The organism is Longimonas halophila, assembly GCF_002554705.1.
Taxonomy (GTDB): Bacteria; Bacteroidota; Rhodothermia; order Rhodothermales; family Salinibacteraceae; genus Longimonas; species Longimonas halophila.
In genome coordinates, this window is record NZ_PDEP01000008.1 from 115,344 (window position 1) to 196,407 (window position 81,064).

The window sequence follows — 81,064 nt, forward strand, 5'->3', positions numbered from 1 at the left end:
CTCCACGAGGATGACGCGTCGCATCCGCCCTCGCGCAACGAGTAGGCGGTCTGTTACTTGGTAGCCTCATCCTCCAACAACCGCCGCAGATACGTCCCGTACGGACTGTTACCGCAGGTTTCGGCGCGGTCGGCCACGGCCTCTGCATCGATCCAGTCGTTGCGGTAGGCAATCTCTTCGAGGCAGGCGACTTTCAGTCCCTGCCGCCGCTCGATGGTCGCAATGTAGTTGGTCGCTTCCCACAGCGCATCGGGGGTGCCCGTATCCAGCCAGGCCATACCGCGCCCCAAGCGCTCGACTGTGAGCGTGCCGCGTTCGAGGTAGGCGCGGTTTACATCCGTAATCTCCAGTTCGCCACGATCTGACGGCGCCAGGCCCGCTGCAATCTCAACCACATCGGCGGTGTACAGGTAGAGCCCCGTTACGGCGATGTTGGAGGGCGGCACGTCCGGCTTTTCGATGATGTCGGTAACGGTGCCATCGGCATCGAAGTCGACCACGCCGTAGCGTTCGGGGTCACGTACCGGATAGCCGAATATGGTGCCCCCCTGTACGGTGGAGGCCGCGTGTTGCAGGCGCTGCCGCAGGCCATCGCCGTAGAACAGGTTGTCGCCCAGGATGAGCATGACGGGCGCATCCCCAATAAAGTCGGCACCAATGCGAAAGGCATCGGCAATGCCACGGGGGGCGTCTTGCGTGGCGTATGAGAGATCCAGTCCCCACGGTGCGCCATCGCCCAGGAGCGCCTCGAAGCGCGGGCGGTCGTGCGGCGTGGTGATGACGAGGATGTCACGAATGCCCGCCAGCATGAGCACCGACAGCGGGTAGTAGATCATCGGCTTGTCGTACACCGGAAGGAGCTGCTTGCTGAGTGCCTCAGTGGCAGGATAGAGACGCGTTCCGCGTCCGCCCGCCAGCACAATACCGCGCATAGACGATCTGTGGATATATCAGGAAGTAGTGGGATATCTTTATGCTTCTTTGGAGCCGGTTTGGCCTACTCGTTCAACGAGTCGATGGAATGAATGTAGCGCGTCCAGAACGAAAGTACAATGTCGAAATATGTGCGGTAGAGGTCTTCGTCGTAGTAGTCTACGTGCGCAGGAGCCCGCTTGTGGCACTTATTCATGCGACGGAGAAATTCCTTCTTCTTACGGTCGAGTGCTTCCCAATCTATGTACCACCCTTGGGTGTGCAGATAGATCGTCACAATGAGTCGGCTGATGCGTCCGTTTGCATCGTAGAACGGGTGTACGCGGTTAAACCGCATGTAGAACTCGATTGATGCGGCCTTGGGAGCATCTGTATCCTGAAGTACCGAAAATGCATCGCCCAGGTCATCCGAAATATCTTCGGGGGGTGAACCCGAAAACCTCATCTTTAGACGCTGGGGACGCCGACCGCCAAAGCTCACCGCCCCTGCATATGGATCGGTAGCTTTCCTGAAGTCGCCTGCATTTTTGAGAATACCGGCGTACAGCCCGTGGTGAAAAATACGGGCCGATTTGGGAAGCACCTCGCTGGCATGGTCTACGAGAGCGCCATCGTTTACAAGCGCCTGGGCCATCGTCTCGTATTCGCGTTCCAATATCGCATACCGTGTGCGAATTTTTTTCTTGGGCGACTTCAACAGGTATCTCCGGATTGACGCCGAAGTCGCGGATAAGCTCGGCCAGATAGTCGAGTTCGTTTGAAATAGCCGCCTGTGTCGGTCGTTCTACTCGGAGGCGAGTGCTTTAAAACGATCTACGGTGCGATCTATGTATTTACCAGCTTCATAAAGATGATGCCGGTACGCGTTGTACGACGGATAAACCGAGGCCTTCTGTGCCTCTTCGTCTGTCATGTCCAGGACATATGCATAGCTCAAGTTGCTCGCCACTGGATAGAACGGTCCGTTCTCGGGATCGAACGGAAAGTTTTTGGCAAACCGCTGCGTCTGGTAGTACGACCGGATAGCAGACTCTGGAATGATTTCGTTTTTCGAGGTCTGCTGCCACGGCGCATCGTGGTGTATCAGAACCGAGAGTGTGAGTGCGCTAAGTGGTGCGTAGCTCGTAATGACCATATCCGCAACAGCACGGGCCTGCTCGCTCCAATCAGATGGTGGAGCGCTGTGCCTGGAGGCGATGGACTCGCTCCCGTAGCTCCGATACCAATGGTACACCGACGGGTTTACAGGACCGTTGTCCCACTTCTCAAAGGACAAGGACATAGTTTTGTGTCCAGCTACCAGCCCCCACGCTTTCACGTAATAAAGAAGCTTTTGAAGCTTCATCGGCGTCACATCGCCGTATGGGCTGGCCTCCCTGACAACGTATTGCGCCAACGAACGCATACTGTTCATGGCCGAGGATTTTAGGTGCGAATAGGACCTAATATGCACTGTAGTGCTACCTATGTTCAAATAGCATGATCCTACCCCGTGCTCTGCATGGCAGCGGCGATGCCGTTGATGCTGAGCAGGAGTGCTTCTTGCAGCAGGGCCTCCTCATCTGGTGAGCCGTTCTCTGCGGCGCTGCGGTGGCGCTTCATCAGTTCGATCTGCACCAGGTTCAGCACATCGGTGTACGGGTTGCGCAGGCGAATCGACTTCTGCAAGACCGGACTGTTGTCGAAGAGTTGCTGCTGTCCCGTCAGGTCGAGCAGGGCGGCCTCGGCAGCGTCGAAGTCCTCGTGCAGGTGCTCGGGGAACGGGGCGTCCGGACCTTCCTCGGCGTAGGTGTCGGCAATGGCAAGGCGGGCGCGGGCCATTTCGCGCTGGGCGCTGTCGAGCGCGCCCCGGAAGAACGGCCACGTGCGGTAGAGGCGCTGCAAGATCTCGCGGGCGTTGTCGTGCTGGCGCATCGCTTCAGCCATGCCAATGCCGGTGCCAAACCAGCCCGGTACGTTGAAGCGCGTCTGCGTCCACGCAAACACCCACGGGATGGCGCGCAGGTCGTCGAACGCGACGTCGTCATCGTCGGAGCGCGAGACGGGGCGCGAGGCAATGGGGAGCTGGCTGATGTGCTCAATCGGTGTGGTCTGCGTGTACCACGACCAGAACTCGTCGTCGTCAATCAGGTCGCGGTAGGCGGTCTGGGCGGTTTCGGCGAGGGTGTCAAGGACGGCGGCCACCTCGTCGTCGTGGTGCGGCGCTTCGGGGCGGGGGAGCGCGGTGGTGGTGAGCATCGCATTTACGATCTGCTCCACATGCCGCCGGGCGATTTCGGGCAGTCCGTATCGGAACGAAATGATCTCGCCCTGCTCGGTAAATCGAATCCGCCCGTTATGCACGCTGGCGGGCAAGCCACGAATGGCCTGATGCGTATGTCCGCCGCCGCGCCCCACGCTGCCGCCGCGTCCGTGAAAGAGGCGCTGGTCGATGTCGTAGTCGTTGGCGGTCTGTCCCAGCCGGTCGATGGCCTGATGCAGCGCCCAGTTCGCCATCCAGTAGCCGCCGTCTTTGTTGCTGTCGGAGTAGCCGAGCATGACCTCCTGAAAGTTGTCGCGCCCCTTCAGGTGCGGACCGTACGCCTTGTGCGTGTACAGATCGATCATGCGCTCGTGGGCGTGCGCCAGGTCCTCAATCGTCTCGAAGAGCGGCACGAAGTCGAGCGGCGCCTGAAAGCCCGCGTCGGTATGCGTGCCCCAGCCGGTTTCCTTGGCCAGCAGCATTGGCTCCAGCACATCACTCACCGAGTGCGTCATGCTCACGATGTAGCTACCCACCGCGTTGGCGTCGATCTGGTGAATGGTGTGGAGCAGGTCGAACACCTCCAGCAGCGTGGCGGCATCGTCGGGCAGGTCCTCGAAGCTGCGCAGGAGCGGACGCGGATTGGTAAGCTCTTCGGTCAGAATCGCCAGCTTCTCGTCTTCGGAGAGCGCGGCGTAGTCGTCGGTTACGCCCGCTGCCCTCAGCATCGCGCCGACGGCCGATTCGTGAATCTTGCTATGCTGGCGCACATCGAGCGCGGCCAGGTGGAAGCCAAAGGTCTGCACCAGCACGCGAACGCGGTGTAGCTGTCCGGTGGTGGCGGCATCGGCAAAGCCCTGTTCTTCCAGGCTTTCCACAAGCACGTCGAGGTCGGCCAGCAGGTCATCGGGGCGATACGCGTCGGTGCGTGGGTCGAGGCGGCAGGCTTCGAGCGTGTCGTAGGTGCTGGCGTCGTGGAGCTGCTCCACCTGCGCCATCATGTAGCTTACCTTTTCGCGATAGGGCTCGCGGTCGTAACGATCAGCCAGTGCATCGGGCAGACGGTCGTTGGAACGGTCGGCTGCCAGCGACTCGCGCAGCACGTCGGGCAGCCCGTACTGGCGGCTCGACAGGCTGAGTTCATCGCGCAGGTCGGTCAGTTCGTCGTGCAGATGAACAAGCGTTTTGCGGCGCTGGCGCTGGAACGTCCACCGCGTCACGTCGGGCGTTACGTTCGGATTACCATCGCGGTCGCTGCCGATCCAGGAGCGGTACTTCAGGAACGCAGGTACATCGGCGGTGTCGCCGTAGTGGCTGCGGAGCGCGTGCTGCACGTCTTTGTGGATGCGCGGCACCGTATCCCAAATGGTGCTGTACAGGAAATAGTGGCCCTGCTGCACCTCATCGCGCACGGTGGGACGGGCGGCGCGGATTTCGTCGGTGCCCAGCAGGAAGACGATGTGCGCGTAGAGCGTGTCGAGCGCCTCGGCGCGTTCGTCGGGTGTGGCCTCGGTAGAGTGCAGCACCGTGAGCTGCTGGGCCATGTCGCGCTGCTTGTGCAGCACCGTCTGGCGGCGGGCTTCAGTGGGATGCGCAGTGAGCGTCGGCTGCACGTCAATCTGATGCAGAATGGAGCCGACCTCCTCAAGCGGAACGTCCTCGTCGTGCAGCGTTTTGATGGCCGCCTCGATCGACTCGGGGCGCGGTTTCGGCGTGTAGCCGTTGCTCGACCCCGGCCCGAGCGGCCAGTCTGCCGGACCCGAATGCCGCGCGCGTTCTCGGTTGATGCGAATGATCTCGCGCTGCTCCGCCTGGTTCACCAAATGAAAGAACGTGGTGTAGACGTGCAGCAGGTCCTTGAGCTCTTCCGTCGACAGGTCGGCCATCGCATCGGCCACCGCCTCACGCGGCGCGGGATCGCCGGTTTCGACGGCCTTCTTGCACTGCACCCGAAACTGCTCGACCCGCTCAAAGACCGCATCGCCCAGATGGGTACGCGTGGCCTCGCCCAGCATGTGCCCAAGCAAGTTTACCTGCCGACTAAGCGGTTTCGAGATGCCGGTGCCCTCAGCCTCAATGTCCAATCCGTGCCAGCGTATCATAAAGCGGTGCCTTGATTGGTAGATGCAAATGCGCATTTCATAGTACGAACCACACGCCCCAAACTACAACAACTCGTTCCGTTTTGGGCAGAATTGTCGCATCTGGAGGCAGAGCTGGGCACGATATCATAAAGTAGCGGTTTGCGTGTTGGATGATTTACGCTCTCAAAGGCGATACCGAAGGTGAGGGAGATCCCTCGACGGTGCTCGGGATGACAGCACCTGAGAAGGGTTCGTTGCTCCCCCACGATTGACCTACGATAGCGCACTGCCCTCTCTGATCTCTGTGCGGCGGTGGTTTGGGGCGAGCATATGCACTACATTCCTCTTACAATCCTTCTCTCATTCAGGCTCTCTCGGCGATATGCCCTGTCTCTTTGCTGCCCTCGCACTGATCGTACCACGCGGTGTGATCATTGCCCTGTATCTGCTAACCAACTGGTTTGTAGGCGTCTTTGCCACCATCTGGTGGCCCATTGTTGGGTTTTTGTTCGCGCCTACGTTCACGCTGTGGTACAGCGCCGTCGTCCACTGGTACGATGGTACCTGGGGATTGCTACAAATTGTGGTGGGCATCATCGCCCTTATCATCGACTTGTCGCCTGCAAAAGAAGCGTCGTAGCATCCGGCAGACGGGTCTAATCATGCAGTAGGGACACGACGCGCCGTGTCCCTACTCAAAAACAAAACCCCTTGCTGGGCAGAGAGCCCAACAAGGGGTGCGTGTGTGCGCTCGGGAGGATTCGAACCCCCGACCTTTGGAACCGGAATCCAACGCTCTATCCAACTGAGCTACGAGCGCGCATGGCTACACATGTATTGCTACGGGCATGATGCGAATCGGGGCTGTTTTTGTTCCTGTTAATATCGATGAAGCCCCGCCTCCCTCTGAACAGGTCGTGCGCTACAGATGGGATCTCCCATCGGATGTGTTCATTGCATGGATACCTTGCGCTCTGCCCTCGCCACGTGCGAGGGACGCGCGCACCGGTCCTGCGAGCGCGTCCTTTTTCCCGACAAGTTTCCTGACAAGTCTGCCGTCTTATGGCCAAATACGAAAACTGGATTCCGATCTTTAGCTCGGGCACCGACTACGAAGCCGATATCGTGCGCGATCGCCTCGACGACAGCGGCATTCCGGCGGTGGTGCTCACGCAGCGCGACCATGCATTCAACCTGAACGTGAGTGACCTGGCCGAGGTGAACGTGCTCGTGCCCCCCGACCATGCCGAGTCGGCCCGCGAAATCCTCGAAACCAAGCTCACCGATGCCGAACTGGAGGAGGCCGCCCTCGCCGCTGACCCGAACGCGCCCGACGCCCACGACCCCGATGACGAGGCCCGCCTCGACTCCGGCTACGACCGCACCGACCTGAGCGTCCCTGACGAGGACGACGACAACGACAACGCGTAAGGACAATCCTCTCTCTGTTCTCCCATAGTCTGTGACTGAGCTACAGCAGCGCATCGCAACGGGGCTTCTGGCGGCACCGCTCTTTGTGGGGGCGGTGTATCTGGGTGGCTATGCGTTCGGAGCCGTCATGGCGTTCATTGCCCTGGCCACGCAGTACGAGTACTACGGGCTGGCCGCCTCAACCAACGCCGCTCCGCTGCAGCCACTGGGATTTGCGCTTACCCTGTCGCTGGGGCTCGCGGTGCTGCATCCGCCGTTGTGGACGGTGGCGGGGCTCGTTCTCGTTGGCGGGCTCGCGGTGAGTCCGCTACTCTGCACGGACGAAGCCTACCTCGCTCGCATTGCCGCTACGCTCTTCGGGGTGGTCTACCCGGCAGGCGGACTCGTGGCGCTGCTCTTCATTCGCACGCACACCGCCTGGCCGCCTGAAAGCGCGGTGCTCGGTACCATCTGGATGATCTTTGCGGTGTGGGGCACCGACATCTTCGCGTATTTCGCAGGCAAGCATCTCGGACGCCACAAGCTGGCTCCGCGCATCTCTCCGAATAAGACGTGGGCGGGCGCTTTTGGCGGAGCCGGGGGGGCGCTTGCTGCGGGCGGGCTCTACCTGGCGGGGGGCGCGGTGTTTGCGCTTCCCACCGTACCCGTGCTGCATGTTGTTGTCCTTTCGGTACTTATCGCCTCCGTCTGCATCTGCGGTGATCTCATTCAGAGCCTGCTGAAGCGCACCGCATCGGCCAAAGACGCCGGGTCGCTTCTGCCCGGTCATGGCGGCTTCTTCGACCGCTTCGACGGGATGGCACTGGCCGTGCCGCTGGCCGTGGTGTACCTGCACCTGCTGTTCGGGTAACGCTACGCGGCCGTCCGGCGGAGTCGCGCTCCAAATGCCCCATCAGTGCCGTGCGCTACGGGATCAGTTTGCAAGAAGCCGTTGTGCTGCACATCAGACGGGAGATGCGCAGGCGGCGCCACCTCGAAATCGCTGTGCCGGTCCAGGAAAGCCTGCACGCGCTCCTCGTTTTCCTGGGGAAGCAACGAGCAGGTGCTGTACACCAGGATGCCCTCGGGCGGAACGAGGCGCGCAGCAGCCTCCAACAACTCGTCTTGTAGCGCCACAAGCTCCTGCACATCGTTCGGGGTGCGGCGCCAGCGCAAGTCGGCGCGGCGTCCGAGCACGCCGGTGCCGGTGCACGGCACATCAAGCAAGACGTGTGTGGGCGCGTCGGGCGCATCCTCCGGAGTCAGCGTGCGGGCATCGGCGGTGTGCGTCTCGATGATGCCGGGTGCGCCCGGCGCCTCCTGAAGCGCCTGTAGCCGATGCGCGCTGTGATCGTTGGCCCACACGCGGCCCTGCCCGTTCATGCGATGCGCGATGGAGCGTGTTTTCGTGCCGGGGGCAGCACACAGGTCGAGTACCGTGTCGCCGGGCTGCGGATCGAGCAGATCAACCACGAGCGCCGCGCCTTCGCCCTGTACCATCACGCGGCCCTCGTCGAGCCAGCCCGCCTGCACAACAGGTTGCAGTGCCTCTACGCGCACCATGCCGTCTACGTAGGGCGAGGGCGTCCACGCTACGCCGAGATCATCGAGATCGGCGGGAGTTACGTCGAACAGGTGGAGCGCGTAGGTGGGGCGCTCGTTCAGGCGATGCAGCAGTGCCTCGGTCTTGGCAAGCCCCCGCGCCTCCGCCCAACGGCGCACCAGCCACGTGGGCATGCTCGTACGGATCGCCAGGTCGCGCTCCGGGTCGCCGGTGTCGGGCTGCGGCAGATCATCGCGCTGACGATCGGCAGTGCGCAAGATGCCGTTGACGAGTCCGGCCACGCGCTTACCCACCACGTCTTTCGCCAGCTCCACGTACTGATGCACCGCGGCCCGCGCGGGCGTAGCCTGAAACAGCAGTTCGTAGAGTCCCATCTTCAGGATGCGCACCACCGCCGGCTCCAGGTCGTTCGGAGTGCCGTTATAGAGCTGCGTAATCAGAAACCAGAGCCAGCGCTGCTGACGCGTTACGCCTGCGACGACATCGCGGGCCTGCCGCCGCTGCCGGGGCGTACCGCCGATATCGACCTGATCGACGTACGCTTCGGTCTGGTCGATGCGTGTGAGCGCCCGGTAGGCGAGCTGACGAGCGGACGAAACCGTAGAATCGGCCATGCGAAACAGGAGGGTAATGATTAGCGTGCGGCATCAAACGGCAGCGGGGCGCTACCCGTTAACGTTTTATCGTATCGCTTGGTCGTATGACGCGCACTACGCTTCGTTGCCATGAATCAGCATCTACGGCGCAAACTCACGCTTCAGGCGCACGGCGAGCAGGTCGTGTTCATAAAGCGCAAGCACGAGCGCATTGAGCATGTGTGGATGAAGGCGTTCCTCTGGGCGTTTTATCTGGATGCGTATCCCGATGCCGAGGTTGAAATCGATATTCCGGGGCGCTACAAGCCCGACGTGGTGGCCATGGACCGTCGCCGTGGGCGTCCGCGCTTCTGGGCTGAGGCAGGCCATGTACCGGCCGACAAACTGGCGCATCTCACCAGCCACTACCCTGATACGCACCTGGCCCTTGCCAAATGGGACATGAGCCTCGATCCGTTTGTGGCGATGATTCAGGAGACGCTGCCCGGTGCGCGCACGGCTCCCATCGACCTGTGGCGCTTTCCGCCCGACAGCGCCGAGCGCTTTATCGACGAAAGGGGGAATGTGCAGGTAGACGCCAATCATGCCACGCGGCGGCGCATTGGGTATGCATAGCCGATCAGCCCTCATGTTGAACCGATAGAGGTTCGCACGAATAGGAGCGATATGTATTCCGCTGCCTGTTGCCCAATGCTCGGCTGCTATGCGACGCCCATCAACCGCTACGTATGTACCGGTCCTACTCGCCGTTCTGCTTGGGATATGGGCCGTCCCTGCTCTCGCTCAAGGAGCGTCCGGTACCGACCGTGCGCCGGAAACGATCGCGTCTACCCCGCTGCCGTCTGACTCGATTGACGCCCGGCTCGAAGCGCTCGAAGACGAGCGGCAGACCAGCGATTTCAGGCGTATCATGCAGGAGTTGGAGGCGCTGGCCGAAGAGCATCCCGACCACGGTGGCATCCTCTGGCGCCTGGCCCGAACGCGCACCGACGTGGCCGAGCATACCGCTGACGAAGGGCAGCGCAAGGCGCTGTGCGAGAAAGCATTAGCGGAAGCGACCAGGGCGGTCGACCTGATTCCCAGTAGCTCAAACGCGCATCTCACAAAAGCCGTTGCCGCCGGGCGCTTGGCCATAATCTCAGACACGCGGCGGCAGGTCGAGCTGTCGCGTACGGTCCGCGAGTATGCCGACCAGGCGATTGCGCTTAATCCAGAGAATGACCTGGCGTATCATGTGCGTGGGCGCTGGCACTACGAGGTGGCCGGACTGGGCTTCTTTGCGCGGCGTATTGTGGACCTGGTGTACGGCGGCCTGCCCAATGCTTCCTACGAAGATGCCGAATCTGACTACCGCACCGCCCTCGCGCTTGAGGAACGAGTCGTGCATCACGTCGAGTTGGCGCGCACGTTACTGGAAACCGGCCACTCGAATCAGGCTCGCACCCATCTGCGGCGTGCGATAGCTCTTCCGCAGCAGGATGTGACCGATCCGCACCACAAAGAGCGGGCGCGTTCGTTGTTGCAGGAAACCAGCAGCTGAGCCGCAGTGCGCTACGGCTTACTCCTCGCGCGGTGCACGCAGCCCCGGCACGTGCCCATGCCAGGCGGCCCGCAGCCCAAGCAGCGCCACAAGCGGGATGAGTCCGTCGTACAGCACCTGCGGCCAGAACGGCCAGCCCGCCAGCATCACCAGCGCGGCAGCAGCCGTGGCGCGCCAGTAGAACTGCAGATACGGGTTGTTTTCCGATCCACAGAACGCTACTGCCACCAGATGCGTGGGCCACGCCCAGAGCAGGTTCAGGTTTTGGTTGGTGACCTCGTGCAGACTGATGAACCAGAGAAAGGCGAGGGCGGCACCTGCCGTGCCGACTACACTGAAGAGCGCTCGGTCGAATGCCCGCATCCAATCTGCTGTGCTGTGCCGCTGTCGGGCGGTGCCGACAATGCCTGCGACCAGGAATCCCCAGAGCAGCACGACGGGCCACGGAAAGGATGCCTCGGCCCGCGTGTAGCCGTCGATCCAGAGGAGCGTGTCGGGCGCAGCGGCGAGCGGTTGGGGACCAGAGGGACCGTCGATCGTGGCATGATCAGCCGCATCCAGTAGAAAATCGGGTAAGAACATGGCCTCGCGGGACGTTACGGCGCGGTCGACCTGCGGTCCGAGGGCCAGGTAAAACCCGAAGGTGGTCCAGGGCCGGTCGGATACGTAGCGGTCGAGCATTTCGCGGAAGGTGAGCTGCGGGTCGGGCGCGTCGGACCAATCGACGGTGGGCCACACGTCGGTGCAGGCGTCGCGAATCCGTGTCGAACAGTTGTCGAACAGGAAGTCGTAGCGGTAGACGCGGTTTTCGGGCTGGGCGTTAGTGCGCAGAAATCCCACGAGGGCGCTGCGCTGCTCGGGCGTGAGGTTGAGCGTCTGCTCCACTACGGGTCGCCCGAGCTGCTCGTAATGCCGCAGCGCCGCTGGAAACGAAGCCACGCTCAAATAATAATCGAGCTGTCCGTACAAAAATTTAGGGACGAACCAACGGTCGAACCGGAAGGTGCCGTAGTTGTAGAGCCGGTCGATGCCTTGCTCCGGGTCGTGCACGCGCACCGCGCTGTGGCCAAAGGCTTCGTACACAGCGGGTCCGGGCAGAATGGTGATGAGCGAGACGTCGGCTTCGGACGAGAGATCGGCGGTCTGTGCGGCTGCGGCATCGGGGCCTGCCAGCAGAATGATACCCATCAGTACCGCGGCTACATATCGAGAAACCCAGGCCATACGTCGTCCATTGTGATACGCGTTGTGTACGGCGGATGTCAACGAGAGCACTGCTCCACGGTTCGTCAGCACACGTTCGCTTCGCATCTGATAACACGCTTTTATTCTGTGGGACGCACCGACCGCGCACGCATCACCCTGTCACGCCTCCGCGACGCCATCGACCGCCCGGCGACCGAGCTCCAATACACGAATCCGTACGAGCTGCTGGTCGCGGTCATCTTGTCCGCACAGTGCACCGACGAGCGCGTGAACAAGACCACGCCGAAGCTCTTCGAGGCGTTTCCAACGGTCGAAGACATGGCTCAGGCGGATGCGGAGGATATCTACCCGTACATTAAATCGGTCACGTTCCCGAACAACAAATCCGGCTATTTGGCGAAAATGGCCCGGAAAGTCTGCGACGAATTCGGGGGCGAAATCCCGGACACCGTATCCGACCTACAGAAACTCTCGGGCGTCGGACGCAAGACAGCGCAAGTCGTTGTCAATGTGGCATTTGATGTAGCTGCGCTTCCGGTGGATACGCACGTATATCGCACGTCGCACCGCATTGGACTCGTTACGCGGGATGCGAACACACCCACCAAGGTGGAGCGCCAGCTCAAGCGTATCATTCCGCGCACAGACTGGGGCGATGCGCACCACCTGCTCATCCTGCACGGACGCTACACCTGCACCGCGCGCAACCCGTCATGCGCGTCCTGCGTGCTTACCGACATCTGCACGCACTATACGCGCCTGCAGCGCCTGCCCGACCCGATGCCGGAGCTTAGCACGCGCAAAGGCGACTACTTCTGCCGCACCTGCGACTCGTTTTTCGATGAGCCGGATACGCACATCGATCGCTACGACATGGAGCAGATGGCCTGCCCCCGCTGCGGCTCGATGATGGTCTTTCGCACCCGCGATGGCCAGCCCACCAAGCAGCCGCTCGACTTTCGGGTGAATGGGTAGCATACCCGTTGTCTGGCGACGCAGCGCGCTGTGCCGCTGTTCTCGACAAACTGGTCTTCTTTACACACCAACCTGCTTATGACGCCTTCTGAAAAGCATCTGCTGCTCATTCTCGACGGCTATGGCCTGGCCGACGACCCGTCGGTGAGCGCCATTGATGCTGCCAACACGCCGCACATTGACGACCTGTTTGCGGAGCATCCGCACGCCCGGCTCACCGCCTCGGGCGAGGCCGTGGGGCTGCCCGACGGCCAGATGGGCAACTCCGAGGTTGGCCACATGAATCTGGGGGCTGGACGCGTGGTGTATCAGGAAATTACGCGCATCAACAAAGCCATTCGAGACGAATCGTTCTTCGAGAATGAGCCGCTGGTGGAGGCCGCACGCCATGCCAAAAAGAAGGACAAGAAGCTGCACCTGATGGGCTGCTTCTCGGATGGCGGCGTGCACAGCCACCTCGACCATCTGTACGCTCTCTTGCAACTGGCCGCCCGCGAAGGGCTCGACCGCCGTCAGGTGTGCGTGCACGCCTTCACCGACGGGCGCGACACCGATCCGCACGGCGGCACCACCTACCTGCACGAGTTTCAGCAAGAAGCGAAGCGCGCAGGCGTAGGGCGCATCGTGTCGATTGTGGGGCGCTACTACGCGATGGACCGCGACGAGCGCTGGGAGCGCACCGAACGGGCGTACCGGCTCCTTACCAAGGGCGAGGGCAAATCCTTCGAGGACCCGATGGCAGCCCTGCAAGACAGCTACAGCGATGGCATCACCGATGAGTTTGTGGAGCCGCGCCACATCACACACGGCGACCGCACCCGCACGCACGTTGCTGATGGCGATGCGGTGATCTTCTATAACTTTCGTGGCGACCGCGCCCGCCAGATCACGCGTGCCTTTACCGAAGACGACTTCGACGGCTTCGACCGCGGCAAAAAGCTCGATCTGGAGTACGTCATCTTCTCGCCCTACGACGAGACGTTCGACCTGCCCGTAGCCTTTCCGAAGCTGAATCTGGAAGACACCATCGGCGAGGTCATTTCGGCGCAGGGCGGCACGCAGCTCCGCGCCGCCGAAACTGAGAAATATCCGCACGTTACGTACTTCTTCAGTGGCGGACGCGAAGAGCCGTTCGAGGGCGAAGATCGCATCATGGTGGATTCGCCAAAAGTAGCCACCTACGACATGCAGCCCGAGATGAGCGTGCCTGAACTCTCGGAGCGCGTGGCCGAGGCGCTGGGCGCACAGGACTACACGCTGGCCGTGGTTAACTTTGCCAACCCCGACATGGTCGGCCACACGGGCGATTTTGACGCCACTGTGCAGGCCGTAGAAGCGGTAGATGCCGCCACGCGCACCGTAGTCGAGGCGGCCCTGGAGGCCGGATACAGCATCAGCATCATTGCCGACCATGGCAACGCCGACAAGCTGAAGAACCCGGATGGCAGTCCGAACACCGCGCACACCACGGCGCTGGTGCCGCACCTCATCATCAAAGACGGCGTGTCGGCCATTGACGACGGCAAGCTCGGTGACGTGTCGCCCACCATGCTGAAGATGCTTGGCATCGATCCGCCCGAGGCGATGACTGGCTCGGTGCTGGTGTAGGCCTTCCCCCGTTTCCCGCCCCCAACAACGCACACCGCCCGCTCCCGGCGTATCAGCCAGGAGCGGGCGGTTTTTTGGTTTGGGGATGCGAAGTACCTACTCGAATCGAATATCTACGGGCAAGCGCGCCTGGATGGTGCCATGGGTGCCCACAAGGCGTTCCAGGGCCTGCCGTTGCTCCAGGAACGTGCGCTCAATCTCGGTGGTCGTGAGCGCGCGGAGGCGGTGATGCACGCTGGTGTTGAGCGACTCGTTAAAGCGCTCAAAGAACGTCTTCGGGCGCGGCAGCACGCGAATGCGGTACGGCCCCTCGCCCATGTTGGCGGCTTCAGCGGCACGCTGCACCGCCAGACTGAGGCTCCCGATTTCATCCACGAGTCCGACCTCTTGAGCGTCGCGGCCCGACCATACGCGACCGCCAGCAATCTCTTCGACGGCGGAGCGATCCATGCCTCGCCCGTCAGCCACGCGCTTCAGGAAGGTGTCGTAGACCTGGCGCGTGCTTTCTTCGAGCCGCTGCTGCTCGTCGTCGCGGAACGGCTGCACGCCGGAGTAGATGTCGGCGTATGGACTGGTCTGCACGGCATCGAACGTAATGCCGAGCTCGTTTTCGAGAAAGCCGCTGGCGTTAAAGAAGACGCCAAAGACACCGATGGAGCCAGTGATAGTGTTTTCTTGGGCAATGATGGTGTCGGCTCCTGCGGCCAGGTAGTAGCCACCCGAGGCTGCCACGTCGCCCATCGACACGATGACAGGCTTCTCGTTGGCCGCGCGGCGCAGTGCGTTCCACATCACTTCCGATGCAGCGGCGCTGCCGCCGGGCGAGTTCACGCGCACCACGATAGCATATACGTCCGAGCTGGTGCGGGCCTCATTCATCGCCTCAATGAACGGCTCCGATGCGGCTGTCTGCTGGTCGCCAAACGCCGTGGGCTCGCCACCCGGCACGATGTTGCCCTCGACGTACACAACCGCCACGCTCCCGTTCTCAGCAACCGACAGCCCCGCCTCTTCGGCCGGCACGCCCGCGTATTGCGACACGCCCACGGTGGTCAGGCTGCTGGCACCGGTTCGCTCGCGGATGGCGTCCTCAATCTCGTTTGGGTAGAGCAGCGCATCCACCAGTCCGGCCTCGTATGCGGCCTCGGCACTCAAAACTGGATCTTCGCTTGCCAGGCGGCGAATTTCGGTCGCCTCCATGCCGCGCCCGCTTCCGACCTCCTCGCTAAACTGATCGTTCTGCGATTCCAGCAGAGCCTGGAGCTGCAGACGATTTTCCTCGGAGAGGTCGTCGCGCAGAAACGGCTCCACCGCAGCCTTAAACTCGCCCACGCGTACAATCTTCGGCTCAATGTCAAGACGCTCCAGGGCGTTGCTGAAAAACGGCTGCGACGTGTAGAAGCCGTTCATCTGAAACATAGACACCGGCGGAATAAACACGCTGTCAGCAGCGGTAGCCAAGTAAAGTTCTTTCTCGCCCATCCCGGCGTCGGTGCCCGACGCGATGACCGGCTTGCCGCTTTCTTTGAACGTGGCGATGCTCTCGCGCAGGTCGTCGAGGCGGGCCCACCCCGAGGTGGCTGAGCGGATGCGCAACCATACGCCATCAATGCGCTCATCGGCGGCTGCCTTTCGGAGTGCGCTGTTAGCATCGGTCATGTCGAACGAGGGGCCATCGCCCAGCGCCTGCGCAATAGGGTCGTTGGCCATACGCTCCGGAATATCGCCGTTCACGTCGATAACGAGCACGGAGCTGGGCTGTACGGTGGGTGTAGACTCTGAAGAGAGAGCAATGGCAAAGAAGAACAGAACAAAGAACACGATGATGCCCCCGAGGGCAATGAGCGTGCCCAGAACGCTGGCCAGGAGCGTAGAAAGAAACCGCATAGAGGTTGAATCTGCATGAACGAGAACAAAACGGCCGTTGTATCCCCCCAGACGTTCGAACAAATGTGCCTGAGCACGTGCGCTTAAGCATATACGCCGGGAAGATACAGCCCTGAGCTACCCTGCGAAGGGGAACGGCTCAGCAGTAGGGAACGGCCCGGTACATGTACGTGTGAGGCGCATGCACCGTTACATGCACCTACTTATAGCCCGCAAGGGGGTAGGGGGAGGCGACGAAAAGAAACTACCGTGCGTCTCCTTAAGTACAGCATGGTACCATGTACAGCGCCTCAAACGCAACCAGCGCTTCATGCTGTTACATGTTTTTGCGAAACGATTAGCTGGCTGTTCACTTAGGAACTCTCATACATCGATGGGAGGACGAGAGCGTGTGCATAGGTTCCTTGCAAGACGTGTGAAGCACAACGACGCAAGGCTCCGAGCATCCGCTTGAAGCCCCATCCGCTGAGATCGTTCAATAACCGTAGCACTGCACGCAGGGCCCAACACGGGTGTCCTGCAAAAAGTAAGTGTGCAGCCCCGTACGACCATCATGCGCGTACGACCACTGTACGCCCGCCCTGCTCCGTGCATTTGCATTCGCTGTTGCCCAGAAGCACCGATACCCATGAGCGCGCCCCCCCGTTCTGCGTCGTCCGACCGCTCGCGCGACACGCGCTCTGTTCAGCAGACCGACCGACCGCCGCTGACCGAGCGCGAGCGTCGCATCCTTCAGTTAGTCGTGCAGCACTTCATTGACACGGCGGGGCCCGTCGGCTCGCGGTCGCTGGCCCGCCAGTTCGACATCGGCCTGAGTCCGGCCTCCATCCGCAACACGATGGCGGATCTGGAGGACATGGGGTACCTCGACCATCCGTACACCTCGGCGGGGCGTATGCCCACCCAAATGGGCTACCGCACGTTTGTGGACGAGCTGATGCAGGCTCCGAAGCTCTCCGATGCCGAGCGACAGGTGCTTAAGATGCAGCTGGCCCAACTCGTTAGCGATACCGACGAAATGCTGCGCGAGAGCACGAAGCTGCTTAGCAAGCTCTCGAATCTGCTCGGCGTTGCCCTCAGCCCCCGCCTGTCGACAGGCGTGCTGGAGCGCCTCGATATTGTGCCCCTCACCGGCCCGCGCCTGCTCTTTGTGCTCAACGTGAGCGGCGGCCTTGTAAAAACCATTGTACTTGACTTTGAGGCCGATGTCGACCGCAGCGATCTCGACCGCATCGTGTCGATGCTTAATGAGCGCTTGGCTGGGCTCACCCTTGCCGAGATCCGAGACACGCACGAAGAGCGTGTGCGCGACCTCGACGACTCGACCGGCATCGTTGATTTGATGCAGGCAGAGGCGACGCCGCTCTTCAGCGAACCGCAGCAAGGCCGTTTGCAGCTTGGGGGAGCGCGCAACCTGTTGAATCAGCCCGAATTTCAGGAAACGGATGACATCCGCCACTTCTTTGAATTGCTGGAAGACGAGGCCCTGCTCATTGACCTGCTTGAAAACCTATGCACGACGCCCGATGCCGCAGGCAATACCTATGTGCGCATCGGCAGTGGCAACGACGACGACGAAATGGCGTCGTACTCCATTGTCGTGTCGCCGTACCGCATGGGTAGCACCGTGGGCACCCTTGGCCTGATGGGGCCCACGCGCATGAACTACCCCCGCGCTGTGGCACTCGTGCAGACCATGGCCGATGTGCTCAATCGCTCGAACGGCGACGATTCATCCGGCGACACGGCGTTGTAGCTCTGGAGCCTGCGCTGCAGCCTGCTACCTCCTTACTATCCTTTTTGATTACACCGTTCACGCTATACATGGCCACGAATCCTTCTTCCCCAACGACCGACGAAGACCCGCTGCTGAACGACACAGCCCCCGATCCGGCTGCGCCCGACACGCCTGCGAATCCTGATACGTCTGCTGAAGCCGCAGCATCCAACGAGCGGGTAGCTGAACTCGAAGCCCAGATTGAGGCCCTCGAAGCTGAGCGCGACGCCATCAACGACCAGTTTCTGCGTAAAGCCGCCGAACTGGAAAACGTACGAAAACGCCTGAATCAACAGATCGAACGGCAGTTTGAATCAGGCAAGGTCGAGGCGATTAACGCGATACTCGGCACCATTGACGACCTGCAACGCTCGCTCGATGCCGCCGACCAGTTCAAGGAGAATGACAACCTTGAAGCTGCCTACGAGTCGTTGCGCGACGGGCTGGTGCTGGTGCACGAGAACTTCCACAGCGCACTCGGCGATATCGGCGTGGAGCGGATTGAAACCGAAGGTCAGCCCTTCGATGAGCACAAGCACGAAGCGATGATGCAACAACCTGCCGATAATGTGGAGCCCGGCACGGTGCTCAACGAGATTCGCGCGGGCTACCGGATGGGCGACCGCGTGGTGCGCCATGCCCAGGTCGTTGTTGCAAAGTAGTGCACTGAACAAGTCCGCACGCCTTGGCATTCCATAGCGGTGATGCCAGATCCCCGAATGCCCCCGTGCCATGCGGCCCTCTGGCTGCTCTCCTGTTTCTGCTGCCTGTTTGACTGTTGCCCTCCGACCTCATGCCCGAAGACTATTACGACGTACTTGGCGTTTCGCGCGATGCCTCGGATCGCGAAATCAAGAAAGCGTATCGCAAGAAGGCCATGAAGTACCATCCGGATCGCAACCCGGATGACGAGGAGGCCGAGCAGAAGTTCAAGCAGGCTGCCGAAGCGTACGAGGTGCTTTCGGATGCGGAAACGCGCCAGCGCTACGACCGCTATGGGCATGCCGGATTGGGACAGAATGGCGGTGGCGGACGCAGCGGCGGCTTCCAGGATATCAACGATATCTTTAGCGCCTTCAACGACATCTTCGGCGGGCGGGCCGGACGCTCGCGGCGCTCCAGTGGGCGCCCCGGCAGCGACTTACGCGTGAAGCTGCCGCTTACGCTCAAAGAGATTGCCAACGGCACGCAGAAGAACATCAAGGTGCGCAAGTACGTGGCGTGCGACGACTGCGACGGCACCGGCGCCGAAGGCGGTGTTGACGGTGAGAACCACGTCATGTGCAATGAGTGCGATGGCACCGGCGAGATTCGCCAGGTGTCGCGCTCGGTCTTTGGCCAGTTCGTAAATGTGCAGGCTTGTCCCAAGTGTAACGGCGAGGGGCGTATCATCGAAAACCCGTGCGACACCTGCAGCGGCAAGGGGCGCTACGAAGGGGAGGAAACCATCAACGTGAGTGTGCCTGCGGGCGTCACCGAAGGCAACTACCTGACGATCTCCGACGCTGGAAATGCGGGCATCCGCGGCGGCCTGGCGGGCGATCTGCGCATTGAGATCAAGGAGAAGCCGCATGAGCACTTCGTGCGCGATGGGCTCGACCTCTATTATGACCTCTACCTCTCGTTTCCTGATGCCGCCCTCGGCACCGAAGTCGAAGTGCCTACACTGAAAGGCCGGGCCCGCATCCAGATCGATGCAGGCGTGCAGCCGGGCAAGATTCTGCGGATGCGCGAGCGGGGCATCCCCGACCTCAACAGCTCCGGTCGTGGCGATCAGATGATCCGTGTGCACGTGTGGACGCCCCAGGATCTCACGAACGAGGAGATCGATATGCTTGAAGAGTTACGTTCGCATCCCAATTTCCACCCGAATCCGGACAACCAGGCGCCGAAGAAGTCGTTCTTCCGTAAAGTGCGCGATGTCTTTTCCTGACGCTGCGTACAGACGCTCTATTGCCCGCTTATGCCTTGCTTGTCATGTCCACGCGCACCGAAGCGCCCCCCCTGCGCAGTACTCTGCGCCGCTTGCCCTCCCCTGTCGTTGTTGTTACCACGTACGCCAAGGGTAAACCATGGGGCATTACCATCGGGTCGTTCACCAGCGTCTCGCTCGACCCGCCGCTGGTCAGCTTCAACGTAGACCGCAACGCGCAGTCGCATGCCGCCCTGCACGAAGCGGGGCGCTGCGCCATCCACCTGCTCGATGACACGCAGGTCGCCTTCGCGAATCACTTCGCCCGCCCCGATCTTGCGCCGGAAGAGCAGTTTCAACCGGTCGCCTACACCCCCGACGCGCACCAGATTCCCATTCTGGAGGGCAAGGCCGCTGTGCTGCATGCGCGCATCGAAAATGCCCATTCGGCGGGCGACCACACCATCTTCGTGGCCGAGGTCGAGCGCATTACGCCGCGTGAGAATGCGCAGGGCATCACGTATGTAGAGCGCGGCTATCACGCTGTGGGTCATGAGCTGGGCGGCACTGCACTGTCGCCCGTAAGCACCTCGTCTAACGGCTCATCTTGAGCGCCCAGTATTTGAGCGGTAGTGCATTTGCACCACCGGGAATTGGGCAGTGGATAGACGGTAAGTGATGGCTCTCCTGGTAAAAATCTTTCCTGGGGCGAACGGTCCCCCGTTCGCCTACGCCGGTCCCGCCGGAGACGTCTGCGCTGGGCGGCGCTCCCAGTCTCCAGCTACGGGCATATTTCTTCCATCACGTAGCGTTAAACCGCTACCGGGAATTGTATAGTCCAAGAAAAACGGTGCGTATCCACTCGGATACGCACCGTTTGCATTTCGCGTTGTATGATCTGCGTCTTCCTTCTATTGCTGCGCGATGTTAAAGTCCTCCCGGATATTCCACATGGCACTGAACACGCCGCCCCGGGAGTTGCTGCCCCAGTTAATGCCGTAGAGCGTTACGGTATCCCCATGCCACTTGAATACGGGCGAGCCGCTGTCTCCAGAGTTTGAGTGGTAGGTGGCGCGGTCCTGGCACCGGTAGGTAATAATCGACCCGTTCACGCGAATGCGCGAGCCATCGCGCACCGGACGCCCACTGGTGCACGTGCGAAAGACAAAGCCGTACGTCCACCCGGTGCGGTACCCGATCTTGTCGAGCATCTCGCCGCCGAAGGGATACGACTCAGTGCCTCTGATCGAAAGCGTTGGCGAGCCGTGGTCAATGTCCAGCGGTCCCGGCTGATCCTGGCTGGGACTCGTCCAGTCCTCCGGCCGCGCAATCAGCGGATAACTGCCTCCAAATGCCGGTTCAACGTCCTCGTCGTAGGCAGCGAAAGCCGCATCGCTAAAGCGGCAACTGCGCTGCCCTAAGAATCCACAGTCTGTAAAATCGGGGTCAATCGTTTCTACCCCAATTTGGCTGCCACCAGACGGCTGGTCAAAGGTGGTGCCCGACACGGTGCCGCGCTGGTTGGTGCAGTGCGAGTTGGTCAGAAAGCCCCAACTGCCATCCAGAAACGAAGTGAATCCGAAAGTGCATCGCCCCGATCCGTTGCTAATCTGCGTACCCCCGCGCTGCGTATCGAACGCACTTCGTACGGTATGGCTGTCTTCATTCAGGGGATCTGTCACCGTAAGCGTCACAGCCTCTCGCGGAATCTCAATCTGGCCCAGTACTTCTTCCACCTGTCCGAGTGCGTTTTCGTTAGCTACGGCCACGGTTAGTTCATTTTCCTGCTCGTGAAGGTCGATAAATACAACATCCTCGACCTCAAAAACATTGTGGAGCTGCTCAAACCAGACAACCAAGTCGCGCATGCTATAGCGCCCTTCCCGCAATTCGATCTGCGGATTATCGACCGAGCGGCGCGGGCTGTCGCTACGGGATAGCACATCACTTCCCCACACCTCTTCCAGCACACTGCGAACCTCGTTGGTTCGGTCGGAACTGGGTTCTTGCAGATACACGACGGGCGTGCCCTGCTCATTGAAGAAGAAGCCACCAAAGTCGGGAATCTGCTCGGATACAGCAGCAAAGTCGTCGTGTATGTTTCCGCCTTCTTGCTGTGTGATATTGATACGGTCGCGATCCTCTGGCTCGTCGTCTCCAGGGTCTTCATCATTCATGGCTTCAATGTCGCATCCCTGAAGGATGATGGCGATGAATAGCAGTGTGATTAAACCAATAGATCGTACATAGTAGGCGCTCATAGTCCTGTGTCCATTATGATTGGGGAGTGTGCAGCGGACGCATCTCCAGCGTACGTATGAAGATGGTGCTGCTATAATGGACCGGCGTGAAAGCACCCGGCTGGGGGGACACACTACAGGAGCACGATAGGGTGCTCTTTTGGAGCATATACCCGCAAGGCGCGCTCACGGAGCGCAGAAATGCAGGGCCAGAAGTGCACGAAATCACGCCGTGGGCCACGAGCTGGGCGGCACCGCGTTATCGCCCGTAAACGCCTCATCCAACGGCTCGTCTTGCGCGCCCGGCGGAAAGAACGCAAAATCATAGCGCGCCGGGTCGTCCGGGCAGAGCCGCCGACACGCATCCGTCAAGATGCGCACGGCTTTCCAGTCGTTCGACTTCCGCTCGATGAATCCCAGCGCCCGCGCCTGCCGCCCCACATGCACATCCAGCGGCACCATAAGCTGCTCCGAGCGGATGCGCGTCCACAGCCCCAGGTCGACCGGACCGGGACGCACCATCCACCGCAGGTACATGTTCAGCCGCTTGCAGGCGCTCTTGGCCTCAGGCCGTGCCAGATGCTTGCGCAGCCGCTGCGGCGTGCCGGGGTTGATGGTCAGCAGCGTCGTGCTAAACCCCTGAATCGCCGGTCCCACCGGATACGGATGCGCCGGGTCGTCGGGCAGGTGGTCCGCAAAGATGTTCTCAATGGAGCCGTGGCGATCGATCGCATCGCTCAAATTGCGTGTAAACCACAGCGCATCCACCGGCTGAAACGTGCGATGCTTGAACCCGTCGAGCGCGTCTGCATCGCGAGCCGGGTTGAAATCGGCCACAAACGCATGCGGACGGTAGTTCATCCGCTCGCACAGCGCCTCCATCTTGTTGATGACGGTAGAGCGCCGTCCCCACGCCAGCAGCGCCGCATACAGCCCAATCACCGCCTGATCGCGCGGATCGTTAAAGCCGTGCGGAATGCCCAGCGGGTCCTCGGCGATGAACGACGGCTCCTCGTAGCGCTCCACCAGCGCATCCAAATACGAACGTAGTTCCTGAAATGACGACACAGACACACAACTGTTTTTTTAGGGGGATACAGAGCAGCGGCGGCAGAGCAAGCGCGCTACGCCATCAGCTCCGCAGCCCGTGCCAGATCCACATTGCCGCCACTTACCGTGACGCCGATTCGCCGTCCGTCACCTGTCACAGCTCCGGAAAAGAGCGCCGCCAGCGCCAGCGCGCCCGTAGGCTCTGTCACGAGTTTCATGCGCGTCCACACAAAGCGCATCGCGTCGATGATGGCACTGTCGGGCACGGTCACCATGTCGTCGGCGTAGTGATGCACGAGCGGGAACGTGTACTCGCCCAGCGACGGCGTGCGCGCACCATCAGCGATGGTGTCGGGGTTGTGCACCGACTGCAAGGTGCCCGTGTGAAACGAACGCGTGGCATCGTCGCCCGCCTCCGGCTCCACCCCAATGACGGTGCAGTCCGGCTGCAGGACCGACGCCGCAATGCCGCATCCCGACAGCATGCCGCCGCCTCCGCAGCACACAAGCAGCACATCCAGGTCATCGACCTGCTGCAGAAGCTCCCAACCCACCGTGCCCTGCCCGGCAATGACGTGCGGATGGTCGTACGGCGGCACGAGCGTAAGGCCGCGTGCCTTGGCCAGCTCCGCGCCGTACTCCTCGCGGACGGTTTTCTCGGGATCGTAGGTCACCACCTCGGCCCCGTAGCTGCGCGTAGCCTCCAGCTTGACGGTAGGCGCATTCTCCGGCATCAAGATCGTCGTGTCGATGCCCAGCAACTGCCCCGACAGCGCCACCGCCTGCGCGTGGTTGCCCGACGAGTACGCAATGACGCCGCCTGCTTTCTGCTCCGGCGATAGGCGGCTGAGCGCGTTGTATCCGCCGCGAATCTTGAAGGCGCCAATGCGCTGCAGATTCTCGCACTTCAAGAAGACCTCCGCATCCAACCGCTCGTTGAGCGAGCGCGACGTGTGCACCGGCGTTTCGTGTACGACTCCGCGTAGACGGGTCGCCGCTTTGGCAACGTCGGTGAAGGTAACAGCGTCGAGGGCAGCGTCAGGCGACATAGAAACAGGATGTTGGGGGAGACAACACATAGCGCATCCTACCGAATGCCGATGCGCACCCAGAGTTCGCCCGAACACGCCCGAATGGCTCTCGTTGAGCAGGCGGCTTGTCTTGTCATCCACCCACCGCCTGCCTTATGATTCCCGTTTGGCTCACCGACACCGTTACGCCCGATTTGGGCCGCGCCTTGCACTACACGCAGCTGTGGGGCTTGCAGGGGGTAGAGCTCCGCACCGTGGGCGGCCCCGACGACCGCGTGCCCGACGTCAACGAGCCGCAGATTCGTCAGCAGTTGGAGGCGAGCGAGTTTCTCTTGAGCAGCGTAGCCCCGGCGCTATTTGGCGGCCCGGTGCACGACCGCATGATGTGGCTAAACGACCTGGCACGTCTGCCCGAGGTGCTCAGCTTCTGCCAGCGCATGCGATGCCCGCGCTTCGTGATCGATCCGTTTGCCGCCACCCCCAATGATGCCGACACCGCCCTCGACACCGCCGCCGATGCGCTGCGCCAGGCCGGCGAAAAGGCCGCTGCGAAGGATGTGATTGTCGGTGTAAAGAACGATCTGTCGTCGCTGTGTCCCACCGGGCAAGACCTGGCCCTCTTGCTCGCGCTGGTTGACCACGCCAACGTACAGGCGGTGTGGGACCCTGCGGCGGCGCTCCGGGCGGGCGAAGATCCGCATGCCGGACTCGACACGCTTGCCGGGCGCATCACCATGGTGCGATGCAGCGACGGACGCATCGAACAGGGCCAGTGGAACGATACGATCTTCGGCGCGGGCGATATCGACTGGACAGCACAGTTGGAAACGCTACATGCTGCTGGCTTTCAGGGGCCAATTAGCCTTGAGGTGTACGCCGAGCCGCGCCCGAAGGCCGGGCTGCGCAGCGCCACCGCGCTCATTCGCCTGCTGGGCCGCGTGCAGCGCGCGGGGTAGCGAACCCGCTGGTCTGGGCGCACCGTGTCCCCACTACACTACAAAACCAACAAAAGACGCCACCAAACCAGGATTGGACGGCGTAGCCGATCCAGGATCCAGCGTAGGCAGCCCTCGCCAACTTTGAATATCAGACGGGATTCGTGAGGTGGTACAAGGTAAACGTCATCCTGAATCAAGTTCAGGATGACGTTTTGGGAGGCGGTGCGGACGCGGTTGTTCAGTAGCACCACAATCAGTGCAGGACAAGCTGAAACGCCATCATCGCCAGGAACGCGAGCACGATGGTCGTGCCCACCTGGGCCGGACTCAGGTGCTCGCGCGTGTCGGGGAGCAGTTCAGCAAAGACCATCCAGATCATGGCCCCCGCCGCCAGGCCCAATCCCACGGGCAGGAACGGCTCGAAGGTGGCCACGAGCAGATAAGATGGAACTGCCATCAGCGGCTGCGGCAGGCTGGTGAACACCGCCCACGCGCTGGCCTTCCACACCGACATGCCGCGCGGCACCAGAACCAGAGCAATGGCAAGGCCCTCGGGAATGTTGTGCACCGCAATGGCAGCAGTGATATACACGCCCAGATCGCTCCCGCCGCCGTACGATACGCCCACACCGACGCCCTCGGCAAACGAGTGCGCCGTCATCACGCCCAGAATGAGGAGGGCCTTCCGGGCATCCGCCCCGCGCAGTTCGCCGACATCGGGCGTGTTACGGCGCTCCAGCCACGCATTCGAAAGCGCAATGAGCACCAGTCCGCTGGCGGCGCCTGCCAGTCCGCGCCACGCGCCAATCGCATTCGCCTCCTCGATCAGGCTGTGACTGGCCGCCAGCATGAGCCCCGATGCCACCGCAGCCCCGATACCCAGCCACCGCTTTTCCACGCGATCCATCAGCGCAAGCGGCAGCGCCCCGAGTCCGGTCGTTACCGCTGTGATGAACGCAGCAATGAATACGGTAAGTAGGCTGGGAGGAAGCTCCATAGGCTCCGTGACGGCTACGAGATAGATTTCGTGTTTTCAATCTGCGCGTTGTCCCTAACGCAATAGATTTTCAGCAGGTTGCCTGTCCTTCAACATTGCTGAGTTACTCCGTGCCTCGGTTTACGCAATGTATCCAACAAAAAAAGCCAGCCGGGACCCGAATGGCCCAGCTGGCTGCACGTGCCAATGGAGCACGTTGTTGTGTATGGCCTGTGTATCGGCTACACAGGGCGGGAGTTAGGCGTTATCTCCGTCCTCTGTGAAGCTCGGCGGAAGCAGCACGCCGTCGATGAGGTGGATGAAGCTGCTTTCCGCCTCGATATCCACGTTGCTCAGGTCGATGGACGCTTGCCCATCGTTAATCGTGATGCCGGTAAGCGCTCCATCTTCGTCGCGCTCAGCGGTAAAGACGATGTCTTCGCCTTGCAGCGTCTCGGTTGTGAACGTGTCGTCGGCCTCAAGCGCATCGATCAGCGTAGCCGAGTCGACCGCACTTGGCAGCACGTGGTACTGCAGCGCTTCGGAGCGCTCGTTAAACGTCAGCTCTTGGAATCCGGAGCCTTCAAAGGCATCGTTGGTCGGCGCAAACACCGTGAGGTCGCCGCCATCGACCGCTCCGTCGAGCTCAGCATTGGCGAGGTTGTCATAGAGCGTGCGCGTAGCAAGCAGCGCGCGCAGCTGCAGGCTGACCGGCTGGTTCTCCAGCAGCACGTCATCCAGCACATGCACCACTCCGTTCACGGCAGACAGATCCGTCTGCGTAACCTGCGCGCTGTTGACAAACACGGCGTCTTCTTCACCAAATGAAACGGTGATCTCGTCGCCCTGCACGGTTGGTAGCGCACCTTCCTCAAGGGCCGATGCCGGCAGCTCCTGCCCTCCGACCACATGATAGGTGAGCACCTCGCTCAGCAGATCAGTGTTCGCGAGGAGGTAGTCCACGTCGTATGCACTGAACGCATCGTCGCTCGGCGCGAAGACCGTGAAGACTGCACTGCGATCGCCAAGCGTAGCATCGAGACCGGTTGCGCCAAGTGCAGCAGAGAGCGTGCCGAGGCCGTCGGTCGATGCGATGGTTTCGGTAGCGTCGGGGCGATACGCTTCCGGAAGTAGAAGTCCGGAAATGAAGTGCGACACGCCGTTGGTGGAGCCGAGGTCGACGTTGCCAAGGTCAATCGAGGCCTGGCCCCCATTAATCGTGATGCCTGTCAGTTCGCCTTGCTCTTCGCCTTCTTCAGGCTCGGCACGTACTGCCGTGAAGACGAGGTCTTCGCCTTGCACCGTCTCAGCAGTAAACGTATCGTTGTTTTCGGAGAGCGCAGTAACCAGTTCACCAGCCGAAACCGACTCGGTCAGCAGATGATACTGCAGAATTTCAGTCACGTCGGCATCCGTCAGGTCTTGGTCCTGAACGAGCGGAGCCAGCCCCGCCAGCGAAGCTTCCGTAGGTACAAAGGCCGTAAGGTCGTCTGCCGGGTCGTTCAGGGCTGCCGTGAGCTCGTACTCCTCAAGCGCATTGTAAAATGCATTCGCAGGAAGGAAAAACTCGGCCCGCTCAGCAATCGTGCGATTACTGAACAGCAGGTTGTTAACAATGTGAACCGTTCCGTTGGTCACATCCTGGTCAATGCGGAAGTAGCCCACTCCGTTTACACTACCGGCTGATGCCGACAGCTCAGTGCCCTGGAGCGAGGCAAGTGTTTGACCTTCACCCAGATCGCCGGTTGTAAACGATTCGTCTACTACGTGGTACCGAATCACATCGGTGAGCAGTGTCGGGTTGGCCAGCAGCCCCTCGACGTCCCAATTTTCAAAAGCAGGGTTTCCGGGGGCGAACACCGTGAGCGGCTCGCTCTGTCCAAGCGTTTCGAGCAAGCTGGCATCCGACTCACTGGCAGCCGTTTCGAGCGTAGAAAGAAAGTCAGCCTCTTCGACAAGTTCAGCGGCAGTTCGATCGACTGGATCGACATCCGTCGGGATCTCGTCAGAGTCGCACGCTGAAAGGCTCATTAGAAGCGTTGCAGCAAGCATGAGCGGAAAAAGCCTGCTGGTTGTTGGGTTAAACATTTGCATGATACGGCGATGTTGATAAGAAGAAACGGGGGACACGTCCCAGAACGGGACGTAAACATGTTAAAAGACACAGTGCGCCAAAACATAGCTACGCGCTGCGTATCGTGCCTCTGCACGAGGCAGAGAGATTGTAGAAAAGCAGTGAACCTACACAGAACACGCTGTGTGCACATGTTAAACGATTGGCGTACAGAAAGTAGCAGAATGGAGCCAGCTACGCTTCGTCACACCACAGATAGAGGATTGGCTCGGTCAAGCATGTACACTACGTTCAGTTCTCCGTGAGTGCACACTGCTTACGATATCTATGAAGTGAAAGCCGTGTTAGAAGTTTCTCATGCTTTGTTGATGTTAAAGCGAAGAAAAGAGCCGAGCCTTCCTCGGTTCTAATTGCATAGATAGCTCAGTTCTGAAAAACAATCAGCTCTAAAAAAGCAAAAAGCACCACCAAACCGGAGTTTAGCGGTGCTCAAGAGCGGTTCTTCTGTATGTAGACCAATGTAGCGCGGGACGGATTTGAACCGTCGACCTCCGGGTTATGAATCCGACGCTCTAACCATCTGAGCTACCGCGCCATTGTAATTTGCAGTCCTATTCTATGATAGAATGCGCTCCCATGGTTCCACGCCATGCCATGAAGAAGAAGTGAGTGGTTCGGGGAGATGCGCATGGGGGTTCCATTCGTGCAGGCTGCCTCGTATTATACAAGCCCATTGGCTTTGGCAACAATCCCCGGCCCGCACATGGCTTGGTCAGACCTCATCGGACAGGCGCGCGTGGTGGACATGCTTCACCGCACCCTTTCGCGCAAGCGCGTGCCGCATGCGTACCTGTTCCACGGCCCCAAAGGCACCGGCACTGTAGCAGCCGGCCTTGAGTTGGCCCGCGCGCTGCAGTGTACCGAGCAAACCGAGGAGGCCTGCGACGCCTGCTCCGCCTGCCAGAAAACGCGCCGCATGGTGCATCCCGATGTGCACGTCTTCTTCCCGTACCCCAAAGGCACCTCCGACGACGATGTGGGCCAGCGCATCAAACGGCTCGGCGAGTCGCCCTACGCGCCCGTCGACTATGTGCGCCGCCCCTCGCTCGATGACCCCGAGAAGACCTCGAACAAGCAGGTCATGTACCACATCGACCGCATGAAAGAGGAGGTGGTGCGGCCTATGACGTTTCATCCGGGCGAGGGCGCGTACAAGATTGCGCTCCTTACCGATGCCGAGTACATGAACGCCTCTGCAGCCAATGCCTTCTTGAAGGTGCTGGAGGAGCCGCCCGACCAGACAGTGTTCATCCTCACCAGCAGCCGCGTCGACCAGATGCTGCCCACCATCGTGTCGCGCTGCCAGAAGGTGCGCTTCGACCCGCTTTCGCCTGATGCCATTGCCCAGGCGCTACACGACCGCGAAAACGTGGCGCCCGAAGAGGCCTCCATGCTCGCTCGCATGGCCGATGGTTCGTACAGCCGCGCGCTGCAGCTTACCGAAAGCACCTATCTGCGCGAAAGTCGCACGCTCGTGCTCAACTTTCTGCGTGCTTCCTACACGTGCAAGGTGGCCCCCCTCAACGAGCGAATTGATGCCATTGCCAACCTGGGGCGCGAGCGCACAAAGAGCGTGCTGCGTCTTATGGTCCGGTGGATTCGCGACCTCATGCTGTACCAGACCCTTGGGGATGAGGCCCCGCTCGTTAACATCGACCAGGCCGAGGCGGTAGCCAACTTCTGCACCCGCCTCCCCGATGCCGATCTCCAGGCCATGGTGGCCCGGGTTGAGGAGGCGCTCCATCTTGTGGGACGCAACGTACGCACGCGCCTTGTGCTCATGACGCTGGCGCTGCAACTGCGAACGGCGATGCATGGTGCATCCAGCACGCCGGTGTATCAACCCCTGCCCGAGCAGGCCCTGACCGATGCCCTGCGCACAGCGTAGCCCAGTGCCATACCGAATCGCGTTCGTATTCGGTGAACCAGTGGATACTCTTCATCCTTTTGCTGTATGTTGATTCTACCTGCACAAGACGTCCTATACGCTTGTGCATGGCCTCGCACCAGGTTTGCCGCCGCACAGCGGCAATGAAAAGGGAATCTCGTACGGCCCCGGAAGCTGATTGGGTGCCGAAGCGAGAGCTGTACCCGCAACTGTGAAGCCACGTTTACACGAGCGTGTCGAACTCACTGCCTTACGAGGTGGGAAGAGTCGACCCTGCACCTGGGTTGGTGCCGCCCGTGTTCTTGCCCCGCACTCTGCCGGGCATCGTGGCAAGCCAGGAGACCTGCCTGATGCGTGCAACGTCACCTTCCTCCGGGAATAGAGGGAGCGGCGGTGGCCTCTTCCGGTAGCGCGCCAGCAGAACGCTGCGTGCAGTCGGGTGCCCATGAGCACCTCGGTCCGGTCTGTGGCGACGGCCCTCCCGTATCCACACGCGGCATGGCCCTCTGGTCTCCACAGCATATTGCCTCTTCTTACAGCCTGCGCGGCGTGCTCGTGCTTTGCCTTGGGCTGTTGCTCTGCGTTCCTTCGCTATCCGTTCAGGGGGATGCGCGGGCTTCGTCTTCTGCGCGTATCTTCCCCTCTTCCACCGACACGACCCACACCGACACTACGCGATCGTCGAAGCATGACTCACTGGCATGGGCCGAGGAGTTGCCTGCGCTTACGGTAACGGCCACGCGCATCCCCACAACGGCGCACAACGCCCCGGCCAACATTAGCACCATCGACTCGGCGGCCATTGCAGCAACGGGCGGTAGCACCGTGGCCGACCTCTTGGAGCAGCGCTCCAGCCTGCATATTCGTCGGGCCAGTGCATACGGGCTGGCCAGTCCGTCTACACGCGGTGGGGGCGCTGCCCAAACCTTGGTCTTGCTCGACGGCCACCGCATCGCAAACCCACAGCTTGGCCAAACCGACCTGTCGCTGCTGCCGACGGCCCTGCTTCAGTCTGCTGAGGTGATGCATGGCCCGGCGGCTCCGCTGTATGGCAGCGACGGCATGGGTGGGGCCGTCCATCTGCGCACGCGTGCTCCCACCGAGCCCACCGCAGCGCTGACGACCACGGTGGGCGCATTTGGTGAACGGGGCGGACGCCTGCTGCTTGGCGATCGGTTGGGCGGTTGGGCGTGGGCGGCTACCGCGAGTTATCAACAGCGCACCGGCGACTTTCCCTACACCGACGATGCGCTCTTTCCGCCTGAAACGGTGCGCCGCGACAATGCCGATCGAACCCAGTACAGCGCCTATGCCACCCTGCGCCGGGCAGCATCGGATCGGGCCCGCGTGTCGGTGCTGGCAAACGCGGCCAATCGGGGCCTCCCGGGCACAAGTAGTCTTACGCGTAGCAACGAACGGCAGCGCGACCGCTCCATGCGCGTGTGGGGACACTACCGGTGGCCCGTGGGCAACGGCACGCTCACCGCGCGTGCGTTCGGCCAGTACGACGGCATCCGCTATCAGGACCCCGATCGTACCACCAACGACATAGGTCGCACCTACGTAGCCCGTACCGAGGCCGAGTGGGAAGGCCCTGTCCGCTCCCGCTGGATGCTCAACGGGAGCCTCTCCGCAGAAAGCAGCTGGGCTACGCATCCCAGCCTGCGTAGCAATGCCCATCAGCAGCAGCTTGGGGGCGTCGTAAGTGCCATCTGGACGCGCGACCGCCTGCGCCTCTACCCGGCCCTGCGCGTGGATGCGTACCGCGTATCCGACGGCACGGCCCGCGTAGCCACCGCCCCGCGCCTGGGTGCCAACTGGAAACCAATTGGCGGATACGACGCCCTGCGCCTGAAAGTCCATGCCGGACGCTCCTTCCGTATGCCGACCCTCAACGATCGATACTGGCAGCCCGGCGGTGTGCCCGACCTGCGCCCAGAGCACGGCTGGAGCATCGATGCGAGCGCTCGGTGGGCGCGCAACGGGTACCATGTGGAGGGGACCGCCTACCAGCAGTGGCATACCGACCGCATTCAATGGCGCCCGGTCGAGGGGGTATGGTCGCCGCGTAACGTCCAGCGCGTACGGACCCGCGGCCTCGAAGGCGATGCCGCCACGCGCTGGACACCCGGTGCCGGACTTCAATTCACAACCGGACTTCGCGCCACGTACACCGAGGCCCTCGATCGCTCTTCCCCCGAAACGTCGTCGTACAATCAGCAGTTGCCTTACGTACCACGGGTTACTGTTAAACCGTATGCAACCCTACATGCGGGCCCGCTTCATTTGGATGCCAGTGCGCAGTACATAGGAGCACAGCTTACAGCCAGCGACGGTAGTCAGCGCAAGGACGGCTATCTAACTACCAGCGCACAGGTGCGTCTTGCCCAACAGTGGGATCCGCTTCGTGTGGAACTGCGCCTTCGCATCCACAACGCCCTAAACACGAACTACACCCTGCAAAATAATCAGCCCGTGCCGCCCCGACATGGCACGTTTTCGCTTCGTATCACGCTGTAATCTTGACCTTATGACTACTTCTACGCGCCCTGTGCGCCTGCTTTCTGTGTATACGCTGCTTCTGGCTGCCACGCTCTGGCTTACCGGATGTGATTTCGGCGTCTCGCAAGATGATGCCATCACAGCCCGGACCACAGATGTGGCCGTCGCCAACGCAGGAGCGTTCGGCGCCCAAAACAGCAGCTTTACCTTCATCAATCCCGAAGAGGAGACGGTGTCGAACACGAGCACCTTTTCCTCCTACATCCAGAGTCACATTCTGCTCGACAACCAGTTGCTAACCGTCTTTGGGGAAACCGGCACGCTTGGCGTGTTCGATCTGGAGACCCGGAACCAACTGGGCCAAGTCACGGGCATTCCGAACCCACGCTACGCTATTTCGGATGGTCGGGTGGCCTATGTAACCAGTCAGAGCTACAGCGACGATACCGATCCGGCGGTCTACATCATTGACCTGGGCGAGCGCGAGATTGTGGATACCATTACGCTGGATGCCAACCCCGAAGGCATTACGGGCACGTCCAGTAGCTTGTTTGTAGCCACCGGCAACGTCGATGGCCAAATTATAGAAATCAGTCGTCCCCTCGGTAATCCTATTACAGGCGACCATACCATTGCAGGTACAATCGACCCCGAATGCGACGCCCCGCGCCGCCCATACGTTACAAGACAGGGCCTGCTGGCGGTGGCCTGCAGTGGTGCTACGGTCTACGACGATGACTTCAACGTGATCGAAGAAACGAATGGAGCCCTCCTCGTCATTGACCCCGCAGGCAATAGTGGCGATGGAAGCATTCTTGACCGCGAAGACCTCGCCGGGCAGCTTACATCAGCGAGCTCGCAGCAACGGACGTTCTACTCGCGGCTGCGCAATACGCTCTTTGCGGTGCTCGAAGACAACACCGTTGTGCTGTACAGCACGCTCAACGGCGAGCGCTCCGACATCCAGGTCGACGGCCCCCCGATCGGTGCGATTGCGTTTGATGCCGTTAACGAACTGATCTATCTGGGGCGTCCCGATCCGGTCAATCCATTTGGCGCGGCGGGTACGGTGACGGTGCACGAAAGCAGTGGCGCCGAAATCGAATCGTACGAAGCAGGGATTGCGCCTGGCCACATTGCACTGCGCATCACGCAGGGCGAGCAGGATGGGTAACGTGTTTCCTCCTACTTGGCGTGTCGTCTCGTTATGACCGTTGACCGCTGCTACTGCTACGATGTGCCGTTTGATCGGCTCCACCGCGTATCCCAACGCACTGGGGCCAACACGGTAGACGCCCTGCAGGCGCATGTCTGCTTTGGACACAACTGCGGCCTCTGCCATCCTTACGTACGCCGCATGCTGCGTACCGGGCAGGTTACGTTTCATCAGATCATTGAAGATGATGATGAACCTGCCCGGTCGGGAGCGCCAACGTGAACCTTTCATGGCCAATGCGCCGTGCATCAGGTCGATCCGATGTTTTCATTGCTGACGCTTTGCGCTCATGGCCACACTGCTATACATCTTTCCGCACCCCGATGATGAAAGCTTCGGGCCGGCTCCTGCGCTGGCCCGGCAGCGTGCGCAAGGGCACGATGTGCATGTGCTTACGCTGACCCGCGGTGAGGCCACCCAGCAGCGCCACCGGCTGGGCCTGAGCAAAGAAGAGATGGGGGCGGTCCGGTTTGGTGAGATGCAGCACGTAGCCGAAGCCCTCGACCTGTCGTCGCTTAACGTGCTGGATCTGCCCGATGGCGAGCTTGCCAACCTGTCGCCGCTCGATATCGAAGACGTGGTGATGCAGCACCTGGTGCGCCTGCAGCCCGATGTGGTTGCTACCTATGCGGTGCACGGTGTAAGCGGGCACCCCGACCACCTCGTTACGCACGCCGTAGTTAAACGCGTGGTATGCAGCGCCGTGTCAACGAACGAGGTCCCCGTGCGGCGGCTCGCCTTTTTCACACTGTGCGAGAACGACGCCCCGCGTCCCGATCATCTACAGGCCTCGTCCGACGAAGCCATTGACTGCGTAGTGCCGGTGGATGAGGAGGCCTTTTCAACGGCGCAGGCAGCCCTTCAGTGCTATGAAACCTACGCGCCCGTCATCGAAGAACACCGTCCGCTCGAAACCGTGCGCAACGGGGTGTGCTTTGAATGCTTCCGTGAAGCACCCACGCCTCGTCTTACTGACCTGACGGCTCATTTGCCCGCTCAGCTGCCTCTTGGCTCCTCCTGACCTGCTGCATCTGCTGTCGACTGGGCTATGGTTGCTCCTGCGCGCTACTTCTCGTGGCTGGCCTTTAAGATCGCTGCACTGGCAGCGGGGGTTGCCGGACTTATCGCACTGGCGCTTGGAGGCTCGGTCTGGGGCAGTATCGGCAGCCTGCTGGCTGTAGGATTGGCTACGTATGGCGCCGCGTGGTGGATGCTGCACGCGCGCCTGCGCACGATCCACTCGCTTCTGAAACAGGTGCGCGCTCACCAGTTCGACGAACTGGGCACCAGCCCCTCGCCTCGCGGCGACGAGCTCGATGGCTTGATCTGGGAACTGCATCGCACCGGGCAGATGCTGAACCGTGAGATCGATGACATGCGCCGCATGGAGAGCTATCGGCGCGAGTTCATCGGCAACGTATCTCACGAGCTCAAAACGCCGATCTTCTCCATCCAGGGCTTTGCAGAGACGCTCTCCGACGGCGCGCTCAGCGACCCCAAGGTCAACCGCACCTTCCTGCAGAAGATTATCCGCAACGCCAACCGGCTCGACCGTCTGGCGCGCGACCTCTCCGAAATTGCTCGCCTTGAAACTGGCACCATGGAGATAGAAATGACGCGTTTCGACCTTGGCGAGCTGATGCGTGAGGTAACCGAAACGCTACTTCCCAAAGCCGATCAGAAAGATGTTTCGCTGCGCCAGGCCACAGAGCCCAAGGCGCTTCCTGCGGTACGGGGCGACCGCGAGCGCATCCGCCAGGTCCTCGTCAATCTTATTGACAACGCGATTAAGTACAACGAGTCGGGGGGATACGTGGCGGTATCGGCCCAACGCCAGGGTGAAGCGGTACAGGTGTTGGTGCAAGACAACGGCATTGGCATCCCCGAGCGCCACTTAAACCGGCTTACCGAGCGCTTCTACCGTGTGGACAAGAGCCGTTCGCGTCACCAGGGCGGATCGGGGCTGGGCCTGTCGATTGTAAAGCACATCTTGAGTGCGCACGATGTCCAATTGCACGTGGAAAGCACCGTGGGCGAAGGCTCCACGTTTACCTTTGTGCTACCGGTTGCGTAGGCGTTGCGCCAGACGCTCGGCCTTTTCTTCTTGGGAAGACCGGTCTTTGGAGTCCATATCGTCGAGTAGTGGCTCTTGCGATGCGCGATCACTGTGAGCCCGGTCCCATGCCTCGCTCGTTACGATCGTCTCCAGGTGTTGGATGCGCCGGTTCAGGCGCTCGCGTTCGGCCTTACACTCGCTACGCAGCGCATCAATTTTCTCCTCGGTTTCCTCAGCAGATGCGCCAATCTTGCGCTGTTCGGTTTTGAACTCCAGCCACTCCTCAAAGGCGCTATACACAAACACGATTAGTACAATCAGTATCCACCAGTATGTGCCCAGAAACTCAAGCAGTTCGGTCATAATGGTAGGTGCAACTATAGTTGTTGAATCAAGATCGGGGCCATCATTAAAGCAGACGGGGACGCATAGCGATGCGTCCCCAAGGGATGGTGGAAAGAGAATCTACACGTTCCTACGACACGGTGTCATCCAGCAGGTCGCGATAGAAGTCCAGTGTTTGCTCCGCAATGGCTGTCCAGCTAAACTGCTGCACCACGCGTTCGCGGGCTTTTTCCGCCATCGAAGCACGGCGCTCCGGATCGGCCAACAGCGTGTTGACGCCCTCAGCCAGGTCGGCAGCAAAGGCATCCGGATCTTTCGGGTCGAAGTCGTCGCCTTCTTGCGCATCAAACGACACAAGCAGACCCGTTTCGCCATCTACGACGACCTCAGGAATGCCGCCTACGGCAGAGGCTACGACGGGCGTATGGCAGGCCATAGCCTCCAGGTTGATGATGCCAAATGGCTCGTACACCGACGGACACACAAACAGCGTAGCATGCGAGTAGAGCGTGATGACCTCATCCTTGGGTAGCATCTCGTCGATCCACACCACGCGGTTGCCGGACTCCGCCTGTGCCTCTTCAACGAGCGCGGTCATCTCCGCAGCAATCTCGTCGGTGTCGGGGGCACCGGCGCAGAGCACCACCTGCACGTCGTCGTCCATGTCGTGGATGGCACGCACCAGGTGCAAGATGCCCTTCTGCCGCGTAATGCGCCCCACAAACAGCACAAACGGTTGTTCCGGGTCTACATCGTGCTTGCGGAGCACCTCATCGTTGTGGCGCGGCTGGTACTGGTCAATGTCGATGCCGTTGTAGATGGTGCGGATGCGCGAACGCGGCACGTCGTACAGGTCGTGCACATCGTCTTGCATGGCTGACGACACGGCCACTACGCCATCGGCATTCTCGTAAGCGGTGCGCTCCACCCAGCTCGATCCGTGGTAGGCTGTGCCCAGCTGCTCGATCTTCCACGGACGATGCGGCTCCAGCGAGTGCGTAGAAAGCACCAGCTTGGCCCCCGTGAGCTGCTTGGCCAGGCATCCGGCCAGGTGCGAGTACCAGGTGTGCCCGTGCACAATGTCGGCCTCTTGCACCGAGCCCGCCATGATGACGTTGCGCGCCATCGCATCCAAAAACTTCGCGTGGCGCGGGTCCTGGTTTGGAATATCGGGCGCGGTGACGCCCTGCACCTCAAGGTTGCCCTGGTCTACGTCTTGATCGCCAAAGCTAAGCACCTGCACATGGTGCTCGCCGTCATCGGCAGCCGCCATTTCGCGGGTCAGGTACTCCACATGCACGCCCGCGCCGCCGTATACGTTGGGCGGATACTCATTCGTCAAGATGACAATATTCATACAGATACGTACGTCGAATCCAGAAAAATAGGGAGAAGGTGGCCGGGGGATGCACGGGGCACGCGGCATGGTGAACATAGGTGCCGCGCCCCGTATCATCCGCATCGCTTAAATGATGGTGCCGTCAGGGATCACCGTATTCTTGGGGATGACCACGATACCGTCGCGAATCATGTAGTTCTCGCCTTCGGCCTCCTCGATGTCGTCACGGTTTTTGATGACGCAGTTTTTGCCAATCGACACGTTCTTGTCGATAATGGCCCCTTCGATATACGACTCCTCGCCAATGCCCGGCTGCGATGGTCCCTCGCGGCGGCCCAGGCCCTGATCGGTCTGCCACGCGTAATGATCGGCCCCCATGAGCACCGCGTTTTTGATGGTCGTGTTTTCGCCGATGTACGACCGAATGCCCACCACCGAGCTGGTAATCTGGCTGTTGGTGATGATGCTCCCCTCAGCAATCAGCGAGTTCTGCACGTACGAGCTCTGCACCTTGGCAGGCGGCAGCATACGTGCGTTTGTGTAGAGCGGACGGTCGGGATCGTACAGGTCGAAGTCCGGCTGGTCTTTCGCCAGCATCATGTTGGCCTCAAAGAACGACTTAATGGTTCCAATGTCGCTCCAGTAGCCGCTAAACGGATAGCTGGCCACGCGATGCGAATCGATCGCACGTGGAATGATGCCGTGGCCAAAGTCGTGGTCGTCGGGGTAGGCGTCGAGCATGTCACGCAGCAGCCCCTGGTCGAAGATGTAGATACCCATCGAGGCAAGATAGACGCGATCTTCGGCCTCCATTTCTGCAGAAACCGGACTGCTCTTGCCGTCGAGTTCGTCGGCGGCGGGCTTTTCCGAGAACTCGGTGATGATCTGGTCCTCGTTGGTCTTCAGGATGCCAAACGCAGGCGCCTGCTCGGCGGTTACCGGGATGGTGCCAATGGTGATGTCTGCCCCGGTTTCCTGGTGATGCGCCAGCATTTTGGCGTAGTCCATCGAGTAGAGCTGATCCCCCGACAGGATGAGCACCTGCTTGTGTTTGTAGCCTTCCATGTGGTCAAGGCTACGACGCACCGCATCCGCCGTGCCCTGAAACCAGTCTTTCGAGGCCGGGGTCTGCTCAGCGGCCAGCATCGTCACGAAGCCGTTGCTGAAGCGATCGAAGCGGTACGCCCGTGCAATGTGGCGGTTCAGGCTCGCGGAGTTGAACTGTGTGAGCACAAAGATGCGCTCGATCCCCGAGTTCAGACTGGTTGAGATCGGTACATCGATAAGGCGGTAGCGCCCGGCCAGCGGTACGGCAGGCTTAGCGCGCAGTTTGGTGAGCGGGTACAGCCGCGTGCCTGCACCTCCCCCTAAAATGACGCTAATGACGTCTTTGGAGATGTTCATAGAAAAAACCAGTCGCAATGGGAGGAATGACGAGAAGCGCTACCGTAACATGCGAAGTAGAAGGGTCATGAGCAAGGTTAAAATCACGCTGGCCACGATCATAGTGCCCAGCGGCAGGTAGACCCGCATGGATCCCGTTTCAAATGAGATGTCGCCCGGCAGGTGGCCCCAGTCAATAACGGTGTGACTGGCCCAGAGCAATCCGCCTACAGCCACAAGCAGCAATCCGCTGCCAATTAGCAATCGTGCAAGATCGGGGATGTCCATCGTACATGACGACTGTTACGAATGGTCGTGTTGCATTGGGTTTTGCGCAGCCCGTCCCGAAGTTCGCATGACTCGTTGAATTTTCGCGGCACCTTGGCGCGGACGCTCCGTGTACGCTTGTGCTTATCGTTTCTCCTGGCCTGCGCCCCGTACGCACTATGCTGAAAACTGTACTCGTTGTTCTACATATCGTAACCGCATCCGCCTGGTTTGGGCTGGGCTTGCGACTGGCGAGTAAGGCCCGTACGGTGCTCTCGCTCGACGGCCCCGCTGCTGCGGCCCTCGCCGAAGATGCCCGTAGCACTGTGAAGTGGATGAGCGGGTTTATTGTGCTTACGATGGTCTTCGCATACGCCAATTTCTTCCTCAGCGGCGGATTTGCCGCGTACGGCCCGCAGTTTCACGCGGCGCTTACGCTTATGCTGGTGCTGGTGGGCGTGCAGTTCTTCATGATTCGTCCCGGCTGGAACACCCTGGCCGATCTCGTGGGCAACGGCACTGCTCCCACAAGCGACGCTGCCGACGGCGCTCGCAAGAAAGTGGCTATTGGCACCGGCATAGGTCACTTGCTCTGGATGGTACTCCTCGTGCTCATGTACTTTAACCAGTTGATCCGCCCGTTCTTTGGATAGGCGTGATCGGATGAGCCCTCGGATCACAGCAGGCTCCTATGAGCAACAAACGGTATTACGGCTGCTCGCTTGAGCCGCGCGCAATGAAGGCGTCGTCGAAGCGTTCGCGCAGTGACGCGCGTACCACGTCGGCCTCGCTGCGTGTGGCCACTGGCCCGATGCGCACGCGGTAGTAGGGCGAGCGCCATACTACGTGTACCGGCGGCTCGCGGTAGCGCTGCAGCGGCTCAGGCGGTGTGTCGAGCGCACTCCACCACGCCACTGCCTCTGCGCGCGTGCTCTCGGCATCAGCCCGATGATAATTCATGCCCACCTGTACGAAAAACGCACGGGCGGGCATCTCAGGCTCAGATGCTTCAGGGGTGCCACGCAACGGCGCTGTTGCTCGGCATCCCGCAAACACAATACTTATAACGAGCAAACTGCCCCACAGAAAAACAGCACGTGGCGTACACATAGTCTCACCCGATTCAGAACAAGAGGCCGATGCATTGCATCATTGTTGCACCATGTGCAGCAACCTATGCTCCCGCTGCTTGATCCCCGTGCGTGTGCGCTGCATATTACGACGCTCTCCTGTTTGCCATTCCCTCCTGTATCCACCTGATCGTACTATGCCTACTCGTCTTCTGGGTCTCCTACTCGTAGGCCTGCTTATACTTACTTCACCAATCCACGCGCAAGACCGCAGCAACAGTGAGCCGCGCGTAAGCCCCAACGCAGAAACCCACCAGACCATTGGCACCACCGAGGTGCGCGTGACCTACGGACGCCCGGGTGTCCGTGGGCGCGACATTTTCGGCGATCTTGTGCCCTACGACACGCTCTGGCGCACCGGTGCCAATGAGGCCACCACCATTACCTTCTCCGATGACGTGCGTATTGGGGAGGACGACGTCCCTGCGGGCACCTATGCGCTGTTCACGATTCCAGCCGAGGACGATCAGTGGACGGTCATCCTGAACACTGTGCCCAATCAGTGGGGGGCCTACGACTATGACTCGGCAGACGACCACATGCGCACCTCCGCCGAGGCCTATCGCGCCGACACCTTCCGCGAGCAGTTGGCTTTCACCTTCGAGGCCGTCGATGAAACCTCGGCCACGCTGCTTCTGCACTGGGCTGACACTGCCCTTCCTATTCCCATCATAACTGCTGACGCTGAATGAGCCATCGCGCTGCTGCATGCTGGTTCTGGGGGATCCGTAGCGCCGCTGCTTTCCTTGTAGCAGGGCTGCTCGTTGTTGGAGGGAGCGGCTGTACAGCGTCGGCCCCCGACCCTGCGACCAACATGGAGGCCTATCTCGATACGGTCATTGCCGCCCACGGTGGCGATAGGCTTGACCGGGCCGTTGTGACCTTCACGTTTCGGGGGGATGCGTTTACGCTTCGCCGCAACGACGGTCAATTCCGATACGAACGCGCTACGACCGATTCGCTGGGCCGCTCGGTGGTCGAAGGGCTGACCAACACCGATGTGTATCGCGTTGTGGAGGGCGATACCCTCACGCTCTCCCCCGACGAGCAAAGCACCGTGGCAACAGCTGTCAACTCGGTTGCCTATTTTGCGCTCTTACCGTATCCGCTGCAGGATCCATCCGTACAGGCCACCTATGCCGGTCCCGATACGATACAAAACACCGCCTACCATCGCGTCGCGGTGTCGTTTGACGAAGGGGGCGGAAAAGACTATGAGGATGTGTTTCTGTACTGGTTTGCCCAGGACACCCATGCGATGGACTACCTCGCGTATGCCTTTGGGGTGGGCGGACCGCCCGAAGACCAGGGCACGCGGTTCCGCGAAGCCTTCAACGTGCGCACTGTAAACGGCGTGCGTTGGGCCGACTACCACAACTACCGCGATGCTGCCCTCGGTCCCGACGCGCTCTCTGCGTATCCCCAGGCGTGGACCGACGGTGCCGTAGAGCGCGTCTCAACCGTTGCGCTCCGCGACATCAGCGTGCGGCCTCTTGCCCCGTAGCAGCAGAAAACCCAAACAGGTTCTTAGCCTTCCATTGGTTCAGCCAGCATCTGCGTAAGCGTGTTAATGCGCTCCTGCGAAAGCAGCGGCTCGATGGCCTGAATGATGAGGCTTACGCAGGTAGCGCGATACATGAGTGCTTCATCAGGAGCCCCATTGCGTGCCGTCTGGCTCTGGATTTGCGTATTCAGTAGCGTCCAATGACACTTCATCTCAAGATATTGCACACCAAGTGCCTGCCGAATGTCGTCCACTTCCTCCAGATCGTCGAGCGTCTGCACAATACGGTTTCGAACGCCCGAGACATACGCCCGAATGGCACGACGCTGAGCGGTCGATCCCCGGTCCCATTCATCGAGTACCGTGTCCCACTGCGCATCGAGCGGATCTTCTAACGCTTCATGTATCGCCTGGTGCTGCTCGTTAACTGTGGTAGCAGCGTTGTCGGTGGAGGGCATAACAGTGGCAGGCATAGCAGGTCAGCAAAGAAAACAGTGGATTGGGTCAGCGAGTGCAAGTGGTGCCCGGAGCGCCAGGTACCAAAATCGAGTATATGCTATGGGGGTGTATGACAGGCACGCCAAAATGCTGCACTTCAGGGATGTATATACCGACTTCATTACAGTGCATCGGCCTTGCATCACGTGTTCTTTTCCGCACAGTGTTACCCTCAGTTTCCATGAGTCACGCAGATGTGCGATAGCGCAGCTTCGCCTGAAAATCAGTAGACCCAAACGTCCCATGTTGTGCACATTTGTCCTGGCGGACAGGGGAACCTTGCTGCGCCACCGTCTCGTTACGCACATACATCTGTTACACATGTCTGTGCATCGTCTGTGCTTTTAGCGCGCAGCATATTTAGTGTACAGCATAACATGCCTTACTTCCTGCTTTAAGCTTTCTGCTTTGAGCGGTGTGCCCGCAACACAGCGTGCACGCCTCACCTGTGCCCCTGCTGGGCCCGCGCTCTCACGCACGCTGGCTGTCTCCTCCATTAACAACTTCTATGGTTATGGCTGAGCCCTCTGCCTCCTCTGCTTCCAACCCTTCGTACGAAGACCTTGCCGAAGCGTGGAACACCATCTGCCAGCTGCTCGGTGCTGATGGGCCCGACGAGGCGATTGCACGGATCCAGACGCTTACCGACCAGATGGAAGCGCTTGACAACCGGGAGGATCTGCCCGACGAGCTCATTACCCTCAGCGAGTTTGAGCAGGTGCTCACGCGGCTGCATCAGAAAATTGCAGATCTGCGCGCACGCAATAACACGCTCGAAGCCCGCCTCGACGCGCTCACGCAGGGCTCTGAAGACGACACTTCGGCGCATGCCCTGCTTGATGCGCTTGATGCCCCGACCTATCAGGACGCGCTCGATCACATTCAGACGCTACAGGGCAAGGCCGAGGCCCGCGACGCCTCTCAGGAGGCGATCCAGAGCACCGGGCACGACGACATCGCCAGCCTCATTGATGCCGCTAAGGCGCTGCAGCGCGAAAACGATCGCCTGCGCAGTCAGGTTCAGAGCACAGCCCCCGACACCGAGGTCCTGCAGTCGGCCTCTGCCATTCGTATGGTGCTGGGCATCTCGAACATCGAGGAAGCCGAGGAATTTGTAGAACGCCTCGACGCGCTCAGCACGTCGGTGCGCCGGGCCCTCGACCACCTTGGGATGGACGTGCCCTCGGCTCTCAGTGTAGAGCGGGCCGACAACGTCGCCTCCTATCTCGATGTGCTCGCTTCGCAAATTGAGCGCCTGGCCGAGGCTCCGCTGCCCGACGACGAGGTATTCGAGGCTGCCGACACGCTCAACGCCATTGAGGCCACACTTGGCATCTCCTCTGCCGAAGACGCTCGCGAGATGGAGGCAATGGTGCGGTCGTTGACCGAAGACTTGGAAGCCCTGGCTCATGAGCGCGAAGTGCTGCGCGAAGAGGGCCTCACCGCCGAAAAAGCCGTATCCATGATTCATAGCATGGAGGATCAGCTCGACGATCTTTATGTCAATCAAGACGTGAACGCGTCAGACAACGGCACGCTGCCCCCCGGTCTGAAAAACACGCTTGGCGTCGAATCCATCAAAGAGGCGCAGCGCGTTGTTGAGCGTACCAAGGAGATGGATACGCAGATAGCCACGCTCTACGAAGAGCAAGAGCAGCTTAACGAACTCGGCATCGATAGCATCGACGAGGCCATTCGGATGATCCGCGACATGAACGAGCAGCTCGTCGAGCTCTATGAGGATGTGGAGGCGCGCTCGGCGGCGCAGGCTCTTCCCAGCGCCAACCAAGACACGTTCCAGCAGCTCGAATCGCTCTATGCGCGCCAGGAGAAGTTGCAGAGCGAACTGGGCATCTCGGACCCCGAGGCGATCATCCAGATGGTCGAGGATATGAATGCGCAGCTCGAAACGCTCTACGAAGACCGCGATGCAAGCCTTGCGTCCAACCCAGATGCAGTCGTTGAACCGGACGCATTTAACAATCCCGACCTTAGCAACGCCGAGCGCCTGGAGAAGCTCATTGAGAGCATGGCCCGCCAGCTCGATGTGCTTTATGGCGAGAAAGAAGCACTCTCCAAAGAAGGATTCGACTCTGCCGATGAGGCCGCCGATCGCATTGCGCACCTCCGCGATGAAATTCGGGCCCTGCGTGCACAGAAAGCGAGCGATGCCGAAGACCCGACCGACGCCGACGTAGACCCCGATCTTGTTCGCGAGTGGCGCGCTCTCAAAAACGACCTCGGCGTCACGTCCCCAGACGACGTTCGTGCGCTCATTGAATCGGCGCGCATGCCCAATACGGAACCGGCTGAAGCCGAAACGTCTCACGCAGAAGAGAATGGCGCAGAAACGGCTGATCCGGCGGAGATAGCGGATATCACGTCGTCTTCTGACTCTGATACAGACGCCGCCTCAACCCGTATCCAGCCGGGACCGCAATGGAATGCGGGGCCAGCGCTGGCGGATGCCGATCTTCGTGCTTCGTTGCCCACAATGGATGCTGAAGACCGGGATGCCCTCGACCTGGCCGTTATTCAGCTCGATACTGAAGGACATGTGCTCACGCTTAACGACGCGGCCTACGCGCTGCCGATGTTCGACCGCCTGCGTTCAAAGGAGGATGCTAAGCACGCAGCGTTCTTTTTCGATCTTGCGCCCAGCACCGCGACCGACGCGTTCTACGGACGCTTCCACGCGGGCCTCGATCAGGAACAGCTCGATGCACGCTTCCCGCATCTCTTTACGGCCTCCGGTCATCCTCCATTCGTAGCGCTCGTGCACCTGTTCTACGACGACACCACCGAGACAGCATGGGTCCTGCTACGCACTGCCTAATGCGTTGCCCTGCCGCGCACCTTTGCCGGGGCATCCTCCCCTGTTCAATGGCTTCCTCCCCGCCGCCTCCCTTTTTGCCATGAGTGATTCTTCGACCTCTGACCTGTTTTCGTACCTGAAGGAGAAGGCTAACCGCTCGTCTGAGCTGCGCTCACAAGATGCATCGGATGCCGCTGCTGATGCTTCTGACAATGCTCGTAACGAGGCTGCCGACGATGCCGAATCCGCATCGGACGATCCATCCAACCAGCTCAACTTCGAAGACCCAACCGTGGGCGAACGGCTCCGTGATGCGTCCAAAGACACGCTGAACAGCGCCGACTTTGGCATCATCCGGCTCGACGACGAAGGCATTGTACAGTTTTTTAATGCATACGAGTCCAACTTGAGCGGCGTAGACCCCGACGAGGCTCTGGGCCAGAACTACTTCAATGAACTGGCCCCCTGCAGCAATAACCGTGTGTTCTATGGGCGCTTTCGCGACGGTCTCAAAAACGGCGGAATGGATGAGTACTTTACATACACGTTTACGTATAAAATGCGCCCTACACTCGTAGATGTGCATCTCTACCGCGACGATGCGGGCAACAACTGGATTATGGTGCGCAAGCGCTAAGCGCTTTCCAGAAACAGGGGTCGTTCTCTTCGGCTAATGGGTTGGTAGGTGGATGCAGATTGCAGTGCTCGGAGGCGGCATTTCGGGCATCACCACGGCAGTCCTTCTGCGTGCCTGCGGGTACGCCACCACACTAATCACAGCAGCCCGCGCCGACACGGCGCACGGTGCCGACTGGCCGCGCCTGGCCAGCCACTACCCGGCGGCCTCCGTCATACCCCACACGGTGCGCGTTGCAAATCCTGCCCATCACACGCGCTGGAGTCAGGCCTGCTTCGACGTGTTTACAGATCGACCAGCCTGGGGCGTGCGCATGCAGCGTCATGCCGAACTCTTCGAATCGCCCCCCCATCGGCCTGCTTACCTCGACGCGCTGCGCCGCCTCGTGCATCTCCCCAACGATGGACGCGGGGCCCCTGGTCTTCCGCGCCGCGCTGAGGCAGAAGGGCTCTTCGGCTGGACGTTCGACATGACGTTTGTGGAAGCTCCGCGCTACCTTCGCAAGCTGTACCTTGCCTACCAGGAGGGGGGCGGCACCATACGACGGATGCACATCTCGCCCGAGAACCGCTCAACGCTCCCTGGGGATGTGTGGGTGAACTGCCTGGGGGCAGGCGCCCCTCGTGTCTTTGACGACGAGGCTCCCGCTACATTTCTCCATGGTCACCTGCTGCATGTAAAACCGCCCATATCATGGGAGGCATGGGCAGATACGGCAGCGGTGCAGTCGTATAACTATGCGCCTGCACCTGCTTGCTATCCCTCGCATATTGAAAATATACCCGGCGGATTGTATTTCTACCCACATGCATCCACCTGGATTGTGGGAGGTACGAAACACCCTGCACATCGCCACGGCGGCTACGCGACTCCACTGCGCGGGCGCACCCGCCATGTGCACGGCGTAGCGCTGCCTGAGGCCATGTGGACAACAAACGCGGATCTCATTAGGCAGCTCACAGGCACCGATTTCCGAGATGCTCCCATGCGCGTGGTGAGCGGACTCCGCTATGTGCGTGGCCCTGAAAGCGACGGCGTGCGCCTCTGTTGGGACTCCGGCCCTGCGCGTCCCACAATACACAACTATGGCCACGGCGGTGCGGGCGTTACGTTGTCGTGGAGCTGTGCACTGCATGTGGCGCACATGCTTATGGAACGCCATGCGCCACCACAGCCGTCACCTGCGCCCTACCCGTTTCCTGCACTGCGGGATACGATGCATCGCCTTTTCAAGGAGCAGCCCTCCGCAGCTCAACGTTCACAGCCTGATGCATAAGAGCAATCGCAATGCGCTTTACTGAAATCTCTGCAAATCGGCACGTATTTTGTGATAATATGAGGGCGCACGTGTATCTTCTGTAAATACACGCTTGTCCTGTTACAACGCGCAGTCCCCACCTGCGCTGCTGCACGGCAACAGGCATGCACAGCCCTCCCCACCTGGTTGCCCCCTACTCTTATGGAAAATGCCGCTGACCGCGCTATTCGTTTGCTTGCTCTTGCTGCTGGAATCGTTAGCCTTGTCGTGTACACCATCTTTTACCTGATGTAACGTTGGGTTGCTCCTCAGCGGTGTAACATGACGATGCACCGCCGTCATAGATTTCACCGATGCTAACCTATCATGCCCCCTGGTGGCAAGTAGCATCACAGTCATGTATACTGCTCGCACTATGTGCTGATGTGGGCGTTGGCCTATGCAGTAGATGAGAAGAGAACCCTACTCTGCCAATAAGAAAATGCAGGAGTGGTGTGGAAGCCAGTGTGGTTCATACCCAGCCGGTTATAGAGTTGTAGTATTGATCCTTTCACAGACCCTCTGATTGGGAAGTGAACACACTTTGGTAATAGGGCTTCTGAATAAAAAAACGCATCGGTAGTGGGTAGACGCTAAGTGATAAGGCTATCGCAGAATGTAGGTTTGTCTTGTTCGAACCCCCTCTCCCTTCGGGTTTCTCCCCCTTTCCAAGGGGGAGATGTCGATAGACAGAGGGGGTTGTCTGGCTCCGATGATGTCGGCCATATGACAATCACTTACCATTGAACCGCTACCAACGCATCTTGGAGGGAAACGGCCTCAATGGAGACGGGCACCTCATGCCAGTAGCCGGAGGCGGGGACGAACGGAAGACTGTTCGTCCCAAGAAAAGTTTTTATCAGAAGGCAGAAGGCTATCACTTACGGCCTGTCCACTACCTACGTTCTGTGTATCACAGGGTCCAAACGTACCGTGGCACGTTTCGCTACTGTTGCGCACGGGGATCGCATCGGCTTCAGTTCTGCTCCGAATTAATTACCCTTAACAACTTTTCGCGGCATGTCTTCTGTACCTACCCACGACATTCGTGTGTATGATGGAACGCAGTGGCATCGGATCAATGTGGAAGAGTGTACTATTCTCCGCGATGCGCTGCTGAACTATGACCTGTCTCCATACACGGCGCTCACCGAGGTCGTGAACTGTGGCGGACGCGGGCTGTGTGCCACATGTGGCGTGCGCCTGGCTGAGGGGGTGCCAGCTTCGCATTGGCACGACCGCACGGCTCAACGCTTTGGCTATCCGCGCCTGTCGTGTCAGATTCGTGTGCGGAAGCCGCTCACCGTGTATCTGGATACCGACAAGTGGATCTGGGGCGGACGCCGCTCGAACGAGCCGCCTGATGCATCGTAGATAGCATATGTCGCAGAGGATTCCGAATCCTGCTGCTCTACTTGTCTCTCGGTCTAAACGCTCTGTATCTCATGACCCAACCTGCTGTATCCCCGGCTCAACATCACCCGCGCCTTACGGCATATGCCGATGTGCTCGACCGCATTGACGCGCTGCTTGAGGGGGAAACCGACTGGATCGCTGCCATGGCTACGGTGTCCTGCGAACTGCATCATACGTTCGACTACTTTGACTGGACTGGTTTCTACCGGGCGGTGTCGGACGATCTGCTGGTGGTGGGTCCGTACCAGGGCGGGCACGGCTGCCTGCGAATCCCCTTTGACCGAGGGGTGTGTGGAGCCGCAGCACGCACGCGTACCACGCAGTTCGTTTCGGATGTGCACGAAGCCGAGGACCATATCGCCTGCTCTTCAACCACGCAGTCGGAGGTCGTCGTGCCTGTGCTTACGCCCAATGATACACTTCTGGCAGTGCTCGACGTAGACTCGGATACGCTGGATGCGTTTTCGGAGGTGGACCGCGATATGCTGGAGCAGCTGGCTAACACCCTGGGCCGTCAGTTTGCCGATACGTCACAACGGTAGCAAACCGAGCGCCCCATGCTCGCCAGGTGACCATACGGTGTCCCACTATGCCGCGCTGATGCGGCGCAGCGGGAGACGGCATGTTACGGTTGTCATGCCTTGGCTATGGCCAACGTGGAACGTTGCGCCAATGAGATGGGCCCGATAGCGCATGCGAGATAGGCCCTTCCCAGCGTCTGAAGGGGTGTGGTCGTGTTGGGTTGGATGCCAGACGCTACCGTCGTTGTGGATGGTGAGCACGAGCGCACGGCTTGTAGCATGAAGGCGGATTCCTGTGTGCGTGGGGGCCGCATGCGCGTGTGCATTTGCAACGGCCTCTTCGGCAATGCGATGTAGATGCATAGCAACCGAAGCGTTGTGCACGGCGGGCAGGTCGTCGCCTCCGATAAACGTGCAACGTCCTGGGCCGTGGCGATCGGCCTCGCGAGCCAGATCGGAGAGCGCCTCTGTGAGTCGGTCTTGCTGAAGCGAGACCGGCAGCAGTTCATGGGAGAGCTCGCGCGCCTTGTCGACGCCTTCGCGGATGGCATCGGCAATCGCATCGAGATCGTCGGCTGTGCACGGCGTGCCTTGTTCAACCGCCGCCTTCAGGTTCTGGACGTGCATGGCCGTGGCTGCGAGCTGCATGCCGAGCGACTCGTGCAGCGACTGGCTCACAGCGCGGCGCTCGGCAGTGTTTAGAGCCGTCATGTCGCGTTCCATGTCGCGCCGTTCGGTTACATCAATGCCCACAAGCACAAGCGATTCTACATCGGCATTGGGAGTGGAGCGCCGTGCGGTACAGGTGCCTTCCAACAATCGGGGCGGAGCATCGTCGCGCATCCAGTGCATTTCGAGATGGATCTGTCCGGCGCGTCCGCTACGCAGCGCCTCGAATCCACGTGTAAGCACGTGCATCTCTTCAGGGTTTGCAAAGAGCATGCGCACATCCTCTCCAATCATGGCATCAAGCGAGGCGCCAACAAGCTGTGTACAGGCCCGGTTCATAAACTGAATGCGTCCCTCTGCATCCATTTCAACGACCACGGCTCCCATTGAGTCGAGCACTCTGCTGGGGAGCGGAGCGGGCTCGGGGCGTTGCGGCTGGTATGGAGAGAGCGAGGAGGACAGAGACCAGGCCGGACGCTCCCACTGGGTTGTGGTCATGTCAATAAACGTTAGCATGGGGTGGTGGGGCTAAGAGCAAAAAACTACCTGGTTGGAGGGGTACCTGTACAGGCAGGCTGTTCCATCCATTTGGATGTGCACAATGTGATGGTTGAGTGGAGCCTGTGTGAGGGCGTTTAAGGCGAGGAAAACGGAGGCGTGCTTTCGGGCACGGGTTCAGAGCAAAAAGTGTGCAGAAACGGGTATGCATACAAGAAATCGTATATAACGTATCTCTAAGCGCTCTGCGACACCTGTAAGTAGAAAAACATAACGTAATGATACAAAGATATTATGTGAAGTGCGTCAATGCGATGGAGAGCAAATGTGAAGTTGTTTCTTTTGACCATGCGTGTCGGAAAAGAAGACCCCATTAGATGAAATTGTTACATTTCAGCCATCCTGGGTACGTACTGTTTCCGATTCGGCGGAGGTGCAGGTGGGATACACCCCACGCCTTGAATACTTGCCTCCTGGGCCTGAAAACACTGCGCTAAACTCAGGAGAGAAAGTAAGCTGCCGTATCAGAGTCGCAGATAAACAAAGAGTTTCGAGCAAGGGCACGAGGACGGAGCATAGGCATCACTTTGCGTGAAAAACACAGCCACTATGCGCCGTTTGTGAGGCCGCTGCATACGATTTGGCGTTCCGGAGCCGTGTGCTGAATCCAGGCTGACAATAGCAAACGACACAGTAAGTGATGCCACACAGCACTGGACGCCGATTCCAAAATAGCCCGAGGCCTATGCATTCCATACTATGCGCAAATTGCGTTGTGGGCCGGACGCGTTGCGTATTGCATCTGAAAGAGTCTATGCCAGACGCGTGCCATTGGGAACGGGCGCGTCGGGCGTGGTGAGCACAACATCGCCATTGGCGCGATGAAACCCGGTGACGAGGCACTCCGACATCATGGGGCCAATCTGCTTTGGAGGGAAGTTCACCACCGCCACGATTTGCATGCCGGGGAGATCGTCAAGCGCATACAAGTCGGTAATCTGAGCGCTGGAGCGCAGGGTGCCGATCTCTTCACCAAAATCGATAGTGAGGATGTAGGCGGGGGTTCGCGCCTCTGGGAAAGCCTTGGCACTTACAATGGTGCCCACGCGCAGGTCGACACGCGTAAAGTCGTCCCAGGTAATTGTATCCATAGCAAGAGGGGGGCTTCAGGTGCGCAGAACGGAGAATATCACGTCAATGTACAGAGCGAACACAGGGGCATCAAGCCCATTGTGTTCGATGAACCTCGTACCGCAACAGACCGTCTGATGAGCAGAGCCGGTTGCTTTACGCACCGGGTCTTATCTCGTTGGTCTGTTAGATGTGTCTGGCATGCTTCATGTCTACCCCGTACACTATCGCTCATTGCTCCGATATCCACTTTGGCAAAATCGCGCACGCCGAGGTGGTATCAGCGCTTGTTGATGACATCAACGCGCACGATGTAGACCTGGTCGCGATAAGTGGCGATTTGACGCAGCGCGCCCGTACCGGCGAGTTTCAGGCAGCGGTGGCTATGATTGAGCAGTTTAATGCGCCTACGCTGGTGGTACCGGGCAACCACGACGTGTACCCGTGGTGGCGCCCCTGGAAGCGTCTTACGGCCCCGTTGCGCAAGTATCGGCGGTTGGTGCAGCCCGAGCTGCGGCCTACGCGCGTTGAGCCCGAGGTGGCTGTGCTGGGGCTGTCTTCGCCCCACGGGGCTACCGTGAAAAGCGGACGCTTGCGTCCCGAGGCGCTCAACACCATGCGCACCTTCTTTGACGAACACGCATCGCAGTTTCGAGTGCTGGTGGTGCACCATCATCTCACACGGATGGAGCAGTTAGGCCGTCACGACATCATGGGCAATGCCGACGAAGCCCTTACGGCCGCTGCCCAGGCTCAGGTCGATCTGATTCTCTGTGGACATCTGCACATCTCGCATATTGAGCCTGTCGATATCGTGTCTGACCGGGGCGATACGGAACATCGCATGGTTGTAGCCAGCGCAGGCACGGCCACCAGCAGCCGAGGGCGGAGGTCGAACCGGGGCGTCAACTTCTACAATCTGATGCACATTCGCCCAGACTCGTTTTCGGTGGAAGAGCGGCGCTATCAGCCGGATGCGACGGTATTTTCCGAGATGCGCACCACTTCTTTCGATCGGGTCACCTCGCTTTCGTAGAGGCAGAATGCATCTACATACAGCAGGGCGCCTGCACAGTGCAGACGCCCCTGTATCCGCCTGTATGATATCGAAGACCGGTTACGCGGTGGGCGCGGCGGCCTCTACACCTGCCGATACGTGATCGGCGTACTTGGCGAAGTTTTCGGCGAACATGCGAGCCAGTTCTGCAGCTTGCTGGTCGAAAGCATCCGGATCCTCCCACGTGTTGCGCGGCTGCAAGATGGTATCGGGCACGTTCGGGACGTGCTCGGGCACGTGCATGCCAAACACGGGGTCGGGCGTGGTGGGGGCGTCGTTGAGCTGGTTCGTGAGAATCGCATCCACCATTGCACGGGTGTGCTGTAGGTCAATGCGCTCGCCCGTGCCGTACGGGCCGCCGGTCAGCCCGGTGTTGATGAGCCAGCACTGCGCGCCGTGCGTGCGGATCTTATCGCCCAGCAGTTCGGCATACTCGGCAGGATGCCGCACCATAAACGGCTCGCCAAAGCAGGTGCTGAACGTGGCTTTGGGCGCACTCACGCCCCGCTCGGTTCCGGCCACCTTGGCGGTGTAGCCCGACAGAAAGTGGAACATCGTCTGCTCAGGCGTGAGCTTCGACACGGGGGGCAGCACGCCGAATGCATCGTACGTCAGGAAGATGACATGGTCGGGGTGCCCGCCCTGCCCTGTCTCAGACGCGTTCGGGATGTAGTCGATCGGGTACGATCCGCGCGTGTTGCGGGTGATGGTGTCATCGGTAAAGTCGGGCGTGCGCGTCTCGTCCTCCAGCATCACGTTTTCGAGGATAGTGCCGAAGCGCTCGGTGGTGCTGTAGATCTCCGGCTCCTGCTCGGGCGTTAGGTCGATCATCTTGGCGTAGCAGCCGCCCTCAAAGTTAAAGACCCCGTTCTCGCTCCACCCATGTTCATCATCGCCAATGAGGGTGCGGCTGGCATCGGCCGAGAGGGTCGTTTTGCCCGTGCCCGAGAGGCCGAAGAACACGGCGGTGCTGCCATCGGGATCTTCGTTGGCGGAGCAGTGCATAGGCAGCACATTTTCGCCGGGCAGGCGATGGTTCAGCACCGAGAAGATGGACTTCTTGATCTCGCCCGCGTAATGCGTGCCGCCAATGAGCACCAGCTCTTTCTCCAGACTCACAAAAATAGCGGCCTCCGAGTTCGTGTTGTCGCGTTCCGGATCGGCTTTGAACGTGCACAGGTCGAGCACGGTAAATCCGGGCTCAAAGTCGGCGCGGTCAATTGCTGGGCGCCGCACGAACATGTTGTAGGCAAAGAGGCTGTGCCATGCCTTTTCGGTGATGATGCGCACTGGCATGGTGTACTCGGGATCGGCCCCGGCGTACAGGTCTTGCACAAAGAGCGGTTTGCCCGTGGCGTGGTCGGCCAGGCGCTCTTGCAGATGATCGAAGGTTGCGGCATCGGTAGGACGGTTAACCGCGCCCCAGTTAATTGTGTCGATGTTGGAGGCGTCGCGCACCAGGAAGCGATCTCGGGGGCTTCGTCCAGTGTAAGGATCGGTGCGCGTGCAGAGCGGCCCCTGAGCCGCAAGCTGGCCTTCGTCTTGAGCCAGCGCCATCTCATAAAGAACAGGTGGCTTCAGGTTATAGTGAATCGGGCCGGGGTCGGTGAGCCCCAGTGCGCGGAGGTGCGAGGTCACGTGGTCGGGTACGGTCATGACAGCAGCAGAGTGGCTTGATGTTGAAAACGACGGAAACGGGTCGAAATATAGCCCGCATCGTGCAATACACCTCTAAGAAAGCGCTTCCAGCCCTCTTTTGCGACAGCTACGGTTAAGTAAATGTGAATATAAACTAACGTGTGCTGCATTTGCTGTGAACATTATATGTGCGGTATTGCGGATTTAACAGACGGATGACAGGGCGCCGTCTGCGAATCCCCCGTTACGCTGAATCGTTGAGCATTCTACAACTCAGGTCTTCTTTTGCACAGCAGCGTATCGCCTCTTCGTGGTCTTTTTCTCGTTCGTGTGTGGCTCAGTGTACGGGTGGATGCGCAGCGATCCGCTCGTGGTGGCGGGCATCGCAGCAGCCCTGATTGGCAGCACCTATGTGCTAACGGGCCTTCCAGTTAGCGGGACCGTGCTCCTGGGTGTGCCTGCGGGCGTAGCGCTTGTGTATCGGTTCGACCGCACGAGCCCTGCCGCGGTCGAGGATGCTCGCACGCACGGCGCACGCCGCCGGTGGATGGATCGGCATCACGTCTATATTCGCTTTACTACTACGCTCTATGTGCTACTGGCTGTGTGGGCGTTCTGGAACCTCGCGCCCCTAACTCAGGCTGCAGCGGCTGGATTTGCGGGAATGGGCGCGCTGTACGTCTGGCCGATTCGCGGCTGGCGTTTCAAACACATCGGCTCTGCCAAGACACTGGCGGTGGCGGGTGCATGGAGCCTGGGCGTGGTGGGCCTTCCGGTTTTAGAGGGTGTGTCTACCGTTGGAGTAGCAGGCAGCATGTGGGAGGCGCTGGGCCTGGCCTGCTACCGGATGGGCTGGCTGCTGCCGAATCTCCTCTGCAGCGACTGGGCCGACCGCGCCGCCGACCACGCCGCTGGACTTGAGACGCTCCCGCAGTCCTGGAGTGTCCGACAGGTGCGCACAGTAGCAGCAAGCTGCGCCGGAGGAGCTGCGCTGGCTGCTGCCGTGCTCGCGCTGACCACGGGACGTCCCGTGTGGATGGCTGAAGCGCTCGCCGCAGCGCTGCTGGCCCTCGGGGGCGCCCGCTGCCCCGTACACCCAGGACCCACCTACCGCCTGGCGCTCGACCTGTACATGGCCGTGCCGGGCCTGATTGCGCTCTTGGCTGTGTGGGTAACAGGATAGAGTATAGATAGACAGGTGAAGGAATGGAACGCTCCATCTGCAGATTTCAATTACCTGCATTATGATTCGGCGCAGGTGGTATTACCTCACCGCACACGCCGAAACTGCTTTCCGGCGCGCTGCTCGACGACGCCCTTGAACTCCAGTTGCAACAGATGCACGAGTGCCTGCGAAGGCGGAATTCCGGTGCGGGCGCAAAGCACATCAAGGTGCACGGGCTCCCTGGTCAGGGCTTCGTAGAGCGCCTGCTCGGACGTGCTAAGCTCAGGCATCGGCTCGGGCGCTGTCGCGGCAGCCGCATTGTCGGTGTCTGTTGGAGGCGGTGGCAGTTCGGCCAAGAGGTCATCCACATCGAGGACAAGCTTGGCGTGGCCGCGCTGGATGAGCCGGTTGGTGCCCACTGAGGCGCTCTTCCCAACGGGACCCGGCACCGCAAACACCTCGCGGTTCTGCTCTACGGCCAGTCGTGCGGTGATGAGCGCGCCGCCCTTTTCGTGCGACTCGACGACAAGCGTACCCAGCGTAAGCCCGCTCACAATGCGATTGCGCTCAGGGAAGTTGGAGGCGTTGGGGTCCTCGTCGAGGGTGTACTCGGAGAGCACCGCCCCCTGATCCTCAATGCGCCGCGCCAGCCGCGTGTGCTTCTGCGGGTAGATCCGCGCGAGTCCCGAGCCCAGCACGGCAAGCGTGCGTCCGCCCTGCTTAAGCGCCGCGCGATGCGCTGCCGCGTCGATGCCAAATGCCAGTCCGCTCACGATCGTATAGCCGTGCTGCACAAGGGCCGCTGTCAGGTCGCGCGCTACGCCCTTGCCATAATCGGTGCATCGCCGCGTGCCCACCACGGCCAGGGCATGGGTGTCGGTGGGATGCAGCGCCCCGCGTATCCACAAGCAGGGCGGTGGATCGTAGGTGTGGCGCAGACGCTCGGGATAGTCGGTATCCCAGAGGGTGCAGAGGTCCACGTCCATCTTATCAGCACGGGCAAACTGCCGGTCGACGGCGGTGTGATCGTCGAACGTGCGGATAGCCTCGGCTGTGCGGGGCCCGATGCCGGGCACCTGTGTGAGCACCGATTTTGACGCGTGAAATACCGCGCTGGGCCGCTTGAGGTGTCCGATGAGCGTGCGGGCGCGGCTCCAGCCGACATTCGGAACCAGCATGAGCGCAACCAGAGCGCGGCGTTCGGTGTCAGAGTCAACGTCGGGGGCGGTGGGGTCGGCATCGAAGAGCGTCATGAAGAGGTAACCTCGGCCGCAGTGCGGCGCTTCTCGGTATCAACAGCGTTGAACAGGCGGCGTTTGAGGGGCCCCAGCCCGATCTGTGCGACGGCACTAATGGGCAGCAGCTCTACGTCGGGCGGGAAGTGTTCGGCCACCACATCAGGAAGCAGCGAGCGCTCTTCGGGCGGGAGCAGGTCGATCTTCGAGAGCGCAACAAAGCGTGGCTTATCAAGCTGAGCAGCGTCGTATTCGCGCAATTCGTGTAGCAACTGATCGTACGTCGCGCCCAAATCGGTCGCGGTGATCGGAATCACGAAGAGCAGCACAGCGGTGCGCTCAATGTGGCGCAGGAACTGCAGCCCAAGTCCGCGTCCCTCATGTGCGTCTTCGATGATGCCCGGCAGATCCGCCATAACAAACGAGGTGTACTCGTTCACGTAGACCATGCCAAGCGAGGGCGTGAGCGTGGTGAACGGATAGTTGGCCACCTCGGGCTTCGCCGCCGAAATCGACGACACGAGCGTGCTCTTGCCCGCATTCGGAAAGCCCACCAGTCCCACATCAGCCAAGAGCTTCAGCTCCAGCGCAATCTCCTTCTCCTCGCCATCCTCGCCGGGCTGGGCATGGCGAGGCGTCTGGTTGGTCGACGACTTAAAGAAGGTATTGCCCTTACCGCCGCGTCCGCCTTCGGCGATGCAGAGACGATCGCCCGGCTCCACCACTTCGCCGATGATTGCGTCGGTGGTGTTGTTGCGGATGACGGTGCCGGGGGGCACGCGCAGCACGACGTCTTCGCCATCCTTGCCGGTCTTGTTGTGACTGCCGCCGGGGTCGCCATCCCCAGCTTCGTGCAAGGTGTTGTAGCGTAGATCCATGAGCGTGTAGAGGTGTGGATCGGCTTCGATGTAGACCGATCCCCCTGCGCCGCCGTTGCCGCCGGCCGGGCCGCCCTTGGGCACAAACTTCTCGCGCCGGAACGACACCAGGCCACGCCCGCCGTCGCCGCTGCGTACCGTAATGACTACGTGATCAACAAATTTCATGGTAGGGGCCTCTCACACTCAAGAACATCGAACTGGCACCCGGTCTGCTGTGCAGTAGACCGGCGCACCGTGCAAACATAACGTGGCAGAGGCAACGCGGTGCCTGCCGGCGACGTTGGGGCCGAAGGAACGTGACTGCGCAACGACCGGTGTGCTCAATAGTTTTCACGGGCGATTGACGGCGGTGCACTGCATCCATGCCTTGTTTCCCCATAGCTTACGTGGCTGTGGGTTCAACGGATGCGATGCCGCGGAGCCCGCTCGCACATTTGTTTTGCTTCCCTTGGGTACTCTTTTGACGATGGACACTGTAATTGTCTACACCGACGGCGCATGCAGCGGCAATCCCGGTCCGGGCGGATGGGGCGCTTTGCTAATGCCCGAGGGCGATCGCGACGACGCCACGCAGCTTACGGGTGGCGCACCTCAGACCACCAACAACCGCATGGAACTGACGGCGGCGCTCAAAGCACTTGAATCGCTCGACGAGCCGACGACGGTCAAGCTCCACACCGATAGCGCGTACGTGTCGCGGGCCTTCAACGACGGCTGGCTTGCCAACTGGAAGCAAAACGGCTGGCGCACCTCCTCCAAGAAGCCGGTCAAAAACAAGGACCTGTGGCAGGCCCTGGATGCGCAGAACGAGCGTCACGACGTGAAATGGATCTGGGTGAAGGGCCATGCCGACAACGTGCACAACAACTACGTCGATTCGCTGGCGGTAACGGCGATGGAGGATTATAAGTAGCGGTATCAGTGCTCCAGGTAGATTCCCAGCGTTGCTGGTAAAAGCAGTAGGGACGCAGCGCGCTGCGTCCCTACAAGAGGTATGGAGCCATGAACGAAGTTGACGCTTAGCTCTTCTTGGCGTTAATCAGTTCCACCGCCTCTTCCATCGTAATGTCTTCGATGGTCTGGTCGTCCCCGAGCGAGGCGTTGGTGCCGCTGTGCTTCACGTAGGGTCCGTAGCGTCCGTCCCACACCTCAATCGTCTTGCCGGTTTCGGGATGCTCGCCGAGCACGCGCTGCGGCTTGTTCTTCGCCTCTTTCTTCTCGATGAGCTCCATTGCGCGCTCCAGATCGACCGTGAGCACGTCATCGCTCTTTTTGAGGGAGGCGTAGGTGTCTTTGGCGCCGGATTTGGTGTGGCGCACAAACGGACCGTAGCGTCCAATCCCGGCCTCAATGGGATTGCCGGTTTCTGGGTGTTCGCCCAACTCACGCGGCAGGTTCATGATCTTGAGCCCCAGTTCGAAGTCCACTTCGGCAGGGTCTACGCCGGGCGGCAGCGACACGCGCTTCGGTTTGCCGGGCTGGTCGTCTTCGCCCAACTGCATGTACGGACCGTACGGGCCTGACTTTAGCAGCACGGGCATGTCGGCATCGGGGTGAACGCCGAGCACGCGGTCGCCTTTGTTGGCTTCTTCCAAAATATCTTTGAGCTTCTGGCGGGTGGTGTCGCCCGGAGAAAGGTCTTCCGGCAGCGAGGCGGTGACGGTGTCTTCGGAGTCGTCGCTCTCATCGAGCGGGCCTTCCACATACGGGCCGTACTTGCCAACGCGCACCACATACGGATCCCACTGCTCAGGAAAGTCGATGGTCGAGATGGCACGCGGGTCGATCGTCTCCTGGCCGTCTTCGACGCGCGGCTGTACGCCGCCTTCGCCCAGGAAAAAGTCGCGCAGGTAGGGCTCTGGATCTTTCTCGCCGGTAGCGATGTGATCGAGGATCTCTTCCATCTCGGCGGTAAAGTGCACATCCACCAGCGGGTTGAACTGCGCCTCCATCAGGTTATTCGTGGCAAATGCGGTGAACGTAGGCACGAGCGCACTGCCCTCTTTGCGCACGTAGCCGCGGCGCTGAATGGTGCTAATAATGGAGGCATAGGTCGAGGGCCGCCCAATGCCTTCCTCTTCGAGCATCTTCACGAGCGAGGCCTCGGTGTAGCGCGAGGGCGGCTTGGTTTCGTGGCCCACCGGCTCCAGCGCCTGCACGTTCAGCCCGTCGTCGTCGGTGCGGGCGGGTACGGATTCGTCGCCCACCGACAGATCGGGTAGCGGGCGCTCGCGGTCTTCGAGGTCGGCTTCGGGGTCATCGCTGCCTTCGACGTAGGCGCGCAGGAAGCCGGGAAACAGAATGGTCTTGCCCGAGGCGCGGAAGCGGGCTACGTCTTCGCTGCCTGCGTCGATGTACACATTCGTGTACTGAATGCGCGAATCGGCCATCTGCGTGGCCACGGTGCGCTCCCAGATGAGGTCGTACAGCCGTTTCTGTTGGCCCGACAGCCTAATCTCGTCGCTCGTCTTCATGGCGTTGCCTGCGGGACGAATGGCCTCGTGGGCTTCTTGGGCGCTGTCGGACGAGGTGTACGTGCGGACGCTGTCGCTCAGGTAGTCGCTTCCGTAGCGCGTTTCAATGGAGGAGCGGCTGGCGGCAATGGCCTCCTTCGACAGATTCTTCGAGTCGGTACGCATGTACGTGATGTGACCGTTCTCGTACAGCTTCTGCGCCACGCGCATCGTGCGGTTGGCCGTGAAGCCGAGCTTGCGGCTGGCTTCCTGCTGCAAGGTGGAGGTGATAAACGGCGGCGGCGGGTTTTTCGTGCGGGTGCGGGTCTTCACATCCGCTACGCGCCACGGCTCGGTGGGCAGCGTGTCGGCGAGAGCGGTAGCCTGGTCCTCCGAAAGCAAGAGCACGTCCTTGCCTTCTTCGAGGTCGTCTTTCAGGCGCCCCGTGTCCTGATCAAAGTCGCGGCCCTGCGCCAGGCGCACGTCGTTCAGATGCGTCATGTCGGCATCGAACGGAATGCCCGCTTTGGCGAGCTGCGCTTTCAGGTCCCAGTAGGTGGCTGGCATGAAGGTGATGCGCTCCTTCTCGCGCATCACCAACAGGCGTACGGCCACGCTTTGCACGCGTCCGGCCGAGAGCTTCGGCTTAATTTTGCGCCACAGGAGCGGCGAGATGGTGTAGCCCACCAGACGGTCGAGGATGCGGCGGGTTTGCTGGGCCTCGACCAGATCTTCGTCGATATCGCGCGTGTTTTCGAGCGCGGCTTCAATGGCTTCTTGCGTAATCTCGTGGAAGACCATGCGCCGTACCGGCACATCCGGCTTCAGGACCTCCAGCAGGTGCCAGCCGATCGACTCGCCTTCGCGGTCTTCATCGGTGGCGATGTAGAGCTCATCGGCCTCGTCGAGCGCCTTTTGCAGTTGCTTGACGACATCGCGCTTCTTTTTGGAGACGACGTAGAGCGGCTCGAATCCGTTGTCGACGCGCACCCCCAGCCGCGACCACTCCTCGTCTTTGTACTCGGCTGGAATCTCGGAGGCCGAGGCCGGCAAGTCACGGATGTGGCCCATGCTGGCCTCGATTTGATACCCGCTTCGGGGCAGAAAATTACGGATGGTGCGGGCCTTGGTGGGCGACTCAACGACAACTAATCGCTTCATGAAGCGTGGGGAAAGTCAGACTCGATACGGTGCATAAATTGCGTTCTGTGCACGCCGCGGCAACTTCAAGCGTTCCGGGGGCATACGTTAACGTCTTGTTTGGAGCCGCTGCGTTACGCGCAACAGGCCATAGACCTGCCTCCCATACACCAACGCCCCCTTGCGCACCAAAAAGTAGGCGGACAAGGGGGCGCGGCGTTGCACAGGCACGTGTTGGAGCGCCGTGCGGCTACAGTTTCAAGGCAGCTACGCCGTTATGCGTGTGCCTTTTCCACTTCGGTTTCTGCTTCAGCAGAAGCCTCCACTTCAGCATCGGCAAAGCCCAACTCAAGCGAGTCTTCGCCCAAGAAGTGGTCGATGTGGTGGGCGCGATCTTCAGCTTTAGTCAGCACTTTTTCAAGCTGGCGCTTGGTGCCGTGGTCGCCGTGCTCCAGGGCCACGTCAATGCTTTCGCGAACCAGCTTCGAGAGCGTGGCCTCGGCGCGCAGGTCATGCTTCAGCATGTCGCGCAGGCGGTACGTGCCTTCTGGCTCGTGTGTTACATGTGAGAGGGCCGACTGGTTGGTGGGAGCACACGTCGGGATGCCGCCCAGCGCTGTGATGCGCTCCGCGATGCGATCAATGTACTTGTGGAGCTCGGTGTAGTGCTCCTCAAAGAACAGATGCAGATCGCGGAACTGCGGGCCTTCCACGAGCCAGTGATGCTTGTGGTACTGATGGTACATGCTCCACATGGTCGACTGAATCTCGTCGAGCTTCGGAAGCAGCGCTTCTACGGCCTCGTCCGAGATCTCAACCGGGTTTTCTTCAATCATCTGTTGCGGGCGCCACGGCTCGGCGTATTCTTCTTTACGGTCGTCAGCGGTTACAGGGGTCGATTTATCCATAGCGGTTGGCGTGTCTTGATGAGAGGAATGTGTACGCTCGGTGCGCTCTGGAGCGAGGGCCTGCGGTCGTGCGCGGCTGTTTTTCTGGTCCTGTGGATCCGTATCAGTGTGACCCGTCCCAGTGTGCAGCAGGAGCAGCACGCGCCGCGCGGCGCATGGAGCTTGGGCCCTGTCATGTTGTGTTGTACTATATGTACAAACGGGGTGCCAGGACCCCGGTGTTAGAGGGTCGTAACACCGACTTGCGAGTTCGTAACACCCCTGGTGCGTGTAGCTTCTAAAGGACGCCTGTGGCGCGAAAAGTTGATCGCAATTCAGGAAGCCGAGCCGTATGTTACAGGCACATCTGTTATTCTGTCGGACCAACCTGCCAATTTACGTATGCTATTTCGTCTGATACGCTCAACCGTAGCCTGGGGATGCGCAGGTGCTGCCGGAGCGGCTACGGCTTACTACCTTACCGAGGCGGCTCGTGGCACCACACGCGGCGCGCCTGGATACACGAAAGCACTCTCTACACTGGGTAAACGCACCGGTGGGTCGATGCGCGAGGGCATGCTGCTGCTGGGAGCCACAGCGGCGGTGAGTGGAGTGCTCGCGTATCGCATTATCGCGCCATCGGCACCTGCGAACAATGATGGGGATGCATCGGGTTCTGCAGATGCAAATGCTGATTCTGCGTCCGAAGAGCATGCCTCAGAATCCTGAGGAGCTGCTCTGTAACCGGACGATGCTGTCGCATACCCCTAAAATCTCCTTGAAACAGAAAACCGAGACGCTACCCATGTGGGGAAGCGTCTCGGCCGTTTCCTCTCCAGTCGAATGTGCAGGTGGAAGCGTGCTGTCTACGCAAACGCGTTCAGTCCCGTAAGGTCCTGGCCGACGACGAGCGTGTGCACTTCGTGCGTGCCTTCGTAGGTGATGACCGATTCGAGGTTGGCCATGTGGCGCATGACGGGGTAGCGGCTCGTTACGCCATCGCCGCCGAGCACTTGGCGGGCCGAGCGGGCGACCTCAAGTGCCATCTCGCAGTTGTTGCGCTTGGCCATCGATACCTGCTGGGGACGCATGGTGCCTTCGTCTTTGAGCGTGGCCAGGCGCCAGTTCATAAGCTGTGCGCTGGTGATGGATTGCGCCATCTCTACGAGCCGCTCCTGCACCAGCTGAAACTGCCCGATGGGCTTGCCGAACTGGGTGCGGTTGGTGGCGTGCTGACGGGCGGCGTCGAAGCAGGCCTGGGCGGCTCCCACCACGCCCCACGCAATGCCAAAACGCGCCTGAGTGAGGCACGACAGCGGCGCGCCGAGCCCTTTGGCTTCAGGCAGGCGGTTACTGGCCGGGATCTTAACGTCGTTCAAGATGACCTCGGAGGTTACCGCCGCGCGCAGTGACCAGGTGTCGTCAATCGGCGGCGTTTCGACGCCGGGGCGGTCGAGCTCCACCAAGAAGCCGCGCACCACATCGTCTTCGTCTTTGGCCCAGATTACAGCGACATCGCCAATGGAGGCGTTTGTGGACCAGCGTTTGTGGCCGTTCAGCACGTAGTGGTCGCCGTCTTTTACAGCGCGGGTTTCCATGCCGCCGGGATTGGAGCCGTGGTTGGGTTCGGTCAGCCCAAAGCAGCCGATCTTTTCGGCCTGGGCCAGCGCGGGCAACCACTGCTGCTTCTGCGCCTCGCTGCCGTACCGCCAGATGGGATACATGACGAGCGAGCCCATCACCGAACAGAACGAGCGCAGTCCCGAATCGCAGCGCTCCACCTCCTGCATCATCAGGCCATACACGACGTTGCTGTGTCCGCCGCCGCCATATTCGGTGGGCAAGTGGGGGCCGATCAGGCCGAGCCGGGCGAATTCCGGAATCAGGTGCTGGGGGAAGGTACGGTCGTGCGCGTGCGATTCAATGATGGGCTCAACTTCGTTGGTGATGAACGCACGCACCGCGTCGCGCTGCTCGCGCGCCTCCTCAGAGAAGAGGCCGTTCACGTCCAGGAAATCGACCGGGTCGAAGTCGGCAGCACGGTAGGTACTGCTCTCCGAAATGTCGGGGGCGGCGGACGCCTCGGGGGGAGCGGGGGCGTTGGCTGTGGAGGCAGAAGAAGGCATACAGTAGAGCAGTTCATGAATGGATGTAGAACACACACCGGCCGCCAGTCAGTCGGGGACGCAAGTCGGGCCCGCGCACCACGCGGATGAACTACCGCCCGGCGCGGAGCATATACGCGGCAGCCGATGCTCGCTGACAGCATAACGGCGCTAATTAGTAAACCCTTACCACTTCACGAAGTTTGCCCGCTATGATTGGACTCCGTCGCTGGACCCAGACAGCTTTGCTCCTTGCTTTCGTAGGCCTGCTCTGCGCCCCCTCAGATCTTCATGCACAGGAGCGCCCGCGTGTGGGGATTGGGTTCAACTCACTGATTAGTACCGACGACGGGTTTGGGCCGGGCCTTCGGATGCGCGTCTCCTCGCCCATCAACAGCGATGTGTCGGTGGCTATCGGGTCCGGGTTTACCGGATACGTCTTGGGCGGACGCGATGAGGCGTCGTATGCGGTTGACCCACAGGTGTCGCTCATTGTAACGCGCACCGACACGCCCACGCAGGGCACGTATTTCATGGGCGGTGCGGGGGCGTACCTTCCCATCAATACGGAAGACAGCAAGGCGGCTCCTACCATTCACCTGGGCGTGGGGCGCGTATGGCTTTTGCAGGAGACCTCGCTGTTCGCAGAGTTCGACCCGGCCCTGGCCATTGGGGAGACCGCCGCGGCCGGACTCTTCTCATTCCGCTTCGGTGTGATCTTTTAAGTTGAGGTCCTCGACCCGTTGCTGCGTCTGGAGAGGAAGCTCTACACCGTTGCCATGATAGACTCGGCCCGCTTGGAGCGCTTTTCGGAGCGTGCGGGGGCGCGCTCCGGATCGGCATGCTTGGTGATGTAGTGATCAATGTACGCGGCGGCCACCTCGGCCTCCTCATCGGCGCTGCACAGGTAGTATTCCTGCTTGTACGGCTTTTGCCATTGGCTTGGGAAGAACAGCGTGCGGTACTGTGGAGTCGAGAGCCCAAGCACGTCGCCGGCTTCATTCCACAGGCCGCCGCCAGTATGAAAGCCGCCGTGCAGCAGCAGCTCGCGCTCGGTGTACGTACCCGATTCGAGCAGCACATGCCCGGCAATGCAGCACCTGAAGCCACGCGGCGTAGCGCCGCCGGTCAGCACGGCCTGCTCGTTATGAGCAAACGCCCACTGCGCCAGACAGAAGCGTTCAGGGCGATATACAATGGTGCGTCGTACAGTCTCCAGCAGTTGAACGTTCATAGACGTTGGGGAAACAGGTGAACGGAGTTGAAGCGTCCCGCCTGCACAAGCGGCAGGACGCGATCGATTGTTAAGCGCTAACGCTCGTACGGCGCGGTCGTTCGCGTGCGGTTGGCAGACGGTACCCAGTGGTTTACTTAACCCCCTGACTCATCGTCATCATGCGTTCGATGGGCACCAGCGCCTGTTCGCGTACGGAGGCGTCCATCGTGACTTCAGGCGCCTCGTGCTCCAGGCACAGGTACAGCTTCTCGATGGTGTTGAGCCGCATGTGGGGGCACTGGCTGCAGTTGCATCCGCTTTCGGGCGGAGCGGGAATCAGCGTGTTGCCCGGATTATCCTTGCGCATCTGATGCAGAATACCCTCTTCAGTGGCTACGATGAATGTAGCCGGGCCGTTGTCGCGGGCGTAGCGGCGGATCTGACTGGTGGAGCCTACGAAGTCGGCGTGCTGCAAGACGGCATCGCGGCATTCGGGGTGCGCCAAGATCTCGGCCTCGGGGTGCTCAGCCGCCCGGCGCAGGAGTTTGCGCTCGCTGAAGGTTTCGTGCACAATGCAGACGCCATCCCAGAGCACCATGTCGCGCCCGGTTTCGCGCATCAGGTACGCGCCCAGATTGCGGTCCGGGGCAAACAGAATCTTCTCGTCTTCAGGCAGCTGCTCAATGATATGCGCCGCGCTCGACGATGTGCAGATGATGTCGCTAAGCGCTTTCACTGCCGCCGAACTGTTCACATACGTGATGACCGTGTGGTCGGGGTGCTCGTTGCAGAACGCCTCAAACGCATCGGGCGGACACGTATCGGCGAGTGAGCAGCCCGCATTCAGGTCGGGCAGCAGTACCTTTTTTTCGGGATTCAGAATCTTCGCGGTTTCAGCCATAAAGTGAACGCCGGCGAAGACAATGATCTCGGCGTCGGTGTTGGCCGCCTCACGCGCCAGGCCCAGCGAGTCGCCCACAAAGTCGGCCATCTCCTGAATCGCAGCTTCCTGGTAATAGTGCGCCAGCAGCAGTGCGTTCTTCTCTGATTTTAAGCGGTTGATTTCGGCGTGTAGATCGAGAGAGGCGTCAACCGATGCATCCACAAAGCCAAGCGTGGGGTCAACAGAGGCGGGTGTGGCAGCAGTAGAAGCAGGCATGAGACGAAGCAGGTGGTGGAAGGGGCAACGACTGGTGCGCGTTAAGCCGCGTGCTCGTCGAGCGAGATCGGGTGCAGTTGTCCATGTTCGAGGCGAAGCACGCGGTCGGCCACAGCAGCCAGGGCAGGTGTATGTGTTACAAGCACGAACGTCTGTCCAGTTTCGCGCCGCAGCGTTTCGATTTCGTCGTGGATGGGGGCAGCGGTTCGCGCGTCCAGGTTGCCGGTGGGCTCGTCCAGCAGCACCAGTTCGGGCTCGTTCATGAGCGCGCGGGCGATAGCTACGCGCTGCTTCTCGCCGCCCGACAGCGTAGACGGCGACTGTCCGGCCCGGTCGGCGAGTTCGAGCAGGTCGAGTAGCGCTTGGGCACGGTCGTTCGCCTTGTGTTGGGACTGGCCCTGGATGCGGGCGGGCATGGTCACGTTTTCGAGGGCGCTGAACTCGGGCAGTAGATGATGAAACTGAAAGACAAACCCGATGGTCTGGTTGCGAAAGGTGGAGAGCGTCTCATCGTCCATGGCAAACACATCGCGCTCGCCAATGCGCACGGTGCCACGGGTAGGCCGGTCAAGGCCGCCCAGGATATGCAACAGCGTGCTCTTACCAGATCCGCTCTCGCCCATTACCGCAACAATCTCGCCGGGCGCCACCTGCATGCTCAAGTCGTCGAGCACGGTAAGTGCCTGCGGCGTATCGGCCCCAAAGGTTTTGGTAAGACCGGAAACGTCGACCAGGGGAGCGTTGGGCATAAGCAAACGTGAAAGGGAAAGCGGCTACTCGTCGCGTTCGATGCCGTACTTGTTGAGCTTGTTGTAGAGATGCGATCGTTGGATGCCGATGGTCTCGGCGGTTTGGCTCACGTTCCAGTCGTGCTCGTCGAGTTTGTGTTCGATGAACAGCTTCTCGAACTGATCGCGCGCATCGCTAAACGCATCGTAGGTGTGGATGAGGTCGTAGGTTGGGCCGCTGCTTGAGGTTTGCGGGCCCATGCAGCGCTGCACATCGTCGGCACCCACGGTGTCGCCATCTGTCAAAATAAGGATGCGTTCCAGCACGTTGTGCAGCTCGCGCACGTTGCCGCGCCACTCGTAGCGTTGCAGTGCCTTCAGGGCATCGTCCGATAATGTCTTTGGGGGGATGCCATTGCGTCGCGCCAGCCGATCGGCCATGTGCTCGGTGATGAGCGGGATGTCGCCTCGCCGCTCGCGCAGAGGAGGTACATCAATGAGGATGACACCGATGCGATGATACAGATCTTCGCGGAAGTCGCCGTCCTCGATCTCCTGCTGTAAATTCTTGTTCGTGGCGGCAATGACCCGCACATCCACCTCAACGGTACGGCTTCCGCCCACTCGCTGAATCTTGTGCTCCTGCAGCACGCGTAGCACCTTGGCCTGCGCCGAGAGGCTCATGTCGCCGATCTCGTCCAGGAAGAGCGTGCCGCCATGGGCTTGCTCAAACTTGCCGATGCGCTGCTGTGTGGCTCCGGTGAAGGCGCCTTTCTCGTGCCCGAAGAGCTCGCTTTCGATGAGTTCGCTGGGAATGGCCGCGCAGTTGACCTCGACCATCGGCTCGTCGCGGCGGTTGGATTTGCGGTGCACCCAGCGCGCTACGAGTTCTTTGCCGGTGCCGTTTTCGCCGGTGATGAGCACGCGGGCCTCAGTGGGGGCCACCCGCTCAATGGTCTCCTTGATATCGGTGATGGCTGCGCTCTCGCCCACGATGGGCGTAAGATCGCCCGTGTTCGTTTCGGTGATGGTCTGGCGCATGCGGCGGTTTTCCGTCTCCAGCTCGCCGCGATCGAGCGCGTTGCGCACCGTAAGCAACAGCCGGTTCAGGTCCGGCGGTTTCTCGATAAAGTCGTACGCGCCGAGCTTGGTAGCTTCCACAGCGGTTTCGACAGTGCCATGCCCGCTAATCATCACCACGGGTAGGTCGGGACGGTCGGCGCTCAGCGATTCGAGCACCTCCATCCCATCGCGCTTGGGCATTTTGACGTCGAGCAGCACCAGGTCGTACGTGCTATCGTGCACCATATCGAGCGCTTCCTCGCCATCGGAGGCCGCGTCGACGGCGTAATCCTCATATTCCAGAATTTCGCGCAGGGTACGTCGGATGCTGGCCTCGTCGTCAACTACGAGAATGGTAGCCATGAGCACAGGTCAAGAGAAAACGCCAGAGAGCGACCAGGCAGAGAAGCAGGTTACGAGGTGGACTGGGCCCGTTTGGCGTTTACGCGAGCCAGGTGGCGCTGCACCTCTTCAGACTCAGGGGCATCGGCGTATGTCTCCTGGATCTCGGTATACACGCGCTGCGCCGCATCGAGATTACCCGCGGATTCGTAGGCGCGCCCGGCGTTAATCAGGTAGCGCGGTGAGAGGGAGGCACTTTCGACGTACGAGGCGGCCTGCTCGTACAAGTCGGCAGCCTCGGAAAACTCGCCCCGGTCTTCAAGAATGGAAGCTTCGGCGGCCAGAGCACTGGCGCCAACCAGATCCTGGTCTTTGTCGAAGCGCTGCAAGTACGTCAGGGCTTCGTCGGGCATGTCGTTGCGCAGGTAGGCATTCGCAACGTAGAAGGTGGCCAAGTTGCCTGCGTTGGTGCCGCTGTAGGTATCGGCAATCTCAAGCAGGCCCATCTGGCTTTCGGTGCCCTGCAGCGCCTGCTCGTAGTTGCCCGCGGCATACACGCGCTCAATCTGTCCAAGGTGTTCCTGGGCCTCGGCCTCTGTCTGTTGTGCATTCCACAGGTAGAAACCGACCGCCGCGATGAGCACCACGAGCCCAGCACCAGCAGCGTACAACGTTTTCTTGTTCTCCTCAAAAAAGAGGATACTCCGGGCGTACAGATCGACAATGGCGTTCGAGCGCAACTCCTTGCGGCGCGACGAGGACTCGGGGGCTTTGAGCGCAGACATACAGCGGGAAACGGTTCAACAGGAAAAATAACAGGACGAGACACGCACGCAGCGTTGCATCTGCATGCTACAACATTATGGTGCTTGGGGCACCCCGTAGGCAAGCCGTAGCAGCACGGAATGTTTCTACTTGATATTCGCGTACATGCCGCCAAACGCTCTTGACGCATGGCACGGTTGCGCCCTTCCTAAATAATTTGCACCTTAGAGCCTGTGTTTGGGTTTTGGTTTGCAGGCGAGAGCGAGCGCCGCTGAGGCGAAAATTGGACCAGGATTAAGGTTCGTAGCCGGAGCTACGGGCCGAAATCGGGGGCAATTTGCACCAGGGGCATGACCTTCGGCCCCAGTCCAGTGGAGCCGCTCGCAGCGCCCTGACCGTAGGGAAGAAGTACTCTCGGGGTGCCCAAATTAAGAAATCAAAACAGGTTCTTAAAGCCGCTTACAGACTATGCCTGGTGCTTGCACGTCAGTCTTGCGTCCGAATAAGAAAGCTTAGCACATGATGCTGAACATTGCGTATCCGTACGGGTGCATGTTGTGGTATACATAGCGCATCGGTGCCTGCATGGGGGCAGAGAGAACGGCATACGTTTGCGTAACGAGGGGCAAGAGTCGCTCCACGTATGCCTTCCCCCACATAGCCCCCTACAGTCCGGCTGCACGAAGCCGCGCAGATGCGCCCTCAACGCGAGATGTGTTCCTGTGCCGCACCTCGTTGCATCTTCAATGATTTATCACTCAAGACCATCTCACTCATGGCTACTACACTCGGTATCAACGGATTCGGCCGCATTGGCCGTCTGGTGCTGCGCTCCATTGTGGAGCGGGGCGATACGGATTTTGAAATCGTAGGCATCAACGACCTGACGCCGGCTGCTACGCTGGCCCATCTGTTGCAATACGACTCGGTGCATGGCACCCTTGACGCTGACGTGTCGCACACCGAAGATTCGATCACGGTGGGCGAGATCACAGTGCCGGTCTTCAACGAAAAAGACCCGGCGAACCTGCCGTGGGACGAGGTCGGATGCGACATCGTCGTCGAATCAACCGGCCTGTTTCGCACGCGCGAGACGGCGAGCAAGCATATCGAGGCTGGCGCCAAGAAGGTGGTCATCAGCGCCCCCGCGAAAAGCGAAGTGGATGCCACGATCGTGCTTGGCGTAAACGACGAAATCCTCACCGGCGATGAAACGATCGTATCCAACGCCAGCTGCACCACCAACTGCCTGGCTCCGCTCGTGAAGGTGCTCGACAACGCCTTTGGCCTGAAGCACGGCCTCATGACGACGGTGCACGCATATACCTCGTCACAGAACATCGTGGACGGTCCGCATGGCGACCTGCGCCGTGCGCGCACCGCTGCTGCCTCTATCATCCCCACGTCAACAGGCGCTGCCAAAGCAGTTGGGTTGGTGCTGCCCGAGCTTGACGGCAAGCTCGACGGCATGGCCATGCGCGTACCCATCCCCGACGGCTCCATTACGGACCTGACGGTGCATGTCGACGACGCCCCGTCGATTGATGCGGTGAACGAAGCCTTTCAGGAGGCCGCTTCGGGGGCAATGAACGGAGTGCTTGAGTACAGCGAGGCCCCGCTCGTATCTGCCGATATCATCCACAATCCGCACTCGTGCATCTACGACGCGCCCTCCACAATGGTGGCAGGGGAGCTCATTAAGGTGACGGGCTGGTACGACAACGAATGGGGCTACGCCAGCCGCGTTGTCGACCTGGCTGCCAAGATGGCCAAGCTTTCTTAAAGTAGCGACTGGCCGTACACGCGCCGGGGCGTTCACCCACGTCCCGGCGATTTTGTTTTCCGCTCGTAACACGTTTCCCCCTCCGTCATGAAAAAGCTCACCCTCGACGCCGTGAACGTGCAGGGCAAGCGCGTGCTCATTCGCGTCGATTTTAACGTTCCGCTTACTCATAACGATGACACAAATCGCCCTACCGTGGCCGATGACACCCGGATTCGGGCCGCGCTTCCCACCATCCGGCATGTACTCGACAAGGGCGGAAAGGCCATCCTCATCAGCCATCTGGGCCGTCCCGGCGGTTCGCCCGATCCCGACTTGAGCCTGGCGGCGGTGGCCGACCATCTCGACACCCTCATCGAAGAGCGGGTGCGCTTCTCCAGCAATACCACCGGCGATGCGGTGCAAGAAGCGATCGATGGCATGGGCAACGGATGCGTCATCCTGCTCGAAAATACGCGCTTTGACCCGGGCGAAAAAGCCAACAGCGACGACTTTGCCGACGGCCTGGCTGCCCTTGCCGATATCTACGTCAATGATGCGTTCGGAGCCGCACACCGCGCGCATGCCTCCACCGCTGGTGTGGCCGCCCGTGTGCAGCCCGCCGTGATGGGGCGCCTCATGGAGAAAGAGGTCAAAATCCTGACGCAGGTGCGCGACAATCCCGAATCGCCCATGGTGGCCATTCTGGGCGGGGCCAAAGTATCCGACAAGATGGGCACGGTGCGGCGCCTTGCCGAAAACGCGTCGCACATTCTTGTTGGAGGGGCTATGACCTACACCTTCATGAAGGCCATGGGCCACGATGTAGGGGGCTCGCTCGTGGAGGAAGACCGCCTGCAGCAGGCCAAGACCCTTGCCGACGAAGCCAGTTCGGTGCTGCATCTGCCCCAAGATCATGTCTATGCCGCGTCGATTGAAGACAACACCCCGGCAGGCGTAGCCGAGGGCGACATCCCTGAGGGGCAGTTGGGACTCGATATTGGACCGGCTACAGTCAAAGCATACGCCGACTACATCGCCGAAGCCGAAACCATCATCTGGAACGGTCCCATGGGCGTCTTTGAAACGGAAGCCTTCGCGCAGGGCACGCTGGCCATTGCGGAAGCGGTAGCCGAGGCCACCGACAACGGGGCCTTCTCGGTTGTGGGCGGCGGCGACTCGGTGTCTGCGCTCAACGTATCCGGCAAAGCCGATCGCATCAGCCACGTCTCCACAGGGGGCGGGGCCATGCTGCAGCTGCTGGAAGGTGCTTCGCTCCCTGGCATAGACGCGCTTACCGACGCCGACGTGTAAACGCTGCACGCCCTCGCTTGCTTGAACAAGGTCAACGTGCCTATGAACATGGATTTTTGGCTTCCGCTGGCTGCATCAGCCGGACGCATCCTCGTTATTCTTGTGCTGGCGTTCCTGGCTATTAAGGCGGTAGATCGCCTCATTGATCGGTGGAAACGACAGGTGGAAGATCTGCCGCCGCTCAATCCCAAACGCCAGCGCACCTACACGCTCAGCAGCCTCATTAGCTCGACCGCTCGCTACATCGTGTGGCCACTGGCCGTTATTATGGTGCTCAGTGAGCTGAACATGGACATCGGAGCGCTCCTGGCCACCGCCGGTATTGCGGGGCTCGCTGTCGGATTCGGCGCACAAACGCTGGTGCGCGATGTCATATCGGGCATCTTTCTGTTATTCGACGACACGCTGCATGTGGGCGACTCGGTCCGCATCGGAAGCGACGTGGGGACCGTTGAAGAGGTCAACATTCGCCTCATTAAGGTGCGTAAGTTCGATGGCGAGCTGCTGATGATCCCCGCAGGCGAGTTGCGCACCTTCGGCAACCGAAGCGTCACCTTCAGCCGGATTGTGGTGCCGGTCGGGCTGTCGTACGAGCAAGATATCGACAGCATCTTGCCGGTTATGCAGCGCGTGGCCGATGCCTGGGTCGCCGAGCAAGATCCAGAGATTCTGGTTGATGAAGAGGCGTCCGTCCAGGCCATCAATGATTTTGCGGATTCGACCGTCACCGCCCGCATCATTATGCGCGTCAAACCCGGCGAGCAGTTCGAAGCTGAGCGGCAGTTGCGCCTGCGTCTGAAGCGCGAGTTCGACCGCCTCGGCATCGAGATTCCGTTCCCGCGTCGCACGATCTACACCCGTACCGAAGACGACCTGCCCCCGCCCACCATTGCCGATGATGCGTCTTCCAGCGACGCGTCTGTTGCCGAAGCCGACGGGGCCGACTAATCGCACCCGCATCCCGTAGTCCTTTTACATCGCCTGCTTGCGTCCATGCCACACGCTATCTCCGTTGACGGATTGGAAAAAACCTACCGTAGCGGGCTGTTTCGCCCAACGACCGTCAAGGCCCTGCAGGGCGTGGATCTGGCGCTGGAGCCGGGACGCGTATTTGGCCTGCTGGGTCCTAATGGCGCGGGCAAAACAACGCTCGTAAAGGTGCTGCTGGGCATCGTGAAGGCCAGTGCAGGCACGGCGCAACTGTTTGGCACGCCGGTGACCGATCATCAGGCTCGGCAGCGTGTGGGGTATCTGCCCGAAAAACATACGTTTCCCGAGCTCCTTACCGCCCGGCAGATGCTCGACGTGTACGGGCAGATGGGCCGCGTGCCCGCCGAACACCGGGCCACACGCATCCCCGACCTACTCGACAGAGTGGGCCTATCGGCCCAGGCCGAGCGCAAGATTGGGACCTTCTCGAAAGGCATGCTTCAGCGCGTGGGGCTGGCACAGGCGCTCATGAATAGCCCCGATCTGCTCTTTCTGGATGAGCCCACGGACGGCGTCGATCCGGTGGGCCGCCGCGCCATTCGCGACCTGCTGGTGTGGCTGCGCGACGAAGGGACCACCATCTTCATCAACTCGCACCTGCTCTCAGAAGTCGAGAAGGTGTGCGGCGAGGTTGCCATTATGAACGAGGGGGAACTCGTGAAGCAAGGCGCCATCTCGGAGCTTACTGCGGTGGAGCGCGAGTACCGCCTGGTGTGCACCCCCCTCCCCGATGATCTGTCCGAGTCAGTGCACCAGCGGCTCACTCCGCTCAACAATGAAACAGCCCCCGACGGGCTGCAGAACTGGCGCGTGGCCTCAGACACTCGTGCCGACCTGAACGCACTCATCGACACGCTACGTGCTCACGATGTCGAGATTGAGGCGATTGATCCGGTGCGCCGCTCCCTCGAAGACTACTTCATTGACGTGGTCTCGCCTCCTGCCGCTTGATTGCCGTACGCAACGGATCCGCACGGTACGGCCTTCTTCGTTCGCATGTATCTCATCTGCTGCATTCCATCATGCAACCCACGCTCGGCCTCATTTACCTCACATTTCGCGAGCTCTGGGCCAAAAAAGTGGTGCTGGGCCTTTTCCTGATCAGTTCGCTCCTGCTGGTCATGGTTGCATTTGCGTTGAACCTGGACGTGGTCGATGGCTCGCTGGCGGGCCTGCGCCTCTTTGGGCAGACGCCGGACACCGTGGAGGGCCTCTCGCTGGAGCGCCTTGTGTTCGGGGTCGAAGCCGCTGTGGCCGGGGCCGCGTACTGGCTCGGCATCCTGCTGGCCCTGTTCGCCACTGCTCCGCTCATAGTTTCGATGCTCGAACGGGGTCACATCGACCTGCTGCTCTCCAAACCGATGTCGCGCCCCACGCTGTTCCTGAGCCATGTTGCAGGCGTGTGGGCCGCCGTCGCTGTGCTTACGATCTACCTGCTCGGTGGGGTGTGGACGATTATGTCCATCAAAACCGGTGTGTGGAACGGCTCCTTCCTCATCTCGATTGGGCTCGTGGTCGTTATGTTTGGGGTGATGTACAGCACCGTGGCGCTCATGGGGGTGTGGACGGAGAGCACCGCGCTGGCCCTCATTGTAAGCTACGGGCTCATCTTTGCATCGCTCGTACTGGCCGGACACGAAGCGATTGTTGAGGAGCTGGGGCTGGTCGGATCCACCGCGTTTAGCGTGCTCTACCACATCCTGCCCAACTTTGCAGAGGTCACCACCATGGTCGCGAACCTGTCGCGGGCCGAGCCGGTCACATCCTGGTATCCACTGACCTCCTCGATTCTCTTTGGGCTTGTGGCCTACGCCCTGGCCACCTGGCAATTTACCCGCCGCGACTTTTGAGCATGCGCCGAGTGTCCAACCGGCCCCCTCAATATAGCAAGTTGCTCTGTAACAACAGCGCAGGCCCGTTCGTCTGGTGGGTGATGCAACCGCTTCGTTCTCCGACCCATGCCCCGCCCACCTATGACGCTCTGCCCCCGTTTCTCATCTGGGCTGCCCGTGCTGGCAGCGCTGCTCCTTGCCCTTGGTACGCTCGCCGGGTGTGGACCCAATCCGCCCGAACCCTCCGACGATACCCTGAGCGCGCTTTCCGTCTTCCCCGCCGACGTGCAGAGCGTGTCGATGATCGACTTGCAACGCCTGAAGGAGGATGCGGGCATCTCGTTCTTCGGCGAGCGCGGTATCCAGCTTACCTTGCTCGATAGCGATATCGTGTTCGACCCGCTCTCGCGCGAGCAACGCGCCGACCTGAACACGTTTATCGAGGCCTCGGGCTTTAACCCCGACACCGACCTGCAGTCCGTGTACGTGGCAGCCTCGCCCATGGGCGAAACCGTCGAGATGGAGGCCCCACTGCTGGTGCTCAACGCGCAGTTTGAGCGCGATCGTCTGGCAGCCTCCCTGGCCGATGCCACCGACCTGGTAACGCCTGTTGACACCGAGAGTGACATGCCCGTGTTTGCCTTTGCCGATGCAGAGCGAAACGCCAACGAAGCGCGGGCCGACGATCGCCGCATGGCGCTGCTCGACGACCGTCGTATTGCGATCGGAAGCCCTGCCGATATTGGCGCGCTGCTCGACCGCATGCAATCAGGAACCGGCGGATTCGAAGCCAGCGCCGACGACCGAGAGCTGATTGGCTATGCCTCGGCCAACAACGCTGCGTGGTCGGTTATCCGTACCATGCCTGAGCAGATGGGCAACATAGGTGAAATGCTCGATGGCGACGCAAGCACCTGGCAGGAGCGCATGGCGCGCGTGGCTACCGTCACACAGCAGATCGGCATAGGCGTCTCGCTAACGTCCGAGGACGTGCAAGCCCGCCTTACGCTCGCTGCGGGCGAGAACGCCAGCGATGTGCGCAGTGTGCTTCGGGGGCTGGCGTCGGGCGCACAGGCGTACGACGATCTGTCGGAGCAGCAGCGCACCTTCTTGCAAGATCTGGAGATCAACGACACCGGGCGTTTTGTGCATGTCGATATGCGGAGCACGCAGCGCGCACTGGCCGAGCTCATGATCTCAGCGCGGTAGTGACGAGGCGATTGCTGTAGAACTGTAGCATAGCGGAGTGACTCATGCTCACGCCGTAACGGGGTGGGCACACATGGGGGCGTCGTGGCATAAGAGCAAGCCCTTGTTGAGTTCTGTCCCACGCGCACTCCACACGTGCTTATGGTCTACACCACGCCGCACCGCTCCCTGCCACGCCCCACCGATGCTCCAACTCGTCCGCGCCCCGACCGCGTGGTGCTAACAACGCCCGCGCACTTCGACATAACGTACGTCATCAACCCGCACATGGAAGGACATGTGGGCTCGGTGCAGTCTGATGTAGCCTGGCAGCAGTGGAAGGCGCTGCGTGCAGCGTACACGGCGCTCGACATGGATGTACACGTCGTAGACGGCGCCGAGGGGCTGCCCGATATGGTGTTCTGCGCCAACCAGACGCTTCCCTACTACAACCCTGAAACCGACACCGCAGGCGTAGTCCTAAGTCGCATGCACGCCCCCGAGCGCCGCGACGAGGTGCCGCACTACCGCGCCTTCTTCGACGACCAGGGCTACGCCGTGCACACGCTTCCGAGCGAGGTCCCCGGCTCCTTTGAAGGCATGGGCGATGCGCTCTGGCATCCCGGCCATGCTGCGCTGTGGGGCGGCTACGGCTTTCGCACCGATGTCGACGTATACGAGGCGCTGCACGATCTACTCGGCGTGCCCGTGTACGCGCTGCACCTCGACGACCCCGACTTCTACCACCTTGATACTTGCCTCAGCGTGTTGGATGCCGACACCGCACTCTACTATCCGAGAGCGTTCGACGACGACGGGCGGGCGCTGCTTGAGCACGGCTTCTCGACGCTCATTGAGGTGCCGGAGCACGAAGCGCGCAATCTCTTTGCCTGCAACGCCCACTGCCCCGATGAGCAGCACGTGCTGATCCAGGAAGGCTGCACCATCACCGAATCCAGCCTGCGCGAAGCGGGGTTCACACCGGTACCGCTCGACACCAGTGAGTTCCTGAAAGCAGGTGGATCGGTCTTCTGCATGAAAGTAATGGCGTGGTAGCTACAGGGCGCGCTCCATAAACACGTCACGCCTTACAGGATGCAGACGCACATCTCTTTCTGAGATTGCTCTTTGCGATGTTGAGCTCATACTCATTGCGGTAGGTCGTTGCAAATCAAAGACGTCTGCTGTATTTATGAGGGCGTGCCGCACTCTTTTCCCCCGCTTCCCTCCGCTTCATGAACGACACTGCAAACGAGAGGCAAACGCGCCGCGAAGTCGTCGTCGATGCGGTGATGCTGGTGCTAATTGTGGCGAATCTGGCGCTCATCGTGTTCGACTGGACGTTTGAGTACGAGCACTTCCGCACGTTGCTACAGGCAACCATTCCCGCGGTAGACGAATTCTACGCGACGAAGGTCGACCCCAACTTTCTGCTGTACGACCTGGCCTTTGTGGCCGTGTTCGTCGTCGAGATCGTGATACGGTGGGGGCTTGCCATCTACCGGGGCACCTACCGGCGGTGGTACTTCTACCCGCTGGTGCACTGGTACGATGTGCTGGGTTGCGTGCCCGTGAGCACCTTCCGGTCGCTACGGGTGCTGCGCATTGTAGTGGTGATACGCAAGATGCAGCGGCTGGGCTTGGTCGACCTAAAACAGACCGCAGCGTATGAGACGTTCATCTATTATCGCGATGCGTTCCTGCAAGACCTGACTGATCGCGTGGTGTTGCGTATTATTGGCGGGATCCAGGAGGAGGTTGCTACAAGCGATGCGGTGGTTGAGCAAATTACACAACAGGCCATCTTGCCTCGGCGCAACGAGCTTATCAATGCGATGACGCACCGCCTGCAAGCTGCTACTGCCCATGCGTATGACCAGTATCGCCCAGCCTTCCAAACGTACTTGGATGGCGTCATCACGCAGGCCGTGCAAAACAACCGGGAAATCAGTACCATTGGTATGATTCCTGGGGTGGGATCGACCATTGCTCGCCTTTTAGAGCACGCAATCAGCGACATTGTGTACAACGTGCTTAACCAGATCATGGATGACCTGGGCGAGCAGGCCCATGACCAGGTGCTTTCCGACATTACAGCGCTTTCGGCAGATGCGGCATTTTCTGCGGAGCATGAGCAGGAAATCAATGAACTGGTGCGCGCGCTGATCGTGGAGTCGCTCGATGTCGTGAAAAATCAGATTCAGGTTTACGAGTGGACGCCTACACGTCCCTCTACAAACGCCACTCCTGATGCTGACCCGCCGATGCACCCTTCAACTGCTTCATCTCCTTAAACCACCTTCTTGACTTTATGGCCGGATTATACATCCACATCCCGTTCCGAAACCGCGATCGTGCCTACGACGATGCTTTTGTCTCGGCAAGAACCGATGTGAACTATGAGGCCTTCACCGATGCTATGGCCCGCGAGATTTATCAGCAGGCCGAGTCGCATGGAGGCGAACTGCCGCTCCGGTCGGTGTACGCAGGGGGCGGACGTCCGTCGCTGGCTCCGCTGGAAGCCATGGTGCCGCTGCTCCGTGCAGTTAACCAATTCGAAACCGACCACATCGACGAGGTGTCGGCTGAGCTTTCGCCTCGCGATGCCACGCAGCGCTACGTGAAAGGGCTTACCACCATGGGGTTCAACCGGCTGGTGGTGTCGGCGCTTTCGTTCAACGATGCCGAGCTGAACGTGATTGGTGCGCCCCACACAACTCATGATGTCTACGAGTGCCTGAAGCATGTGCGGGCGGCGGGTATCGAGAACATATCGCTCGATGTGACCTTCGGGTGGCCCGAATCAACGCTCAACAGCTGGAAGCAAACCCTTGAAACGGTGGTCGAGTGCGAGGTGCCGCACGTTACGCTACTGGAGTGGCCCGCTCACGTCACCGACGAGGCGCAGGAGTTGCTTCGTACCAAGCAGTATCGCTATGCGCTTCAGTATCTGCAAGAACACGGTTTTGAGCCCTATGAGATCTCGCACTTTGCGCAGCCGGGCTATCGATCGAAGCATAACGAAAACTACTGGGCACACGGCAGCTTTCTGGGCATCGGGCCAGCGGCGCATAGCTTTTGGTGGTATCCCGAGTCCGAAAACCCGCGCCGCTGGGCTAACGTGCAAGACGTAGAGGAGTATGCCCACTTGCTGGCGCAGGGCCAGTCGCCCGTGTCAGTACGTCAGGCTGTAGATCGGAATACGCTCGCTGAAGAGTATCTTATGCTGCGCCTGCGCGTTATCGAAGGGCTGGATATGACGTACTATCGCCGTCGCTACAGCGTAGACCTGAAGGCGGAGCATGGGGCGCTGCTTGATCGCCTGCACGAGAACGACCTGATCCGTGCGTTTGACGACGACCGGCTGCGCCTGACCGATGCTGGCCGTCTGGTGTGTAACCAGATTGTGCGACGCCTGCTTCCTGAATAAAACGTGTGTGCCGCCATGCCCATTCGCACTGCTACCACACCCCTCGAACTCGACACCGTGCGACAGCTCTTCCGCGACTACGCCCGCGAACTGGAGGTGGATCTCTGCTTTCAGGATTTTGAGGCCGAGCTGGACGAACTGCCCGGTCCCTACGCATCGCCCGAAGGCGCTATGCTCCTGGCCTACCGATCCGACACCGATGCGCCCGAACAGGCCGTGGGCTGCGTAGCGCTGAAGCCGCTCCCAGACGAGGGTATGTGCGAGATGAAACGCCTCTATGTCATCCCCGACGCCCGTGGTGAAGGCTGGGGGCGCATCCTGGCCGAGGCGATCCTCACCGAGGCCCGTCATCGCGGCTACACGCATATGCGGCTCGACACGCTGGCCTCGCTCCACGCCGCCCGCGCCCTCTACCGCAAACTTGGTTTTACGGAGATTACGGCGTACTATGAGAACCCACTGTCCGACGTGATCTACATGGAAACCCATCTGTAATGCCGTACGCTCTGCAACGCATCTCCAGCCTGTCGCTCGTAGGGGCCGTGCTGCTGCTCGTAAGCATAGGCGCAGGGGGATGCGACGATGCGGCGCCCGACCGCGGGTCGCCCTCGAATCCGCCCAGCTTTCGCCACGACGGCACGCTCACGTTCCTGTCGGCAGAAGGCGACAGCCTGACGACCATCGACATCGAGATTGCGGATACCAACGCGGCCCGCGCGCAGGGGCTCATGTACCGGCGCTCCATGCGCTACGACCGCGGCATGCTCTTCGTGTTCGACGAACCCGGCACCGGCGGCATGTGGATGCGCAACACGCCGCTCCCGCTCGACATGATCTTTGTAGATGCGGATGAGGAGGTCATCAACATCGTAGAGCGCACCACGCCGTTCTCAGAGGAGTCCGTTGCGCCCGAGGCGCCGCGCAAGTACGTGATTGAGGTGCGCGCCGGATTCGTGGAGCGCCATAACCTCGACGATACCGCTCGCATTACATGGCGCCGCCTCGATTCGTCTGACGAAGAGGCGTGATGCCAGAGACGTTTGCGTTGGGGGCGCTCCCAGCACCGATAGCGTTCGGTGCAAGTTATCCGGCTACTGGTATATTTGCTCCATCACGTAGCGTTGAACCGCTACCCAATTCGTGTCCACCCGCTACCATTTTTTGTCCCTGGGGCGAACGGTCCTCCGTTCGATCGTCCCAATCGTGCAAATGTAATCACCCTCTTTGTTTGCTTCGTTGCCTATGTCGATTTTCCTGCGTCTCTCCGCGTCTGCAACTGTGCTCTGCTTTGTACTACTGACCGGAACCGTGCTCACCGGCTGCGGCTCCGATAGCGACACTGGCGAGCCTGGAACTGAACAAGACACCACGGGGCAGGACATCGAAGACCCCATTCCGTTTCGGCCCGACGGCACGCTGCACATCCTGCAAGAGAGCGACACGCTGCGCACCATTGCGGTGGAGATTGCAGATACAGACTCCTCCCGCGCTCGCGGACTG

At 60.5% G+C, this 81,064-nt stretch carries 74 protein-coding genes, 2 tRNA genes, 1 pseudogene and 1 riboswitch (1 of these 78 running past the window's edge); of the genes and pseudogenes, 44 read left to right on the forward strand and 33 right to left on the reverse strand.

What is annotated here, in order from left to right:
- A protein-coding gene (locus CRI93_RS09700; RefSeq protein ID WP_098062438.1) for a hypothetical protein crosses the window boundary here: on the forward strand, positions 1–45 show its 3' end. 234 nt of this gene lie to the left of the window's left edge; the window shows 45 of its 279 coding nt (coding positions 235–279); its start codon lies beyond the left edge, outside the window; the stop codon is at positions 43–45.
- Between the two features lie 8 nt (positions 46–53).
- Here the strand turns inward: CRI93_RS09700 and rfbA are convergent, their stop codons facing one another.
- The 4 genes from rfbA to ppc all read right to left on the reverse strand — a co-directional run bounded on the left by rfbA (position 54) and on the right by ppc (position 5,277).
- Complete coding sequence (gene rfbA / locus CRI93_RS09705; RefSeq protein ID WP_098062439.1) at positions 54–932, reverse strand: glucose-1-phosphate thymidylyltransferase RfbA; 879 nt, start codon at positions 930–932, stop codon at positions 54–56.
- Between the two features lie 65 nt (positions 933–997).
- Positions 998–1,567, reverse strand: a complete 570-nt coding sequence (locus tag CRI93_RS09710) for a Fic family protein (protein ID WP_141491654.1) — start codon at positions 1,565–1,567, stop codon at positions 998–1,000.
- Positions 1,568–1,717: 150 nt separating this feature from the next.
- On the reverse strand, positions 1,718–2,347 hold the full coding sequence (locus CRI93_RS09715) for a Panacea domain-containing protein (RefSeq protein WP_098062441.1): 630 nt from the start codon (positions 2,345–2,347) through the stop codon (positions 1,718–1,720).
- Between the two features lie 71 nt (positions 2,348–2,418).
- A complete protein-coding gene (gene ppc / locus CRI93_RS09720; protein WP_098062442.1) occupies positions 2,419–5,277 on the reverse strand; it encodes a phosphoenolpyruvate carboxylase in 2,859 nt (952 codons plus the stop codon).
- A 364-nt stretch (positions 5,278–5,641) separates the two neighbouring features.
- Between ppc and CRI93_RS09725 the strand changes: the two genes are divergently transcribed.
- The gene (locus tag CRI93_RS09725; RefSeq protein WP_141491655.1) at positions 5,642–5,899 is read left to right on the forward strand and encodes a hypothetical protein; all 258 of its coding nucleotides are present in this window, start codon (positions 5,642–5,644) and stop codon (positions 5,897–5,899) included.
- A 106-nt stretch (positions 5,900–6,005) separates the two neighbouring features.
- Here CRI93_RS09725 and CRI93_RS09730 read toward each other — a convergent pair.
- Positions 6,006–6,079: transfer RNA gene (locus CRI93_RS09730), tRNA-Arg, on the reverse strand.
- Between the two features lie 242 nt (positions 6,080–6,321).
- Here CRI93_RS09730 and CRI93_RS09735 point away from each other — a divergent pair.
- Together CRI93_RS09735 and CRI93_RS09740 are read left to right on the forward strand one after the other, a co-directional pair.
- On the forward strand, positions 6,322–6,690 hold the full coding sequence (locus CRI93_RS09735; RefSeq protein WP_098062444.1) for a putative signal transducing protein: 369 nt from the start codon (positions 6,322–6,324) through the stop codon (positions 6,688–6,690).
- 31 nt (positions 6,691–6,721) lie between these two features.
- Positions 6,722–7,540, forward strand: a complete 819-nt coding sequence (locus CRI93_RS09740) for a phosphatidate cytidylyltransferase (protein WP_098062445.1) — start codon at positions 6,722–6,724, stop codon at positions 7,538–7,540.
- A 2-nt stretch (positions 7,541–7,542) separates the two neighbouring features.
- Here CRI93_RS09740 and rsmB read toward each other — a convergent pair whose 3' ends face one another.
- Complete coding sequence (rsmB, locus tag CRI93_RS09745; protein ID WP_098062446.1) at positions 7,543–8,847, reverse strand: 16S rRNA (cytosine(967)-C(5))-methyltransferase RsmB; 1,305 nt, start codon at positions 8,845–8,847, stop codon at positions 7,543–7,545.
- 111 nt (positions 8,848–8,958) lie between these two features.
- On the opposite strand from rsmB, the gene CRI93_RS09750 reads away from it, so the two are divergent.
- Both CRI93_RS09750 and CRI93_RS09755 read left to right on the forward strand, forming a co-directional pair.
- On the forward strand, positions 8,959–9,444 hold the full coding sequence (locus CRI93_RS09750; protein ID WP_098062447.1) for a hypothetical protein: 486 nt from the start codon (positions 8,959–8,961) through the stop codon (positions 9,442–9,444).
- Between the two features lie 88 nt (positions 9,445–9,532).
- The gene (locus CRI93_RS09755; protein ID WP_098062448.1) at positions 9,533–10,369 is read left to right on the forward strand and encodes a tetratricopeptide repeat protein; all 837 of its coding nucleotides are present in this window, start codon (positions 9,533–9,535) and stop codon (positions 10,367–10,369) included.
- A gap of 18 nt (positions 10,370–10,387) precedes the next feature.
- On the opposite strand, the gene CRI93_RS09760 is transcribed toward CRI93_RS09755, so the two are convergent.
- Positions 10,388–11,593: a lipoprotein N-acyltransferase Lnb domain-containing protein gene (locus CRI93_RS09760; protein ID WP_176521818.1), complete on the reverse strand. Its 1,206-nt coding sequence runs from the start codon at positions 11,591–11,593 to the stop codon at positions 10,388–10,390.
- Positions 11,594–11,701: 108 nt separating this feature from the next.
- Between CRI93_RS09760 and nth the strand changes: the two genes are divergently transcribed.
- On the forward strand, positions 11,702–12,550 hold the full coding sequence (gene nth, locus CRI93_RS09765) for an endonuclease III (protein WP_098062450.1): 849 nt from the start codon (positions 11,702–11,704) through the stop codon (positions 12,548–12,550).
- Positions 12,551–12,628: 78 nt separating this feature from the next.
- Positions 12,629–14,158: a 2,3-bisphosphoglycerate-independent phosphoglycerate mutase gene (gpmI, locus tag CRI93_RS09770; RefSeq protein ID WP_098062451.1), complete on the forward strand. Its 1,530-nt coding sequence runs from the start codon at positions 12,629–12,631 to the stop codon at positions 14,156–14,158.
- Positions 14,159–14,254: 96 nt separating this feature from the next.
- Here gpmI and sppA read toward each other — a convergent pair whose 3' ends face one another.
- Positions 14,255–16,045 carry a signal peptide peptidase SppA gene (sppA, locus tag CRI93_RS09775; RefSeq protein ID WP_098062452.1) on the reverse strand — a complete coding sequence of 597 codons (1,791 nt, stop codon included), beginning with the start codon at positions 16,043–16,045 and terminating at the stop codon, positions 14,255–14,257.
- 628 nt (positions 16,046–16,673) lie between these two features.
- Here sppA and hrcA point away from each other — a divergent pair.
- The 4 genes from hrcA to CRI93_RS09795 all read left to right on the forward strand — a co-directional run bounded on the left by hrcA (position 16,674) and on the right by CRI93_RS09795 (position 20,345).
- Positions 16,674–17,801, forward strand: coding sequence for a heat-inducible transcriptional repressor HrcA (gene hrcA / locus CRI93_RS09780; RefSeq protein ID WP_098062453.1), 1,128 nt, complete (start codon positions 16,674–16,676; stop codon positions 17,799–17,801).
- Between the two features lie 68 nt (positions 17,802–17,869).
- A complete protein-coding gene (locus CRI93_RS09785; RefSeq protein WP_098062454.1) occupies positions 17,870–18,484 on the forward strand; it encodes a nucleotide exchange factor GrpE in 615 nt (204 codons plus the stop codon).
- A 131-nt stretch (positions 18,485–18,615) separates the two neighbouring features.
- Positions 18,616–19,755 carry a molecular chaperone DnaJ gene (gene dnaJ, locus CRI93_RS09790; RefSeq protein ID WP_098062455.1) on the forward strand — a complete coding sequence of 380 codons (1,140 nt, stop codon included), beginning with the start codon at positions 18,616–18,618 and terminating at the stop codon, positions 19,753–19,755.
- A gap of 44 nt (positions 19,756–19,799) precedes the next feature.
- The gene (locus CRI93_RS09795) at positions 19,800–20,345 is read left to right on the forward strand and encodes a flavin reductase family protein (protein ID WP_098062456.1); all 546 of its coding nucleotides are present in this window, start codon (positions 19,800–19,802) and stop codon (positions 20,343–20,345) included.
- A 300-nt stretch (positions 20,346–20,645) separates the two neighbouring features.
- Here the strand turns inward: CRI93_RS09795 and CRI93_RS09800 are convergent, their stop codons facing one another.
- The 3 genes from CRI93_RS09800 to CRI93_RS09810 form a co-directional block, all read right to left on the reverse strand.
- The gene (locus CRI93_RS09800; RefSeq protein ID WP_098062457.1) at positions 20,646–21,995 is read right to left on the reverse strand and encodes a chymotrypsin family serine protease; all 1,350 of its coding nucleotides are present in this window, start codon (positions 21,993–21,995) and stop codon (positions 20,646–20,648) included.
- 204 nt (positions 21,996–22,199) lie between these two features.
- Positions 22,200–23,048 (reverse strand): TIGR02757 family protein, encoded by an 849-nt coding sequence (locus tag CRI93_RS09805; RefSeq protein ID WP_245850441.1) that lies wholly within the window; start codon positions 23,046–23,048, stop codon positions 22,200–22,202.
- A 50-nt stretch (positions 23,049–23,098) separates the two neighbouring features.
- Entirely contained in the window at positions 23,099–24,073 is a 975-nt protein-coding gene (locus CRI93_RS09810) for a threo-3-hydroxy-L-aspartate ammonia-lyase (RefSeq protein ID WP_245850443.1), read from the reverse strand.
- Positions 24,074–24,210: 137 nt separating this feature from the next.
- On the opposite strand from CRI93_RS09810, the gene CRI93_RS09815 reads away from it, so the two are divergent.
- Entirely contained in the window at positions 24,211–25,011 is an 801-nt protein-coding gene (locus CRI93_RS09815; RefSeq protein WP_098062460.1) for a sugar phosphate isomerase/epimerase family protein, read from the forward strand.
- A 235-nt stretch (positions 25,012–25,246) separates the two neighbouring features.
- Here CRI93_RS09815 and CRI93_RS09820 read toward each other — a convergent pair whose 3' ends face one another.
- From CRI93_RS09820 to CRI93_RS09830, 3 genes are all read right to left on the reverse strand, one after another.
- Complete coding sequence (locus CRI93_RS09820; RefSeq protein ID WP_098062461.1) at positions 25,247–25,990, reverse strand: ZIP family metal transporter; 744 nt, start codon at positions 25,988–25,990, stop codon at positions 25,247–25,249.
- 237 nt (positions 25,991–26,227) lie between these two features.
- Positions 26,228–28,021, reverse strand: coding sequence for a fasciclin domain-containing protein (locus CRI93_RS09825; RefSeq protein WP_176521819.1), 1,794 nt, complete (start codon positions 28,019–28,021; stop codon positions 26,228–26,230).
- 543 nt (positions 28,022–28,564) lie between these two features.
- Positions 28,565–28,638 (reverse strand) — tRNA-Met (locus CRI93_RS09830).
- A gap of 168 nt (positions 28,639–28,806) precedes the next feature.
- Between CRI93_RS09830 and holB the strand changes: the two genes are divergently transcribed.
- From holB to CRI93_RS09860, 6 genes are all read left to right on the forward strand, one after another.
- Complete coding sequence (holB, locus tag CRI93_RS09835) at positions 28,807–29,991, forward strand: DNA polymerase III subunit delta' (protein ID WP_098062463.1); 1,185 nt, start codon at positions 28,807–28,809, stop codon at positions 29,989–29,991.
- Between the two features lie 103 nt (positions 29,992–30,094).
- Positions 30,095–30,356, forward strand: a riboswitch (cobalamin riboswitch).
- Between the two features lie 133 nt (positions 30,357–30,489).
- Complete coding sequence (locus tag CRI93_RS09840) at positions 30,490–32,511, forward strand: TonB-dependent receptor plug domain-containing protein (protein ID WP_098062464.1); 2,022 nt, start codon at positions 30,490–30,492, stop codon at positions 32,509–32,511.
- A gap of 10 nt (positions 32,512–32,521) precedes the next feature.
- The gene (locus CRI93_RS09845) at positions 32,522–33,667 is read left to right on the forward strand and encodes a YncE family protein (protein WP_098062465.1); all 1,146 of its coding nucleotides are present in this window, start codon (positions 32,522–32,524) and stop codon (positions 33,665–33,667) included.
- 33 nt (positions 33,668–33,700) lie between these two features.
- The gene (locus tag CRI93_RS09850; RefSeq protein ID WP_098062466.1) at positions 33,701–33,931 is read left to right on the forward strand and encodes a (2Fe-2S)-binding protein; all 231 of its coding nucleotides are present in this window, start codon (positions 33,701–33,703) and stop codon (positions 33,929–33,931) included.
- A gap of 67 nt (positions 33,932–33,998) precedes the next feature.
- A complete protein-coding gene (locus tag CRI93_RS09855) occupies positions 33,999–34,730 on the forward strand; it encodes a PIG-L deacetylase family protein (RefSeq protein WP_098062467.1) in 732 nt (243 codons plus the stop codon).
- 27 nt (positions 34,731–34,757) lie between these two features.
- A complete protein-coding gene (locus CRI93_RS09860; RefSeq protein WP_098062468.1) occupies positions 34,758–35,783 on the forward strand; it encodes a sensor histidine kinase in 1,026 nt (341 codons plus the stop codon).
- On the opposite strand, the gene CRI93_RS09865 is transcribed toward CRI93_RS09860, so the two are convergent.
- From CRI93_RS09865 to CRI93_RS09880, 4 genes are all read right to left on the reverse strand, one after another.
- Positions 35,769–36,128, reverse strand: coding sequence for a hypothetical protein (locus tag CRI93_RS09865; RefSeq protein ID WP_098062469.1), 360 nt, complete (start codon positions 36,126–36,128; stop codon positions 35,769–35,771). The two genes, CRI93_RS09860 and CRI93_RS09865, sit on opposite strands and share 15 nt — an antisense overlap.
- 112 nt (positions 36,129–36,240) lie before the next feature.
- The gene (gene glgA, locus CRI93_RS09870) at positions 36,241–37,467 is read right to left on the reverse strand and encodes a glycogen synthase (protein ID WP_098062470.1); all 1,227 of its coding nucleotides are present in this window, start codon (positions 37,465–37,467) and stop codon (positions 36,241–36,243) included.
- Between the two features lie 108 nt (positions 37,468–37,575).
- The gene (locus CRI93_RS09875) at positions 37,576–38,853 is read right to left on the reverse strand and encodes a glucose-1-phosphate adenylyltransferase (protein ID WP_098062471.1); all 1,278 of its coding nucleotides are present in this window, start codon (positions 38,851–38,853) and stop codon (positions 37,576–37,578) included.
- A gap of 39 nt (positions 38,854–38,892) precedes the next feature.
- Positions 38,893–39,120: a DUF2905 domain-containing protein gene (locus CRI93_RS09880; protein ID WP_098062472.1), complete on the reverse strand. Its 228-nt coding sequence runs from the start codon at positions 39,118–39,120 to the stop codon at positions 38,893–38,895.
- Between the two features lie 158 nt (positions 39,121–39,278).
- Between CRI93_RS09880 and CRI93_RS09885 the strand changes: the two genes are divergently transcribed.
- Positions 39,279–39,752, forward strand: a complete 474-nt coding sequence (locus CRI93_RS09885; RefSeq protein ID WP_098062473.1) for a hypothetical protein — start codon at positions 39,279–39,281, stop codon at positions 39,750–39,752.
- 55 nt (positions 39,753–39,807) lie between these two features.
- Here CRI93_RS09885 and CRI93_RS09890 read toward each other — a convergent pair whose 3' ends face one another.
- Complete coding sequence (locus tag CRI93_RS09890) at positions 39,808–40,209, reverse strand: SPOR domain-containing protein (RefSeq protein ID WP_098062474.1); 402 nt, start codon at positions 40,207–40,209, stop codon at positions 39,808–39,810.
- Positions 40,210–40,366: 157 nt separating this feature from the next.
- On the opposite strand from CRI93_RS09890, the gene CRI93_RS09895 reads away from it, so the two are divergent.
- Both CRI93_RS09895 and CRI93_RS09900 read left to right on the forward strand, forming a co-directional pair.
- Positions 40,367–40,921, forward strand: a complete 555-nt coding sequence (locus CRI93_RS09895; RefSeq protein WP_098062475.1) for a DUF2911 domain-containing protein — start codon at positions 40,367–40,369, stop codon at positions 40,919–40,921.
- Positions 40,918–41,733, forward strand: coding sequence for a DUF6503 family protein (locus tag CRI93_RS09900; RefSeq protein WP_245850445.1), 816 nt, complete (start codon positions 40,918–40,920; stop codon positions 41,731–41,733). Before CRI93_RS09895 ends, CRI93_RS09900 begins: the two co-directional genes overlap by 4 nt.
- A gap of 23 nt (positions 41,734–41,756) precedes the next feature.
- On the opposite strand, the gene CRI93_RS09905 is transcribed toward CRI93_RS09900, so the two are convergent.
- Positions 41,757–42,206: a hypothetical protein gene (locus tag CRI93_RS09905; protein ID WP_141491656.1), complete on the reverse strand. Its 450-nt coding sequence runs from the start codon at positions 42,204–42,206 to the stop codon at positions 41,757–41,759.
- 539 nt (positions 42,207–42,745) lie between these two features.
- Here CRI93_RS09905 and CRI93_RS09910 point away from each other — a divergent pair.
- From CRI93_RS09910 to CRI93_RS09930, 5 genes are all read left to right on the forward strand, one after another.
- Positions 42,746–45,067, forward strand: a complete 2,322-nt coding sequence (locus tag CRI93_RS09910; RefSeq protein ID WP_098062478.1) for a coiled-coil domain-containing protein — start codon at positions 42,746–42,748, stop codon at positions 45,065–45,067.
- 79 nt (positions 45,068–45,146) lie between these two features.
- The gene (locus tag CRI93_RS09915) at positions 45,147–45,683 is read left to right on the forward strand and encodes a PAS domain-containing protein (RefSeq protein ID WP_098062479.1); all 537 of its coding nucleotides are present in this window, start codon (positions 45,147–45,149) and stop codon (positions 45,681–45,683) included.
- 52 nt (positions 45,684–45,735) lie between these two features.
- On the forward strand, positions 45,736–46,959 hold the full coding sequence (locus CRI93_RS09920; RefSeq protein WP_098062480.1) for an FAD-dependent oxidoreductase: 1,224 nt from the start codon (positions 45,736–45,738) through the stop codon (positions 46,957–46,959).
- Positions 46,960–48,000: 1,041 nt separating this feature from the next.
- Positions 48,001–48,354, forward strand: a complete 354-nt coding sequence (locus CRI93_RS09925) for a 2Fe-2S iron-sulfur cluster-binding protein (RefSeq protein ID WP_098062481.1) — start codon at positions 48,001–48,003, stop codon at positions 48,352–48,354.
- Positions 48,355–48,425: 71 nt separating this feature from the next.
- Positions 48,426–48,938 (forward strand): GAF domain-containing protein, encoded by a 513-nt coding sequence (locus CRI93_RS09930; RefSeq protein ID WP_098062482.1) that lies wholly within the window; start codon positions 48,426–48,428, stop codon positions 48,936–48,938.
- 45 nt (positions 48,939–48,983) lie between these two features.
- On the opposite strand, the gene CRI93_RS09935 is transcribed toward CRI93_RS09930, so the two are convergent.
- Positions 48,984–50,102: a sensor histidine kinase gene (locus CRI93_RS09935; protein ID WP_098062483.1), complete on the reverse strand. Its 1,119-nt coding sequence runs from the start codon at positions 50,100–50,102 to the stop codon at positions 48,984–48,986.
- 794 nt (positions 50,103–50,896) lie between these two features.
- A complete protein-coding gene (locus CRI93_RS09940; RefSeq protein WP_098062484.1) occupies positions 50,897–51,235 on the reverse strand; it encodes a tRNA-binding protein in 339 nt (112 codons plus the stop codon).
- A gap of 188 nt (positions 51,236–51,423) precedes the next feature.
- Between CRI93_RS09940 and CRI93_RS09945 the strand changes: the two genes are divergently transcribed.
- Complete coding sequence (locus tag CRI93_RS09945) at positions 51,424–52,251, forward strand: metallophosphoesterase family protein (RefSeq protein WP_098062485.1); 828 nt, start codon at positions 51,424–51,426, stop codon at positions 52,249–52,251.
- An 81-nt stretch (positions 52,252–52,332) separates the two neighbouring features.
- Here CRI93_RS09945 and pckA read toward each other — a convergent pair whose 3' ends face one another.
- Entirely contained in the window at positions 52,333–53,928 is a 1,596-nt protein-coding gene (gene pckA, locus CRI93_RS09950) for a phosphoenolpyruvate carboxykinase (ATP) (protein ID WP_098062486.1), read from the reverse strand.
- A 292-nt stretch (positions 53,929–54,220) separates the two neighbouring features.
- Here pckA and CRI93_RS09955 point away from each other — a divergent pair, with 292 nt between their 5' ends.
- A complete protein-coding gene (locus CRI93_RS09955) occupies positions 54,221–55,093 on the forward strand; it encodes a UbiA prenyltransferase family protein (protein WP_141491657.1) in 873 nt (290 codons plus the stop codon).
- An 86-nt stretch (positions 55,094–55,179) separates the two neighbouring features.
- On the opposite strand, the gene dprA is transcribed toward CRI93_RS09955, so the two are convergent.
- Together dprA and obgE are read right to left on the reverse strand one after the other, a co-directional pair.
- Positions 55,180–56,328: a DNA-processing protein DprA gene (gene dprA, locus CRI93_RS09960; protein ID WP_098062488.1), complete on the reverse strand. Its 1,149-nt coding sequence runs from the start codon at positions 56,326–56,328 to the stop codon at positions 55,180–55,182.
- A complete protein-coding gene (gene obgE, locus CRI93_RS09965; protein WP_098062489.1) occupies positions 56,325–57,356 on the reverse strand; it encodes a GTPase ObgE in 1,032 nt (343 codons plus the stop codon). The genes dprA and obgE overlap by 4 nt, the downstream gene beginning before the upstream one ends.
- Before the next feature lie 301 nt (positions 57,357–57,657).
- Here obgE and rnhA point away from each other — a divergent pair, with 301 nt between their 5' ends.
- Complete coding sequence (rnhA, locus tag CRI93_RS09970; RefSeq protein ID WP_098062490.1) at positions 57,658–58,104, forward strand: ribonuclease HI; 447 nt, start codon at positions 57,658–57,660, stop codon at positions 58,102–58,104.
- Between the two features lie 106 nt (positions 58,105–58,210).
- Here the strand turns inward: rnhA and topA are convergent, their stop codons facing one another.
- Positions 58,211–60,805 (reverse strand): type I DNA topoisomerase, encoded by a 2,595-nt coding sequence (gene topA / locus CRI93_RS09975; protein WP_098062491.1) that lies wholly within the window; start codon positions 60,803–60,805, stop codon positions 58,211–58,213.
- Between the two features lie 254 nt (positions 60,806–61,059).
- Positions 61,060–61,692 carry a Dps family protein gene (locus CRI93_RS09980; protein WP_245850447.1) on the reverse strand — a complete coding sequence of 211 codons (633 nt, stop codon included), beginning with the start codon at positions 61,690–61,692 and terminating at the stop codon, positions 61,060–61,062.
- Between the two features lie 381 nt (positions 61,693–62,073).
- On the opposite strand from CRI93_RS09980, the gene CRI93_RS09985 reads away from it, so the two are divergent.
- Complete coding sequence (locus tag CRI93_RS09985) at positions 62,074–62,400, forward strand: hypothetical protein (protein ID WP_098062492.1); 327 nt, start codon at positions 62,074–62,076, stop codon at positions 62,398–62,400.
- Between the two features lie 137 nt (positions 62,401–62,537).
- Here CRI93_RS09985 and CRI93_RS09990 read toward each other — a convergent pair whose 3' ends face one another.
- Positions 62,538–63,797 (reverse strand): acyl-CoA dehydrogenase family protein, encoded by a 1,260-nt coding sequence (locus tag CRI93_RS09990; RefSeq protein WP_098062493.1) that lies wholly within the window; start codon positions 63,795–63,797, stop codon positions 62,538–62,540.
- Between the two features lie 191 nt (positions 63,798–63,988).
- Here CRI93_RS09990 and CRI93_RS09995 point away from each other — a divergent pair, with 191 nt between their 5' ends.
- On the forward strand, positions 63,989–64,501 hold the full coding sequence (locus tag CRI93_RS09995) for a hypothetical protein (protein ID WP_141491658.1): 513 nt from the start codon (positions 63,989–63,991) through the stop codon (positions 64,499–64,501).
- A 41-nt stretch (positions 64,502–64,542) separates the two neighbouring features.
- Here the strand turns inward: CRI93_RS09995 and CRI93_RS10000 are convergent, their stop codons facing one another.
- From CRI93_RS10000 to CRI93_RS10020, 5 genes are all read right to left on the reverse strand, one after another.
- Positions 64,543–65,010 carry a hypothetical protein gene (locus tag CRI93_RS10000; protein ID WP_098062495.1) on the reverse strand — a complete coding sequence of 156 codons (468 nt, stop codon included), beginning with the start codon at positions 65,008–65,010 and terminating at the stop codon, positions 64,543–64,545.
- A 133-nt stretch (positions 65,011–65,143) separates the two neighbouring features.
- A complete protein-coding gene (gene nadA, locus CRI93_RS10005; RefSeq protein ID WP_098062496.1) occupies positions 65,144–66,151 on the reverse strand; it encodes a quinolinate synthase NadA in 1,008 nt (335 codons plus the stop codon).
- A 41-nt stretch (positions 66,152–66,192) separates the two neighbouring features.
- The gene (locus CRI93_RS10010) at positions 66,193–66,900 is read right to left on the reverse strand and encodes an ABC transporter ATP-binding protein (protein ID WP_098062497.1); all 708 of its coding nucleotides are present in this window, start codon (positions 66,898–66,900) and stop codon (positions 66,193–66,195) included.
- A 24-nt stretch (positions 66,901–66,924) separates the two neighbouring features.
- Positions 66,925–68,304, reverse strand: coding sequence for a sigma-54-dependent transcriptional regulator (locus tag CRI93_RS10015; RefSeq protein WP_098062498.1), 1,380 nt, complete (start codon positions 68,302–68,304; stop codon positions 66,925–66,927).
- A gap of 50 nt (positions 68,305–68,354) precedes the next feature.
- Complete coding sequence (locus tag CRI93_RS10020; protein ID WP_245850449.1) at positions 68,355–69,068, reverse strand: YfgM family protein; 714 nt, start codon at positions 69,066–69,068, stop codon at positions 68,355–68,357.
- A gap of 755 nt (positions 69,069–69,823) precedes the next feature.
- Here CRI93_RS10020 and gap point away from each other — a divergent pair.
- From gap to CRI93_RS10080, 12 genes and pseudogenes are all read left to right on the forward strand, one after another.
- The gene (gap, locus tag CRI93_RS10025; protein ID WP_098062499.1) at positions 69,824–70,831 is read left to right on the forward strand and encodes a type I glyceraldehyde-3-phosphate dehydrogenase; all 1,008 of its coding nucleotides are present in this window, start codon (positions 69,824–69,826) and stop codon (positions 70,829–70,831) included.
- A gap of 87 nt (positions 70,832–70,918) precedes the next feature.
- Complete coding sequence (locus tag CRI93_RS10030) at positions 70,919–72,124, forward strand: phosphoglycerate kinase (RefSeq protein WP_098062500.1); 1,206 nt, start codon at positions 70,919–70,921, stop codon at positions 72,122–72,124.
- A gap of 48 nt (positions 72,125–72,172) precedes the next feature.
- A complete protein-coding gene (locus tag CRI93_RS10035) occupies positions 72,173–73,072 on the forward strand; it encodes a mechanosensitive ion channel family protein (RefSeq protein WP_245850451.1) in 900 nt (299 codons plus the stop codon).
- Positions 73,073–73,117: 45 nt separating this feature from the next.
- Positions 73,118–74,065 (forward strand): ABC transporter ATP-binding protein, encoded by a 948-nt coding sequence (locus CRI93_RS10040; RefSeq protein ID WP_098062502.1) that lies wholly within the window; start codon positions 73,118–73,120, stop codon positions 74,063–74,065.
- A gap of 71 nt (positions 74,066–74,136) precedes the next feature.
- Positions 74,137–74,964 carry an ABC-2 transporter permease gene (locus tag CRI93_RS10045; protein WP_098062503.1) on the forward strand — a complete coding sequence of 276 codons (828 nt, stop codon included), beginning with the start codon at positions 74,137–74,139 and terminating at the stop codon, positions 74,962–74,964.
- Positions 74,965–75,072: 108 nt separating this feature from the next.
- Positions 75,073–76,155, forward strand: coding sequence for a hypothetical protein (locus CRI93_RS10050; protein ID WP_141491659.1), 1,083 nt, complete (start codon positions 75,073–75,075; stop codon positions 76,153–76,155).
- Positions 76,156–76,296: 141 nt separating this feature from the next.
- Positions 76,297–77,190 carry a dimethylarginine dimethylaminohydrolase family protein gene (locus tag CRI93_RS10055; protein WP_098062505.1) on the forward strand — a complete coding sequence of 298 codons (894 nt, stop codon included), beginning with the start codon at positions 76,297–76,299 and terminating at the stop codon, positions 77,188–77,190.
- A gap of 179 nt (positions 77,191–77,369) precedes the next feature.
- Entirely contained in the window at positions 77,370–78,428 is a 1,059-nt protein-coding gene (locus CRI93_RS10060) for an ion transporter (protein WP_098062506.1), read from the forward strand.
- 17 nt (positions 78,429–78,445) lie between these two features.
- On the forward strand, positions 78,446–79,564 hold the full coding sequence (locus tag CRI93_RS10065) for a coproporphyrinogen-III oxidase family protein (RefSeq protein ID WP_098062507.1): 1,119 nt from the start codon (positions 78,446–78,448) through the stop codon (positions 79,562–79,564).
- Positions 79,565–79,579: 15 nt separating this feature from the next.
- Positions 79,580–80,059 carry a GNAT family N-acetyltransferase gene (locus CRI93_RS10070; RefSeq protein WP_098062508.1) on the forward strand — a complete coding sequence of 160 codons (480 nt, stop codon included), beginning with the start codon at positions 79,580–79,582 and terminating at the stop codon, positions 80,057–80,059.
- Entirely contained in the window at positions 80,059–80,592 is a 534-nt protein-coding gene (locus tag CRI93_RS10075; RefSeq protein WP_098062509.1) for a DUF192 domain-containing protein, read from the forward strand. Before CRI93_RS10070 ends, CRI93_RS10075 begins: the two co-directional genes overlap by 1 nt.
- A 214-nt stretch (positions 80,593–80,806) precedes the next feature.
- Positions 80,807–81,064: pseudogene (locus CRI93_RS10080) on the forward strand (hypothetical protein); the annotation flags it as partial.

Coding starts and splice junctions, on each gene's coding strand:
- hrcA (WP_098062453.1), top strand. CDS start 16,674: ATGAGCGCGCCCCCCCGTTCTGCGTCGTCCGACCGCTCGCGCGACACG.
- dprA (WP_098062488.1), bottom strand. CDS start 56,328: ATGACGCTCTTCGATGCCGACCCCACCGCCCCCGACGTTGACTCTGAC.
- CRI93_RS09750 (WP_098062447.1), top strand. CDS start 8,959: ATGAATCAGCATCTACGGCGCAAACTCACGCTTCAGGCGCACGGCGAG.
- topA (WP_098062491.1), bottom strand. CDS start 60,805: ATGAAGCGATTAGTTGTCGTTGAGTCGCCCACCAAGGCCCGCACCATC.
- CRI93_RS10070 (WP_098062508.1), top strand. CDS start 79,580: ATGCCCATTCGCACTGCTACCACACCCCTCGAACTCGACACCGTGCGA.
- CRI93_RS09710 (WP_141491654.1), bottom strand. CDS start 1,567: ATGGCCCAGGCGCTTGTAAACGATGGCGCTCTCGTAGACCATGCCAGC.
- CRI93_RS10015 (WP_098062498.1), bottom strand. CDS start 68,304: ATGGCTACCATTCTCGTAGTTGACGACGAGGCCAGCATCCGACGTACC.
- CRI93_RS09725 (WP_141491655.1), top strand. CDS start 5,642: ATGCCCTGTCTCTTTGCTGCCCTCGCACTGATCGTACCACGCGGTGTG.
- CRI93_RS09900 (WP_245850445.1), top strand. CDS start 40,918: ATGAGCCATCGCGCTGCTGCATGCTGGTTCTGGGGGATCCGTAGCGCC.
- CRI93_RS09935 (WP_098062483.1), bottom strand. CDS start 50,102: ATGCTAACGTTTATTGACATGACCACAACCCAGTGGGAGCGTCCGGCC.
- CRI93_RS10060 (WP_098062506.1), top strand. CDS start 77,370: ATGAACGACACTGCAAACGAGAGGCAAACGCGCCGCGAAGTCGTCGTC.
- CRI93_RS09865 (WP_098062469.1), bottom strand. CDS start 36,128: ATGACCGAACTGCTTGAGTTTCTGGGCACATACTGGTGGATACTGATT.
- CRI93_RS09755 (WP_098062448.1), top strand. CDS start 9,533: ATGCGACGCCCATCAACCGCTACGTATGTACCGGTCCTACTCGCCGTT.
- CRI93_RS10050 (WP_141491659.1), top strand. CDS start 75,073: ATGCCCCGCCCACCTATGACGCTCTGCCCCCGTTTCTCATCTGGGCTG.
- gpmI (WP_098062451.1), top strand. CDS start 12,629: ATGACGCCTTCTGAAAAGCATCTGCTGCTCATTCTCGACGGCTATGGC.
- obgE (WP_098062489.1), bottom strand. CDS start 57,356: ATGAAATTTGTTGATCACGTAGTCATTACGGTACGCAGCGGCGACGGC.
- glgA (WP_098062470.1), bottom strand. CDS start 37,467: ATGAATATTGTCATCTTGACGAATGAGTATCCGCCCAACGTATACGGC.
- CRI93_RS10030 (WP_098062500.1), top strand. CDS start 70,919: ATGAAAAAGCTCACCCTCGACGCCGTGAACGTGCAGGGCAAGCGCGTG.
- CRI93_RS09990 (WP_098062493.1), bottom strand. CDS start 63,797: ATGCCTTCTTCTGCCTCCACAGCCAACGCCCCCGCTCCCCCCGAGGCG.
- CRI93_RS09985 (WP_098062492.1), top strand. CDS start 62,074: ATGCTATTTCGTCTGATACGCTCAACCGTAGCCTGGGGATGCGCAGGT.
- CRI93_RS09800 (WP_098062457.1), bottom strand. CDS start 21,995: ATGAGCGCCTACTATGTACGATCTATTGGTTTAATCACACTGCTATTC.
- CRI93_RS09980 (WP_245850447.1), bottom strand. CDS start 61,692: ATGGATAAATCGACCCCTGTAACCGCTGACGACCGTAAAGAAGAATAC.
- CRI93_RS09915 (WP_098062479.1), top strand. CDS start 45,147: ATGAGTGATTCTTCGACCTCTGACCTGTTTTCGTACCTGAAGGAGAAG.
- CRI93_RS09815 (WP_098062460.1), top strand. CDS start 24,211: ATGATTCCCGTTTGGCTCACCGACACCGTTACGCCCGATTTGGGCCGC.
- CRI93_RS09875 (WP_098062471.1), bottom strand. CDS start 38,853: ATGAACATCTCCAAAGACGTCATTAGCGTCATTTTAGGGGGAGGTGCA.
- sppA (WP_098062452.1), bottom strand. CDS start 16,045: ATGCGGTTTCTTTCTACGCTCCTGGCCAGCGTTCTGGGCACGCTCATT.
- CRI93_RS09850 (WP_098062466.1), top strand. CDS start 33,701: ATGACCGTTGACCGCTGCTACTGCTACGATGTGCCGTTTGATCGGCTC.
- ppc (WP_098062442.1), bottom strand. CDS start 5,277: ATGATACGCTGGCACGGATTGGACATTGAGGCTGAGGGCACCGGCATC.
- CRI93_RS09825 (WP_176521819.1), bottom strand. CDS start 28,021: ATGCTTGCTGCAACGCTTCTAATGAGCCTTTCAGCGTGCGACTCTGAC.
- CRI93_RS10000 (WP_098062495.1), bottom strand. CDS start 65,010: ATGAACGTTCAACTGCTGGAGACTGTACGACGCACCATTGTATATCGC.
- CRI93_RS10065 (WP_098062507.1), top strand. CDS start 78,446: ATGGCCGGATTATACATCCACATCCCGTTCCGAAACCGCGATCGTGCC.
- CRI93_RS09860 (WP_098062468.1), top strand. CDS start 34,758: ATGGTTGCTCCTGCGCGCTACTTCTCGTGGCTGGCCTTTAAGATCGCT.
- CRI93_RS09810 (WP_245850443.1), bottom strand. CDS start 24,073: ATGTCGCCTGACGCTGCCCTCGACGCTGTTACCTTCACCGACGTTGCC.
- CRI93_RS09905 (WP_141491656.1), bottom strand. CDS start 42,206: ATGCCTGCCACTGTTATGCCCTCCACCGACAACGCTGCTACCACAGTT.
- CRI93_RS09885 (WP_098062473.1), top strand. CDS start 39,279: ATGCTGAAAACTGTACTCGTTGTTCTACATATCGTAACCGCATCCGCC.
- CRI93_RS09845 (WP_098062465.1), top strand. CDS start 32,522: ATGACTACTTCTACGCGCCCTGTGCGCCTGCTTTCTGTGTATACGCTG.
- CRI93_RS09930 (WP_098062482.1), top strand. CDS start 48,426: ATGACCCAACCTGCTGTATCCCCGGCTCAACATCACCCGCGCCTTACG.
- CRI93_RS10040 (WP_098062502.1), top strand. CDS start 73,118: ATGCCACACGCTATCTCCGTTGACGGATTGGAAAAAACCTACCGTAGC.
- CRI93_RS09785 (WP_098062454.1), top strand. CDS start 17,870: ATGGCCACGAATCCTTCTTCCCCAACGACCGACGAAGACCCGCTGCTG.
- CRI93_RS09945 (WP_098062485.1), top strand. CDS start 51,424: ATGTCTACCCCGTACACTATCGCTCATTGCTCCGATATCCACTTTGGC.
- CRI93_RS09920 (WP_098062480.1), top strand. CDS start 45,736: ATGCAGATTGCAGTGCTCGGAGGCGGCATTTCGGGCATCACCACGGCA.
- CRI93_RS09925 (WP_098062481.1), top strand. CDS start 48,001: ATGTCTTCTGTACCTACCCACGACATTCGTGTGTATGATGGAACGCAG.
- CRI93_RS09895 (WP_098062475.1), top strand. CDS start 40,367: ATGCCTACTCGTCTTCTGGGTCTCCTACTCGTAGGCCTGCTTATACTT.
- CRI93_RS09820 (WP_098062461.1), bottom strand. CDS start 25,990: ATGGAGCTTCCTCCCAGCCTACTTACCGTATTCATTGCTGCGTTCATC.
- rfbA (WP_098062439.1), bottom strand. CDS start 932: ATGCGCGGTATTGTGCTGGCGGGCGGACGCGGAACGCGTCTCTATCCT.
- CRI93_RS09795 (WP_098062456.1), top strand. CDS start 19,800: ATGTCCACGCGCACCGAAGCGCCCCCCCTGCGCAGTACTCTGCGCCGC.
- CRI93_RS09735 (WP_098062444.1), top strand. CDS start 6,322: ATGGCCAAATACGAAAACTGGATTCCGATCTTTAGCTCGGGCACCGAC.
- rnhA (WP_098062490.1), top strand. CDS start 57,658: ATGGACACTGTAATTGTCTACACCGACGGCGCATGCAGCGGCAATCCC.
- CRI93_RS09940 (WP_098062484.1), bottom strand. CDS start 51,235: ATGGATACAATTACCTGGGACGACTTTACGCGTGTCGACCTGCGCGTG.
- CRI93_RS10075 (WP_098062509.1), top strand. CDS start 80,059: ATGCCGTACGCTCTGCAACGCATCTCCAGCCTGTCGCTCGTAGGGGCC.
- CRI93_RS09910 (WP_098062478.1), top strand. CDS start 42,746: ATGGCTGAGCCCTCTGCCTCCTCTGCTTCCAACCCTTCGTACGAAGAC.
- CRI93_RS09890 (WP_098062474.1), bottom strand. CDS start 40,209: ATGTGTACGCCACGTGCTGTTTTTCTGTGGGGCAGTTTGCTCGTTATA.
- pckA (WP_098062486.1), bottom strand. CDS start 53,928: ATGACCGTACCCGACCACGTGACCTCGCACCTCCGCGCACTGGGGCTC.
- nadA (WP_098062496.1), bottom strand. CDS start 66,151: ATGCCTGCTTCTACTGCTGCCACACCCGCCTCTGTTGACCCCACGCTT.
- CRI93_RS09855 (WP_098062467.1), top strand. CDS start 33,999: ATGGCCACACTGCTATACATCTTTCCGCACCCCGATGATGAAAGCTTC.
- CRI93_RS09715 (WP_098062441.1), bottom strand. CDS start 2,347: ATGAACAGTATGCGTTCGTTGGCGCAATACGTTGTCAGGGAGGCCAGC.
- CRI93_RS10055 (WP_098062505.1), top strand. CDS start 76,297: ATGGTCTACACCACGCCGCACCGCTCCCTGCCACGCCCCACCGATGCT.
- CRI93_RS09880 (WP_098062472.1), bottom strand. CDS start 39,120: ATGGACATCCCCGATCTTGCACGATTGCTAATTGGCAGCGGATTGCTG.
- CRI93_RS09995 (WP_141491658.1), top strand. CDS start 63,989: ATGATTGGACTCCGTCGCTGGACCCAGACAGCTTTGCTCCTTGCTTTC.
- CRI93_RS10035 (WP_245850451.1), top strand. CDS start 72,173: ATGGATTTTTGGCTTCCGCTGGCTGCATCAGCCGGACGCATCCTCGTT.
- gap (WP_098062499.1), top strand. CDS start 69,824: ATGGCTACTACACTCGGTATCAACGGATTCGGCCGCATTGGCCGTCTG.
- CRI93_RS09840 (WP_098062464.1), top strand. CDS start 30,490: ATGGCCCTCTGGTCTCCACAGCATATTGCCTCTTCTTACAGCCTGCGC.
- CRI93_RS09760 (WP_176521818.1), bottom strand. CDS start 11,593: ATGGCCTGGGTTTCTCGATATGTAGCCGCGGTACTGATGGGTATCATT.
- rsmB (WP_098062446.1), bottom strand. CDS start 8,847: ATGGCCGATTCTACGGTTTCGTCCGCTCGTCAGCTCGCCTACCGGGCG.
- CRI93_RS10045 (WP_098062503.1), top strand. CDS start 74,137: ATGCAACCCACGCTCGGCCTCATTTACCTCACATTTCGCGAGCTCTGG.
- holB (WP_098062463.1), top strand. CDS start 28,807: ATGGCTTGGTCAGACCTCATCGGACAGGCGCGCGTGGTGGACATGCTT.
- CRI93_RS10020 (WP_245850449.1), bottom strand. CDS start 69,068: ATGTCTGCGCTCAAAGCCCCCGAGTCCTCGTCGCGCCGCAAGGAGTTG.
- CRI93_RS10010 (WP_098062497.1), bottom strand. CDS start 66,900: ATGCCCAACGCTCCCCTGGTCGACGTTTCCGGTCTTACCAAAACCTTT.
- dnaJ (WP_098062455.1), top strand. CDS start 18,616: ATGCCCGAAGACTATTACGACGTACTTGGCGTTTCGCGCGATGCCTCG.